Below are 115,343 nucleotides of genomic sequence, written 5' to 3' on the forward strand. Positions count from 1 at the left end.
GTGTGTTGCTGCACACTAAAAGTGCATTGAGCGCAAAAGATCGCAGCCTCGTTTCACTCGACAGCTCCTACAGAGAACGCAATCCCCTGTAGGAGCTGTCGAGTGAAACGAGGCTGCGATCTCTTGATCTTGCTTTAACGCGGCAACTTCAGGTTATTCCACACCGCCAGGCTCGGCTCAGCCTGGTTCAGCGTGTAGAAATGCAGCCCTGGAGCGCCACCTTGCAGCAGGCGTTCGCACATCTGGGTGATGACTTGCTCGCCAAAGCCTTGAATGCTTTGGGTGTCGTCGCCGTAGGCTTCCAGTTGCTTGCGGATCCAGCGCGGGATTTCCGCACCGCAAGCGTCGGAAAAACGCGCCAGCTTGCTGTAGTTGGTGATCGGCATGATCCCCGGCACGATCGGGATGTTCACACCCTTGGCCTGTACACGCTCGACGAAGTAGAAATAACTGTCGGCGTTGAAGAAGTACTGGGTGATCGCACTGTTGGCGCCGGCGTTAGCCTTGCGCACGAAGTTGTTGAGATCGTCTTCAAAGTTGCGCGCTTGCGGATGCATCTCCGGGTAAGCGGCGACTTCGATGTGGAAATGATCGCCGGTTTCTTCACGAATGAATTCAACCAGGTCATTGGCGTGACGCATCTCGCCGCTGGCCATGCCCATGCCCGAGGGCAGGTCACCGCGAAGCGCAACGATACGCTTGATGCCGGCTGCCTTGTACTGGCTCAGCAGGCCGCGCAGGTCGTCCTTGCTGTCGCCCACGCAAGACAGATGCGGTGCGGCAGGGACTTTGACTTCGCTTTCAAGCTGCAACACGGTGTTGAGGGTGCGATCACGGGTTGAACCGCCAGCGCCATAGGTGCAGGAGACGAAGTCGGGATTGAAGGTCGCCAGGTGACGGGCAGTGGCGATCAGTTTTTCATGCCCAGCATCGGTCTTCGTCGGGAAGAATTCGAAACTGTAGCGACGGTCTTGGGACATGGAGGGGGCCTCCAGCGGCAAGTTGCAAGCTTCAAGCTGCAAGTGGGCGGTGCGCCGATTCTCGCGTTTGAAGCTCACAGTTCACTGCTGTGTTAATTACCATGAAGAGACAAGCCCAAGCCCAAGCTGCAAGTAAACACAACCGCCTTTACTTGCAGCTTGAAGCTTGTAGCTCGCAGCTGCTGTCAGTACCGGTAAGCGTGCGGCTTGAACGGGCCTTCGACGGTCACGCCGATGTAGTCAGCCTGTTGCTTGGTCAGTTGAGTGACCACGCCACCGAAACCGCGGACCATTTCCAGGGCCACTTCTTCGTCGAGTTTCTTCGGCAGTACTTCAACGGTCAGGCGCTCGGCTTTCTGGGCTGGCGACAGGTCGGCGTATTTCTGGCCGAAGAGGAAGATCTGCGCCAGAACCTGGTTGGCGAACGAACCATCCATGATGCGGCTTGGGTGGCCAGTGGCGTTGCCTAGGTTAACCAGACGGCCTTCGGCCAGCAGGATCAGGTAGTCGTCGTTCTGAGCATCAAAAGCGCCCGGGCCGGTACGGTGAACCTTGTGAACCTGAGGTTTGACTTCTTCCCATGCCCAGTTCTTGCGCATGAAAGCGGTGTCGATTTCGTTGTCGAAGTGACCGATGTTGCAGACTACGGCGCGCTTCTTCAGGGCTTTGAGCATGTTTGCGTCGCAAACATTGACGTTGCCGGTGGTGGTCACGATCAGGTCGATCTTGCCCAGCAGTGCTTTGTCGATGCTTGCTTCGGTACCGTTGTTGATACCGTCGATGAACGGCGAAACCAGTTCGAAACCGTCCATGCAGGCTTGCATGGCGCAGATCGGGTCGACTTCGGACACTTTAACGATCATGCCTTCCTGACGCAGGGACTGGGCCGAGCCCTTGCCCACGTCACCGTAACCGATGACCAGCGCTTGCTTGCCGGACAGCAGGTGGTCGGTACCGCGCTTGATCGCGTCGTTCAGGCTGTGACGGCAGCCGTACTTGTTGTCGTTCTTGCTCTTGGTCACCGAGTCGTTGACGTTGATGGCCGGGATTTTCAGCTCGCCCTTGGCCAGCATATCCAGCAAGCGGTGAACGCCGGTGGTGGTTTCTTCGGTGACGCCGTGGACGCGATCCAGGATCGCCGGGTATTTCTTGTGCAGCAGCTCGGTCAGGTCGCCGCCGTCGTCGAGGATCATGTTTGCATCCCAAGGCGCGCCATCTTTGAGGATGGTTTGCTCCAGGCACCACTCGTACTCTTCTTCAGTTTCGCCTTTCCAGGCGAAAACCGGGATGCCGGCAGCAGCGATAGCGGCAGCGGCCTGGTCTTGAGTCGAGAAAATGTTGCAGGACGACCAACGCACTTCGGCACCCAGGGCAACCAGGGTTTCGATCAGCACGGCAGTCTGAATGGTCATGTGGATGCAGCCGAGAATCTTCGCGCCTTTGAGCGGCTGCTCGGCGGAGTATTTGCGGCGCAGGCCCATCAGGGCTGGCATTTCGGATTCGGCGATGATGGTTTCGCGACGGCCCCAGGCAGCCAGGGACATGTCGGCGACTTTGTAATCGTTAAAATCTGCAGGCGTGATAACAGCGCTCATGATGAGCCTCCATTCGTAATGTATGCGAATGGGCGCCGTTGTGCGTTTAGTGTCTGGCCATGGCCAGTCAACGCCCCATCCGAGCCTGACAGGTCAAACCTGCTGCAGCGCCCCTCGGACAGGTGGCGGGAAAACGGTAGGAGCCGTTTTGAAATCGGCGGTGATTATAGCTTTCTTTATCCGGCTAGTGGCAAGTGACAAGCTACAAGCGGCAAGCAAACGGATCGGCTTTTAACTTGCAGCTTGTCGCTTAAAACTTGAAGCTGGGGGCTATAACCCTATCGCCCAAACAACTCAACCTCGGAGCACCCATGAATTTCCACACCCGCAAATGGGTAAAACCCGAAGACCTCAACCCCAACGGCACGCTGTTCGGCGGCAGTCTGTTGCGCTGGATCGACGAAGAAGCGGCGATCTACGCCATCGTCCAGCTGGGCAATCAGCGCGTGGTGACCAAGTACATTTCCGAAATCAACTTTGTCAGCGCCTCGCGCCAGGGCGACATCATCGAACTGGGCATTACCGCCACCAAGTTTGGCCATACCTCGATCACGCTGACTTGCGAAGTGCGCAACAAGATCACCCGCAAGAGCATCCTGACGGTAGAGAAGATGGTTTTCGTGAACCTGGGCGAAGACGGCCTGCCCGCGCCACACGGCCGGACCGAGATCAGGTACGTCAAAGACCAGTTCAAGGATGATGACATCGGCGAGTGATTGCCGCTCTGTGGCGAGGGAGCTTGCTCCCGCTCGGCTGCGAAGCAGTCGTAAGCCGACAGTGAAGTTTGTCTGAAAGAACCCGATGGCAGATTTCAGGGCCGCTTCGCGCCCCGACGGGAGCAAGCTCCCTCGCCACAGCGGTTGCTTCGTTTCGGCGGGTAGTGAACAGCTCCGTACCCGGCGTGTCGTAGTTAAACGACCACCATTGGTTCAGGAGCTTTATGGAGACGCCTCAAGACGGCAAGACCCCGGACCTTTCGGCGCAAGAACAGCGCGAGGTCGACAAGAACCAGCCACCGCGCGCGGCGGTGCTTCATGAAATCATTCGAACCCAAGGTAATCAGGAACTCGAGCGTAGCGTGGCGGCGCTGTGGTGGTCGGCCCTGGCTGCCGGCCTGACCATGGGTTTGTCACTGATGGGCATGGGGCTGCTCAACTCGCGTCTGCCGGACGGCGAAGGCTTCAAGGTGATCGCGAGTTTCGGTTACTGCGCAGGTTTTCTCGCGGTGATCCTTGCCCGTCAGCAGCTCTTTACCGAGAACACCCTGACAGCCGTGCTGCCGATCATGAGCAAGCCTACGCTGGGAAATTTCGGTCGGTTGCTTAGGCTGTGGTCGGTCGTGCTGGTGGGCAACCTCTGCGGCACCTTGCTGGTGGCGTACGTGATGCTGCACCTGCCGATTTTCGACACCAAGACCGATCTGGCCTTCCTCGACATCGGGCGCAAGGTCATGGAGAACGACGCGAGCAAAATGTTCGCCAAAGGCATCATCTCCGGCTGGATGATCGCCACCATGGTCTGGATGATCCCGTCCATGGAAAGCGCCAAGATGTGGATCATCATCCTCATTACCTATTTCATGGCGCTGGGAGATTTCACCCACATCGTGGTCGGATCGGTCGAGGTCTCGTACCTGGTGTTTGCCGGCGAGTTGCCGTGGAAAGATTTCTGGCTGGTGTTTGCTGGTCCCACGCTGGTGGGGAATATCATCGGTGGCAGTTTTATCTTCGCCCTGATCAGTCACGCGCAGATTCGCAGCGAAAGCGGGCCGCCGAAGAAAAGCAAGGATCAAACGCCGGATCCACGCCAGCGTAAAGATGAGTGAAGTGAGGTGCATTGCGTTAGCTGCATCGCGAACAGGCTCGCTTGTATGTTTAGTTTTGAAGGGGTGGGCGGGAGAAAAAAAGGAGTGTGCCGTGCTTGCGACGGTTTTGGTGTTGGTGGCGGCGCTTTTGCACGCGGCGTGGAATACCCTGATCAAATTCAGTGCGGAGCGGCTGTTGGTGGTGGCTTGCATGGACAGCGTGGCGCTGCTGTTTGTCGCCCTGATGCTGCCCTTCGTGGCGCTACCGCCACTGGAGATGTGGCCGTGGATTCTTGCGTCGGCGGTCTTCGAGTTGCTCTATCGCTACCTGTTGATCCAGGCCTATCGGGTCGGCGATCTCGGTCTTGTCTATCCGTTGATGCGTGGCCTGTCACCGCTGGTGGTGCTGGCACTGACGCTGATCTTCGCCGGGGAAGTGCTGACGGCTCAGCAGATCTTCGGCATTTTGCTCATCCCGTTCGGTATGTTCTGCCTGCTTTGGCAGGGCGGTGGCGGGGTGCGTCTGCCGTGGTCGATGCTGCCGGTGGTGGCGCTGATCGGGTTGTGCATCGGTTGCTACACCTTCATCGACGGTCAGGCCCTGCGGCGCTGGTCCCACCCGCTGGATTATCTGGTATGGGTCACCTTGCTCAGCGCCTGGCCGTTTCCGCTGTTGGCGCTGGCGAGCAAACGCCCGGCGTTCATGCTGTTCTGGCGCGAGCAGTGGCGGTTGGGGGTGGCAGTCGGGTTCTGCGTGCTGTTCAGCTACGCTCTGGTGCTGTGGGCGATGCAGCTCGGCTCGATTGCTGAAGCCGCGGCGCTGCGCGAAATCAGTGTGATTCTGGTTGTACTGTTTGGGATGCGCTATCTGAAAGAACCTTTCGGCAGGCCCCGGCTCTTAGCCTGTGGGCTGGTGCTGATTGGCATGTTGGTGATGAAGTTTTAGTCGCCGCTGATGGAATTCGATTTTCTATAACTTGAAGAAGGGACTGCGTTATGACGGTTGCTCTGTGGTGCATTTTGATTGCGATCTGCTTGCCATATCTATGCACAGGCGTCGCCAAGTTCAGCGGCGGCAAGTTCGGGCTGAAAGAGAATCACGATCCGCGGGCGTTTCTGGACTCGCTCCAAGGCGTGGCCAGGCGTGCGCATTCGGCGCAGTTGAACAGCTTCGAAGTGACACCGGCGTTTGCGGCAGCGGTGATTGTCGCGCACTTGGTCGGCAATGCCGAACTGGTGACGATCAATGTGCTGTCGGTGTTGTTCATCACCAGTCGGCTGCTCTACATCATTTGCTATCTGGCGGACTGGGCGATTCTGCGGTCGTTGATGTGGGCCATTGGCATGGGGTTGATCGTCAGTTTCTTTGTGGTGTCGGTTTAAAGGCAAGATCGAAAGATCGCAGCCTTCGGCAGCTCCTACATTGGCCGCGTGCGCCGCAATATCGCGGATGAACGTCGATCCCTGTAGGCGCTGGCGCAACCTGCGATCTTTTGCTTTTAAAGTGTGTCCGCTACCTGCGGCACTTGGGGCAACGCCGCCCCTTTTGGCCAAAGCATCCAGATCTGCCCCTGCTGTTTCATGTCGCCAGCCAATTGCCCGGCCGCCTCGCCCGTGCCCCAGAACAGGTCCGCGCGGACTTCGCCGGCAATCGCGCCGCCAGTATCTTGAGCCGCCACCGGACGTACCAGTGCGCTGCCGTCCGGTCGTGTGGTCGATAACCACAACAAGCTGCCGAGTGGAATCACCTTGCGGTCCACCGCCGCGCTATAACCTGCGGTCAGCGGGACATTCAGCGAGCCGCGAGGGCCTTCGTTGCTGTCGGGGTTGCGGGTGAAGAACACGTAGCTGGGATTGCTGCCGAGCAGTTCGGGAATGCGCGTCGGATTGGCTTTGGCCCAAGTGCTGATAGCTCCCATTGTCACATCTTCTTTCTTCAGCTCACCCTGGTCCACCAGCCAACGGCCGATGGGTCGATAGGGGTGGCCGTTCTGATCGGCGTAACCGATGCGCAATTGACGACCGTCATCAAGCTGGATGCGACCCGAACCCTGGATTTGCAAAAACTGCAGGTTCATCGGGTCGGTCAGCCAGGCAATCACCGGCGCCTTCACACCGTTGGTTTCAATGGTTGCCGCGTCGTCGTATGGCTTGAGCACGCGACCTTCGAGTCGTCCGCGCAGGCGTTTGCCTTTGAGCTCCGGATAGATGCTGTCCAGCGAGACGATGATCATGTCCTCGGGCACGCCGTACACAGGAATGTTGGCTTCCTCTGTCTGGGTCAGGCTGCCGGGGTACACCGGTTCGTAGTAGCCGGTGATTAGGCCGTTGGGGTTGTCATTGGCGGCACGCAAGCCGTAGACGTCGAGGTTCTGTTTGAGGAAGCCGCGGATGTCGTTGGCGGTTGCCGGGACCTTGGCGGAAGCCGCGCACGTGCCGCCCCAGACCGGGTCGGCCTTGAGCCGGGTGCAAGCGCTGCGCCACGAGCCGAAGCCGGCGACGAGGTCGCTATCGGACACTGCAGGAAGCGCTTCCCAAGTGGCGCTGGAGTAAGTCGCCAGTGCATGGGTTTTCGGTTTGCTGCTGTCGCCGCCGGTGCAACCTGCCAATACGGCCACCATCGGAAGGGACCAGGCCAGATTGTGACGCCATGCCTTGAAACGGCTGTTCATGGAGTAATTCCTTTGCCGGTTGCCTGAGTGCTCCATGCGCTCAAACAACCCGTATTGATAATAGGGCTATTGGTCTTTGCCGGTGACGCGAGGATACTGGCCGCCGTTTCCAGTGACCTGAAGCCACCATGATTCTTAAAAGACTTTCCATTGTATTGCTGGCCTGTCTGACCTTATCCGCCTGCGGTGGTGTCGACCCGAACTCGCCACTGGGTCAGCGTAAGACGATCTTCAAGCAAATGCTCAAGACCGGCGAAGACCTGGGCGGCATGTTGCGTGGGCGTATTCCATTCGATGGCCCGAAATTCGTTGACGGCGCGGTGAAGCTCGACGCGTTGTCCCGTGAGCCGTGGAAACACTTCCCGCAGGTGCGCGAAGAGGATCACACCAGCGCCAAGGATGATGTCTGGCAGAAGCAGGCACGTTTCCAGGAGCTGGCCCGCACCCTTGAAGGCGCTACCGGTGAACTGGTGATTGCCAGCAAGGTCCAGCCCTACAAGGTCAGCAACCTGGGGCCGGCGGTACAGAAAGTCGAAGATGCCTGCAGTGCGTGCCATAAAGAGTTTCGGGATCATTGATTGGCGGCGCTCTCCTGTGGCGAGGGGGCTTGCCCCCGTTCGACTGCGTAGCAGTCGCAATCCAGCTAATGCAATCGACAGAATGATTGCGGTTGCAATTTTGGGGCTGCTTCGCAACCCAACGGGGGCAAAGCCCCCTCGCCACAAAAGTGCCTTGTTCAAGCCAGACTATTTATCCAGCTCATCTAGTGCTTCCTGCAACTCCTTGCGCGATTGAGCCAGTTTGTCTTTGCGCTTGTTGATCTTCTCGGCGTCGCCTTTTTTCATCGCCTTCTCGAGGTCGGCCTGACGTGTGCTGACTTCGTGCTTGGCGTCGAGCACCCTGTTTTCCCGCTCCTTCTTCAAGGAGGCGTCGGTGCAATGGGCAGTGACTTCGTTCAGGGCGGTTTCCAGGCCAGCCTGTTGATCGGTGTTACCGCGGGATTTGGCCAGTTCGATCTGGTTGATGATGCCTTGTTTTTTGGCGGCGCAACCGGTCAGGCCCGGGGCATCTTCGTCGGCCATCAATGGAGCGGCCATCACGCTGCACAGGGTCAACACGGCAAGCGGTGAAAGAAGTTTCATAAAAGCTCCAGGTGAAAAATTCGATATGGCGATGGGCTGTTTGAGCGCATCGGCCCCTTTGGGTTCCCGGCTCTCAGAGCGGGCTGGCGTCTAGAAACCATCAATCCCGGCAACACGTAATGTCTCACTCAAGGCCAGGACCTGCGGGTCGCGGAAAAATGCGCTCAATTGCGCTGCGCGCCCCGGGCCGATGCCGGCTTCGGCCTGCCATTGTTCGGTGTTTCGTTGTGCCAGCGCCTGCCATGAGTCGGCGAGGCGTGCCTGGCCAGTCGGCGGCAAACCCAGGGCTTTGAGCCAGCGAGCGAAGGGACGTTGCCGGGCGCTGTTGAAACTGTCCAAAAGACGAGCACTGCTGCGCTCGCCGAAGCCGTCAATCTTAGCAAGCTCTTGCTCATCAAGGGTCAACCAATCGACCAGGCTGTTGAGGCGTTCGGCCTTGAGCAGTTTCTCCCAGGTGCGCGGCCCGACATGAGGCAAGGCCAGCCCCTGTTTGCCACTGAGCCAGCTCAGACGTGCGAGGAATTGGCTTTCGCAGCCGGGCGTGGGCTGCCAGCAGCTTAAAGAATGAAAGTCGGCCGCCAGCGGTACGTTCAATGCCGGGCGTTCGGTGCTGCGCAATACGACCCCATCGAGCCTGGGAATGGTCAGCCCCGCCAGGCTGATGGCGACCTGATCGCCCGAGCGAATATCCAGCGCTTCCCAGCGTTGCAGGGAGCTGACACTGACGCGCCTGATCTGCCGGTCATCGAGCATCACCGGTACCAGATCCAGCACCGGTGTGATGCGGCCGGTTCGTCCAATCTTGAAGTGAACCTTGCGCACCTCGGCCAGCGCCTGGACGAAGGGGTATTTCCAGGCGGCGCTCCAGTAAGGCGTTTTCGCCTGCCAGCGCTCGGCCGGTGGGCGCTGGTCCTGGCGCAGCACGACCCCGTCACTGGCAAAGGGCAGGGGCGAGCGATACCAGTGATCGCGCCAGCGTTCGGCATCGGCAAATGCCTCGATCGGCTGACTGTAGGGTGCCGTACTCGGGAACCCCAACGTTTCCAGAGCTGTCACCCGGTCGGGCAGGCTTTTCGGGCCTTGCGGCCAGTCCCAGACAAACAAACCGATACCGGCGGCCTGCTCGGCGCTCAGCGCCTTGCGTGCCATCAACCCGGCCACCGTGGCGCGGGCATTGAGGCTGCCGGCCTCGGCTTGTACGTGTTCGGTCAGGCGCCAATAGAGTTCGCCTTGCACCAGCAAGTCCAACGACTGCGAAAGTTTTTGCGGGATGGCGGCGATCTGGCGTGCCGCGGCTGTCCAGTCCTGGCCGTTTACCCCGTCTCCCCGACTGATAGCCCGGTGCAACCAGCCATTACGATAAATCAACGTCACCGCTACACCGTCAACCTTGGGCTGAATCCACACTTCGCCCCGATCTTTCAGCCAGGCTTCGACGGCACGCCCATCGCGCAGTTTTTCCAGGCCGGTATGGGCGATGGGGTGAGCAATTGTGCCGCCGGCGGTACGTAATGGTTCGGCGGAGGGGGCTGAATCAAAACACTCGCGCCATTCGGTCAATCGCGCCCGGGACTGATCATAGAGTTCATCGGCGATTAGCGATTGGCCTTCACGGTGGTAGCTGTCGTCCCAGCGATCGATTTGCAGTTGCAGGATAGAGATTTCTTGCTGCGCGCGGGCGGGCGGCCAATCGGGGCATTCGGCGGCAGTGGCGGTCTGGCTGGCGAAGGTCAGCAGGAAAGCGAAAAACAGGTGCAGGTTGGGCAGCATCGAGAGCGTCCTTGCTCAGTGGGATGCTTTCAAGGCTAGTCAGTTTTCGGGTGTGGGTTGCGAGGGTGTAATTCTGCGTGTTTCCAAATGCGAAGATCAAAAGATCGCAGCTTTCGGCAGCTCCTACAGGTGTACGCCAAGGCTGCGATCTTTTGATCTTCCCCATGAAAAAGCCCCGCACGGCGAACCGTGCGGGGCTTTGGGTTCCGCAGGAAAAGTCTTACAGGCCAGCGGCGACACGCAGGTCGTCAGCGCGGTCGGTTTTTTCCCAGGTGAAAGTGGTGAACGTATCGTCGCCCACAGTCTTGGTTGCTGGAGTACGACCAAAGTGGCCGTACGCAGCGGTTTCCTGGTACATCGGGTGCAGCAGGTCAAGCATGGTGGTGATCGCGTATGGCCGCAGGTCGAACACTTCGCGAACCAGTTTGACGATCTTGTCGTCACTGATTTTGCCGGTGCCGAAGGTGTTCAACGAAATCGACGTAGGCTGGGCAACACCGATTGCGTAGGAAACCTGAATCTCGCAACGCTCGGCCAAGCCTGCAGCCACGATGTTCTTGGCCACGTAACGACCGGCGTAGGCCGCCGAACGGTCTACTTTCGATGGATCCTTGCCGGAGAACGCGCCGCCGCCATGACGGGCCATGCCGCCGTAGCTGTCGACGATGATTTTGCGCCCGGTCAGGCCGCAGTCGCCCACCGGGCCACCGATGATGAATTGACCGGTCGGGTTGATGTGAAACTGGGTGTCCTTGGACAGCAGCTCGGCAGGCAGTACGTGCTTGACGATCAGCTCCATCACGCCTTCGCGCAGGTCTTTGTAGGAGACATCAGGGTTGTGCTGGGTCGACAGTACGACGGCGTCGATACCGACAACCTTGCCGCCTTCGTAACGGCAAGTCACTTGCGACTTGGCGTCCGGGCGCAGCCAAGGCAGCAGGCCGGATTTACGGGCTTCAGCCTGACGTTTAACCAGCTGGTGCGAGAAGGTGATCGGTGCTGGCATCAGCACGTCGGTTTCGTTGCTGGCGTAGCCGAACATCAGGCCCTGGTCACCGGCGCCCTGGTCTTCAGGCTTGGCACGATCAACGCCCTGGTTGATGTCGGGGGACTGCTTGCCGATGATGTTCATCACGCCGCAGGTCGCACCGTCGAAGCCGACATTGGAGCTGTTGTAGCCGATGTCGAGAATCACGTTACGGACGATGTCTTCCAGATCGACCCAGGCCGACGTGGTAACTTCACCTGCGATGATTGCCACGCCGGTTTTCACCAGCGTCTCGCACGCCACGCGGGCGAATTTGTCTTCAGCAATGATGGCGTCCAGCACCGCATCGGAAATCTGGTCGGCGATTTTATCCGGATGCCCTTCAGACACGGACTCGGAGGTGAAGAGGGAGTATTCGCTCATCTCGATTTTTTCCTGAATTTACCGATGGTGAGTGTCGCCAGGCGGTCGCTGAAAATGGCGGACCTGAATCTGGAAACCATTACGTAAGCCTACATAGAGGCTTTCCCCGGGAACGAGTCCCGCAGCGGTGGCCCAACGGGCCAGATCGTCCTGTTCAAACCCCAACCACAGATCACCGCAGGCCTCCCTGGCCCAACTCTGGTTGTGGCTACATAACTCTGTCACGAGCAGGCTTCCGCCCGGTTGCAGCAAGTCGGCCATGCGCTTGAGCGCTTCGGCCGGCGCGGCAAAATGGTGCAGCACCATGTTCAGTACAACGCAATCAGCCTTGAGGCTCACACCGTTCAATGCATCGGCCAGTTGCAGGCTGACGTTAGCCAGCATTTCACGTTCGCAGACCTGGCGGGCCAGATCGAGCATCGCCGGGCTGTTATCTAGCGCTGTGACTTGAACGAAACGATGCGCCAGCTCCGGCAGAAAACCGCCATCGCCGGGGCCCACTTCGATGGCTGTGGCGCCTGGGCCGAAACTCAGCTTGTCGAGCAGTGTCACCACGCTTTCGCGGTATTGCGCCAGGCCGGCGATCAAGTCTTGCTGGGCGCGAAACTTCTCCGCGACCCGTGAGAAAAAGTCCTGGCTGGCCGCTGCTCGTTGCCCGTGGACCTGACCGATCCGCGACTGCACATCGGCAGGCAGGGTCAAGTTGTCCACTTCTTCCAGCAGCGCGGCATGCAGCTTGCCGCCCAGCAGATCGGTGTGGGGCAGGGCGCGACGGTAGAAAATCGCATTGCCTTCACGACGGGTCGCCACCAGGTCGGCCTGGGCCAACACTTTGAGGTGATGACTCATGCCGGACTGACCGATGCCGAAGATCTGCGCCAGTTCCAGTACGCCGAACGAATCGTTGGCCAGCGCGCGCAATACATTCAGCCGCAGCGGATCGCCGCCGGCCTTGCACAGGGCCGCCAGCTCATCGCAATCGTCATGTCGAATGGAAGGCACGCGTAAATTCATAAGGCCAGCAGTCTAGTGACGGTCAGAAATCATCGCAAGAGCAATATCAAAAAGTTTTGATATTGCTCGATAGATGGCACTTTTCAGCGTTAGGTTTAGTCAGCAAACGAACAGCGGAAAGGTTTCATCAGTCGAATACGCTGTTATCCATTGGAAAAACGCCTTCCGATGACTATCTGTCATTGCCCCGAAGGCGGTCGGTGAGGGAAAATGCTCGCCTTTTTTCCGTTTCGTTTTATTAACTCAATATCCGCAGGAGAACAGCGATGCCCAGCCGTCGTGAGCGTGCCAACGCCATTCGTGCCCTCAGCATGGATGCCGTGCAAAAAGCCAACAGCGGCCATCCCGGTGCCCCTATGGGTATGGCGGATATCGCCGAAGTACTTTGGCGTGACTACCTCAAGCACAACCCGAGCAATCCATCGTTCGCCGACCGGGACCGCTTCGTGCTGTCCAACGGTCACGGTTCGATGTTGATCTACTCGCTGCTGCACCTCACCGGCTATGACCTGTCGATCGATGATCTGAAAAACTTCCGCCAGCTGCACAGCCGCACCCCGGGTCACCCGGAATACGGCTACACCCCGGGCGTCGAAACCACCACCGGTCCACTGGGTCAAGGCCTGGCCAATGCCGTGGGTTTCGCGTTGGCGGAGAAAGTCCTGGCGGCGCAGTTCAACCGTCCGGGCCATAACGTCGTTGACCACCACACCTACGTTTTCCTGGGTGATGGCTGCATGATGGAAGGCATTTCCCACGAAGTCAGCTCCCTGGCCGGCACCTTGGGCCTGGGCAAACTGATTGCCTTCTACGATGACAACGGCATTTCCATCGACGGCGAAGTCGAAGGCTGGTTCACCGACGACACGCCAAAGCGTTTCGAGGCCTACAACTGGCAGGTGATCCGCAACGTCGACGGTCATGACCCGGAAGAAATCAAGATCGCCATCGACACGGCCCGCAAAAGCGAGCAGCCGACGCTGATTTGCTGCAAGACCACCATCGGTTTCGGTTCGCCGAACAAGCAGGGCAAGGAAGACTGCCACGGAGCCCCGTTGGGTGACGCGGAAATCGCTCTGACCCGTGAAGCACTGAAATGGAACCACGGCCCGTTCGAAATCCCGGCCAATATTTATGCCGAGTGGGACGCCAAGGAATCCGGTCGCGCTGCCGAAGCCGAGTGGGATCAGCGCTTCGCTGCTTACTCCGCGGCCTTCCCGGAGCTGGCCAACGAACTGATTCGTCGTCTGAGCGGTGATCTGCCGGAAGACTTCGCGGAAAAAGCGGCTGCTTACATCGCTGAAGTCGCGGCCAAGGGCGAAACCATCGCCAGTCGTAAAGCCAGCCAGAATGCCCTGAACGCGTTCGGCCCGCTGTTGCCGGAACTGCTGGGCGGTTCGGCGGACCTGGCCGGTTCCAACCTGACCCTGTGGAAAGGTTGCAAAGGCGTCACCGCCGAAGACGCTAGCGGCAACTACATGTACTACGGCGTTCGCGAGTTCGGCATGAGCGCGATCATGAACGGCGTGGCCTTGCACGGCGGCCTGGTTCCTTACGGCGCGACCTTCCTGATGTTCATGGAATACGCCCGCAACGCGGTGCGCATGTCGGCGCTGATGAAGAAACGCATCATCTATGTGTTCACCCACGACTCCATCGGTCTGGGCGAAGACGGCCCGACTCACCAGCCGATCGAGCAACTGGCCAGCCTGCGCTGCACGCCGAACCTCGACACCTGGCGTCCGGCCGATGCCGTTGAATCGGCAGTGGCCTGGAAATGCGCGCTGGAGCGTGACGACGGTCCGTCGGCACTGATCTTCTCCCGTCAGAACCTGCAGCACCAAACCCGTGATGCCGTGCAGATCGAATGCATCAATCGCGGCGGCTACGTGCTGAAAGACTGCGCAGGCGAGCCTGAGCTGATCCTGATCGCCACCGGTTCGGAAGTCGGCCTGGCCGTTCAAGCCTTCGACAAACTGACCGAGCAAGGCCGCAAGGTGCGTGTTGTTTCGATGCCGTGCACCAGCGTCTTCGAAGCCCAGGACGCCGGCTACAAGCAAGCGGTTCTGCCATTGCAGGTCAGCGCCCGTATCGCCATCGAGGCCGCTCACGCGGACTACTGGTACAAGTACGTGGGCCTGGAAGGCCGCGTGATCGGCATGACCACCTACGGCGAGTCGGCGCCTGCGCCTGCCTTGTTCGAAGAGTTCGGCTTCACCCTGGAAAACATCCTGGGTCAGGCTGAAGAGCTGCTGGAAGACTGATCCAGAAAATGTGTCGTCTGGACTGCCGCTTTCGCGAGCAAGCCCGCTCCCACATGAGATCGCATTCTCCTGTGGGAGCGGGCTTGCTCGCGAAGGCGTCGGGCCAGTCAACGCTGCAATGACGGATTCACCACGGTAATCGAGAACCCCCATGCCTCAACCGCGTCCTTACAAAGTTGCACTCAACGGCTACGGCCGGATTGGTCGTTGCGTCTTGCGTGCGTTGTTTGAGCGAGGCTCGGCGGCAGGGTTTGAAATTGTCGCGATCAACGATCTGGCCGACATGGCCAGCATCGAATACCTGACACGCTTTGACTCCACACACGGGCGGTTTCCCGGTGAGGTAAGGGTCGAGGGCGATTGTCTGCATATTAAAGGCGACTGCGTGAAGATCCTGCGCAGTGCCACCCCCGAAGGCATCGATTGGGCGTCACTGGGCGTCGATCTGGTGCTGGAGTGCTCCGGCGCCTATCACACGCGTGCCGATGGCCAGCGGTTCCTCGATGCCGGTGCGCCGCGTGTGCTGTTTTCCCAGCCGATGGCCAGCGAGGCGGATGTCGACGCCACGATCGTCTATGGCGTGAACCAGGATTGCCTGACCGGCGACGAACTGCTGGTATCCAACGCCTCCTGCACCACCAACTGCGGTGTGCCGCTGTTGCGCCTGCTGGATCAGGCCATTGGTCTGGAATACGTGTCGATCACCACCATCCATTCGGCGATGAACGATCAGCCGGTGATCGACGCCTATCACCACGAAGACCTGCGCCGCACCCGTTCGGCGTTCCAGTCGGTGATTCCGGTGTCCACTGGTCTGGCGCGAGGCATCGAACGCCTGTTGCCGGAACTTGCCGGGCGAATTCAGGCCAAAGCCGTGCGGGTGCCGACGGTTAACGTGTCCTGCCTCGACATTACGATGCAGACCGTAAGTGATACCGACGCCGCCGAGGTCAACCGGATTCTGCGCGAGGCCGCCACCCATGGCCCGCTCAAGGGCCTTCTGGCCTACACCGAGTTGCCTCACGCCAGTTGTGATTTTAATCATGACCCACATTCGGCCATCGTCGATGCCAGTCAGACTCGCGTTTCCGGCCCACGGCTGGTGAACATCCTGGCCTGGTTCGACAACGAATGGGGTTTTGCCAATCGAATGCTGGACGTTGCAGAACACTATTTGCAAGCAGCTGCACCACAACCAAAACCTGCTCTCTAAAACAGCTATCCAGGAATTGCGACCCATGACCGTGTTGAAGATGACCGACCTCGATCTGCAAGGTAAGCGCGTACTGATCCGCGAAGACCTCAACGTCCCAGTCAAGGACGGTGTTGTCACCAGCGATGCGCGAATCCTGGCTTCGCTGCCGACCATCAAGCTGGCCCTGGAAAAAGGCGCAGCCGTGATGGTCTGCTCGCACCTTGGCCGTCCGACCGAAGGCGAGTTCTCGGCCGAAAACAGCCTCAAGCCAGTCGCTGATTACCTGAGCAAGGCCCTGGGCCGCGAAGTGCCGCTGGTGTCCGATTACCTGGGCGGCGTCGACGTGAAAGCCGGCGACATCGTTTTGTTCGAAAACGTGCGCTTCAACAAGGGCGAGAAAAAGAACGCTGACGAACTGGCCAAGCAATACGCCGCCCTGTGCGACGTGTTTGTGATGGACGCTTTCGGCACCGCTCACCGCGCCGAGGGTTCGACCCACGGCGTGGCCAAGTTCGCCAAAGTCGCCGCTGCTGGCCCGCTGCTGGCCGCCGAACTGGATGCACTGGGCAAGGCCCTGGGCGCCCCGGCTCAGCCAATGGCCGCTATCGTTGCCGGCTCCAAAGTGTCGACCAAACTCGACGTACTCAACAGCCTGAGCCAGATCTGCAACCAGCTGATCGTCGGCGGCGGCATTGCCAACACTTTCCTGGCCGCTGCCGGTCACCCGGTCGGCAAATCCCTGTACGAGCCGGACCTGCTGGACACCGCCCGTGAAATCGCTGCCAAAGTCAGCGTTCCGCTGCCGGTCGACGTGGTGGTTGCCAAGGAATTCGCTGAAAGCGCTACCGCGACCGTCAAGCTGATTGCCGACGTGGCCGCAGACGACATGATCCTGGACATCGGCCCACAGACCGCGGCGAATTTCGCCGAGCTGTTGAAGTCGTCCAAGACCATCCTGTGGAACGGCCCGGTGGGCGTGTTCGAGTTCGACCAGTTCGGTAACGGCACCAAAGTGCTGGCCCAAGCCATCGCCGAAAGCTCGGCGTTCTCCATCGCTGGCGGCGGCGACACCCTGGCAGCCATCGATAAATATGGCGTTGCCGAGCAGATCTCCTACATTTCTACCGGCGGCGGCGCGTTTCTCGAATTCGTCGAAGGCAAAGTGCTGCCGGCCGTTGAAGTCCTGGAAAGCCGGGCCAAGGCCTGAGGCCGCGCATTTGGCCAGGCAAAGGAGTGTTCACATGGTCAGGACGTTAATGCTGTTGATCGCTGCGGGTATGCTGGCGGCTTGCGGGAGTAACCCGAAAGCCACGCCGGAACCCGCGCCGCAAACACAGGAAAAAGGCTGCTACCAGGCCGACTGGCAAGCGGAAACCAACCCGGTGATCAACAAGCGTTCCGGGCCCGACGGCCTGGACAAATACGAGACACAGGTCCCGGCCAAGGAACATGGTTGCCCTTGAGGGGTCTGATTCTTTACTCAAGGCTGGCGGCGTGTGCCGTCAGTCGAGGAACATGGATGAAACGCTTTATCGCCGCTGCGGCATTGGCATTGCTGGCAGGTTGCGCCAATTTGAACCTGTTCAACGCTGCCGAGCCCGCGGACAGCTGGACCACCTGGACCTGCGACAGCCAGGCCAAAGTGCTCTGGCGCTACACTGATATCAACCGCAAGGAAGTCGATGTTCGACTGGGCGGCGCCGATCAGGTCTACCGCTTGAAGCTTGAACCGGGCGCCGAAGGTTCGCTGTACAGCAACGACATGCTGGCGTTTCACGTAAAAGGTGAGGAAGGCCTGGTGTACTGGGTCGCCACCAATGATTTGATCGGCCGCGGTTGTAAAGCCGAGTAACAGAGATCCACAGATGGCAGCGGGCCTTTGTGGCGAGGGGGCTTGCCCCCGTTGGAGTGCGAAGCGCTCCCGAAGCCAGCGGGCGCGATGCTTCAATTAGACCGCGTCGTCCGATTTGCGACTACTGCGCAGCCGAACGGGGGCAAGCCCCCTCGCCACAAGGTTTCAGCGACACAGGTTTTTTGTTGTACCGAATTCGCAGCCCGGGCCAGCCCCCGATCTGCAATAACTTGAATAGCCGCCGCCGCTACGGCAGGCTGGCACGATTAACGACCCTCAACCGGGAGAGACACACACAATGGCACTTATCAGCATGCGCCAGATGCTGGACCACGCAGCCGAGTTCGGCTACGGCGTTCCAGCCTTCAACGTCAACAACCTTGAACAGATGCGCGCCATCATGGAAGCCGCTGACAAGACTGACTCCCCGGTGATCGTCCAGGCTTCGGCCGGTGCCCGCAAATACGCCGGCGCGCCGTTCCTGCGTCACCTGATCCTGGCAGCGATCGAAGAGTTCCCGCACATTCCGGTGTGCATGCACCAGGACCACGGCACCAGCCCTGACGTCTGCCAGCGCTCCATCCAGCTGGGCTTCAGTTCGGTGATGATGGACGGCTCCCTGGGCGAAGACGGCAAGACCCCGACCGACTACGACTACAACGTCCGTGTTACTCAACAAACCGTAGCCATGGCTCACGCCTGTGGCGTTTCGGTAGAAGGCGAGCTGGGCTGCCTGGGTTCGCTGGAAACCGGCATGGCTGGTGAAGAAGACGGCATCGGCGCCGAAGGCGTTCTGGATCACAGCCAAATGCTGACCGACCCGGAAGAAGCCGCTGACTTCGTCAAACGCACCCAGGTCGATGCCCTGGCCATCGCCATCGGTACCAGCCACGGCGCCTACAAATTCACCAAGCCACCGACCGGCGACGTGCTGGCCATCGACCGCATCAAGGAAATCCACAAACGCATCCCGAACACCCACCTGGTGATGCACGGTTCGTCTTCGGTTCCGCAAGAGTGGCTGGCGATCATCAACCAGTACGGCGGCGACATCAAAGAAACCTACGGCGTACCGGTTGAAGAAATCGTCGAAGGCATCAAGCACGGCGTGCGCAAGGTCAACATCGACACCGACCTGCGCCTGGCCTCCACCGGTGCGATGCGTCGTTTGATGGCTACCAACCCGAGCGAGTTCGACCCGCGCAAGTTCTTCGGCGCGACCGTGACTGCGATGCGTGATGTGTGTATTGCACGTTATGAAGCGTTTGGTACTGCCGGTAATGCTTCGAAGATCAAGCCGATCTCGTTGGAAGCGATGTATCAGCGTTATCTGAAGGGTGAGTTGAACGCTAAGGTCAATTGAGCCTGAGTGTAAAACTGCGTTGATAAGAAACCCGCCGAGAGGCGGGTTTCTTATTGGGGGCAAGTTTGCTCACCTTGCTCCAGCCAGGGCCCGATTACTCCTTCAATTCGACGTGGTCCAGTGCCTGGTTCACCGCCAGTTCGCCGAGCATGACCACTTGGGCGATGCCCAGCAGGGTCTTGCGATGGGAGGTTTCCAGCAGCGCCGCGAAATTGTTGAGCATGGTGGTGGCCGAGCCCAATGTTTCGCTGGCGTTGGCCAGCAGGGATTCGGTGTTGTACTTCGGGTTGGCCAAGTACATGGGCTCGGGTTCGTTGGTGCTGGCCATGATGTTGGCGGCCGGGTTGAGGTAATGGTCGAGGGCGCGCTCGGCGGCTTCGTGGAATTTTTTTGAATCGGGGGATTCGTAGGGGGAAGCCGGGTCGGTGACCGGCGGATTAGGCGTTACCTTGAACATAAGCTGAAAACTCCTGAATGGAGCTGCTTAACCTTCTCTACTAAAAGAAGGGTGGCAGCTGTGCGCAGGTTAGTAGACCGGGGAGTTATCAGCATTAACCGGCGCGCCGAAGCGCCCTGAGCACAGCCACCATCACGTTCAGACAGGAACATCTGATGGACAGAGCTTTGCACCTAACTGAAAAAACACCACGGGCTACTAAACCCGATCACTGGAAATCAGTGACGCGAATCAAGTTACCGGTGGGCTTCAAGGCGCACAAGCCGGCGGATTCTGGCGTACCTGTAGGCGGTGACGCAAGCCGTTGTAGGCTTCATGAAGTAACGCTGAGTGTCCTTAAACGTTGGCGTTTAAATGGGGGCTGATGCCGGTCAGTGAAGAGCTTGGAGTTGGACATAAAGCACCTGTGGCGAGGGAGCTTGCTCCCGCTGGGGCGCGAAGCGGCCCCCAAAAAGAGGGGCTGCTTCGCATCCCAACGGGAGCAAGCTCCCTCGCCACAATGGGTGGATTCCTACGAAATTTTCGGAGCTGAAGATCAAAAGATCGCAGCCTTCGGCAGCTCCTACAGAGGACTCGTAACTCGTAGGAACTGTCGCAGGCTGCGATCTTTTAGGATTACGTATCGTGATCAATATCCAGCCTGCTGAAGTTCACTTCCCCACCTTCAGTGGTATAGCCGGTGTTGTCCTGCACATAGGCGCCGGCCTTGAAGTACAGCGGTTTATCACGCCACATCGCGCTGATGTCGGTGTCCCACTGATAGCCGGCCGCACTGATGCCCAATGCGCCGCCGGGGCTGAGGTGGATGAGGTAGGAAAATTCCCGATCGAGCTTTATGCCAGTGGCAATGGTAATGACCCGGGCGGTGTCGTCGTCGGGGTGCATGCGAACTTTGGCGACGATGTTTCCGGTCTCGCTGTAGTCTTTATATTGATATTCGAGTTTTACCATCGGTTTTTGGCTTTTGTAGGCGTGGATCTGGCCAATGACGATTTTGCCTGTGCTGGGAACCTGGTTGACCGTAAGCGTCGCACGCAGGAAGTTGTCCGCTTCGGGGTAGTACCAGTTTTTCAGCGTGCCATTGCTGTAGGTTTCGCGGAGTTCAGTACGGGGGTAAATCGCGTTTTCAGTGCGGGTGCCGGTTACCGGGGCCCAGAAAAACAAGGTGCCGGTATCGGAGTGGAAATATTGATCCTTGAAGCCGTCCACCAGTTTGGTTGTTTCGACGGTGTACGGCGGACTGCCGACAGGAACGCTGAGGTTCCAGGTTGCGAGATCGATCATATTCAAACTTCCACTTTTTTCTGTACGCACGTGCCAGAAGCTCTAGCCCGCGCCTTCGGGCTGTCTTTATAAGCGTAGAGCGATTGTTTGTTAATGCCCGTTTGGCAGATGATTGACGTCAACATCCTGTCGAAATGCCATCTTTCCCGGATTCCGGGGCCTGTAGGACTGACCGTTAGTCGGCTATATGAAACTTACTGAAGTGATGGCACACCGGTAGCTTCTGCTTTTGCGGATCCGGGTCTAGAGTGAAGTCGCATTATGTGTCCGGTTTTTACAAGAGACCGGCCTGAGGTCCCGAACAAGAGATGCAGCATGGAATGCGCACAACCTATGCCAGCTGAAGGCAGCTCAATCCTTTTAATTGTTGATGATTACCCCGAAAACCTGATCAGCATGCGCGCGTTGTTACAGCGCCAGGACTGGCAGGTCATCACCGCGGCTTCCGGCTTTGAAGCGCTCAGCCTGTTACTCGAACACGATGTCGACCTGGTGCTGCTGGATGTGCAGATGCCGGGTATGGACGGTTTCGAAGTGGCGCGATTGATGCGTGGCAGCCAGCGTACCCGCCTCACGCCGATCATTTTCCTTACCGCCAACGAACAATCTCAGGACGCTGTGATCAAGGGCTACGCCAGTGGCGCGGTGGATTACCTGTTCAAACCGTTCGATCCGCAAATTCTCAAACCCAAAGTCCAGGCCCTGCTCGAGCATCAGCGTAATCGCCGTGCTTTGCAGCAGTTGAGTCATGACCTGGAAGTTGCTCGCGCCTTTAATGCCTCGGTGCTGGATAACGCCGCCGAAGGCATTCTGGTGGTGGGCGAGGACGGGCTGATTCGCTTTGCCAATCCGGCGATGTCGCGCTTGCTCAATGCCACGGTGCATGAGCTGCAAGGCAAGGAGTTTCTGGATTTCCTGCAAAAACCGCACATCCCGATCTGGGCCGACTCCGAATTGTTTGCCGGCTACAAACGTGGTGAAACCCTGCGCTTGCACGATGCGTTGCTGCGTACCGCGCCCGGCCAGCAAGTACCGGTGGCGTTGTCCTGCGCGCCTTTGCCCGCCGAACAACGTGCCATGGTGGTAACGGTGCTGGACATGTCAGTAGTGCAACATCTGCATCAGCAGCTGGAGTTTCAGGCGGTGACCGATCCGCTGACCGGCCTGCTCAATCGTAGGGGGTTCTACCAGACCGTCGAAAACCTGCTGCTGCGCGGCGAACGCTCCGACAGCACGTGGGTGCTGTTGTACCTGGACCTCGACGGCTTCAAGCGGGTCAATGATTCCCTCGGCCATGATGCTGGCGACCGGGTGCTGCGATGGGTGTCCGAGCAGTTGAAGGCGTGTCTGCGGCCCTTCGATATTCTGGCGCGGATGGGCGGCGATGAGTTCACCGCGCTGCTGGATCTTGAGCTGCCGGAGCAAGCAGCGAAGATTGCCGAGAAGCTCATCGAGCGGGTGTCGATCTGTCAGCAAATCGAAGGCATGGACATCGCCTTGGGCGCCAGCATCGGTATTGCCACTTACCCCGATTGCGGCGCCAATCTCGACGGGCTGATGCGCGCGTCCGACATCGCCATGTATGAAGCCAAACGCGCGGGGCGTCAGCAATATCGCTTCTACGATCACGAAATGAATGGCCGGGCGCGCTCGCGGCTGATGCTTGAAGAGAGCGTGCGCACGGCCATCGAGAACCGCGATTTCAATCTGGTGTATCAGCCTCAGGTGGCCATTGCCGACGGGCAGATTCGCGGGTTCGAGGCGCTGCTGCGCTGGCAGCATCCGAGTGTCGGCGATGTGCCGCCGGGGCTGTTTTTGCCGTTGCTGGAAGAGGCGCGGTTGATCAGTCGCCTGGGCAGCTGGATTTACCATCGTGGGGCCAAACAGCGAAAAGCCTGGGAAACCTTGTTTGCCGAAGATCTGGTGCTGGGCGTCAGTTTGAGCAGCACGCAATTCGGTTTGCCCAATCTGGTCACCGAGCTGCGTCAGGTGTTGGACCGCCATGGTTTGAAACCGCGGCAGCTGGAGGTCGAGGTCACGGAAGAGGCCTTGATGCTTAACCCCGACGAAACTCGCAAGCAGCTGCGTTTGCTGCGCAATTTGGGAGTGCGGGTGGCGCTGGATGATTTTGGCTCTGGGGCTTGTTCGCTGGCGCACTTGCGTGATCTGGAACTGGACACGCTCAAACTCGATCGGCATTTGATCGCACGGTTGCCGGGATCCGAACGGGATGCAGCGCTGGCACGCAGTGTCATCGATTTGTGCAAACAGTTCGGCCTGCTAGTCATCGCTGAAGGGGTGGAGACCGTGGCGCAATATGAATGGCTGCAAGCCAACGGTTGCCAATATGTGCAGGGGTTTCTGGTCGCGCGGCCCTTGATGGCCGAGGACACTTGTCACTTTGTCGAGCCGTTCGACTGGAGCGCGCTGGCGAGTTGAATTGGTTACACTGGCGACCTTTTCGTGACTCGTGTTGCCGCCCCAATGACCGCGTTGAAATACCTCCAGGCCTATCCTGCTGCGTTGCAGGACCAGGTACGACAGCTGATCGCTGAAGGCCGGCTGGACGATTATCTGAGCCAGCGCTATCCACAAAAGCATGAGGTGCAGAGCGACAAGGCGCTGTACGCTTATGCCCTTGATCTCAAGCAGGAATACCTGCGCAACGCCCCGGCGATCGACAAGGTGTTATTCGACAACCGCCTGGACCTGACCCACCGCGCGCTCGGCTTGCACACCACGATCTCCCGGGTACAGGGCGGCAAGCTCAAGGCCAAGAAAGAAATTCGCGTGGCCTCGTTGTTCAAGGACGCGCCCTCCGAGTTTTTGAAAATGATCGTGGTGCATGAATTGGCGCACTTCAAAGAGTCGGATCACAACAAGGCGTTCTACAAGCTGTGCGAACACATGTTGCCGGGGTATCACCAGGTGGAGTTCGATTTGCGGGTGTACCTGACTTGGCGGGATATGCACTGAAGGATCAAGATCAAGATCAAAAGATCGCAGCCTTCGGCGGCGCCCACAGGCGCGTAGGAGCTGCCGAAGGCTGCGATCTTTTGATCTTGATCTTCTAATAAGGAACGCATGGATGGACGTGAGCAAGACCAAAAGCAGCTTCTACCGCCGGTTGTACGTGGCGTACCTGATCGACAGCGGGTTGGCCAGCAGCGTCCCGGCGTTGACCGAAGTCACCGGCATGCCTCGGCGCACGGCCCAGGACACCATTGCGGCATTGGCGGACCTCGATATCGTTTGTGAATTCGAGCAGGAAGAAGGCGCGCGCAACCATGCGGGGCGCTATCGGATTCGCGAGTGGGGGGCGATTGATCGGGGGTGGATCGAGCGCAATCTGCGGCAGATTAAAGCGGTGTTGGAATATCCCTGAGATTTTGTGGTGTTGCGGCTGACGCCTTCGCGAGCAAGCCCGCTCCCACACTGGATCGCCCGTGAATACAAAACAGGTGCACATCGCAAATCAAATGTGGGAGCGGGCTTGCTCGCGAAGAGGCCTTTATGGGCGACGCATCCCGATATGCGGAATGCCATCCTCCAGAAATACCTCACCCACCACCACAAACCCGTACCGCCCGTAATACCCCTGCAAATGCGCCTGGGCCGATAGATAGACCGGCACTTCGGGCCAGCGTTTGGCGGCCTGTTTCAACGCTTGGCTCATCAATTCATGCCCAAGCCCGGTGCCGCGTGCAGCGGGAGCGATGATCACCCGCCCGATTACTACGTCGCCGCCCTGTAATTCCGGGTCGAGCAAACGCAGATAGGCCACCAGTCGATCCCCGTCCCAGCCCATCAAATGGCAAGTGTCACCTTCCAGATCCTGGCCATCGATGTCCTGATAAAGGCATTTCTGCTCGACGATGAACACCTCGGCGCGCAACTGCAAAATGGCATAAAGCTGCTCTTTACCCAGATCGCTGTGGTGCTTGCAGACCCAATCGATTGTCATCTTCAGATTCCTTGAACACGTGCTCCGATACTAAGCGTCCTGAGGCGGTATGTCTTTATGGCAACGAAATCTGTGACAAGGGCCAAAATGCCATCATTCATTTCTCGCGAGATTGTCTTCTTTGTGTAATCTGCAATGCAGCGCGGTGCAATGTCGTCGATAAGCTAATGTTAGGACCTGGGTTTCGCCGCTAAAGGGCCTTGGAGTTTTGGCTGAAAAACACGTCGGGCAACCCGCCCGCTAAGGATTTTCTGGCATGCCGCGATTGCATCGAGCGTTTGCTTTGATTGGATTGCTATTGTTGGCACAGAGTGCGACAGCGCAAAAACTGCGTCTGGTAGCCGATGCCTGGCCACCCTTTACCGACGCAACGCTGGTCAATGGCGGACTGGCCACGGACATCGTCAGTACTGCTCTGGCCCGGGCCGGTTATGCCAGTAATTTCGAACAGGTGCCATGGGCACGAGCCTTGTTTGGGGTAGGCGAGGGGCGTTACGACGTGCTGGTCAACGCCTGGTACACCGAGGAGCGCACGAAGCTGGGACAGTTTTCCGGCGAATACTTGCTCAACCGCGTGCGCTTTCTCAAGCGCAAAGACACGCCGATCGAATTCAATAATCTGCAACAACTGCACACTTTCCCGATAGCGGTCGTACGCGGTTATGCCTATTCGCATGAGTTCGATGACAATGTGTCGTTGCAGAAAGTACCGGTGCATAGCTTCGCCATGGCCGTGCGCATGGTCGCGGCCGACCGGGTCAAGCTGACGCTGGAAGATGAGTTTGTCGCCCGGTATTACCTGGCTCGGGAGTCATTCAAGGTACGCAATGCCGTGGAGTTTTTGCCCAAGCCATTGAGCGAGAACAACCTGCATATTCTGGTGAGCCTGAAGAACCCCCAGCATGAACAGATCGTTGCCGGTTTCGACCGTGAGATTGCGGCGATGAAGGCTGATGGGAGTTATGAGAAGTTGCTCAGGCAGCATGGGATGTGAGCGGGTTTTGTGGTGTGGCTGATGACGCCTTCGCGAGCAAGCCCGCTCCCACATTGGATCTGCGGTGAACATTTATTTTATGAACACTACAGATCAAATGTGGGAGCGGGCTTGCTCGCGAAGAGGCCAGCCCGGTCACCAAAAATCTCAAGCCTCGCCCGTATCCTTGATCAAATGCGCCGCCAACGTCCGCAACGGCCCCAGTTGTCGGCAAATCAACGCCAGTTGCGTCTGCACCAACCGCTGCCCTTCATCGATCTCATCCGGCATCTGCTCAAGCCCATTGGCCAGCGCTTCTTCCTCATCACTCTGAATCGCAATCGGCTGTTTGCTCGCCAGGCCCTGGGCGATTTCGTCGAGGCTGGCGGCCAGATTCGCGCCGGCGCCGTCGATCAAATGCTCGCGCACCTCCGTTGGTAGTTGGGTTTCGCGGTGTGCCCCCAGCCCCGACAAATAGCTGAGCAAGGTGTGCGACAGCACCAGGAAACGAAACCCGACGTCCGCTTCCTTACGAAAGTGCCCCGGCTCCATCAGCATATTGGCCAGCGTCGTCGACAACGCGGCGTCGGCGTTGTGCGCGTTGCGTCGGGCCAGGCGATAAGCCAGGTCATCGCTTTTGCCGACGGCGTATTGCTGCATGATCTGGCGCAGGTAAATGCTGTTGCAGGTGAGGGTGTTGGCCAGCACTTTGTTCAGGCGTCGACCCTGCCAGTCCGGCAGGAACAGGAATACCGCCAGCCCGGCGATCAGACTGCCGAGCAAGGTATCGAACAGGCGCGGCAGAAGCAGCCCATAACCATCGCCCACCTGGTTGAAACAGAACAGCACCATGAGCGTGATCGCGGCAGTCGCCAAGGTGTAGCGGGTGGTGCGATTGGTAAAGAACACTACCCCGGCAACGATCGCGAAGCTCGACTGGATCAACGGGTTCGGGAACAGATCGAATAGCGCCCAGGCCACGGTCAGGCCGATGGCGGTGCCGATGATCCGCTGCCCGAGTTTGCGGCGGGTGGCGCCGTAGTTTGGCTGACAGACAAACAGCGTGGTGAGGATGATCCAGTAACCTTGCGACGGGTGGATCAAATGCACCATGCCGTAGCCGATGCTCAATGCCAAGGGCAGGCGCAGGGCATGGCGGAACAGCAAGGACGTCGGCGTCAGCTGCGTGCGCAAGCGTATCCAGACATCCTTGAGGCTGCGTGGCGAACGGTCGAGCAAGCTGCTGTCGGTGGCGTCTGCGAGCGCATCGGGATTGCTGGCGTCGCTGAGCAAACGGTCGAGTGTGCCGAGGTTGGCGGCCAGCGCTCGCAACGAACGCAGCAGACCGCGCCAGGCCGGATTGCTCTGGATACGCAGGTGTTCGAGGGAGGCATGCAGGTCGTTCAGGGCCTCGGCGAAGCTTGCGTCATAGGTGAACGGCTGGCGCATCTGGATCGATTCGGCCAGTGCGCGGCAAGCCTTGCCTTGCTGGCGCAGCAGGCGCTGACAGCGGAACAGCACGTCGCTGTGGAAGAACGCTTCGGCCAGCGCGTTATAGGGGTAGTGCGAGGAACTGGCGCGCTCGTGGATGTCCTGGGCGAGGAAGTACAGCTTCAGATAACGGCTGACTTTCACCCCCGGCCGACCGTCGCCGACCCGATGCAGAATGATTTCCTTGGCGGCGTTCAGGGCTGCCACCACCCGACCATTCTGCTGGGCCAGTTCCAGGCGCTGCGCTTGCACGTCCATCTGCCGGATCGGTTCGAACAGCGACGATTTCAGCTTCAGGTAATAACCCAGTTCGCGGAACAACCGCGCCAGGCTTTGCTGCACCGGCTGGTTGGAAAACAGCGCCTGCCACAGCACCGAGAGCAAGCCGTACCAGGCCGCACCGGCTACCAACAGCACCGGTTCGTGCCAGAAATCAGTGACCGCGCCACCGCGCTGGTCCACGCCGATCATGGTGTACACCGACAGAATCAACGTTGCCGAAGCAATCGCGCCGTACCGTTCGCCCAACGCGCCGAGCATGGTCAGGCAGAAGCTGGCCAGGGCAAAGGCGATGATAAAAAGGACGGGGTAGGGGAAGAGCAGTTCGACGGACAAGGCCGCGACCATGAAACACACCAGCGTCACCGCGAGCGCATTGAGGCGACCCTGCCAACTGTCGTCGGTTTCGGCCAGGGCGCTGGCGATGATCCCCAGGAACAACGGGATCAGCAGCCCCATTTCATCCTGATACCAACACAGCGCCATGGTGCCGGTCAGGGCGATGAATACCCGCACGCTGTAGCTGAATTTATCCAGCGCCCAGAGGCGACGCAGAGACTGCCGAAATGTGGTTGATGACATGAAGTGCGAAGGCCTTCCGAGGCAATGACGCTAAATTGAGCCACTAATGACGTCGACGCAATGGCGCCGATCACATCTGACAGCAAAATCTGTTCCTTCCCTGGCGTACAGGGGTTTATCGCCTTGAAATGAAATCCCCTGTAGGAGCTGCCGAAGGCTGCGATCTTTTGATTTTGCGTTTAAAAAGCAAAGTCAAAAGATCGCAGCCTCGTTTCACTCGACAGCTCCTACGCAGCTCCTACACAGCCCCTACACAGCTCCTACACAGCCCCTACACAGCTCCTACACATCCTGCAGCGAGTGGTGTGGTCAGACGAATTGCGCGGCGGCGTAGCCTGAAGCCCAGGCCCATTGGAAATTGAAACCACCCAGATGTCCGGTGACGTCGAGCACTTCACCAATGAAATACAGCCCCGGACTTTTCAGCGATTCCATGGTCTTGGACGACACCTCGCGCGTGTCGACGCCGCCCAGGGTCACTTCGGCAGTGCGGTAGCCTTCAGTGCCGGCCGGCACGACTTTCCAGCTCGCCAGTTTTTCGGCGATGTCCGCCAGCTCGGCGTGGGTGTACTGCTTCATCGGTTTGGAGACGAACCAGTTGTCCGCCAACAGGTTGGCCATTTTCTTGGTGAAGATTTCACCGAGCAGGGTTTTTCAACTCGCTGTTGGGACGTTCGGCCTGCTGCTGTTGCAGCCAGCTCGGCACGTCGTGATCCGGCATCAGGTTGATTTCCACCGTGTCGCCGGATTCCCAGAACGACGAAATCTGCAAGATCGCCGGCCCGCTGAGGCCGCGGTGAGTGAACAGAATGTTTTCGCGGAAACTCTGATCGTTGCAGCTAACCAGGCAGTCCACCGACGTACCGGACAGCTCGGTGCAAAGCGCCTTGAGCTGATCGGTGATGGTGAACGGCACAAGGCCGGCGCGGGTTGGCAGCAGGTCATGACCGAACTGCTTGGCCACTTGATAACCGAAACCGGTGGCACCGAGGGTCGGAATGGACAGGCCTCCGGTGGCGATCACCAGAGACTCACAGGTAATTTGGTCGAGGGTGGTTTGCAGCAGATAGCCGCTTTCCATTTTTTCGATGTGCTGGATCGAGGTGTCCAGGTGCAGGCTGACGCCGGCCTGATCGCACTCCTCGAGCAGCATTTGGAGGATGTCGCTGGATTTGTTATCGCAGAACAACTGGCCGAGTTTCTTCTCGTGGTACGGCACGCCATGTTTGGCCACCAGACCGATGAAATCCCACTGGGTGTAGCGCGCCAGGGCGGATTTGCAGAAGTGCTCGTTCTGCGAGAGAAAATTGCCCGGTTCGGTGTACATATTGGTGAAATTGCAGCGGCCACCCCCCGACATGAGGATTTTCTTGCCGGCCTTGTTCGCATGATCGAGCAACATCACCTTGCGCCCGCGCCCGGCGGCGGTCAGCGCACACATCAACCCTGCGGCGCCAGCGCCAATGATCACGACTTCGGTAGAGCGCAAAACGGTGTCCTCACACGAATTTTAAATTCACCGGCAAACCAATGTGGGAGCGGGCTTGCTCGCGAAGGGGTCAGTACATTCAACATAGATGTTGTCTGTCAGTCCGCTTTCGCGAGCAAGCCCGCTCCCACATTTGATCTCTGTCAGCCAGACGATCGCTTACAAAATGCGCACGCGCAGCGAGCGGCCTTTGATTTTACCGTCGTTCAGGCGCTGCAAGGCTTGCTTGGCGATCCCGCGTTCCACGGCCACGTAAGCCTGGAAGTCGAAAATCGCAATCTTGCCGACCTGGGCACCCGGGATGCCGGCATCGCCGGTCAGTGCACCGAGAATGTCGCCCGGACGTACCTTGTCTTTACGGCCAGCGCCGATGCACAGCGTACTCATCACCGGCAGCAGCGGTGCGCCGCCCTGGGATTTGAGGTTGCTCAGCTGATCCCAGCTCAACGGCGACTTCTGCAGCTGCTCGATGGCTTGGGCGCGGTGGGCTTCGGACGGGGCGACCAGGCTGATCGCGATGCCTTTCTCGCCCGCCCGGCCGGTACGGCCGACGCGGTGAATGTGGATTTCCGAGTCACGGGCCAGTTCGACGTTGATCACCATGTCGAGCATATCGATGTCCAGACCGCGCGCGGCGACGTCGGTGGCAACCAGTACCGACGTGCTGCGGTTGGCGAACATGGCCAATACCTGATCGCGGTCACGCTGTTCCAGATCACCCTGCAGGCCGACGGCGGAGATGCCTTTGGAGGTCAGGTGATCAACGGTTTCCTGAACCTGCTGCTTGGTGAAGCAGAAGGCCACGCAGGACGCCGGACGGAAATGCGCGAGGACTTTGACCACCGCGTCCATACGCTCTTCCGGGGAGATCTCGTAGAAGCGCTGCTCGATCTGCGTATCGTCGTGGAACGCCTCGGCCTTCACGATCTGCGGGGTGCGCATGAATTTAGAGGCCAGTTGCTTGATGCCCACCGGGTACGTGGCGGAGAACAGCAGGGTCTGGCGGCGCTCCGGGGTCTGGGCGATGATTTCTTCGATGGAATCGTAGAAACCCATGTCGAGCATGCGGTCGGCTTCGTCGAGGATCAGCGTGTTCAGGCCATGGAGCACCAGCGAACCCTTGCGCAAGTGCTGCTGGATGCGCCCCGGAGTGCCGACGATGATGTGCGCGCCGTGCTCCAGCGAGCCGATCTGCGGGCCGAAGGACACGCCGCCACACAGGGTCAGGACCTTGATGTTGTCTTCGGCACGGGCCAGTCGACGAATTTCCTTGGCGACCTGGTCAGCCAGCTCGCGAGTCGGGCAAATGACCAGCGCCTGGCAACCGAAGAAGCGCGGATTGATCGGGTTCAGCAGGCCGATACCGAAGGCGGCGGTCTTGCCGCTGCCGGTCTTGGCCTGGGCGATCAGGTCCATCCCCTTGAGGATCACCGGCAAGCTTTGCGCCTGGATCGGCGTCATCTGGGCATAACCGAGGGAGTCGAGGTTAGCCAGCATGGCGGCAGACAGCGGCAAAGTATTAAAAGCGGTGGCGATGGTGGTCACGGGACTGGCCTGCAAAACAAAATGTCGCGCAGTGTATCAGTCTCATGGCCATTCGCCTGAAGTTTCCGGACGAGAAGTCGTAGCAGCTGCCGAGGCACGAGGCTGCGTCGGGCTGCGAAGCGGCCCTCCGAAGGCGGTCCTGCGGACACGCAACGCAGCCTCGTGCCTCGGCAGCTGCTACCAATCAGTGCTCGATATCGTGCTCGCGGCTGACCATCCGTCGGCCATCCTTGGGTGAAAGCTGCGAGAAGATCGTTGCAGCCAGCATCGCCATGATCCCGACCGTCACAAACGTCAGCTGGAACGCGCCCAGAACCGTGTCCACGCCGTCATTGCCGATCTCTGCCGTGAAGCCGCCGAGCAGGGCGCCGGCGCAGGCCACACCGAGGCTCAGGGACAATTGCGCGACCACCGACAGCAAACTGTTGCCGCTGCTGGCGCTGGCGTCGTCGAGGTCGATCAGGGTGACAGTGTTCATTGCGGTGAACTGCAAGGAGTTGATCGCCCCCAGAACTGCCAACTGAGCCAGCAGCAGCCAATACGGCGTCTGCTCGCTGACCAGGCCCATGCTGGCCAGCATGATTCCCAGCGCCAGTGTGTTGCCGGTCAGCACGCTGCGATAGCCGAAGCGTTCGATCAGCGGCCGCGCCACCGACTTGGCGACCATCGCGGCCGCCGCCAGGGGAAGCATGCTCATCCCGGCCTGAGACGGCGAATAACCCAGCGCCACTTGCAGCAACAACGGCACCAGGAACGGCAATGCGCCGCTGCCGAGGCGAGCGAACAGGTTGCCGAGGATGCCCACGGCGAAGGTTCGGGTCTTGAACAGCGAGGGCGCAAACAGCGGATTGTCGATGTGCCCGGCCCGCAGCCAATACGCCGCCAGACACGCCATGCCGCCAAACAGCAGCAACATCACCCGCAAGTGCGGCAGGTGCAGTTCGCCGAGGCCCTCCATGGCAATGGTGATCAGCACCATCGCCGCACCAAACAGCAAAAAGCCCAGGCTATCGAAGCGGGTGCGTTCACTGCCGCGCAGGTCGGGAATGAATTTCCATACCGCGTAGCAACCGAGGACGCCCACCGGCAGGTTGATCAGGAAGATCCAGTGCCAGGTCAGGTATTGCACCATCCAGCCGCCCATGGTCGGGCCGATCAGCGGGCCGAGCAGACCGGGAATGGTGATGAACCCCATGATCCGCACCAGCTCCGAGCGCGGATACGCGCGCAGCACCACCAATCGACCGACCGGCAACATTAACGCGCCACCGAGGCCCTGAATCACCCGGGCGCCGATGAGCATGCTCAACGTGTTGGACAAGGCACAGAGCAATGAGCCGAAGCTGAACAGGAGGATCGCGCCGAAGAAGATTTTCCGGGTGCCGAAGCGATCGGCGATCCAGCCGGAGGCGGGGATCAGTAAGGCGACGGTAAGCATGTAGGCGATGATGACGCCCTGCATACGCAACGGGTCTTCGGCCAGGTCCCGGGCCATAGCGGGGAGGGCGGTGTTGAGGATCGTCCCGTCGAGGGACTGCATGAAGAAAGCAATGGCCACAACCCACGGTACCCAGCGGGCGGTGACGGCGTCGAGAGGTGGGCGGTTGGGCATGGGACCTCTTGTGGGGTGGTCTGGTAACCGTAAACCTGTGGGAGCGGGCTTGCCCGCGAAGGCGATGTGTCAGTCAACATTGATGTTGAAGCTGATGGCCTCTTCGCGGGCAAGCCCGCTCCCACAGGTTTTGTGTTTACAGGGTCAGGGTCAATCGGCTGACGAGCGCACCGGGCAACAGTGCCGAAGCAGTCGCCCGCTGACTGTAGGTGCTGGCCGAAAGCAGCAATTCACGCTCCTCGGTCAACGCTTCGAGCTGCGAACCGAGCAGGCTGTAGACGCTGTCATCAAACCGCATGGTGCTCACCGGTGCCTGAATCTCACCGTTCTCGACCCAGAAGGTCGCAAATCTGGTCATGCCGGTCAGGCGCGCCGCCGGCTGGTCCGAGTAGTTCAGGTACCACAGGTTGCTGATATAGAGCCCGGTGCCGAGGCGCTTGAGGATGTCCGTCTGCGCAAGATTGCCGCCTTGCATGACCAGCGCCGTCGGGTATTCATGGCTGCTGGCACCGTTGGCCGTGAGGTCGTATTCGGCGGCGCTGCGGGAACTGATCAGTCGGGCATTGGCCATGCCTTTGGCGATCAACCCCAGATCATCGCGGGGATAACCTTCGTCGGAAAACGCCGGGCTCAAGGAGCCGCTGACCTGCTCACTCAACCATACATTGGGGCTGAAACAGGTTTCGTTGGCGTAGAACTTCTGCAACGGGCTCTGCTTGCTGGCAATCGCCTGTGCCGAAAACCCGCCCCAGCTCAACATGCCCATGATTTCTTCCAGCGCTGCCGGCGCCAGGTAGGCGCGGTATTCGCCGGGCGGCAGCGTGCGCAACGGACGCCCCAGAAACGCCAATTGCTCGCGGGCCTGCTGGAAGCGTCTGGCAAAGCCTTCGCTGTTCCAGTCGTGCCCGGCATAGCTGGCTTTCACTGCCTGACCGTTTTCATGGAACAGGCTGAAATCGAAGTTGAAGCTGTTGGCCTGATGCCAGCCGAACGCGCCCGAAGAGCTGGCGAAACCGCGACTGATCGGCCCGGCGGCATAGAAGCCGACCAGATCCAGCCCCTCGGCAGCCCGGGTGATTTCAGCGACCACTTGCTCGGTGTCCGGCAGCGGATGCTCCTGCACGTTGTTGCTCTGCCAAACGTTCTGGTTAAGCAGCAGGTACGGATCCTGAGGCAACAGTGGCAGGGTTTCGCGCAACTGTTGCAGGCCTTCAGCCAGACGCTGAAGATCGACGTCGTGGTCGCCCGACAACGTGATGTTCAGATCGGCATGACGACCATCGTTAATCAACTTGAACCCGACGCTCGCCTGCTGCACCTGCCCGGCCTGACGGACCTTGGCATGGTTGAAGCGCACGAAAGCCGACGCCTCGGCGGCGTAGCTGAGGGTGAATTGCTCCGGCGTACGCAGCGCATCGCGCAGCCAGTTGACCAGATCCTTGAACGACTCGGCCTGGCTATTTGAGGTGCTTGTGGAAGTACTCATCAGGCATCTCCTCCGAACACATCAACATGGCTGAACACACAGGCCGGCGACGCATGGCCGACGCGGATCACCTGGTTCGGTTCGCCCTTGCCGCAGTTCGGCGTGCCCAGCACTTTGACGGTGTTGGCATCGCCGACGGCGCTGAGGCTTTTCCAGAATTGGGCGGAAATCGCCCGGTAGTTCGGGTTCTTCACCACACCCTTGAGTTCGCCGTTTTCGATCAACTGGCCCCATTCGCAGCCGAACTGGAACTTGTTGCGCGCATCGTCGATGGACCACGACCGGTTGGTGCTCATCAAAATGCCGTGCTCGATGTTGCCGATCAGCTGTTCCAGCGGCTGATCGCCGGGCTCGATGTTGAGGTTGGCCATGCGGTCGATCGGCGGACGATTCCAGCCGCAGGCGCGGCTGTTGGCAACTCCATCCATGCCGGCGCGAAATTGCGACAGCGCACCGCCCAATGGCCGCAGCAGCAAACCTTCTTTAATCAGAAATTGCTTGCTGGCGGCGCTGCCGTCGTCGTCATGCCCGTAGCTGGCGAGTTGCTCGGGGATGTCCGGGTCGAACGTCACGTTGAGCAGTTCGGAGCCGTATTGCAGGCTGCCGAAGTCTTCTGCCTTGACGAAACTGGTGCCGGCGTAATTGCGCTCATCGCCCAGGATGCGGTCCAGTTCCAGCGGGTGACCGATGGACTCGTGGATCTGCAGCATCATTTGATCGGGCATCAGCAACAGATCGCGCGGGCCTTGCGGGGTGTTTGGCGCCAGCAGCAATTGCAGCGCCTGATCGGCGACTTTCGGGCCGGCACCGATCAGGCCGCAACGGCTGATCACATCAAAGCCGCCCTGCTGGCCGAAGTTCTCGCGGCCCAGGCTACGGGTCTGGCTGTCGCTGCCGTCGAAGGCGGTGACGTCCATGCTCGGGTAGACGAAACGCTGGGCCTGACGCAACTCGGCACCGGCGCTGTTGAGGTAGATTTGCTCGACGTTGGTGATGCCGATGCTCGCCTGCCAGTTCACCAATCGCTCGTCCTTGGGCACGGCGGCAGATTCGGCGCCGAGCAACTGGTAGCAATCGCTCAGGGACGGGAAGGGCTGGTCGAGATTGGGTGATAAGTAGTCGGCGCGGTCGCTGGAGACGGCTTGCTCGCGCAGGTCGAGCAGGGCGTGAGGTTTGAGTCGACGGGCTTGTTGCTCGGCTTTCTCCAGCGCGGCTTGCAGACCGGATTGAGACAGGTCATTGGTCGCGGCATAGGCTTCGACGCCGTTGACCCGAACGGTCAGCATCGCGCCCTCGTCACGGCTCAGGCTCGGCGGTTCGGCGACGTTCTTGCGCACCGACAGGTACTGGCCGGACTCGTGTACATAACGCAGCGAAAAGAATTCAGCGCCCGTGCGCAAGGCAGCAAAACGCTGCTTGAGCTGGGGGTGGAAATCGAACATTCGGGAACCTCCTTGGCATGGAGTTGCGATGTATCGGTATTGCGAGGGGATGAAACGTTTGCGTGGCGCTAGATTAGGCCTGCGCAAGGTGAGGATCAAGGGCGCAGCGGAGTAAGAGAGGAATGCCCGGTATGGGGCAGGAAATTGTGTATTGTTTGTTGGGGCCCCTTCGCGAGCAAGCCCGCTCCCACATTTGATCTCTGGTGTTCACAAAATGTGTGTTCACTGCCGATCTAATGTGGGAGCGGGCTTGCTCGCGAAGGCCGCGCCTCGGTATTACGCCTTACTGCGCAGTCAGACTCACATCCCGCAACGGCTTGCCACGCACTGGTGCATCACCGGCCACGTAGTAAGCAGCCTTGCTGCGCGGCAATGGCTTGCGACCGCGGATCTTGTCGGCGATTTTCTCGGCCATCATGATCGTTGGCGCGTTCAGGTTGCCGGTGGTGATGATCGGCATGATCGAGGCATCGACCACACGCAGGGCTTGCATGCCGTGCACACGACCTTCGCCATCGACCACGGCCATCTCGTCGGTGCCCATCTTGCAAGAGCAGGAAGGGTGGAACGCGGTTTCGGCGTGTTCGCGGATGAACTTGTCCAGCTGCTCATCGGTTTGCACCTCGATGCCCGGGCTGATTTCGCGGCCACGGAAGGCGTCCAGCGCTGGTTGCTGCATGATCTCGCGGGTCAGGCGGATGCCATCGCGGAACTCCTGCCAGTCCTGCTCGGTGGCCATGTAGTTGAACAGGATGCTCGGGTACTCGCGCGGATCCTTGGACTTGGCCTGGATGCGACCACGGCTTGGCGAACGCATGGAGCCCATGTGCGCCTGGAAACCGTGCTCTTTCACACCGTTGCTGCCGTTGTAGTTAATCGCCACCGGCAGGAAGTGGTACTGAATGTTCGGCCACTCGAATTCCGGACGGGTGCGGATGAAACCACCGGCTTCGAACTGGTTGCTGGCGCCGATGCCGGTGCCGTTGAACAGCCACTCGGCTCCGATGGCCGGCTGGTTGTGCAGCAGCAGCGAGGGGTACAGCGAAACCGGTTGGGTGCAGGCGTATTGCAGGTACAGCTCAAGGTGATCCTGCAGATTTTCACCAACGCCTGGCAGGTCGTGGACCACCGGGATGTCGAGTTTCTTCAGCAATTCGGCCGGGCCGACGCCGGAGCGTTGCAGGATCTGCGGCGAAGCGATGGCGCCGGAGCACAGCAGTACTTCTTTGCGGGCGCGGGCTTCAATGCGCTCTTCAGCGGCGCCGATCAGGTAACGCACGCCGACCGCACGCTTGCCTTCGAACAGAATTTTGTCGGTCAGGGCGTGGGTGACGATGGTCAAGGTCGAACGCTTCTTGGCGATGTCCAGGTAACCGCGCGCGGTACTAGAGCGACGGCCGTTTGGCGTCACGGTACGATCCATCGGGCCGAAACCTTCTTGCTGGTAGCCATTCAAGTCTTCGGTGCGCGGGTAACCGGCTTGCACGCCTGCTTCAACCATCGCGGCGAACAGCGGGTTGTTGCCGGCTTTTGGCGTGGTCACGCTGACCGGGCCGTCGCCACCGTGGTAGTCGTTCGGGCCGACGTCACGGGTTTCCGCCTTGCGGAAATACGGCAAGCAGTCGAGGTAGGTCCAGTCTTCCAGGCCGGGCAGCTTCGACCAGTTGTCGTAGTCCATCGCGTTGCCACGGATGTAGCACATGCCGTTGATCAGCGAAGAACCGCCCAGGCCCTTGCCGCGACCGCATTCCATCCGGCGACCGTCCATGTGTGGCTCTGGGTCGGTTTCATAGGCCCAGTTGTAGCGACGACCTTGCAGCGGGAACGCCAGGGCGGCCGGCATTTGCGTGCGGAAGTCGAGACGGTAATCCGGGCCGCCCGCTTCGAGCAGCAGGACGGTGACGCCTTCGTCTTCAGTCAGACGGGTCGCCAGGGTGTTACCGGCCGAGCCGGCACCGATGATGATGTAATCGAATTCTTGGGACATTGAATGCACCCTCTTTGAAGTTGGTCAGGTCGCGGTCGCCGATGCACCACTTGATTGTGGCGAGGGAGCTTGCTCCCGCTCGGCTGCGCAGCAGTCGCAAGTCAGCGACCGTGTTCTGTCTGAATGAGCGCGGTGTCTGAAGTTGGGGCCGCTTCGCAGCCCAGCGGGAGCAAGCTCCCTCGCCACAAAAGGCCCCAGCCTCAGGTTCCGCGTCAGATCAGAAAACCGAGGCGTAATCGCCCAGCTCGACCTGTACCGATTTGATGCGTGTGAAGTTGTTCAGCGAGCTGATGCCGTTCTCACGGCCCACGCCCGACTGCTTGTAGCCGCCGACCGGCATCTTGGCGTCGGATTCGCCCCAGGCGTTGATCCAGCAGATACCGGCTTCCAGTTGATGGATCACACGGTGAGCGCGGTTCAGGTCTTTGGTGACGACACCAGCGGCCAGGCCGAACTCTGTGTCGTTGGCACGACGGATCACTTCTTCTTCGGTTTCGTAGCTCAGGATGCTCATCACCGGGCCGAAGATTTCTTCGCGGACGATGGTCATCTCGTCGGTGCAATCGGTGAACACGGTCGGTGCCACGAACGCGCCTTTGGCGAATTCGCCGTCGGTCAGACGATCGCCGCCGCACAGCAGGCGCGCGCCTTCTTCCTTACCTTTGGCGATGTAACCCAGCACGCTTTCCATGTGGGCGAAGCTGACCAGCGGGCCGAAGTTGGTGTTCTCGTCTTCCGGGTTGCCGACGCGAATGCGCGCAACGCGCTCAACTATCTTGGCTTCGAACGCAGCTTTCAGGTGGCTCGGTACGAACACGCGAGTGCCGTTGGTGCAGACCTGACCGGAGCTGTAGAAGTTGGCCATCATCGCGGTGTCGGCGGCGCGATCCAGGTCGGCGTCGTCGAAGATGATCAGCGGGGATTTGCCGCCCAGTTCCATGGTCACGTCTTTGAGCGACGAGGCGGAAGCGCTGGCCATGACCTTCTTGCCGGTGTCGGTGCCGCCGGTGAAGGAGATTTTTTCGATGCGTGGGTGCTCGGTCAACCAGGTGCCGACTTCACGGCCGCTGCCGGTCAGCACGTTGAATACGCCGGCTGGCAGGCCTGCTTCGGTATAGATCTCGGCCAGTTTCAGGGTAGTCAGGGAAGTGACTTCGCTCGGCTTGAAGATCATCGCGTTACCGGCCGCCAGGGCCGGTGCGGATTTCCACAAAGCGATCTGGATCGGGTAGTTCCACGCGCCGATACCGGCCACGACGCCCAATGGCTCGCGACGGGTGTAAACGAAAGAGGTGGTGCGCAGCGGAATCTGCTCGCCTTCGATGGCCGGCACCAGGCCTGCGTAGTACTCCAGCACGTCAGCGCCGGTAACGATGTCGACGTAACGGGTTTCGGAGTACGCCTTGCCGGTGTCCAGGGTTTCCAGGGCGGCCAGTTCATCATTGCGCTCGCGCAGGATGTCGACGGCACGACGCAGGATGCGCGAACGCTCCATGGCGGTCATTGCAGCCCAGATTTTCTGGCCCTTTTCGGCGCTGACCACAGCGCGCTCGACGTCTGACTGGGTTGCACGTTGTACGGTTGCGAGGACTTCACCGTTAGCCGGGTTGATGGCTTCGAAAGTGGCGTCGCTGCTGGCGTCGGAGTAACCGCCATCGATGTAGAGTTTTTGCAGTTCGAAACGGGCCATAAAGTCCTCGCAAGTGCATAAGTTAGTTGGCGTTAACCACCGAGCGAGCCGTGTAGCAGTGGCGTCGCGGTCGGTAGCGGTTCAGGTGCTGAGCGGTTCTGTGTGCTCTAACTCACCTGCTTGGCCAGTTGGAAATCCATGTATTCGTAAGCGATCTGGTGCGCCTGCCCGGTGTCGAAAGCATCTCCCGACAGCGCGCCGCGCAACCACAAACCGTCAATGAGAGCTGCCAGACCTCGAGCTGCACTGCGCGCGTCATCGAGCGGCAATACACGGCGGAACTGGCAGCACAGGTTGGAATACAGGCGGTGATCGTTGATCCGCTGCAACCTGTGCAATGACGGGTGGTGCATGCTGGTGGCCCAGAAGGCCAGCCAGGTTTTCATTGCCGGGCCATTGACCTGGCTGGCGTCGAAGTTGCCTTCGATAATCACCTGAAGGTGAGCCCGTGGGCTGGTGTCCTCCAGCGCCTGACGGCGCGCGGTGACGTTCTCGCTGAGGACGCTCATCAGGTACTGCGCCGTGGCGGCGATCAGGCCATTCTTGTCCTGAAAGTAGTGACTGATGATGCCATTCGAGACACCGGCCAAACGGGCGATCAGCGCAATGCTGGCGTCCCCCATGCCGACCTTGTCGACAGCCTGTAACGTGGCTTCGATCAATTGCTGGCGGCGGATGGGTTGCATACCGACCTTGGGCATCTTGCACATCTCCTTAGGCCTTCCGGTGGACGAAAAACGGCTACCGGATTGTGGGCCAGTCTATTTTGTTTTGATTGAACGTTCAATCAACAAAGAATAAGATCTGCGACAAATCGTCGCTACCTACAGGTTTTTCCTACGTGTAGTTGGCGGAAAAACGACATCCCAAAATGCTCGAAACCCATACGCGCAGGCGTCCCAAGGGTTTCGGGCTTTTTTCGGGGTGTCTTTATATCACCCGCCGGTCGGCTGCCAACTAACCGATTGGTCGGGTAACGCGTTGCCTTGTGTTCTTCTCTCGCACTGCCTGGAGCATCTGTGCCATGAGTTCTGCCTCTCTAATAAAGACCCCACCCGAGAAGGTGACGGTCAACGGTTGGGTGTTTTACACCTCTACCGCGTTGATTCTGTTGTTGACCGCCATTCTGATCATCGCCCCGCAAGAGGCCGGCAGAATGCTCGGCATTGCCCAGGCCTGGTTGTCCCGCAGCTTCGGCTGGTACTACATGGTGGTGATCGCCGCTTATCTGGTTTTTGTGGTTGGCCTGGCGTTTTCGTCCTACGGCAAGCTCAAGCTGGGCAGCAAGGACGACACCCCGGATTTCAGCTACGGCGCCTGGGCGGGGATGCTGTTCTCGTCGGGTATTGGCATCTCGTTGCTGTACTTCGGTGCTTCCGAGCCGCTGGACCACTATTTCAATCCGCCGGAAGGCGTGGCCGGCAGCAACCTTGCGGCCCGTCAGGCGGTGCAACTGACATTCCTGCATTGGGGCCTGCATGGCTGGGCGATCTACGCATTGGTCGGCCTGGCCGTGGCGTACTTCGCTTACCGTCATAACCAACCGCTGGCGTTGCGGTCGGCGCTGTATCCGCTGGTCGGCGAGCGTTGGGTCAAAGGCGCGGCCGGTCATGCGGTGGACGGCTTCGGCATGTTCGTGACCCTGTTGGGGCTGGTGACGAACCTGGGGATTGGTTCGCTGCAAGTGTCGTCGGGGCTGGAAAACCTGTTCGGCATGGAGCACAGCAACACCAACCTGCTGATCGTGATCATCGTGATGAGCACCGTGGCGACCATCGCCGCTGTGTCTGGCGTGGAAAACGGTATTCGCCGTCTGTCCAACTTGAACATCGTGTTGTTCAGCGGTCTGCTGATTTTCGTGCTGCTGTTCGGCCCGACCCTGCACCTGCTCAACGGCTTTGTGCAGAACATCGGCGACTACCTGAACGGCGTGGTGCTGAAGACGTTCGACCTCTATGTGTATGAGGGCGACAGTGAGAAGTCTGACCGCTGGTTGGGCCTGTGGACCCTGTTCTATTGGGCCTGGTGGATTTCCTGGGCCCCATTCGTCGGCATGTTCATCGCGCGTATTTCCCGTGGTCGCACGGTGCGTGAATTGGTGGCCGGCGTGTTGCTGATTCCGCTGGGTTTCACCCTGGCATGGCTGTCGATCTTCGGTAACTCGGCCCTGGACCTGGTGATGAACCATGGGGCGGTGGAGCTCGGGAAGACGGCGCTGGAACAGCCGTCGATGGCGATCTACCAGTTGCTTGAGCATTACCCGGCGTCGAAGATTGTGATCGGCGTGTCGATTTTTGTCGGCTTCGTGCTGTTCCTGACCCCGGCGGATTCCGGCGCGGTGATGATGGCCAACCTTTCGTGCAAGGGCGGCAATGTTGACGAAGATGCGCCTCACTGGCTGCGGATTTTCTGGTCGGCGGTGATCACTCTGGTGACCATCGGTCTGCTGTTTGCCGGCAACTTCGAAGCCATGCAAACCATGGTGGTACTGGCGGGGCTGCCGTTCTCGGTAGTGCTGGTGTTCTTCATGTTCGGCCTGCACAAGGCCATGCGCCAGGACGTGCAAATCGAACAGGAGCAAGCGGAACTGGCGGCGCGTGGTCGTCGTGGTTTCAGCGAGCGTCTGACCCAGCTGGATCTGCAACCGAACCAGTCGATCGTTCAGCGTTTCATGGACAAGCGCGTCAGCCCGGCGCTGGAAGACGCGGCTGTGCAATTGCGTGCTCAGGGCCTGGATGTGCAGACGCTGCTGGGCAAGTCGAAACGCTGCATGGGCGTGCGGATCGAGATGGAAGAGGGTAACCCTTTTGTCTACGAAGTGAGCCTGGACGGTTATCTGGCGGCGGCGAGTGACACGGTGTCGGCCGAAAGTGCCGATGAACCGCGCGCACGTTACTACCGCGCCGAGGTGTACTTGCACAACGGCAGCCAGGATTATGACCTGATGGGCTTCACTCAGGATCAGATCACCCGTGATGTGCTCGATCAGTTTGAAAGCCATCGGCAGTTGCTTGGCCGGGTTTACAGCTAAGAGGTGAGTGGCGCGGTGTTCCAGTGACACCGCGTCATATTCTTCGCGAGCAAGCCCGCTCCCACAGGTAACCGAGTTCTATCAGGGATATGCGGTCGAATGTGGGAGCGGGCTTGCTCGCGAAGGGGCCATCAACCGCACAGCTGCAAGCCTCGATATCCCACAAACAAAAACGCCGCGATTATCTCGCGGCGTTTTTGTGTCTGCTGCTTCTTACCCCAGGTTCTTGCCGAGCAGCGCGTGGTACAGCTCGCTGTCACCGAGAATCCCGACAACCTTGTTGTTGTCGTGCAGCACCAGCTTGTTGCCGGTCTGGTAACGAATCTGCAACGCATCGCGCATGCCGATGTTGGAATCCACCAATGTTGGCCGACGACCCAAGCCTTCAACCGCTTGCCCTGGTATCCAGTTCTGCAGGTCCAGGCTCGAGCCGTTCTGGCGTGCGCCTTTGATGGTGTTGCCTTCGGCCAGGTCCAGCCACGAATCGCCGCCCGGATCCAGGCACACCGAACCGTTGATGCGTTTGCAGTTGTCCAGGGTGCGCATCAGGCTGCGACCGCACAATACGTTCAGCGGATTGGTGTGGGCGACGAAGGTGCGCACGTAATCGTCCGCAGGGTTCAGCACGATTTCTTCCGGTTTGCTGTACTGGATGATCCGGCCGTCTTTCATGATGGCGATACGGCTGCCGAGCTTCAGGGCTTCATCGAGGTCGTGACTCACGAAAACGATGGTCTTGCTCAGTTTGCGTTGCAGCTCCAGCAGTTCGTCTTGCAGACCTTGGCGAATCAGCGGGTCGAGGGCCGAGAACGGTTCGTCCATCAGCAGAATGTCGGCGTCCATTGCCAGCGCGCGGGCCAGGCCCACACGCTGTTGCATACCACCGGAGAGCTCATCGGGTTTCTTGTTGCGCCACTGGGTCAGGCCCACCAGTTCGAGTTTTTCATCGACCAGTTTTTTCCGTTCCTTCTCCGGCCGGCCCTGCATTTCCAGACCGAAGCTGATGTTCTCGCGCACCGTCAGCCAAGGCATCAGGGCGAACTTCTGGAACACCATCGCGATGCGCTTGGTGCGCATCATTTTCAATTCCGCCGGCGTGCACGAGGCGATGTCGATCTGCTTGCCTTCGTGCTCGACGAACAACTTGCCACGGCTGACGGTATTGAGGCCGTTGATGCAACGCAGCAGGCTGGACTTGCCGGAGCCGGACAGGCCCATCAGTACGCAGATTTCACCTTTTTCGACGTCCAGGCTGGCCTTTTCGACACCGACGATTTGCCCGGTCTTTTTTAGAATCTCGTTGCGGGTCATGCCCTGGTCGAGGAGTTTGAGCGCCTCGCGCGGGTCTTTGGAGAAGATCACGTCCACGTCTTCGAAGCGAATAATGCTCATGCGTCACCCCCTACTTTAGCGTCGGGTTGTTTGCAGATACGGTCGAGCATGATCGCCAGCAGTACGATCGCCAGGCCTGCTTCGAAGCCCAGGGCGATATCAGCAGTGTTCAGTGCGTTGACCACGGGTTTGCCCAGGCCATCGGCGCCCACCAGTGCCGCAATCACCACCATCGACAACGACAGCATGATGCACTGGGTGATACCGGCCGCGATGCTTGGCATGGCGTGGGGCAGTTCGATTCGCGAGAGCAGCTGACGGCGCGAGCAGCCAAAGGCCTTGCCGGCGTCCATCAGTTCGTCCGGAACATCGCGGATACCCAGGTAGGTCAGGCGGATGGGCGCGGCAATCGCGAACACCACCGTCGAGATCAGACCCGGGACCACACCCAGACCGAAGAGGGTCAGGGTAGGAATGAGGTACACAAAGGTCGGCACGGTCTGCATCAGATCGAGCACCGGCCGCATCACTGTGTAGAACATCGGTTTGTGCGCGGCGACGATGCCCAACGGCACGCCGATCAACACGCACACCATGGTGGCGAACAGCACCTGGGCGAGGGTTTCCATGGTTTCCTGCCAGTACCCCAGATTGAGGATCAGCAGAAAGGAGGCGATGACGAAAACGGTCAGGCCCCATTTGCGTTGGATGAAGTGTGCCAGTAGCGCGATGAGGCCGATCAATGCCAGCGGGTTGAACCAGGTCAGCGCAAAAGTCACGCCGTGGATCATCGTTTCCAGTGACACGGCGATTGCGTCGAAGGTGCTGGCGCCGTTTTGCGTCAGCCATTCAACGAAGCCCGCGATGTACTGGCCTAAAGGTATTTTCTGATCAATCAGCATGGTAGTGAACGTCCGCATGCAAGGGAATAAACAGCCCGGGCGAGCGAACTCGCCCGGCGTAAGCATTACTGCGCAAGCTTGGCTTTCACGGCCTCCAGGCCAGGTTTACCGTCAATGGTGGTCACGCCAGCAAGCCAGGTATCGAGCACCTGTGGATTCTTTTTCAGCCAGGCCTTGGCGGCCGCGTCAGGCTTCATTTTGTCGTCCAGGACGTTGCCCATCAGCGTGCTTTCCATGTCGAGGGTGAACACCAGGTTTTTCAGCAACTGACCCACGTTGCTGCATTCCTGGGTGTAACCCTTGCGGGTGTTGGTGTAGATGGTCGCCTGGCCGAAATTCGGGCCGAAATATTCGTCGCCGCCGGTCAGGTACTTCATCTTGAATCGAGTGTTCATCGGGTGCGGTTCCCAGCCCAGGAACACCACGGCGGTGTTGCGGCGCTGAGCGCGATCGACTTGCGAGAGCATGCCTGCCTCGCTGGACTCGACCACCTTGAAGCCGGCGTCCTTGAGGCCGAAGGCGTTCTTGTCGATCATGCTCTGGATCAGGCGGTTGCCGTCGTTACCCGGTTCGATGCCATAGATCTTGCCGTCGAGTTCTTTCTTGAACTTGGCGATGTCGGCGAAATCTTTCAGACCTTTGTTATACAACTCTTCGGGGACGGCGAGTGTGTATTTTGCGTTTTCCAGATTAGCGCGCACCGTCTCCACGGTACCGGCATCGCGGTAGGCCTTGATGTCGTTTTCCATGGTCGGCATCCAGTTACCGAGGAACACGTCCATGTTCTTGCCGTCGGCCAGCGACTTGTAGGTCACCGGCACGGAAATCATCGTGGTCTTGGTCTTGTAGCCCAAGGCATCGAGAACGACGCTGGTGGTGGCGGTAGTGACGGTAATGTCCGTCCAGCCGACATCGGAGAAGTTTACCGTGCTGCATTGGGCCGGTTCTGCGGCTTGAGCCAGAAACGGCAGACTCAGCATGGCGGCCAACAACAACGATGGGGAACCTTTCATAAGGGGCGACTCCTTGGTGTTTTTTTTGGCAGTGTTCCGACTGGACCACCGCACTTATCTGTTGCGGTTGGATGGCGTTTTGGAGACATCTCTACCACGGCGCCTAGCAATCGAGTCGATACGATCATGTACCAGTGAAAATCTGACGCCTACAGGGTGCGTCGTAACCAGTACAGGGATGGTCGCATCCAGTGTCGGTAACGTCGTTTACAGCTTTTTTCAGCCCGTTTTGCCCCGCTGATCCGCAAAAAAACGGCGAAAACACTGCGTAAGCGGCCTGCGGCGCTAGCGAGCATGAGTGCGTCGGTGTGAGACGTTGAACGACATGACAAAAGCCTGATGATGCGGCCATCTCGGCGGATTGCAGCTTGAGCGTAGCAGCTCCGTCACTGGGCGCTTTTGCGCCTGGAGCAGGCACATCCAGGAGTTCAGCAGTAATGGCTATCAGCGTTTTCGACTTGTTCAAAATCGGCATCGGCCCTTCCAGTTCGCACACCGTGGGGCCTATGCGCGCCGCGGCGCTGTTCGTGCAAGTTTTGCGTGAACAGGGACTTCTGGAGCAGGTGTGTCGCGTCGAAGTTCAGCTTTATGGGTCGCTTTCGGCCACCGGCATCGGTCACGGCAGCGACAACGCAGTGATCATGGGGCTGATGGGCGAATGGCCGGATGCGATCGATCCGTCGCAAATCGGCATCCGCATCGAGACCCTGCGTGAAACCAGCACGCTATTGCTCGACGGTCGCTTGTCGGTCCCGTTCATCTGGGCCCGGGACATGCGCCTGATCGACGAGAACCTGCCGTTCCATCCCAACGCCATGACCCTGGTTGCCGAAGGCGATCACGGTGAACTGCATCGCGACACCTACTATTCCATCGGTGGCGGTTTTGTCGTCGATCAGGCACAGGCTTCCAGTGGTGTGGTGGATCTGGATCGCACCGTGCTGCCTTACGACTTCTCCAGTGCCGTGGAGCTGCTCAGTCTCTGCAAGCAGCACAACCTGCGTGTTGCAGAGCTGATGATGGCCAACGAGAAAGTCTGGCGCAGCGAAGAGGAAATTCGTGCCGGCCTGATGAAACTCTGGCGCGCGATGCAAGATTGCGTGGAGCAAGGCCTCAAGCACGAAGGCATCTTGCCCGGTGGCCTGAATGTGCGTCGTCGCGCAGCCAAATTGCACCGCAGCCTGCAAGAACTGAACAAGCCCAACGTGATCGGCTCGACCCTGAGCGCCATGGAGTGGGTGAACTTGTTCGCCCTGGCGGTCAACGAAGAAAACGCTGCTGGCGGGCGCATGGTTACGGCGCCGACCAACGGCGCGGCGGGGATCATTCCGGCGGTGTTGCACTACTTCATGAAGTTCAGCGAGGCAGTGACCGACGCCAACGTGGTCGATTACTTCCTCAGTGCCGCAGCGGTGGGGATTCTGTGCAAGAAGAACGCCTCGATCTCCGGCGCCGAGGTCGGTTGCCAGGGTGAAGTCGGTTCGGCCTGCGCCATGGCGGCGGCCGGGTTGGCGGAGATTCTCGGGGCTACGCCGGAGCAATTGTGCAACGCGGCGGAAATCGGTCTGGAGCATAACTTGGGCCTGACCTGCGACCCAGTGGGTGGCCTTGTGCAAGTGCCGTGCATCGAGCGCAATGCGATTGCCGCGGTGAAAGCGATCAACGCGGCGCAGATGGCGCTGCGCGGCGACGGTCAGCACTTTATCTCGCTGGATCGGGTGATCCGCACCATGCGTGATACCGGGGCCGACATGCACGACAAATATAAAGAGACATCGCGCGGTGGGTTGGCGGTTAGCGCGGTTGAGTGTTGAATCAGTAATACCGAGTCGCCTGCTTCGCGAGCAAGCCCGCTCCCACATTGGATTTGTGCACGACGCTGATTAAATGTGGGAGCGGGCTTGCTCGCGAAGGGGCCAGACCAGTCAAAACTGCGCGCTAATTGAGCACCCGATTCAAAACGCGCCACCTTTTAGCGCGTCGCAAACAGGTAAGCCTTTCTCCCCCGGTCAGGGATCCAATTCAAGCCTGACCGTCCGTCACCTGTGCTTGCGGTGACACTCTCCCCAGGAGCCTCGCAGCCCTGTTCCCACAAGTGCTACCGATTTGCTCACAGGCAACGGGGTAGCGGGTTTGCGGCCTCTAATGGCACTTATGACCTCTTATCTCTGCGCGCCATATCTAGACGCATCGCGACGTCGTTTTCAGGAGTTATTGAACACGCATTCAATTTTAGGCATGGCAATTGCTCTGTCATTACAAAGCCCGTCTCCCACGCGAGAACGATGGCAATAAAAAGAGCCTCCGCCTGAGGCCATCACCCGCTTTGTGTGAGGAGATACCGCGATGACGACGTTCAACTCCGGGGCCCAGCCCCAGAACCGTGCGCCTCAATCCATCGGCTTTTTGCTGCTGGACAATTTCACGCTTATTTCTCTGGCCTCCGCAGTAGAACCTCTGCGCATGGCCAACCAATTGTCCGGCCGCGAGCTGTATCGCTGGACCACACTCACCGTCGATGGCGGTCAGGTCTGGGCCAGTGACGGACTGCAAATCACCCCCGACGCCTCCATGCACAAAGCGCCTCCCCTGGACACTGTCATTGTCTGCGGCGGCATCGGTATTCAGCGTACTGTTACCCGTGAACACGTGTCGTGGCTGCAAAGCCAGGCGCGTCAGCACCGTCGTCTCGGCGCGGTCTGCACCGGCAGCTGGGCCCTGGCTTGCGCCGGCCTGCTGGACGGTTTCGATTGCAGCGTGCACTGGGAATGCCTGGCGTCGATGCAGGAAGCTTTCCCGCGGGTGGCCATGAGTACCCGCCTGTTCACCCTCGATCGCAACCGTTTCACCAGCTCCGGCGGCACCGCGCCGCTGGACATGATGCTGCACCTGATCAGCCGCGATCACGGTCGTGAACTGTCGGCGGCGATTTCGGAAATGTTTGTCTACGAGCGCATCCGCAACGAGCAGGATCACCAGCGCGTGCCGCTCAAGCACATGCTTGGCACCAACCAGCCGAAGTTGCAGGAAATCGTGGCGCTGATGGAAGCCAACCTCGAAGAACCGATCGACCTCGACGAACTGGCGGTATACGTCGCCGTGTCGCGTCGTCAGCTGGAGCGGCTGTTCCAGAAATACCTGCACTGTTCACCGTCGCGTTACTACCTGAAACTGCGCCTGATCCGCGCTCGGCAATTGCTCAAGCAAACGCCGATGTCGATCATCGAAGTGGCGTCGGTATGTGGTTTCGTGTCTACGCCGCACTTCTCCAAGTGCTACCGCGAATACTTCGGCATTCCGCCGCGCGACGAGCGCGTGGGTTCCAACACCACGCAACAAGTGGCGATGATGCCGCTGCCGCAAGCACTGGTACTGTCGCCATTGTCCGGGCCGCTGTCGGCGTTGAGCCAGGCGCGCAATGAATCGACGTTTGCTAGCGTAAGGCTCTAAACCGAGGCGCTCCATTCGCGAGCAAGCCCGCTCCCACATTCGACCGAGCTCTCTCAGGGGAACGCGGTCGAATGTGAGAGCGGGCTTGCTCGCGAAGGCGGTTTATCAGGCGCTACGGCTTTGCTGATACGCCGCCAACGCCGGCAGCAATTGCTTGTCGATCGCCTGGCGCACGGCCGGCAGGATGGTCGCGCTGCTGGTGTACATCTGCTTCACCATCGTGCGCAGCGTCATCGCCCGCTCATCGTTCAAGCCTCGTACCGCACACTCGCAAGCCTGCTCGGCTGTAGAGCCATTCGGCACTTGAAAGCCCAGCGATTTTAGCTGGCCCAACAGGTCTTCCTGGTCAATCAAATCGGCGTGCATCATGACGCAATCCTTCTTCTGGGAACGGTGTCGTGGCTCGATTCTGGTAGGGGCTGGGGATGGCGGCAAGGACGATTTGTCGCAATGGCCGCATTGGCTATGAACATGTCGTTTTCGGCTAACTTGCCATGCAAGGGAATGGGCACACTGGATTCAGCTGGCTTCACGAAGGTTTGGTCACCCTCGCGCAACAGCTCCTCAACAGTACCCTCCTCAGCTCCGATCCTGTCACGGCTTGATCGGGGTTTTTTTTGCCTGTGAATCAGTAAAGTGTGGTGTCTGTGCGGACGCCTTCGCGAGCAAGCCCGCTCCCACATTTGTCCGCATTCTCCTGAGAGGACGCGGACAAATGTGGGAGCGGGCTTGCTCGCGAAGAACGATGACGCGGTCTAGCGTTGCAACACCAAAATCCGCGACAACAACTCATCCCGGTCGACATAACAACCCTGGAAATGCCGGGCGCCTGTTGCCGGGTCAAACGCATTGCGGGCATGAAGGGTGCGGCGGTTGTCGAAGCACCACAGCTCGCCGGGGTTGAGCCGCGTCATTACCCGGAAGCGCACCTCGCGGGTCATCGCAATGAAGCGTCGATACGCGCGATACAGCTTGGGCATTTGCTCGACGCAAGCATCGAACGGCCCGCGCAAAAAGTTCGCCATGCGGATCTCCGACACCTGCCCGAAAGGATCCACCGCAATGATCGGCGCCAGGCAGCGGTAGTCACTGTGGCGGTCCTTGTTGCGGAACTCCACGGGGATTTCACACAAGGCTTGAAACGCCTCGGGATCTTCCTGGCGCAAGGCTTGGGCGATGGCAAAACCGTCGACGAAAATGCTCTCGCCACCGTCGGCGTCATTGACCAGGCAATGCAGAAATTGCAGCCCTGGTTGCAACTCTCGCGTAGGCAGGTCGCTGTGCAGCGGCAGGTTGAAGGCGGTGTAGGCATTGCTGTCGGCATCGGCCCTGGATTGCACGTTGAACAGCACGCCGAAATTGCTCTCACGGATGAAGGAAATCCGTTGGGCGATCAGCTTCAGCGAGCCCGGCTCAGTCGGTACGCCGCGAACCTGGGTCAGGCCGATGTCGCGCACGGCCAGCAGCCATTGCAGCAAGGCATCGTTGTCATTCATCAACGCCTGATAGTCGAACACCGGCAACTTCAGCTGGCTGTCCCACAGCTTGCTTTTCGGTTTGGCGGCCCGGCGTTCGGCGCGGGACTCATCGTCATACGCGTGAGCTCGCAGCCAGCCCGGGTCGAAGCGGCTGAGGTGGCCATCCTGCCAATCGACACACAGGCAACCTTCGGCATCGATTCGAGCGCTGTCGGGGATCAGATTTTCCGCGACATCGACGATTTCCAGCACCTGCTCGCGGGTCACCGAGTAGACGCACTGCGGGCACGGGCAGTTGTCCCGTAGCCATTGATGATGAAAAGGGCTGACCCGACCGTCCGCCCACTGCACTTGAATGCGGTCCGCCAGGATGTGCACGGCGGTCAACGCGCTGATCAACGGGTAGGTGCGGAAATCGGCAACAGCGGCGGCGGTGTTCATGACGAGCTCCTTGTTATTTTGGTAAAGCGATCACTCGGCCGATGAAGGCGGGGGCGGGCAGGTCGGCTTGCTCGGCGACAATGGCTTGCAGCTGGCTCAAGGTTTCTTCGCTGAACGGTGCAGATCGCGGCCCGGCGAGGTCGACGTGCAGCAGCATTTGTTCATTGCCCGCCAGCTCCTTGTCACCGCCCACCAGATGCAGGCTGTGGTAGAGGTGCAGGCGCTTGCGGTCATGGCCGATGATCTGGGTGTGCACTTCGACGTCGGCATCGAGCTTCACTTCGTGCAGGTAGTTGAGGTGCAGCTCGAGGGTGAACAGCGAGTTGCCGCTGGCTTCGCGGTTGTTGCTGTCCATGCCCAGCCGATCCATCAGCGCGTCGGTGGCATAGCTGAAAATCAGCAGATAGAAGGCATCGCGCAGGTGGCCGTTGTAGTCGACCCAATCGGGGATGATTTTGGTTTGGTAGGTGGTGAGGGTGGGCATGGTGTAGGTTCCAACATGAGTGGTGACTGGACTGCCGTCTTCGCGAGCAAGCCCGCTCCCACAGTTGATTTGAGGTGTGAATACAATCTATGTCACCCAGCAGATCCCCTGTGGGAGCGGCGGTGCGACGATTCGACTTGCTCGCGAAGGGGCCAGACCTGCTGGCCCATAAGCCTGGGGTTACTCGCTGAACGCCATCCCATGCTTCTCTTTGGTGGTCTTCACCGCCTCCAGCACTGCCAGCAAGCAATCATCACGATAGCGCTCCAGCGCCGAAATGCTGTGCTTGCCCAACTGCTCGCGAGTGCCATCCACCACGTCATCGATCAATTGGTCGGTCAGCTCCGGTGCCGGCAGATAGGTCCAGGGCAACTGCAACGCCGGCCCGAATTGCGCCATGAAGTGCCGCATGCCTGCGTCGCCACCCGCCAGGGTGTAAGTCAGGAAGGTGCCCATGAATGACCAACGCAGGCCCGCGCCAAAACGAATCGCATCGTCGATTTCACCGGTGGTTGCCACGCCATCGTTGACCAGATGCAACGCCTCGCGCCACAACGCTTCGAGCAAGCGGTCGGCGATAAATCCCGGTACTTCCTTGCGTACATGCAGCGGGCGCATGCCTAAGGATTCATAGACTTTCATTGCCGCTTGAACCGCTTGCGGCGCGGTATTTTTGCCTCCGACCACTTCCACCAACGGCAGCAGGTAAACCGGGTTGAACGGATGCCCGACCACGCAGCGTTCCGGGTGGGTGGAACTCTCGTAGAACTCGCTCGGCAACAGCCCCGACGTACTGGAGCCGATCAAGGCATTGGGCTTGGCCGCCGCGCTGATTTTGCTATGCAGTTCCAGTTTCAGCTCCAGTCGTTCTGGAGCGCTTTCCTGGATGAAATCCGCGTCGCGAACGCATTCTTCGATGGTGGCGACAAAGCGCAGACGATCCTGTGACGCGCCGGGTGCCAGGCCTTGTTTCTCCAGTGCGCCCCAGGCATTGGCGACGCGTTTGCGCAGCGCTGCTTCGGCACCGGGCGCCGGATCCCAAGCCACCACGTCGAGACCGTGGGCGAGGGCGCGGGATACCCAGCCGCTGCCGATGACACCGCTGCCCAGAGCGGCGAAGGTTTTGATATCAGTGATAAAGCTCATGGCGACGTCCTAAAGAGTTCGGTGATCCTTGTGGGAGCGGGCTTGCTCGCGAAAGCGGAGTGTCAGTCGACAGAGATGTCGGATGTGACGGCCTCTTCGCGAGCAAGCCCGCTCCCACAGGTAAGGTGTAAGTTCGGTCAACCGCGCTGGGTCAGGCCCATTTTTGCCCGGCCTTCAGCCGGGGTCAGAACGCGGGCACCGAGGCGGCTGAGGATTTCGCCGGCGCGTTCGACCAGTTGGCCGTTGGTCGCCAAAACACCCTTGTCCAGCCACAGATTGTCTTCCAGACCGACCCGCACGTTGCCGCCCAGCAACACCGCTTGCGCCGCCATCGGCATTTGCATGCGACCGATGCCAAACCCGGCCCAGACCGCATCGGCCGGCAGGTTGTCGACCATGGCTTTCATGGTGGTGGTGTCGGCCGGCGCGCCCCACGGAATGCCCAGGCACAGCTGGAACAGCGGGTTATCCAGCAGGCCTTCCTTGATCATTTGCTTGGCAAACCACAAGTGACCGGTGTCGAAGATTTCCAGCTCGGCCTTCACACCCAGTTCTTGAATGCGTTTGGCGCCAGCACGTAGTTGCGCCGGGGTGGACACGTAAATGGTGTCGCCATCGCCGAAGTTCAGGGTCCCGCAATCCAGGGTGCAGATTTCCGGCAACAGTTCTTCGACGTGGGCCAGACGGGTCAGCGGGCCGACCAGGTCGGTGTTCGGGCCGAACTCCATCGGGTGCTCGCCCGCGCCGATTTCCAGGTCTCCGCCCATGCCGGCGGTGAGGTTGACGATGATGTCGACGTCGGCCTCGCGGATACGCTCCATCACTTCGCGGTACAGCGCCACGTCACGGCTGAACTTGCCGGTTTGCGGGTCGCGAACGTGGCAGTGGACCACGGTGGCGCCAGCCTTGGCGGCTTCCACGGCGGCCGCGGCGATCTGTTTCGGGGTGACCGGCACGTGTGGGCTTCTGGCGGTCGTGTCGCCAGCACCGGTGAGTGCGCAGGTGATGATGACGTCGTGGTTCATGGGGCGGGTTCCTTACAGGCGTGATTATGGGTGTGGCTCTGGGCGTGGCGATTCCGTTCGCAGCCCGGCCGGACTGCGAATCGGTAGTTCATTTCGGGTTTATTTACTGGTCAGTTTCAGGTTTTCAGCAGCGGGTTTGCCATCGAAGGTGGTCACGCCTTCGAGCCAGCGTTGCTTGTCTTGCGGGTGATCCTTGAGCCATTGCTTGGCCGATTCGAAAGCGTCTTTGTGATCGAGCAACGGCTGCATCATCCGGCTCTCGTCTTCGGCGGTGTAGGTCAGGTTGCTCAGCAAACGGCCAATGTTCGGGCATTGCTCGGCGTATTTCGGCGCGGTGACGGTCCAGACCGTGGCCATGCCTTCGTTCGGGCCGAGGGCGTCTTCGCTGCCAGTGAGGTAAGTCATTTGCACGTTGACGTTCATCGGGTGCGGCGCCCAGCCGAAGAACACCACGGCCTCTTTGCGTCGCACGGCGCGATCCACCGCCGCGAGCATGCCGGCCTCACTGGACTCGACCAGCTGGAACTTGCCGAGGCCAAACTGGTTCTTGGCGATCATCGCCTTGATCTGAGTGTTGGCGCCCGAGCCAGGCTCGATGCCGTAAATCTTGCCGCCCAGTTCCTTTTCAAATTTGGCGATGTCAGCGAAGGTTTTCAGGCCTTTGTCGGCGAGGTAAGTCGGCACGGCGAGGGTGGCGCGGGCATCCTTGAGGCTTGGTGCTTCCAGCACTTCGACCTGCTTGGCATCGACGAACGGGGTGATGGTCTGGGTCATCAGCGGGTTCCAGTAACCGAGGAACACGTCCAGGCGCTGGTCGCGAATGCCGGCGAAGATGATTTGCTGGGAGGCGCTGGTCTGTTTGGTGTTGTAGCCGAGGCCGTCGAGCAAGACCTGGGTCATGGCGCTGGTGGCAATCACGTCGGTCCAGTTCACCACGCCCATGCGTACGTTCTGGCACGATGCGGGTTCGGCCGCCATGACGCTGGCGCTCAAGAAAGCGGTACCGCTGAGTGCAAGAACACAGCTGCTGATCAGTCGTTTCATGTCGGGTTCCTCGGCAGGTCGTTATTGTGGGTCCGGTCATCTTGTGTGCGCCGGTGATGCCAAGTTACGCAGCTCAAGGCCCGTGAAAACGCACTGCGGCGACCAGCTCTTGCACTGCGGCGACCTGAGCCCTTGAATGCTGGTTACAAGTGGCGTATCAACGTCCACACGCTAACCGCCCTCTCGTTACCTGGCCTCTTTATTACCTGCTAAGCGAGTGCGCTCCATGTCCCAGGATTTCTACTTCTTGTTGATGCCGGGTTTTTCGGCGATCGGTTTTATCTCGGCCATCGAGCCGCTGCGGGTCGCCAATCGCTTTCGCGGCGAGCTGTACCGCTGGCATGTGTTGAGCGCGGATGGCGGGGCGGTGCTGGCCAGTAACGGCATGTCGGTCAACGCTGATGCGGCGCTGGAACCCCTGAAGAAAGGCGCGACCTTGCTGGTGGTCGCCGGTTTCGAACCGCTGAAATTCACCAGCCCGGCACTGGAGCATTGGTTGCGCCGCTTGGACAACGAAGGCGTGACCCTCGGCGCCATCGACACCGGCAGCTTCATCCTCGCTGAAGCCGGCCTGCTCGATGGCCATCGCCTGACCCTGCACTGGGAAGCCATCGACGCCTTCAAGGAGTCTTATCCACAGCTGAGCGTCACCCAGGAACTGTTCGAGATCGACCGCCGACGCATCACCTCTGCCGGCGGCACGGCCTCCATCGACCTGATGCTTGACCTCATCGGCCAGGCCCACGGCCCGGAACTGGCGATTCAGGTCAGCGAACAATTCGTGCTCGGGCGCATCCGCCCGCGCAAAGACCACCAGCGAATGGAAGTCGCCACGCGTTATGGCATCAGTAACAAGAAACTGGTGCAGGTGATCGGGGAGATGGAGCAGCACAGCGAACCGCCATTGAGTACGCTGGCGCTGGCGGAATCGATCAAAGTGACCCGGCGCCAGCTGGAACGCCTGTTTCGCCTGCACCTGAACGACACGCCGAGCAATTTCTACCTGCGGTTAAGGCTGGAGAAGGCGCGGCAGTTGCTGCGCCAGACCGATATGAGCGTGCTGGAAGTGAGCATCGCTTGCGGATTTGAATCGCCATCGTATTTCACCCGAAGCTATCGGGCGAAGTTTGAGCGGTGCCCGCGTGAAGACCGACGACGGTTGGGGGATGGGCGGGAAGTGGTTTAAGCGCAGATTTCTAAAGGGCCGCAAAAAACCTGTGGGAGCGGGCTTGCTCGCGAAAGCGCTTGATCATTTAACATTGATGTCGACTGACACACCGTCTTCGCGAGCAAGCCCGCTCCCACATTTGATCATTGTCGTTTGGGAGACAGGTTACTTCTTCATCAAGGCCGAGCACGCCGCCTTGTACGCCTCATGCTGATACTTGTTCAGCGTCTCCGGCAGTGCAAAATCGAACTTCTTGTTCTGCGCATTGATGGTTTGCGGCGACAGCAGCGTCACTTCGCAATTTTCCAGCAGCTGGAAAATCCCCTCGATTTTGAACGTGGTCGGCCCACCGGCGAATTCGCCTTTCTTGCTGCGCTTCTTGATCACGATCCGGTCGATGGAATTCTCGCGAACAAACGACGCCACCTGAGCGGCAAAGACTTTGACATTGGCGGCTTCGTCGTCCTCGTCGAGGGCAATTTTCCTGGTAGCGAGGGCGACGTGACTGAGCGCCTGACCGTCGAGGGAGGCCACGGCGATGATCGCTTCGCTGCCTTTGATTTCGATGCCGCAGATTTTCATTTCAATCCCTTTTCCTGATGCTGGCGTTCTTTTAGTTGGTTGGCGGTGATGCCAAAAGCTGCGGCAATTTTTTCACGGGTTGCCTTGCGGGGCTTGGCGACCGTCTCTTGCTGGGCGAAAGCCGATTGCGAAATGCCCATGCGCTTGGCAACTTCATCCTGCATAAGGTTCAGGTGTTCGCGCCAGGCGCGAATAGGAAGTGCTCCATCGACGATGCGGCTCACTACTTCGTGGGGGATCAAGTAATTCTCCATTCTTATGTGTTTACTCCTGCCCAATCGACTCCAAAAACTCCGACCGCTCATCACTCATGCGCGCTATGCAATCATTCTGCGCAATGGTGAACGCTTTGCTACCGCTGGTCGCCGGAAATGCGTCCACTGCGCAATCGGCATCCCGGGTTTTCAGCCATTGCTGTTGCGCGGTTTTGATTTTGGCGGTGATGTCGGTCAGTTGCGTCTTGTTGTTGCCGTAAAGCGTTTGCATGCGCTCGGTCAGGCTTTGGTAGTTTTCGCTCAGCAGCTGTTCGGCGGTGGTTCTGCTGTAGGCCGAGCATTCCAGGGTCTGGATTTCATTTTCGACGGCGTCGCAGGGGTTGTCATCGGCTTCTTCAGATGCTTGTACGCCCGTCGCTATCAGTGCCAAAGCCAGGAAGATCGATTTCATTGCGTCGCCGCCCCTTAATCCAGTCATGCATTCAGTAAAACATCCAGTGCGGCGAATTCTGGCCCAAGCGGGCGGCGTTGGATAGGTAGGCAATGACGCCTGTTGATGACCCTTTGTCGCGGATTGACGCTTTCGGCAAACCCTCTGTCGTTTTTGCACCCGGCTACCCCTGCACCGAGGCATATGCTGGCCCCAAAGCGCCGGCACACGATTCGGCGCATGAATCGCTAATAGGGGACAGCCTGATGAGCCCAGCCGAATTGCACGCCGACAGCATCGTTATCGACGGGCTGATTATTGCCAAGTGGAACCGCGAGCTGTTTGAAGACATGCGCAAGGGCGGTCTGACCGCGGCCAACTGCACCGTGTCGGTGTGGGAGGGCTTCCAGGCCACTGTCAACAACATCGCTGCCAGCCAGAAGCTGATCCGCGAGAACAGCGACCTGGTGATTCCAGTTCGTACCACCGCCGATATCCGCAAGGCCAAGGAGCAGGGCAAGACCGGCATCCTCTTTGGCTTCCAGAATGCTCACGCTTTTGAAGACCAGATTGGCTACGTCGAGGTCTTCAAGCAGCTGGGCGTCGGTATCGTGCAGATGTGCTACAACACCCAAAACCTCGTCGGTACCGGTTGCTACGAGCGCGACGGCGGCCTGTCGGGTTTCGGTCGTGAAATCGTCGCTGAAATGAACCGCGTCGGCGTCATGTGCGACCTGTCCCACGTCGGCTCGAAGACTTCCGAAGAAGTCATTCTCGAATCCAAGAAGCCGGTTTGCTACTCCCACTGCCTGCCGTCGGGTCTGAAAGTGCACCCGCGCAACAAGTCCGACGAAGAGCTGAAGTTCATTGCCGATCATGGCGGTTTCGTCGGCGTGACCATGTTCGCGCCGTTCCTGGCCAAGGGCATCGATTCGACCATCGACGATTACGCCGAAGCGATCGAATACACCATGAACATCGTCGGCGAAGACGCCATCGGCATCGGCACCGATTTCACCCAGGGCCATGGCCAGGACTTCTTCGAATACCTGACCCATGACAAGGGCTACGCTCGCCGTCTGACCAGCTTCGGCAAGATCATCAACCCGCTGGGCATCCGCACCGTGGGCGAGTTCCCGAACCTGACCGAGACCCTGCTCAAGCGCGGCCATTCCGAGCGGGTGGTGCGCAAGATCATGGGCGAGAACTGGGTGAATGTCCTCAAAGACGTTTGGGGCGAATAAGCCACCGCACCTCTGAATCCTTTCCCCCGTCCGTCCGTGCCGGGGGCAACACAACGAATTTTCTGGAGTTAAGTTTCCATGGCCAAGATCGCCCCGCAATTGCCAATCGAAGTCGACAGCGAGACCGGTGTCTGGACCTCTGACGCCCTGCCGATGCTGTATGTGCCGCGTCACTTTTTCGTCAATAACCACATGGGCATCGAGGAAGTGCTGGGCGCCGACGCCTACGCCGAAATCCTCTACAAGGCCGGCTACAAGTCTGCCTGGCACTGGTGTGAAAAAGAAGCCGAATGCCACGGTCTGGAAGGCGTCGCAGTATTCGAGCACTACATGAAGCGTCTGTCGCAACGTGGCTGGGGCCTGTTCAAGATCCAGGACATCGACCTCGACAAAGGCACCGCCAGCGTCAAGCTCGAACACTCCGCATTCGTCTATGTGTACGGCAAGGTCGGGCGCAAGGTCGACTACATGTTCACTGGCTGGTTCGCCGGCGCCATGGACCAGATTCTTCAGGCCCGTGGCAGCTCGATCCGCACCGTTGCAGAACAGGTTTACGGTGGCTCCGAAGAAGGCCACGACGACGGTTTGTTCACCGTCAAGCCGTTGTAAGTCGAGGAACCCGCCATGGCTTTCGAAGCAATGTTTCAACCGATTCAAATCGGCAAATTGACCATCCGCAACCGCGTGCTCAGCACTGCGCACGCTGAGGTCTACGCCACCGACGGCGGCATGACCACCGACCGGTACGTCAAGTATTACGAAGAGAAAGCCAAGGGCGGGATCGGCCTGGCGATTTGCGGCGGTTCCTCCAGCGTGGCCATCGACAGCCCGCAAGGCTGGTGGAAGTCGGTCAACCTGGCCGACGACCGGATCATTCCGCACTTCCAGAACCTGGCCGACGCCATGCACAAGCATGGCGCCAAGATCATGATCCAGATTACCCACATGGGTCGCCGTTCCCGTTGGGACGGCGAGCATTGGCCAACGCTGCTGTCGCCGTCGGGCATCCGTGAACCGGTGCACCGTGCGACCTGCAAGACCATCGAGCCGGAAGAAATCTGGCGGGTGATCGGCAACTACGCAAGCGCCGCGGCACGGGCCAAGGCCGGTGGCCTGGACGGCGTCGAATTGTCTGCCGTGCACCAGCACATGATCGACCAGTTCTGGAGCCCGCGGGTCAACAAGCGTACCGATGAATGGGGCGGCAGCTTCGAAAACCGCATGCGTTTCGGCCTGGAAGTAATCAAGGCTGTGCGCAAGGAAGTCGGTCCGGATTTCTGCGTCGGCATCCGTCTGTGCGGTGACGAGTTCCACCCGGACGGCTTGTCCCACGAAGACATGAAGCAGATCGCCAAGTACTACGACGACACCGGCATGATCGACTTCATCGGCGTCGTGGGGTCGGGTTGCGACACCCACAACACCCTGGCCAACGTTATTCCGAACATGAGTTATCCACCGGAGCCATTCCTGCACTTGGCCGCCGGTATCAAGGAAGTGGTGAAGGCCCCGGTGCTGCATGCGCAGAACATCAAGGACCCGAACCAGGCGACCCGGATTCTGGAAGGCGGTTACGTCGACATGGTCGGCATGACCCGCGCCCACATCGCCGACCCGCATTTGATCGCCAAGATCAAGATGGGCCAGGTCGACCAGATCAAACAATGCGTCGGCGCCAACTACTGCATCGACCGTCAGTACCAGGGCCTGGACGTCTTGTGCATCCAGAACGCCGCGACTTCCCGTGAATACATGGGCGTGCCGCACATCATCGAGAAATCGACCGGTGTGAAGCGCAAAGTCGTGGTGGTCGGTGCCGGCCCTGCCGGGATGGAAGCGGCGCGTGTGTCGGCCGAACGTGGCCACGACGTGACCCTGTTCGAGAAGAAAGAATTCATCGGCGGGCAGATCACGACCGCGTCGAAAGCTCCACAACGGGACCAGATCGCCGGTATCACTCGTTGGTTCCAGCTGGAACTGGCGCGCTTGAAAGTCGACCTGCGCCTGGGCGTGGCGGCGGATGCGGCGACCATTCTCGACCTGCGTCCGGACGTGGTGGTGCTCGCCGTTGGCGGCCATCCGTTCCTGGAGCAGAACGAACATTGGGGCGCGGCTGAAGGCCTGGTGGTCAGCAGCTGGGATATCCTCGACGGCAAGGTTGCACCGGGCAAGAACGTGCTGGTCTACGACACCATTTGCGAGTTCACCGGAATGTCGGCGGCTGACTTCCTCGCCGACAAGGGCAGCCAGGTCGAGATCGTCACCGATGACATCAAACCGGGCGTGGCCATTGGCGGTACGTCGTTCCCGACTTACTACCGCAGCATGTACCCGAAAGAAGTGATCATGACCGGCGACATGATGCTGGAAAAGGTCTATCGCGAAGGCGACAAGCTGGTGGCGGTGCTGGAAAACGAATACACCGGCGCCAAAGAGGAGCGGGTGGTTGACCAGGTGGTCGTCGAGAACGGCGTGCGCCCGGACGAAGAAATCTACTACGCGCTGAAGGAAGGCTCGCGCAACAAAGGCCAGATGGACATCGAAGCCCTGTTCGCGATCAAGCCACAACCTTCGTTGAGCCAGGCGGGCGACGGTTATCTGCTGTTCCGCATTGGCGACTGCGTGGCGCAGCGCAATACCCACGCGGCGATCTACGACGCGTTGCGGTTGTGCAAGGATTTCTAAGCCACTGACGCATCCCCTGTGTAGGAGCTGCCGAAGGCTGCGATCTTTTGACTTTGTTTCTTAAGGTCCAGATCAAAAGATCGCAGCCTTCGGCAGCTCCTACATCGACCGTGTTTCTCCAAGATGTACTGGTGGGAGCTTCACCATGTTGAACACCCTTCTTCCAATCCTGTTGTTCGCTGCCTTGGGCCTGGCTGTCCTGGGCGCGTTGCGGCGGGTGGCTATGTGGCGCCGAGGCCGGGCTTCGAAAGTCGACCTGATCGGTGGCCTGTTCGCCATGCCCAAACGCTACATGGTCGACTTGCACCATGTCGTCGCGCGGGACAAATACATTGCCAACACCCACGTCGCCACGGCTGGCGGTGCGGTGGCGTCCATTGTGCTGGCGATTCTGGTGCATGGTTTTGGCCTGCATAACCGCATCCTCGGTTATGCGCTGCTGCTGATGTCGGCGGTGATGTTTGTCGGCGCGATCTTTATGTTCCTGCGCCGTCGCAACCCACCGGCCCGCTTGTCCAAAGGCCCATGGATGCGCCTGCCGAAAAGCCTGATGGCGTTCTCGGCGTCGTTTTTCCTGTTGACACTGCCGGTCGCCGGCATCCTTCCGGAAAACTTCGGTGGCTGGGTAGTGGCTGCGATCCTCGGCGTCGGCGTGCTCTGGGGCGTTAGCGAACTGTTCTTCGGCATGACCTGGGGCGGGCCGATGAAGCACGCCTTCGCCGGTGCCTTGCACCTGGCCTGGCACCGTCGCGCCGAACGTTTTGGTGGTGGTCGTTCCACCGGTTTGAAACCGCTGGACCTGAATGACCCGAACGCGCCACTGGGCGTGGAAAAACCCAAGGATTTCACCTGGAACCAGCTGCTGGGCTTCGACGCCTGCGTGCAGTGCGGTAAATGCGAAGCCGCGTGCCCGGCGTTTGCCGCCGGCCAGCCGCTGAACCCGAAAAAACTGATTCAGGACATGGTCGTTGGTTTGGCTGGCGGTACTGACGCCAAGTTCGCTGGTAGCCCTTATCCAGGCAAAGCAATTGGCGAACACGGTGGTAATCCGCATCAACCGATCGTCAACGGTCTGGTGGACGCTGAAACCCTGTGGTCCTGCACCACTTGCCGTGCCTGCGTCGAGGAATGCCCGATGATGATCGAGCACGTCGACGCCATCGTCGACATGCGTCGCCATCTGACCCTGGAAAAAGGCGCGACCCCGAACAAGGGCGCCGAAGTCCTGGAAAACCTGATCGCCACCGACAACCCGGGCGGCTTCGCGCCGGGCGGGCGGATGAACTGGGCGGCGGATTTGAACCTGAACCTGCTCAGCGAGAAGAAATCCACCGACGTGCTGTTCTGGGTCGGCGACGGTGCCTTCGACATGCGCAACCAGCGCACCTTGCGTGCCTTCGTCAAAGTGCTGAAAGCGGCCAAGGTCGACTTCGCGGTGCTGGGGCTTGAAGAGCGCGACAGCGGTGACGTGGCACGACGCCTGGGCGACGAAGCGACCTTCCAGCTGTTGGCCAAACGCAACATCCAGACCCTAGCCAAGTACAGCTTCAACCGCATCGTCACCTGCGACCCGCACAGTTTCCACGTGCTGAAAAACGAGTACGGCGCCTTCGATGGCAATTACCTCGTGCAACACCACAGCACCTACATGGCGGAGATCATTGGCGAAGGCGCCCTGAACCTCGGCCAGCACAAAGGCAGCAGCGTGACCTATCACGACCCGTGCTACCTCGGTCGCTACAACGGCGAATACGAGGCGCCGCGTGAAGTGCTGCGCGCCCTGGGCATCGAGATCAAGGAAATGCAACGCTCCGGTTTCCGTTCACGCTGCTGCGGCGGCGGTGGCGGTGCACCGATCACCGACATTCCGGGCAAGCAGCGGATTCCCGACATGCGCATGGAAGACATCCGCGAAACCGGCGCCGAACTGGTGGCCGTGGGTTGCCCACAGTGCACTGCGATGCTCGAAGGCGTGGTCGAACCGCGTCCACTAATCAAGGACATTGCCGAACTGGTAGCCGATGCGTTGCTCGAAGACGCAACGCCGGGAAAGCCTTCAGCACCGGCCAAACGTGAACCTGCGGAGGTGCATTGATGAGCGACATTATCCGCCGCGACCCACGCGCCGAATGGATCGCCCGCAACCGCTTGCACCCGCTGCACGCGGCCATGCAACCGGCGCAACACAGTTGGATGGGGCCTAACGGTGTCATCCGCAAGAACCCTCACGGGATCGGTTTTATCGGCCCCAACGGCATCAAGCGGATTGACCGCAGCGGCGCTCAGCAGGGCGGGGCAACCAAACGCTCGGCCGCGGTTGAAGTGCAATTGCCGCTGCATCAAGTGGCTGCACCTGCGTTCTATATCAGTGTGGTGCCGGACATGGTCGGCGGTCGCCTGAGCAGCCACGACCGCGATTTGCTTGGCCTGGCCCATCAGTTGGCCGGCAAGGACGGCGCGGTACTGGCCGTGGTGTTCGGTGAGCACAAGGAAAATGCCTTCGCCACAGCGGGCGTGGACCGCTTGCTGGTGCTTGAGGGCGACGAATTCAGCGGTTATGCACCGGAACAACGCGTCCAGGGTCTGCGGGCTGTGGATAACCAGTTCGGCCCCCGTCACTGGTTGCTGCCGGACAGCCGCAGCGGTGGTGGCGAACTGGGTCGACGCTTTGCCGCCGCATTGGGCGAACGCCCGGCCACGCGGGTCTGGCAGGTCAAAGATCAGGAGTGCATCGGCCGCGCCGGTGCTGGTTTGCAGGATCTTGCACGTCCGGTCGCTCGCTTGATTCTGGCCGCTGCCGAATGCGCCGAACCGGTCAGCGAAACCCGTCACGAAGCCTTGCCGGTGGAGTTATCCACAGCGGTCGCCCGCAGCCTGTCACGGATCGAAGATCTGGGTGCGGTGGCGGTGGATCCGGCAGCGATTCCGATGGCCGAAGCCGAGTTCATCTTCTCCGGCGGCAACGGGGTCAAGGACTGGGGACTTTTCCACAGGACGGCCGAGGCGTTGGGCGCGACCGAAGGTGCATCGCGGGTGGCGGTGGACGACGGCTTCATGTCCCGCGACCGTCAGGTCGGTGCGTCCGGTACGTGGGTCACGGCACGGGTTTACGTGGCGGTGGGTATTTCCGGGGCGATCCAGCACCTGCAAGGCATCGGTGCCTGCGACAAGGTGGTGGCGATCAACCTCGATCCTGGCTGCGACATGATCAAACGGGCCGACCTGTCGGTGATCGGTGAGAGCGCCGAGATTCTTCAAGCCTTGATCGATGCGGTAGCGGCTTACCGCAATGACGCCAAGCGCGATGCGGCTTAAGGGAAGGAAAGGGTTATGAGCACGAAAATCATCAGCCTGGTGTCCATCGGCGCCCACCCGACCTCCGGCCGGCCACGCCGCGCCGAGCAGGATGCACGAGCAGTTGAACTGGGCCTGCAACTGGCTGGGGATAACCTGCAAGTGCTGCATGCCGGTGACGTCGCGGAGCCTGCGCTGCGCGCTTATCTGGGCATGGGCCTGGAACAGTTGCATGTGCTGGAGCAACCGGAAGGTGCTGACGCGCTGCCAGCATTGACCGCGTATTTGCGTGATGCCGGGGCGCAAGTGGTGCTGACCGGCAGCCAGGCGGAAACCGGCGAAGGCTCGGGCATGTTGCCGTTCCTGCTGGCGGAAAGCCTCGGTTGGCCGCTGGTGGTGGGGTTGGCGCAGGTCGAATCCATCGACGGCGGTTCGGCGCTGGTACTGCAGGCTTTACCTCGTGGGCAGCGGCGGCGCTTGAAAGTGCGCCTGCCGTTTCTGGCGACTGTGGATAACGCAGCGCCCAAGCCTCGGCAGAGTGCCTACGGCCCGGCGCGGCGCGGGGTGTTGCAAGCGGATGAAGTCGAAGTAATCGACGATGAACTGCTGGCGGTGGCCACGCTGCAACCGGCCAAGCCACGGCCCAAACGTTTGAAAGTAATCAAGGCCAAGAGCGGTGCTGATCGCATGAAGGCCGCGACGGCCAAGGCCAGTGGTGGCGGTGGGCAAGTACTCAAGGGTGTGACCGCGCAAGCGGGCGCTGAAGCCATTCTCAAGTTGCTGATTGAAGAAGGCGTGGTTCGCTAAACCTGGACAAACACAAAACCTGTGGGAGCGGGCTTGCTCGCGAAGGGGTCATCAGCTTCAACATCATTGTTGACTGACACACCGCTTTCGCGAGCAAGCCCGCTCCCACAGAGTGCTCATGCCGGGACAGATGAAATACCGGAAACGCATAACCTGAAAATCATCTCACCGAAGTTTATTGGGGAAATAATGGCTGTTGAATTTCGTCCGGCACTGCGCACGGATGCGCGAGAAATTGCTCGCTTGTTTCAGATTTCATCGGAAGGTGCAGCGGATTACATCTGGAGCCAACTGGCGCAACCCGGCCAGGACCTGCTGGAGGTCGGTGCCAGTCGTTACGCTCGTGAAGATGTCGATTTTTCCTATCAGAACTGCCTGATCGCGCAGGCCGAGGGAGAGGTCATCGGCATGCTGCACAGCTACGTGATGCGCCACGATCCTCAAGCCGCTCCCGTGACCGACCCGGTCCTGGCGCCGTATGCCACGATGGAAATCCCCGACACCCTTTATATTTCCAGCCTGGCCCTGCATGAGGGCTGGCGCAATCAGGGCTTGGGCAAACAATTCCTCGCCTACGCCTACGACCGTGCCAACCGGTTGGGGCTCAACGGCTTGAGCTTGATCGACTACGCGGCGAACACCGGCGCCCGGCGGTTTTATGAACGCCATGGCTTCCGGATCGTCGATACCTGCCAGATCACGCCCCACCCGATGATTCGGGTTACGGGGGAGGCGTATTTGATGTATCGACCGTAAGATTTATTATTTCGGTGGATACTCAGGTGGCGCCACAGCACATGTAACTAGCTAATAAGCCAATAATTGCGTAGCAGCTACTGTGAGTAGAATGAGCAATGCTTGTCAGATGAGTTGATTATTCCTGTAAGTCTTTTCTTGTGGGTCTCATTTTGAAGTGTTTGCTGGGCGAAGAAAACGCAGGGCTCTTTCATCTGTTCTTTGAAGTTATTATTTAATATCAATGCCTTGCTGGTGTTTGGCGGTCTCTTGCTAATGTTTAAATGGCGTAGGAGTGTGTCCTACACTGCGCAGTAGGGAGCTTTGGCGACATAAACGGTGGCCTTGATGAACGGTTTTTTCTGAAGTATATTTTTTGCGTGAGACATCAATAAGCAAAAGGATTTGCAGATGTTGAAAGATTTTAGATGTGGTTGTTGCAAGCGTCTTGTCGCTAGAGTCGCTGAGTTTACCGAGCTCCAGATCAAGTGTTCCCGGTGCGGTACATTGAATCATTTGAAGGCCCAGAGCCTCGAGCGATCGCCTACGAGCGAATTATATGCAGCGCCTGTTGCGCTAAATAATAAACTCTCGTAGGAAATAATATATGAGTAATGGAATCGTACTTCCACCTTTGACAGTTTCAGCGACCGCGCCTGGTTATAGGCCTCCCGCAGCAGGCGGTGCTTGGCCAGCCCCTAGCCCAGCAATGGTTTTTATTGCGCAGCAACAAGAGCGGAATGTTTTCTACAGTCAGGGTATGTGGCGCGAGATGATCATAAAGATCACTAATGAGCAACAGGCTTCTATTAGAAACGGGGTGGCGGTAGGTATTGTCACCTCTATTGTGCGTGACATGCAGGCGATAGCGTTTGCGGATAACTATATTTGCTTGAACCCAAATATGTCACCGGCACAAGCACTGAATTATACTGCACGTAATTTTAAGGCCGGCTCCGTACCCGAATCTACCGGCCTTTCTGGCGGTGCGCTCACACCAGTCGCCGCCTTTGGCCATTTCCTTTACGGGAAAGGTGCCGCTACAGAGACGAACATTAATAGTTTGGGTCTAAATATTTCAGGTACGGCTATTCCGATGCTGGAGTCGGCGTTCGCTAGAGCACCAGTGGGTCGAACGACAATAGTTTTGGATAAGGTGCCGTACGACACAGCCTCAAACTCTTGGATGACTGGGGTTTGGCTTGGTAGCATAACTTTAAAAATTGAAGGAGTAATAACGAAACACGAAAATGGAAAATTGTCTTTCGCTGGTGGAGCGAGAGCTTACAATGATTTATACGACGCGAATGCGGGTACATGGCGCACCGCAAACGGTGAGAATGCTAATGGTATACTCGCTGCTGTTCAAACTTATTTAAATGCAGAACCCTATCAAATTGCTATAAAAGGCACTAGCGTCATTGCTATCGATCGCTAGTATTAATGGGGAGCTTCCGGAGATTTGTGCGGAGGTGTTGTCGTTTAAGAAAATAGTGTAACTTGTATTCGCGGAGTTGGTCGTGCATGTGCTGGCGACCAACACCTTATTCTCGGTAAGGTCAATTTCTATGCGCTCGTATCAACGTTTACTAATCTCAATTGTACTGTTTTTCGGGGCTTGGTTTTGCTTGTTATCCGCAGCAATACATGTCCCGCCGAATCCGGGGGACCTTTCTGATACAACGGGTTTATCTGCCGTTATTATTTACACGGTAGCTCTAGAGGCTATAGGCTTTGTAGCGATCGTTGGCGTAGGTGTAGGTCTGCTTGCTTCGATGATTTTGAAATCAGGTTCTTATGGTATGAAATTGGCTGTTTTTTTTGCATCAAACATTCTTCTGTTACTGTCTTCGCTATTAGGTATATTTGTTGTCGTTTCATACGTGCTCGATACACCATCTGGAATTGTCGGTATTGTCCTTTATATAGGCGTAATAGGTATGATCATTACTGCTGTCCCGAAACGAACGTAAAATAAAAATAGATGTCGGAATTTTTGGTCTGTTTGGGGTTTGGCAAATTGGGGAGACGCAGTTACCCACAATCCCTGTTAGCGCTTCTGTGGATAACATGTTCACCCCTCGCTATACCCCATGCCAATCAAGCCCTGCAGCCCTCCGTACAAAAAACGACCAGCCTAACCCATGGTTTTTTCGAGCTTTTTCCACAGAGTAACGTTGCTCACACGCCAATACTTGCCCCCAATCTCTGTTGGTGCTTCTGTGGATAAGATGTTTGCTGTCCGCTACAGGCTATATAAACCGTGGCTTTCAGTGGATTGATCGAATAATGTTCAATTCCTCGTTTTCCCTCACCAATTCTTCCGCAAACCCCGAATTCTCACGGTTTTCAGCGGTTTTCCACAGAACCTGCAAAGTTGCCCCCAAAGTCTGTTGGCGCTTCTGTGGATAAGGTGTTCGCCATCCTCTACACGTCATATAAACCGTGCCTTGCAGACTTCTGAACAAAAAACGATCAGCGCCGGCATAAAACCCTGCTTCCGAATAAGTCACGGTTTTTCTTCATTTTTTGTGAATAAATCTGCCCCCTCATCCACAGTTGTCCCCAATAGCTGTGGGTGGAGGTGTGGATAACTTGTTCGTTAAACCCTGCAAGCCACGTCCCCTATAGGCCACAACGCGATAGATCAGATTTCATACAGTTCTAAGGCGCTTCCTTGACTTCGATCTGTCGCCTGTCTTCACTCTCAGGCACAAGGACAGCCGTCACTTATCCACATCTGGTTCACGGAGAACGCGTGATGGATAGCCAGCCACATCGCTCGCACCCAGGCCCTTGCGTTACCTGCGTACCGACACCCGCCACCTTGCTGCGTAAACGGATTCACCGTCGTGCCACCAATCAGCGCGCTCGCCTATAGCGCCTGAAGCCTTTTCCCATACCCATACGCCGCTGCCATTGAGGCCCGACCGTGCCCGGTGACCAGGCGTTTTGTTCGTCTATCGATTGCAGGCAACCACAGAGTTGCCATCTGCCTGAGAGGAAATGCCCCATGACACGGATTGCCACGCCCATCAGCGACATCAAGGAACATTACGACGTGATTGTCATCGGCTCCGGCTACGGCGGCGGGATCGCGGCCTCGCGACTGTCCCGGGCCGGCAAGCGAGTGTGCCTGCTGGAGCGGGGCCGGGAAATCCAGCCCGGCGAATACCCCAATACGATGCTGGCGGCCACCGAAGAGCTGCAAGTCCACGACCCGGACGGGCACATCGGTTCGCGCACCGGGCTGTTCGACCTGCACGTCAACGCCCAGCAGAACGTGGTGGTCGGTTGCGGCCTGGGCGGCACATCCTTGATCAACGCCAACGTCGCCCTGGAGCCAGAGCCCGGCGTGTTTGACGATCCGCGCTGGCCGCTGGCGGTGCGTGAACATCGCGACACGCTGCTCAAGGATGGGTACGCCCGGGCTCGGGAGATGCTCAAGCCCAATCCCTACCCAAGCACCTCGCCGGTACTGCCGAAGCTGGAAGCCAACAAGAAATCTGCGGACTACCTCAAGCAAGAGGCGCATTTCTACAAGCCGCCGATCAACGTGACCTTCGACAAACTGCCGAACAATCTCAACCACGTCGGCGTCGAGCAGCTGCCGTGCAACCACTGCGGCGACTGCGTGTCGGGCTGTAACAACAAGGCCAAGAACACCACGCTGATGAATTACCTGCCGGACGCCTGGAACCACGGCGCAGAGATTTTCTGCCAGGCCGAGGTGCGGCACCTGGAGCGCGACGCCGACGGCGACGGCTGGATCGTGCATTTCCAATACCTGGACAGCGGCCGCGAGAAGTTCTCGGCACCGACGTTGTTCGTCAAGGCTGATGTCGTCGTGGTTTCGGCTGGTACTCTGGGTTCCACCGAAATCCTCCTGCGCTCCCGGGACAAAGGCTTGTCGACGTCCAATCAGCTCGGCGAGAACATGAGCGGCAACGGTGACATTCTCGGTTTCGGCCACAACTGCGACCAAGCGATCAACGGCATCGGTTTCGGCGCGCATCCGGCCAGTGAAATGAAACCGGTCGGCCCGTGCATCACCTCGATCATCGACATGCGCACCGAAGGCGACTGGCGCAGCCGCATGGTTATCGAAGAAGGCTCGATCCCCGGCGCGCTCGGCCGGCCGATGGTGCCGAGCATGGCCGCGTTCGCCGGGTTGATCGGTAAGCCCACCGACGACAGCTTTACCGGCAAGCTCAAGTACGCCGAGCGCGAAACCGAAAGTTTCCTGCGCGGCCCGTATCACGGCGCTCTGCACAACATGCAGACCTACCTGATCATGAGCCACGACGACGGCAAGGGCCGCATGGTGCTCGACAGCAAGGATCAGTTGCGCATCGACTGGCCGGGCGTCGGCGAGCAGGAAAACGTCAAACTCGGCAACGAGCGGCTGCACCAGAGCACGAAGGCATTGGGCGGGATCTGGGTGGAGAATCCGATCTGGACCGAGCTGCTCAAACACAGCATCGTTTCCGTCCACCCGCTGGGCGGTTGTGTGATGGGCGAGGACGCGGAGCAGGGCGTGGTCAACCACAAGGGCCAGGTATTCAGCAGCGCCAGTGGCACCAATGTTTATGCCGGGTTGTATGTGGCCGACGGTGCGGTGATTCCGACCTCCCTGGCGGTCAATCCGCTGCTGACCATCTCCGCCGTGAGCGAGCGCAACATGGGCCTGCTGGCGGCTGATCGCGGTTGGCACATCGACTACACGCTGCCCTCGGCACCGCGCAAACAAGTGGCGCCACCGACACTCGGCGTGCAGTTCACCGAAACCATGAAGGGCTATTTCTCCAAAGGCTTCACTCAGCCTCAAGGCACCGATCTCAAGCTCTACGAAGCGGCGGCCAAACGCGGCGAGTCGGAGAACTCGCCGATCGAGTTCACCCTGACCATCACCGCCAACGACCTCAACCGCATGATCAAGGAGCCGGAGCACGCGGCGACGCTGGTCGGCACGCTCAATGCGCCGGGTCTGTCGCCGGAACCGCTGACCGCCAGCAATGGCGTGTTCAACCTGTTCGAGGAGTATCAGGAACAGGTCGGCGTACGGCACATGAATTACGACATGAAACTGACCGCCGAGGACGGCAGCGATTATTACTTCAGCGCGTTCAAGACCGTGCCGGAAGACAACGGCGTGCTGAATGTCTGGCACGACACCAGCACCCTGTACGTGACGCTGTATCGCGGGGCGGACAAGACCGGTGAAGTGCTGGGTTCGGGGGTGATGCACATCCATCCCGCCGATTTCGCCAAGCAGATGACCACCATGAAGGTGCTCAACGCGCGCAATGAACGCGAGCGCATCGACGGTCTGGCGCGGTTCGGCAAGTTCTTCGCCGGCATCTTGTGGGAGAGCTACGGCGGGGTGTTCGCTGGCGACATCTACTTCAACCCTGACGCGCCGCCGCGGCAGAAACGCCCATTGGATGCACCGATCCCGAGCGTGCAGTTCTTCCAGACCGAAGACAACGTACAGCTACGGCTGACCCGTTACCAGGGTGGCAGCAAAGGGCCGGTGATGCTGGTGCATGGCTTGGGCGTGGGCTCGAATATTTTCTCCACCGACACCATCCAGACCAACCTGCTGGAGTTCTTGTGCAAGCACGAGTACGACGTCTGGCTCCTGGATTTACGGGTGAGTATTCTGTTGCCCGCGAGCAAGAAGGAATGGAACGGCGACCAGATTGCGCAGTACGACTTCAAGGCCGCCATCGCGCAGATCCAGCAGGCCACCAAGGCCGCGGACGTGCAATGCGTGGTGCATTGCTACGGCGCGACGACTTTCTTCATGTCGCTGCTGGCCGGATTGCAGGGCGTGCGTTCGGTGGTGTGTTCGCAGATCGCCGCGGATACGGTGGTCGCCACGGCAACTGGGCTCAAGGCCGGCCTGCACCTTCCGGGGATGCTCGACGCCATCGGCATCAAATCCCTCACCGCGTATGCCGACAATAAAGAGAGCTGGTTCAACAAGCTTTATGACAAGGCCCTCAACGGCTACGCCCGCATCGAGGCCCAGGGCTACTGCACCAACCCGGTGTGCCATCGCATCACGTTCATGTACGCGTCGCTGTACCGCCACGACACGCTCAACGACACCCTGCACGACAACCTGCATGAGTTGTTCGGCGAATCGAACATGCAGACCTTCGAGCACCTGGCGTTGATCCTGCGCAAAGGCCACCTGGTGGACTTCAAGGGCCAGGACGTCTACATGCCGCACTTCGACCGGCTGACCATGCCGATCTGTTTCATCAGCGGTGAAGACAACCAGTGCTACCTGCCGGAAAGCACGCTCAAGACCTATGAGCGCGTGTGCAAAGCCCATGGACCGGAGCGCTACAGCCGGCATGTGGTGCCGGGTTACGGGCATATCGACTGCATGTTCGGCAAGAATGCGGTGCTCGATGTGTACCCGATCATCCTGCAACACCTGGAGAAAACCGCCCTCGGTTGACACCGCTTACCTGTGGCGAGGGAGCTTGCTCCCGCTGGGCTGCGAAGCAGCCCCAAAGCCTAAAGACGCGATCTATCAGATGCACTGCGTTTTCTGGATTTACGACTGCTTCGCAGCCGAGCGGGAGCAAGCTCCCTCGCCACAAAAGCCGTGTGCTGACTTGGGATTGGTGACGACAAGGAAATGGATGCCATGGACAGTTACATCCGCTGGTTTCAACGCTTCATCTGGCTAGGCATTGTGATGAACATGGTGTTCGCGATCCCGGCGCTGTTCGCGCCGGCGTTGCTGACCTCGATGCTCGGGATGCCACCGCAACTCTCCGATCCGTGGCTGGAAAACGCCGGCATGCTGCTGGTGGGGATCAGCCTGTTCTACATGCCGTCAGGTTTCAACGCGCCAAAATACGTCGTGCATTCGTGGCTGTGCGTGCTATCGCGATTGGTCGCCGTGGCGTTCTGGATCTACCTGATCAACACCAGCAACCAGGCTCAGGTATTCGTGCCGATGCTGCTGGGCGATCTGAGCATGTTCCTGATCCTCGGGGTTCTGCTGTACCTGGGCAGCGCGCCGGCCAATCGGCCCCTGGCGTTACTTCGCGACGGCTGGCATGCGTGGCGCGCAGCCTGGGTGCGACGCTGGCAGCGGCACAGTTTCAAAGTCGCCACGCTGGTCGTGGTGCTGGCGTTGGGGTTTATCGGCTACGAAACCTGGTACCAGATGCTGCGGGTGGTGCCGGCAGAGCAATACGCCTCCGATGAGGACCACTACAAGTACGGCGCCATCGGCCTGGGCATCGAAGCGCGGATTCCCTATTACCTGTTCGCCGTATTGCCGCAGATGTGCCCGGATAAACTGCCGAAACCCGGCGGCTACGAAGTTTTCGGTTTCCTCTACGAGAACGGCAAGGATCTGCCGATCGGTATGGCCAAGCGGCAGATCGGCTACCCGACCGTGGAGCCCAACTGCGCCTTGTGCCACACCGGTTCCTACCGGGCCAATACCAGCGACGTCGCCATCCCGGTGGCCACCGCGCCGGCCAATACCCTGCAACTGCAGGCCTTCCAGTGGTTCGCCTACAATTGCGCCAGCGACCCGACATTCACCCCCGACGCGGTGATGACGGCGATCAACAGCAAGTTCCAGCTCGGGTTCTTCGAGCGGTTGTACAACCGCTACGTGATCATTCCGATGGCCACGAGCGCGCTGGTCAAGCAGAAGCAGGCCTATGCCTGGCAACGCCTGCGCGCACCGCAAGGGCCGGGGCGCACCGACACCTTCAACCCGACGAAAATGGTGGTGTTCGGCTTCCCGGATGACTCGACCATCGGCACTGTCGACTTGCCGCAAGTCTGGAACCAGAAGCCTCGGGAGTCGCTGTACCTGCACTGGGACGGCAACAACAATGACATCCATGAGCGTAACTACGCGGCGGCCATGGCCGTGGGCGCAACGCCGGAGTCAGTGTTGCCGGCCAGTTTCAATCGGGTGACCAACTGGCTGCTGGGCCACAAGGCGCCAGCCTGGCCGTTCGCGCTGGATAAGGCCAAGGTCGCACAGGGCAAGCCGGTCTGGGAAAACAACTGCGCCGGTTGCCATGATTTCGGCCGCACCGACACCGGTCAGGTCACCACCAACATTGAGGAACTGGGCACCGATCCCCATCGGCTGAACTCGTTCACCAATGGTTTGGTGACGGCTTTCCATGGCTTCAAGAAATCGCCGTTCGACTTCGGCGCCTATCGCAAGACCCAGAGCTACAGCAACACGCCCACCGACGGCGTCTGGTTGCGCGCGCCGTACTTGCACAACGGTTCGGTACCGACCCTGTGGGACTTGCTGCAACCACCGGAAAAAAGACCGCTGGTGTTCTTCACCGGCTCTGATGTGTACGACCAGGACAAAGTCGGCTTCGTCACCAGTGGCCAGCAGATGAAGGCTTCGGCGGACTTCAAATACGACACACGCCTGGAGGGCAACCACAACGGCGGCCACCTGTACGGCACGCAACTGTCGGAGCTCGATAAGCGGGCGCTCATCGAGTTCATGAAAACCCTGTAATTCCACTACGGATGGAGGAACGCGACATGTCATTGGTCAGTCATTGGGAACACGAGTACGACAAGGTCAAGCTGCGCTTTCACGGCTTGTTCACTCGCCTGGAAATGGCGTGGAAAAAGCTCGTCAGCGAGCTTGAACCGGAGGAGTTCGAAGCCATCGTTGCGCTGCTGCAACGGGGCCATGATCAGGCGCAATACGTGCTCAAGCACGGCGATGTGCCAGATGATCAACCGAGTGTGCCGTGGGAATTGGCCCATGGCTTGTCGATCCTACACATCGGCAACGCCAGCCCCTTGCCGCAATCGGTCGACGAACTGCAAACCCGAGTGCTCAAGGACGGCAGCTTGCTCGGTTGTCGCAAATGGGAACTGCTGGATCTGTTGTGGAGCGAGGCGCTGCTCAAGTGGATCGAGAACCTGCGGCATCACGCGCCATTCGCCACCAACCCGGCGTTGATGCGCATGGACAGTGACGTGACCCTGGCCATCGCCGGCGATTGGGGCACCGGGCCGTTCGACAGCCATGCGCCGGCGGTGTCGGTGGCCAACCAGATGCAACTGGCCCAGGCCGATTTCACCGTTCATCTGGGGGATGTGTATTACGCCGGCACTCACTCCCAGGAAGACGTCGACATGGTCGGCTGGCCCATGGGCAAGCAGGGCTCGTTCACCCTCAACTCCAACCACGAGATGTACAGCGGCGCCCATGGCTATTTCAAGGAATTGGCCAAGCGTTTTCCGGCGCAGCAGGGCACCAGTTATTTTGCGTTGTACAACGATGACTGGCTGGTGATCGGCCTCGACACGGCGTATGCCTCGGATCCGATTAACCTGTACATGGACGGTGCGCTGAACAAGGAGCAGATCGACTGGATGAAAGGGCTGCCTCAGCGCAAGAAAATCATGGTGCTCAGTCATCACCAGGGTTTCGACATTACCGGGCACAACAAGACGGCGCTGTATCAACCGGTGTGCGATGCCTTGGGGCGTGAGCCGGATTACTGGTATTGGGGGCATTTGCACAACGGCATCTGCTACGCCGCTCAAGGCGGGTTGCATGCACGCTGCGCCGGGCATGGAGCGATTCCCTATGGCAATGCCAGCGAGCTGAACGGGCATTCGCGGGTGTTGTGGTCGGAAACGCAAAATGCGCGGGATGAGGCTTACCCGGATCGGGTGTTGAACGGTTATGTGAAGGTACGGCTGGTGGGGGAAAACATCGAAGAGACGTTTATTGGGGAAGATGGGTCGGTGCGGTGGTCTTCAAGTTGATTGGGTGAATGTGAGACCGCTTTCGCGAGCAAGCCCGCTCCCACATTAGATCGGTGGCGTACACAAAATCTGTGAACGACTCGGTCAACTGTGGGAGCGGGCTTGCTCGCGAAGCTCTTGATCTTATCCCTGAACCGGAACCCCTTTGAGGTAAGGCGCAGGCTCAGCCCCCAGGTTGTTCAACAGACGCTCGCTGTACCAATCCACAAAGTTCACCACGCCAAACTCATAAGTCTTCGAGTAAGGCCCTGGCTGGTACGCGGTGGAGTTGATGCCGCGCTGGTTTTCTTCGGCCAGGCGACGATCCTGGTCGTTGGTCGCATCCCAGACCTGGCGCATGCGCTCCACGTCGTAGTCCACGCCTTCGACCGCGTCCTTGTGCACGATCCACTTGGTGGTGACCATGGTTTCCTGAGCGCTGATCGGCCACACGGTGAACACGATGATGTGGTCGCCCATGCAGTGGTTCCATGAGTGTGGCAGGTGCAGGATGCGCATCGAACCCAGGTCCGGGTTCTTGATGCGGCCCATGAGTTTGGCGCAACCCTGTTTGCCGTCCAGGGTCATCGACACGGTGCCCTTGAGCAGCGGCATGCGCACGATGCGGTTACGCAGGCCGAAACTGGCGTGGGCGTAAGGGATCTTCTCGGCTTCCCAAGCGGCGGCCGAAGCAGCGACGTGGTCCTTGAAGGCCTGGTCGGCACGCGGGTCGGTGACGTCGTCCCATTCCAGCAGGGTTTTCAGCAGTTCCGGGTGCGACGCGTTGCAGTGGTAGCACTCGCGGTTGTTTTCCAGCACCAGTTTCCAGTTGGCTTTTTCCATCAAGGTGGTGGTAATCGCCACCTTGGTGTTCTCCATGTCGTACGGTTCCATGTAATGGCTGAGCGTCGACAGGAAGTCATCAATGGCCGGCGGGTTTTCCGACAGGCTGATGAAGATGTAGCCGCCAGCGGTTTTCACGTTCACCGGTTTGAGGCCGTACTGCTTCATGTCGAAGTCGGCGCCCATTTCGGTACCGGCGAACAGCAGGCGACCGTCCAGCTCATACGTCCACTGGTGGTAGTGGCAGACCAGTTTGGCGACTTTGCCTTTTTCACTGGTGCACAGCCGTGAACCGCGGTGACGGCAGACGTTGTGGAACGCATGGACCACGCCTTCGGCGCCACGAATCACGATGATCGGGTTCTTGCCGACTTGCAGGGTCAGGTAGTTGCCCTTGGTCGGGATCTCGCAGGTCATGCCGGCGATTAACCACTCTTTCTGAAAGATTTCCTGCATGTCGATATCGAACAGCCGCTCGTCAGAGTAAAACGGCTGCGGCAGCGAGAAAGTGCGCTCGCGCTCTTGCAGCATCTGCGCGGTGGCCTTGCGTGCGGGTTCCAGTGGATCGCCCAGGCTCAGGGTAGTGGTGACGTCCATCGTGTGTTTCCTCAAGGCCATCTGCGTGGCCGCGAAAGTGGCTGATCAGGTTTGCTACGCAAGGTGTAAAGATTATGTCTTGGTATGGGGCGAGTGTGGGGCCGGCGCTCGCCAGAACCTTATCCATGGGCGACATGGCCAAATCTGTTCCCGACGCGCAACCCCCGGTAATTGGGGGCTGGTCGCGATAAGTATGTGAATGTCGCAGATAGGTAAATGGAGGAGCTGCGCTATACGCAGAATCGCCAACATAAAGGCCGGTAGTCGGCCGTGGAGAACAGCATGTCCAACAGCTTCCTGAATCCGGTAACCACCCAGACCTGGGCCAATGGTCGACACATCGTCCGTTGCGTCAAAGTCATCCAGGAAACCTGGGATGTGCGCACCTTCTGCTTTATGGCCGATCAGCCAATCCTGTTCTTTTTCAAGCCCGGGCAGTTCGTCACCCTGGAGCTGGAAATCGAAGGCGTGCCGATCATGCGCTCCTACACCATTTCCAGTTCGCCGTCGGTGCCGTACAGCTTCTCGGTGACCATCAAGCGCGTGCCGGGGGGCAAAGTCTCCAACTGGCTGCACGATACTCTGCATGAAGGCCAGGAGCTGGCGGTGCACGGGCCGGTCGGGCTGTTCAACGCCATGGACTTCCCTGCGCCGAAAGTGCTCTACCTCAGTGGCGGCGTCGGTATTACGCCGTGCATGTCCATGGCCCGTTGGTTCTACGACACCAACGGCAATGTCGACATGGTGTTTATCCACAGCGCCCGTTCACCGAAAGACATCATTTACCACCGTGAGCTGGAACACATGGCGTCGCGGATCGACAACTTCAGCCTGCACCTGATCTGCGAGAAGCATGGTCTGGGCGAGCCGTGGGCCGGTTATCGCGGTTACCTGAATCACAAGATGCTCGAACTGATGGCGCCGGACTTCCTCGACCGTGAAGTCTTCTGCTGCGGCCCGACCCCGTACATGAACGCGGTCAAGCGCATGCTTGAGGCGGCGGGTTTCGACATGAAGCGTTATCACGAGGAATCCTTCGGCGCGACGCCGCCGGAAGCCCGCGCTGATGCAGTGGAGCAAGCCGAACAAGCAGCGGATGCTCCGGAAGTCGATGCGGCGGATCTGCATCAGGTGGAATTCACCGCCTCCGGCAAAAGCATTCGCGTGGCGCCAGGGGAGACCGTGCATGCGGCGGCGGCCAAACTTGGCCTGCTGATCCCGAAAGCCTGCGGGATGGGGATTTGCGGGACGTGCAAGGTAATGAAGCTGGGCGGCGAGGTCGAAATGGACCACAACGGCGGGATTACCGAGGAAGACGAAGCCGAAGGATTCATCCTGTCGTGCTGCAGCGTGCCGAAGGGGGATGTGCGGATCGAGTACTAAATAAACGCTTCATCTTTGATGGCTGCCGAATATCCCTGTAGGAGCTGCCGAAGGCTGCGATCTTTTGATTTTGCTTTTCAGGATCAAGATCAAAAGATCGCAGCCTTCGGCAGCTCCTACAGAGAGTTGTGGATACCCATGCCGCGTCAGTCGACAAACAGATCTGTCATCAGTTTATCGGTGGAATCTGGCGCAAACCGATACCCTTCAAAATCTGTCACGCCATGCTCCCGCAGAATCTCCTCATCAATCAGCAACCGCCCGGTGATGCTGCGACCACTGCTGCTCAGAATCGCGTAAGCAGCATCCGCCATGATCGCCGGCGTGCGCGCATGCTTGAACGACTCGCGTGACCCCAGCTGAAACTCGATGGCGGCCGTGGCGATCATGGTCTGTGGCCACAGGGAATTGACGCTGATGTCGTAGGAGGCGAATTCCTCGCTCATGCCCAGGCTTAGCATGCTCATGCCGTATTTGGTCACCGTGTAGGGGCTGTACTGGGCGAACCATTTGCTCGCCAGATTCAGCGGCGGTGACAGATTGAGAATGTGCCCGGCGGATTTCTTCAGATAGGGCAGGGCAGCCTGACTGCACAGCAGTACCGCGCGGGTGTTGATCTGGTGCATCAGGTCGAAGCGTTTGAGTTCGATGTGTTGCACGCCGGTCAGCTTGATCGCCCCGGCATTGTTGATCAGCGCATCGATGCCGCCAAAATGGCCACTGGCATCGACCATGGCCTGGCGCACGGCAATTTCATCACGCACATCCACTTGCAAGGCCAGCGCCTTGCCACCCGCGGCTTCGACTTCCGCCGCCACGCTGAAAATGGTGCCAGGCAGTTTGGGATGAGGGGCGGCACTTTTGGCGGCAATCACGATGTTGGCCCCGTCCTTGGCTGCCCGCAGCGCAATCTCACGCCCAATGCCACGGCTGGCGCCGGTGATGAACAGGGTTTTACCTTGTAATGACATGCGTACGCTCCTGATTGTTGTTATCTGAGCGGATCGAAACGGCTCGCCAGTCAATGTAGACGAAGTCTTGTTGGAGGGCAGTCAGTTAAGGAGCGGAACCTGTGGGAGCGGGCTTGCTCGCGAAGGCGGTGTACCAGACGGCATTGATGTCGACTGACACTCCCTCTTCGCGAGCAAGCCCGCTCCCACAAAAGCTGGTGGGTGTCAGCCCGCCATCACGTGCCGAATATCCGTCGCCAATTCCCGCACACGCTCTTCTTCGGTGTCCCACGAGCACATGAAGCGTGCGCCGCCGTTGCCGATGAAGGTGTAAAAGCGCCAGCCCTTGGCGGTCAGTGCGGCAATGGCCGGTTCCGACAGTTGCAGGAATACGCCGTTGGCCTGCACCGGGAACATCAGTTCCACGCCCGGAATATCGCTCACCAGTTCAGCCAGTAACTGTGCGCAATGGTTGGCGTGGCGGGCGTATTTGAGCCAGGCGTCGTTTTCCAGAATCCCGACCCACGGTGCGGAGAGGAAGCGCATCTTCGACGCCAGTTGCCCGGCCTGCTTGCAGCGGTAATCGAAGTCTTCGGCCAGTTTGTGGTTGAAGAACAGAATCGCTTCGCCCACCGCCATGCCGTTTTTCGTGCCGCCGAAGCACAGCACGTCAACGCCGGCCTTCCAGGTCAGGTCGGCTGGCGAGCAGCCAAGAAATGCGCACGCATTGGAGAAGCGAGCGCCGTCCATGTGCAGGTTCAGGCCCAGTTCTTTGCAGGTGACGCTGATGGCGCGGATTTCTTCCGGGGTGTACACGCTGCCGACTTCGGTGGCCTGGGTCAGGGTCACGACACGGGGTTTGGGGTAGTGGATGTCCTGGCGCTTGAGGGCGATTTCGCGGATCGACTCCGGTGTCAGCTTGCCGTTTTCGGTGCGGGCGATGAGCAGCTTGGAGCCGTTGGAGAAAAACTCCGGTGCACCGCATTCGTCGGTTTCGACGTGGGCGGTTTCCGAGCAGATCACGCTGTGGTAACTCTGGCACAGTGACGACAGGGCCAATGAGTTGGCCGCCGTACCGTTGAAGGCGAAGAACACTTCGCAGTCGGTTTCAAACAGTTTGCGGAATTGATCGGCCGCGCGAGCGGTCCACTCGTCGTCGCCATAAGCGCGCTGGTGGCCGTGGTTGGCCTGTTCCATGGCAGCCCAGGCTTCAGGGCAGATACCGGAATAGTTGTCGCTGGCGAATTGTTGGCTCTTGTCGGTCATGGCCGGCTTCCTTGGTCGAGGCTCTATGGTGAAGAACATCGTGGTCAATGATGGTGCGCACTTTACCCAAGATCGTCAGGAGAGCACACGGGATGATGCTGTCAGAAAAATACACGGTTGATGGGCAATTATGCACATGACGCAACGGGATGGGGCGCTGGATCTGCTCAAGTGGCTGGCGCTGCTGAGCATGGTGCTCGATCACCTGCGATATGTCGGTTACTCCATCGATCTGCTGTATGTGCCGGGCAGGTTGGCGTTCCCGTGGTTCTGTCTGGCGATGGCGGCGAACCTGTCGCGGGCTCGCGCAATAACCACCGATGGGCAGTGGCGCTATTTCGGTTGGTTGTTGCTGTTTAGCGCGGTCAGCGAAATTCCCTACCGGATGTACATTCCGGATCACAACACTTTAAACGTGTTGCCCACGCTGATTCTGGGGCTGTTGGTCGCCCTTGGCTGGCAGAACCGGATGCTTGAGTCGCGTCTGTTGGCGGTCGGTGCCTTGTTGTTGGCGGCACTGTTCCCGGAACGACTGATGTTCGGTTTCTTCGGCGTGCTGTTGCCGCTGGCGATATTGTGGGTGATTAACCGCCCCTGGTATTTCAGCCTGCTGCCGGGGCTGGTCTGCCTGGCCGCGAATCAATGGCAAGTGCTGTATTACGCCGCACGACTTCACAGCGGTGCAGCCATCCTCGGCATTGCCGCTTGTCTGATTGCGCCATTGCTGGGGCTGTTGCTATTGCGACACGCCCAAGGCATTCGGCCACCGCCGATGCGCCGTTGGGCGTATGGGCTCTATCCCGCACATTTCCTCGTGCTTCTGGCCTTGCGCCAGCTTATCGCCGGACCTCTGTAGGAGCTGCCGAAGGCTGCGATCTTTTGATCTTCTATAGAGCAAAGTCAAAAGATCGCAGCCTTCGGCAGCTCCTACAGGGGCATGCACAACCCTGCTCCCTCGGCCTATGTCGTAAACGCACCTTTGCGTGGCGTCCATAGGCATTTGACCTGTCTGCGCCGGTCATACCATCGCTTCCAAAGGGTACTGCCGTAACGCCAGTGCCTTACCGAGACGAATGGCGCATAGATGCCGCTGGGAGAGACGCGATGTTCAGCAAGCAAGACCAGATCCAGGGTTACGACGATGCACTGCTGGCGGCGATGAATGCCGAGGAGCAACGCCAGGAAGATCACATCGAGCTGATCGCGTCCGAGAACTACACCAGCAAGCGCGTGATGCAAGCGCAAGGCAGCGGCCTGACCAACAAATACGCCGAAGGCTATCCGGGCAAGCGCTACTACGGTGGCTGCGAGCACGTCGACAAGGTCGAAGCCCTGGCCATCGAGCGCGCCAAGCAATTGTTTGGTGCCGACTATGCCAACGTTCAGCCGCACTCCGGCTCTTCGGCCAACAGCGCCGTGTACCTGGCCCTGCTGCAAGCCGGCGACACCATTCTGGGCATGAGCCTGGCCCATGGCGGTCACCTGACCCACGGCGCCAAAGTGTCGTCCTCGGGCAAACTGTATAACGCCGTGCAGTACGGCATCGACACCAAAACCGGGCTGATCGATTACGACGAAGTCGAGCGCCTGGCCATCGAGTGCAAGCCGAAGATGATCGTTGCCGGCTTCTCGGCCTACTCCAAGACCCTCGACTTCCCACGCTTCCGCCAGATCGCCGACAAGGTCGGTGCCCTGCTGTTCGTCGACATGGCTCACGTGGCCGGTCTGGTCGCCGCTGGTCTGTACCCGAACCCGCTGCCTTACGCCGACGTGGTCACCACCACCACCCACAAGACCCTGCGCGGTCCGCGTGGTGGCCTGATCCTGGCCAAGGCCAACGAAGAAATCGAGAAGAAGCTCAACGCTGCCGTGTTCCCTGGTGCCCAGGGCGGCCCGCTGATGCACGTCATCGCCGGTAAAGCCGTGTGCTTCAAGGAAGCGCTGGAGCCTGGCTTCAAGGCTTACCAGCAACAAGTGATCGACAACGCCCAGGCCATGGCCGGCGTATTTATCAAACGCGGCTACGATGTAGTGTCCGGCGGCACCGATAACCACCTGTTCCTGGTCAGCCTGATCCGTCAGGGCCTCACCGGCAAAGAAGCGGATGCAGCACTCGGTCGCGCCCACATCACCGTGAACAAGAACGCTGTCCCGAACGATCCACAGTCGCCGTTCGTGACCTCCGGCCTGCGCATCGGCACTCCGGCGGTGACCACTCGCGGCTTCAAGGTTGCCCAGTGCACTGAACTGGCCGGCTGGATCTGCGACATTCTCGACAACCTCGGCGACGCCGATGTCGAGGCCAATGTCGCCAAGCATGCGGCAGCCCTGTGCGCGGACTTCCCGGTTTATCGCTGAGCGCGGTTTTGGAGTAAATGACTATGCAACGCTATTCGGGCTTCGGCCTCTTCAAACACTCCCTCAGCCATCACGAAAACTGGCAGAAGATGTGGCGCACGCCGACCCCGAAAAAGGTCTATGACGTGGTCATCGTCGGCGGTGGCGGGCATGGTCTGGCGACCGCCTACTACCTGGCCAAGGAACACGGCATCACCAACGTGGCCGTGGTCGAGAAAGGCTGGCTGGGCGGCGGTAACACCGCGCGCAACACCACCATCGTTCGCTCCAACTACCTGTGGGACGAGTCGGCGCACCTGTACGAACACGCGATGAAATTGTGGGAAGGCCTGTCCCAGGACCTGAACTACAACGTGATGTTCTCCCAGCGTGGCGTTTACAACTTGTGCCACACCCTGCAGGACATTCGTGATTCCGAGCGTCGGGTCAGCGCCAACCGCCTCAACGGCGTGGATGGCGAACTGCTCGATGCCAAACAGGTAGCCGACGAGATTCCGTACCTCGACTGCTCCAAGAACACTCGCTACCCGGTGATGGGCGCAACCGTCCAGCGTCGCGGCGGCGTGGCCCGTCACGATGCCGTGGCCTGGGGCTTTGCCCGTGCCGCCGACGCCTTGGGCGTGGACTTGATCCAGCAGACCGAAGTGATCGGTTTCCGCAAGGAAAACGGCGTGTGCATCGGCGTTGAAACCAACAAGGGCTTCATCGGCGCCAAGCGCGTCGGTGTGGTGACTGCCGGTAACTCCGGGCACATGGCCAAACTTGCCGGTTTCCGTCTGCCGATCGAATCGCACCCGCTGCAAGCGTTGGTGTCCGAGCCGATCAAGCCGATTATCGACAGCGTGATCATGTCCAACGCCGTACACGGTTACATCAGCCAGTCCGACAAGGGTGACCTGGTGATCGGCGCCGGTATCGACGGCTACAACGGCTACGGCCAGCGTGGTTCGTACCCGGTGATCGAGCACACCATCCAGGCCATCGTCGAGATGTTCCCGGTGCTGTCGCGCGTACGCATGAACCGTCAGTGGGGCGGCATCGTCGACACCACGCCGGATGCATGCCCGATCATATCGAAAACTCCGGTACCGAACATGTTCTTCAACTGCGGTTGGGGCACCGGTGGCTTCAAGGCAACACCTGGCTCGGGCAACGTGTTTGCCGCGAGTCTGGCCAAGGGTGAAATGCACCCATTGGCTGCACCTTTCTCCATCGACCGTTTCCACAACGGTGCGTTGATCGATGAACACGGCGCTGCTGCGGTTGCCCACTAACAGGAGAAATCCCCATGTTGCATATCTTCTGTCCTCACTGCGGCGAACTGCGCTCCGAAGAGGAATTCCACGCATCCGGCCAGGCGCACATCCCGCGCCCACTGGATCCGAACAGCTGCACCGACGAGGAGTGGGGCGACTACATGTTCTTCCGCGATAACCCTCGCGGTCTGCACCACGAACTGTGGGATCACGTCGCCGGTTGCCGTCAGTACTTCAACGTGACCCGTGACACCGTGACCTACGAGATTCTCGAAACCTACAAGATCGGCGCCAAGCCGCAGTTCACCGACAAGACCGACAGCCCGAAAGCGGCCGCCACGGCTCTGGGAGAGAAGGTATGAGCCAGATCAATCGCCTGTCCAACGGCGGACGCATCGACCGCAACAAAGTGCTGAGCTTCACCTTCAACGGCCAGGTCTACAAAGGTTTTGAAGGCGATTCCCTGGCAGCAGCCTTGCTGGCCAACGGTGTCGACATCATCGGCCGCAGCTTCAAGTACTCGCGCCCACGCGGCATCTTCGCCGCCGGTGCCGAAGAGCCGAACGCCGTGCTGCAGATCGGTGCGACCGAAGCCACGCAGATCCCGAACGTGCGCGCCACGCAACAAGCGCTGTATCAAGGCCTGGTCGCCACCAGCACCAACGGCTGGCCAAGCGTGAACAACGACATGATGGGGATTCTCGGCAAGGTCGGCGGCAAGCTGATGCCGCCGGGCTTCTACTACAAAACCTTCATGTACCCGCAATCGTTCTGGATGACTTACGAGAAGTACATTCGTAAGGCTGCCGGCCTTGGCCGCTCGCCGACCGAGAACGATCCGGACACCTACGACTACATGAACCAGCACTGCGACGTGCTGATCGTCGGCGCTGGCCCTGCGGGTCTGGCGGCTGCGCTGGCGGCTGCCCGTAGCGGTGCGCGTGTGATCCTGGCCGATGAGCAGGAAGAGTTCGGCGGCAGCTTGCTCGATTCCCGCGAAAGCCTCGACGGCAAGCCTGCCACCGAATGGGTCGCCAGCGTCATCGCCGAGCTGAAGAACACCCCGGACGTGCTGCTGTTGCCGCGCGCCACGGTCAACGGTTACCACGACCATAATTTCCTGACCATTCACGAGCGCCTCACCGATCACCTCGGTGACCGTGCCCCGATCGGCCAGGTGCGTCAGCGCATCCATCGGGTTCGCGCCAAGCGTGTAGTGCTGGCGACCGGTACTCACGAGCGTCCACTGGTTTACGGCAACAACGACGTACCGGGCAATATGCTCGCCGGCGCTGTGTCGACTTATGTTCGTCGTTACGGCGTGGCTCCGGGCAAGAAACTGGTGCTGTCGACCAACAACGATCATGCCTACCGCGTGGCGCTGGATTGGCTCGACGCCAGCCTGCAAGTGGTTGCGATTGCCGACGCCCGCAGCAACCCGCGTGGTGCGCTGGTGGAAGAAGCGCGTGCCAAAGGCATCCGCATCCTGACCGGCAGCGCCGTGATCGAAGCTCGAGGCAGCAAGCACGTCACTGCCGCTCGCGTTGCCGCGATCGATGTAAAAGCACACACCGTGACCAGCCCGGGCGAATGGCTCGATTGCGACCTGGTCGCCAGTTCCGGCGGTTACAGCCCGGTGGTTCACCTGGCATCGCACTTGGGCGGCAAGCCGATCTGGCGTGAAGACATCCTTGGTTTCGTACCGGGTGAAGCACCGCAGAAACGCGTATGCGTGGGTGGCATCAACGGCGTCTACGGCCTCGGCGATTCGCTGGCCGATGGTTTTGCAGGTGGTGCTCGCGCCGCCAGCGAAGCCGGTTTCAGTGTGGTCGAAGGCGCACTGCCCAAAGCCCTGAGCCGTCTGGAAGAGCCGACGCTGGCGCTGTTCCAGGTGCCTCACGAAAAAGCCACCGCACGGGCGCCGAAGCAATTCGTCGACCTGCAGAACGATGTCACCGCTGCCGCCATCGAACTGGCGACCCGCGAAGGCTTCGAGTCGGTCGAGCACGTCAAGCGCTACACCGCACTGGGCTTCGGCACCGATCAGGGCAAGCTCGGTAACGTCAACGGTCTGGCCATTGCCGCCCGTTCGCTGAACGTGACCATCCCGCAGATGGGCACCACCATGTTCCGCCCGAACTACACGCCGGTGACTTTCGGCGCCATAGCCGGTCGTCACTGTGGGCACATCTTCGAGCCGGTTCGTTTCACCGCGCTGCATCACTGGCATGTGAAAAACGGTGCCGAGTTCGAAGACGTCGGTCAGTGGAAACGGCCTTGGTACTTCCCGAAAAACGGTGAAGACCTGCACGCCGCGGTGAAACGCGAATGCAAAGCGGTGCGCGACAGCGTCGGCCTGCTGGACGCTTCGACCCTGGGCAAGATCGACATCCAGGGCCCGGATTCCCGTGAGTTCCTCAACCGTATCTACACCAACGCCTGGACCAAGCTCGACGTGGGCAAGGCCCGTTATGGCCTGATGTGTAAAGAAGACGGCATGGTGTTCGACGACGGCGTGACTGCATGCCTGGCCGACAACCATTTCGTGATGACCACCACCACCGGCGGCGCTGCACGCGTGCTGCAATGGCTGGAAATCTACCATCAGACTGAATGGCCAGACCTGAAGGTGTACTTCACTTCCGTAACGGATCACTGGGCAACCATGACCCTGTCGGGGCCGAACAGCCGCAAGCTGCTCAGCGAAGTCACTGACATCGACTTGAGCAACGAAGCCTTCCCGTTCATGACCTGGAAAGAAGGTCTGGTCGGTGGTGTGCCGGCGCGGGTGTTCCGGATTTCGTTTACCGGTGAGCTGTCGTACGAAGTCAACGTGCAGGCCGACTACGCCATGGGCGTACTCGAGAAAATCGTCGAGGCCGGCAAGCAGTACAACCTGACCCCGTACGGCACCGAAACCATGCACGTGCTGCGGGCGGAGAAGGGTTTCATCATCGTCGGTCAGGACACTGACAGCTCGATGACCCCGGACGACCTGAATATGGGCTGGTGTGTCGGTCGCACCAAACCGTTCTCGTGGATCGGCTGGCGTGGCATGAACCGCGAAGACTGCGTGCGTGATCAACGCAAGCAATTGGTCGGTCTGAAGCCGATCGATCCGACCAAGTGGCTGCCGGAAGGGGCGCAACTGGTGTTCAACACCAAGCAAACCATCCCGATGACCATGGTCGGTCACGTGACTTCCAGTTACCTGCACAATTCCCTGGGCTATTCGTTTGCCATGGGTGTGGTCAAGGGCGGCTTGAAGCGCATGGGTGAGCGGGTATTCGCACCGCTGGCCGACGGCAGCGTGATCGAGGCGGAAATCGTTTCTTCGGTGTTCTTCGATCCGAAAGGCGATCGCCAGAACGTTTAATGGCCTCGGGTCCTGTGGGCGGGCAGTTGCACCGAGTCGTCTGATTCGCGAGCAAGCCCGCTCCCACAGGGGAACGCGGTCGAATGTGGGAGCGGGCTTGCTCGCGAAGGCGGCGGCACAGCCACCACAAAGGCCGGAACCAACAGAATTCAGGAAAGGTGCTTTATGACCGCAGCCAATGTTTACCAACAACGCCCAACCACCGGGGCCAAGGCCGAGTCGTCGCTGCATCATGCCGACCTCGCCAGCCTGGTGGGCAAGGGCCGCAAGAACGCCGGCGTGATCGTGCGTGAGAAAAAACTCCTCGGTCACCTGACCATCCGTGGCGATGCCCACGATCCAGCGTTCGCCGCTGGCGTGCACAAGGCTCTCGGCCTGGAACTGCCGGCCGCGCTGACCATGGTGATCAAAGGCGAAACCAGCCTGCAATGGATGGGGCCGGATGAATGGCTGCTGATCGTGCCGACCGGCGAAGAATTTGCTGCCGAGAAAAAGCTGCGTGAAGCGCTGGGCGACTTGCACATCCAGATCGTCAACGTCAGCGGTGGCCAGCAGATCCTCGAACTCAGCGGCCCGAACGTGCGTCAGGTGCTGATGAAGTCCACCAGCTACGACGTGCACCCCAACAACTTCCCGGTGGGCAAGGCTGTCGGCACGGTGTTCGCCAAGTCGCAATTGATGATCCGCCACACCGCCGAAGACACCTGGGAGCTGCTGATTCGCCGCAGCTTCTCGGATTACTGGTGGTTGTGGTTGCAGGATGCTGCCGCCGAATACGGCCTTAGCGTTCAGGCGTAATTGTGGCGAGGGAGCTTGCTCCCGCTCGGCTGCGCAGCAGTCGTAAAACCTGAGTCCGCGTTCCTTCTGCAGGAATGCGGTTGCTGAAAAAGGGGTTGCTTCGCAACCCAGCGGGAGCAAGCTCCCTCGCCACAGGTCTTCGCAGTCGCGTAGGTATTTTCGAACAGGAGTCACCGCACTATGAGCCGCGCCCCAGACACATGGATTCTGACCGCCGATTGCCCCAGCGTCCTCGGCACCGTGGATGCGGTGACCCGCTTTCTGTTCGAGCAGGGCTGCTACGTCACCGAGCACCATTCCTTTGATGACCGGCTCTCGGGTCGTTTTTTCATTCGGGTGGAATTCCGTCAGCCCGACGGCTTTGACGAACAAGCCTTTCGCGCCGGTCTGGCGGAACGGGGTGACGCCTTCGGGATGATTTTCGAACTGACCCCGCCGCATCACCGGCCCAAAGTGGTGATCATGGTCTCCAAGGCCGATCACTGCCTCAACGACTTGCTCTACCGCCAGCGCATCGGCCAGTTGTCGATGGACGTGGTCGCCGTGGTTTCCAACCATCCGGACCTCAAGCCGTTGGCCGACTGGCACCAGATTCCGTACTACCACTTTCCCCTGGACCCGAACGACAAGCCGTCCCAGGAGCGTCAGGTCTGGCAGGTGATCGAGGAGGCCGGTGCCGAACTGGTGATTCTTGCACGCTACATGCAGGTTCTGTCGCCGGAGCTGTGCCGCAAACTCGATGGCAAGGCGATCAATATCCATCACTCCCTGCTGCCGGGTTTCAAGGGCGCCAAGCCGTATCACCAGGCCTACAACAAGGGCGTGAAACTGGTCGGCGCCACGGCGCATTACATCAACAACGACCTGGACGAAGGCCCGATCATCGCCCAGGGCGTGGAGGCTGTGGATCACAGTCATTACCCCGAAGATCTGATCGCCAAAGGGCGGGATATCGAAGGGCTGACCCTGGCGCGGGCTGTTGGTTATCACATCGAACGACGGGTGTTTTTGAACGCCAATCGCACCGTCGTTCTTTAGATTTTTGGGGCCGCTTCGCAGCCCATTCGCGAGCAAGCCCGCTCCCACAGGTTTTGTATTGTCCACAGACCTTATGCCTACTCGATCCAATGTGGGAGCGGGCTTGCTCGCGAAGAGGCCCTTACAGACAACGTAAAAAGACACAGGTTATAACCCGAGCAATCAACGCGCCGCCGCTCCATGGCGACGCGACGCTACATAAAAACAACAGCGAGGTGAAAGCATGTCTGGCAATCGTGGTGTGGTGTATCTCGGCGCTGGCAAGGTCGAAGTACAGAAAATCGACTATCCCAAAATGCAGGACCCGCGCGGCAGGAAGATCGAGCACGGCGTCATCCTGCGCGTAGTTTCCACCAACATCTGTGGTTCCGATCAGCACATGGTGCGCGGTCGTACCACCGCTCAGACCGGTCTGGTGCTGGGCCACGAGATCACGGGTGAAGTGATCGAGAAGGGCAGCGGTGTCGAGAACCTGCAGATTGGCGACTTGGTGTCGGTTCCTTTCAACGTTGCCTGTGGCCGTTGCCGTTCGTGCAAAGAGCAACATACTGGCGTCTGCCTGAGCGTTAACCCGGCGCGTCCGGGCGGTGCCTATGGTTACGTCGACATGGGTGACTGGACCGGTGGCCAAGCCGAATACGCGTTTGTGCCGTATGCCGACTTCAACCTGCTGAAACTTCCAGATCGTGATCGCGCGATGGAAAAAATCCGCGACCTGACCTGCCTCTCCGACATCCTGCCGACCGGTTACCACGGCGCAGTGACCGCCGGCGTTGGCCCTGGCAGCACCGTGTACATCGCCGGCGCCGGCCCGGTCGGTCTGGCCGCTGCCGCTTCTGCTCGCCTGTTGGGCGCGGCAGTGGTGATCATCGGTGACGTCAACCCGATCCGCCTGGCTCACGCCAAGGCTCAGGGTTTCGAAATTGCCGACCTGTCGACAGACACCCCACTGCACGAACAAATCGCCGCGCTGTTGGGTGAACCAGAAGTGGATTGCGCCGTCGACGCCGTAGGCTTCGAAGCCCGCGGCCACGGCCATGCCGGCGTGAAACACGAGGCTCCAGCTACCGTGCTTAACTCGCTGATGGGCGTGGTTCGCGTGGCCGGCAAAATCGGCATCCCTGGCCTGTACGTGACCGAAGATCCAGGTGCTGTGGATGCGGCCGCGAAAATGGGCAGCCTGAGCATCCGCTTCGGTCTGGGCTGGGCCAAATCCCACAGCTTCCACACCGGCCAGACGCCAGTGATGAAGTACAACCGCCAACTGATGCAGGCGATCATGTGGGACCGCATCAAGATTGCCGACATCGTTGGGGTTGAGGTAATCAGCCTGGATGACGCGCCACGGGGTTATGGCGAGTTTGATGCGGGCGTGCCGAAGAAGTTTGTGATTGATCCGCATAAGATGTTTAGTGCGGCGTAAGGGTTTTAGGTGAAAGAAGAGGGCGACTTGATGTCGCCCTTTTGGTTTAAGATTCAGCTTGATAATTCCGTTCAGGTATTTTTCGGTTGCGATCTTTTAGTTCCTTTCGTAATGAATAAATATCTCGCCATTTTTGTTTATGTGTAGAGTCTGGCGATAACTCTTGTCGTATCTCTTCATTATTTCACTTTCGTTACGTATGCCAGCAGCCTGCACAGCTAGACGCTTCTTAGTATGTAGTTCGGCACCAGCACGCGGAATTTGAGTAAATGCCTCCAACTCTGGGTCAGCGCCAATAAAGGTATTATTAACCCATTTCAGAGTATCTTTTGGCGATCTTCCAGTCGGTAACCTTTCTCTATTCTGCGTTGAGAAGTGAGATATGGAGCGAGAGCTTGCCGGAGGAGAGCGTAAAGGCATCGGCGGTTCAGGGGTGGGCCCGACGCTGGAGTATGATTGAACGCTTGCGTAGTTGGAGGAAACACTTCCCTTGGTATTGGTCGATCCGACACTGGAATAAATAGAGCTGGGCGCTACAGTAGTGGGTAGTGCAGCAGGTGTCTTCATAACAGAGCTGGAACCTGGGGATGTTTGTGTTACAGCTTTGTATGCCTGATCGGCTCGAGCCATACGCGGAGTTCTGAGTTGTAACAAGTTCATCAGGCCCTTCAATGGATTGCCGAAATGTCCCGTCGGATCAACCTGATTCACCGGATCCCCCGCACAATACGCATACGCATTCAACCCACCCTTCCCAAACGGACTCCAACTGTCCGGGCTGTTAAACCGCATCAACACCGGGTTAAATGCCCGATAACCATTGCCCAACAAATAACACCCCGTCACCGGATCCGGCCGTTCACCATTGAAACCGAGCAGGCTGAGCAAGCCGCTTTCCGGAGGGCGATGACCATAAGGTGTGTAGGCAAGAGGATTACGCTGCACCGCAGCGAGTACGTTCAACACTGAACGGTGCTGATCAGTGGCGAGCAAACGCGTTTCCACGGCGCCGCTCTGGCGCTGTTGCTGCGCCAGCAGTTGATCGTCATGCTGCATGATCGAACGCTGCACCACGCCCTGAATCTCGGTGGCCAGACGATCTTTCAGGTAGAAACGTTGAACACTGACCTGCGCAGAAGGCGTGCAATCGACCAGTCGATCCAGCGGATCGTAGTGATAGCGGCAGAGTAACGTTTCGCGTTTTGGCAGCATGGCCGGGTCCTGAATAAGTTCTTCGATCCAGGGTTTTACTGTGGCGCAATCGGCCAGGGTTGCCTACTAGCAGAACTGATAGGTTCGAGTACCGCTGAGCGTCAACAATCAGCCTTGACGATTCGCCACGGGTATATCGATTGTTGATGTGAGTGCCATGTTTAAGTTTTCTTCTGTGATCCCATTTCTGGAACCACTATCACGTCGACCTTCACTGGGTAGGTATATTTATCTTTGACTTTCCTTTTGGCTTCTTTGGGCGTATTTGCGTCTACAGATCCGTATTGGTTGCTGGGAGTGCCCTTAACAGCGCGGGCGATGTAAATGTAAGTGCACATTGTTAAGTTCCTTTTGTGGGTCCAGCAATGGTTTGAGATATATCCGTTTTGTCTGGGGTTGCCGATAAAGTTGTAAGTCTCGGATGGAGTAAACCCTTGAGAGGCGATGAAATGTGTTCTTCTAATTTTTTAGTGGTCGCGGCGGACCAAAAAAAACATTCAACACCACTCAGAGCTTTTACTGTGACGCAATTGACCAAGGGCGCCTACTAGCAGAACTGATAGGGTCAGAAAACGCAGAGAAAAATGAACGGCTCAACGAGGAACATGCCGACGCATGCCCGGTCAAACCGGCAGCTTTCCGTCCATCAATCGGGCGGTTTTATGGCACATGAGGATGTCGGGATGAAGATTTCACGCGGTTTTGCATTGGCTTCGCTGTTGGCCCTGTTCGCCAGCCCGGTCTTCGCACAGTTCAGTCTCAGCGATGTGGTCAATGCGGCTTCGGCGATGCAGGGCAACGAGGGCGATGGCGCCGTGGCGGCGGCACCCAAGGCCGCCGGTTTGCTCAATACGCTAGGCTCGCAGCTCGACATCACCCCGGAACAGGCCGTGGGCGGTGCCGGTGCGATGTTGGGGCTGGCCAGGAACCAACTCAGCGGCGAGGACTTTTCCGAGCTGAGTAAAAACGTGCCGGGCCTCAGTCAGATTGCCGGTAACAGTGCCATCGGCGGCCTGAACGGATTGGGTGGGCTGCTCGGCGCGGGATCGGACAAGAATGCTTTGCTCGATGGTTTGCTGGGTAACGTCAAGGACACCAACGACCTCAACAACGCCTTCAGCGCTCTGGGCATGGACACCGGCATGATCGGCCTGTTTGCCCCGGTGATTCTGCAATACCTCGGTCAGCAAGGCGTCGCCGGTTCGCTGCTGCAAAACCTCGGCGGGATCTGGGGCGCCGGCACCGGTAGTTGATTCAGCGGCGCTCGGCGCGCAAGGCGTCGATGCGCTGGTCCTTTTCGATCCAGAGCTGGTTGACCCAGTTCTGGATGCTTTCGCGAAACACCGGATCGTTCTCGTAATCGCCCTGCCACAGTGCCGGGTCGAGCTCGCGGGTCTTGATGTCGATGATGATCCTCGGCACGTTGCCGCTGAGCAAATCCCAGAACCCCGGAATTCTCTGCTGCGGGTACACCACCGTCACATCGAGAATGGCGTCCAGCTGTTCGCCCATCGCCGCCAGTACAAACGCCACACCACCGGCCTTGGGCTTGAGCAGGTGAGTGAACGGTGACTGCTGCTGAACGCTTTTCGCCGCCGTGAACCGCGTGCCTTCCAGGTAATTGACCACCGTCACCGGCTGACGCTTGTACAGCTCGCAGGCTTCTTTGGTGATCTCCAGATCCTTGCCGGCAAGCTCCGGGTTTTTTGCCAGGAATGCCTTGGTGTAGCGCTTCATGAACGGGTAATCCAGCGCCCACCACGCCAGGCCCAGGAACGGCACCCAGATCAGTTCTTTCTTGAGGAAGAATTTGAAGAACGGCGTGCGTCGGTTCAGCGTCTGGATCAGCGCCGGAATGTCGACCCAGGATTGGTGGTTGCTGATGACCAGGTAAGAGGTGTCGCGGCGCAGGTCATCGCCGCCACGGATGTCCCATTGGGTGGGGATGCACAGTCGGAAAATCAGCTTGTCGATTTCGGCCCAGGTCTCGGCAATCCACATCACTGCCGTCGAGGCGTAATCGCGAAAACGCCCGGGCAGGATCAGTTTGAGCACTGCGAACACCATCAAAGGCCCGAACAGGACCAGGGTGTTGAGCAATAGCAGCAGGGTAACGAAACAGCCGGTGAGCAGGCGGCGCATAAGTCACTCTTGAAAGCGTGGGGGCGCGCCATGATAAGCAGCTTCGGGCGACAGGCCAAATCGGTGGTGACGAATGTTTCACGTTTACCTGGTTATGCTTCCAGAGGTATGAGATTCCCTGTGGCGAGGGAGCTTGCTCCCGCTGGGCTGCGAAGCGGCCCCAAAACCAGACGCCGCGGTTTTTCAGGTATACCGCATGCAGCGGTTTTACGAGTGCTGCGCACTCGAACGGGAGCAAGCTCCCTCGCCACAGAGGTTTGCGGTGGTCCAACTATCGTTGTTTTTTGCGGTCTAGAATTCGGCCATGCGTCCACATTCCCAAAGGAACCCCCTACGTGAAATCTCTCCTTGCAATGCTTTCCCTCGTCGCCCTGCCGATCATGGCCGCCGAGCCGACCCTATATGGGCGTTACGAATACATTGCGCTGCCGGAAATCGGCGGCGAAGTCCTCAAGGCCAAAATGGACACCGGCGCCCTGACCGCGTCGCTGTCGGCCAAAGACATCGAAACCTTCACCCGCGACGGCGACGAGTGGGTGCGCTTCCGCCTCGCCACCAAGAACGCGAGCAACAAGGTCTACGAACACAAGGTCGCGCGGATCAGCAAGATCAAGACCCGCTCCGAAGAAGACGAAGATGATGAGGAAAAGATCGCACCCACCAAGCGCCCGGTGGTCAATCTGGAACTGTGCCTGGGCAACGTCAAGCGCACCGTCGAAGTCAATCTCACCGACCGCAGCAGCTTCAATTACCCGCTGTTGATCGGCGCCAAAGCACTGCGTGAGTTCGGTGCAGCGGTGAACCCGGCACGGCGTTTCACGGCAGACAAACCCGACTGCTGATTGACGGCGAATCAGCCTTGGGGCACCGTTCGGCAACTTAACTGCCGGGCTGGGACGCCATGCCTCATATCCTGATTGTCGAAGACGAAGCGGCGATTGCCGACACCCTGATTTTCGCCTTGCAGGGCGAGGGGTTCACCACCACGTGGCTGAGCCTTGGCGCGGCTGCGCTGGAGCATCAGCGGCAGACGCCGGCTGATTTGATCATTCTCGATATTGGCCTGCCGGACATCAGCGGCTTTGAAACCTGCAAGCAATTACGCCGTTTCAGCGAAGTGCCGGTGATTTTTCTCAGTGCCCGCGATGCGGAAATCGACCGGGTGGTGGGGCTGGAGATCGGCGCCGACGACTACGTGATCAAGCCGTTCAGCCCTCGGGAAGTGGCGGCGCGGGTCCGGGCGATTCTCAAACGCATGGCGCCGCGCGCGGTGGCTGACACCTCACCGACGCTGTTTCGTATCGACAGCGAGCGGGTGCAGATCAGCTATCGCAGCCAGCCGTTGAGCCTGACCCGCCATGAATTTCGTTTGCTGCAATGCCTGCTGGAACAACCCGAGCGAGTCTTCAGCCGCGAGCAATTGCTCGATGCACTGGGCGTGGCCGCCGATGCCGGTTACGAGCGCAGCATCGACAGCCACATCAAGAGCGTGCGCGCCAAGTTGCGCCAAGTGAAAGCGGACGCCGAGCCGATCCAGACTCACCGCGGTCTCGGTTACAGCTATAGCCCGGGGCACAGCTGATGCCACTGGGGATCCGGATTTTTCTGGTCTACGTGCTGTTCATCGGCCTGACCGGCTACTTCGTGCTCAACACCGTGATGGAAGAAATCCGCCCCGGCGTGCGTCAGTCCACCGAAGAAACCCTGGTCGACACCGCCAACCTGATGGCCGAGATCCTGCGTGATGACTTCAAGGCCGGCACCCTCAGCGAGAACCGCTGGCCCGAGCTGCTCAAGGCTTATGGCGAACGGCAGCCGAAGGCGAATATCTGGGGCATGCCGAAGAATCAGGTCAACCACCGCATTTACGTCACCGATGCCAAGGGCATCGTGGTACTGGATTCCAGCGGCATCGCGGTGGGCCAGGACTACTCACGCTGGAACGACGTGTACTTGACCCTGCGTGGCGAATACGGCGCTCGTTCGACGCGCAGTAACCCGGACGATTCGAACTCGTCGGTGATGCATGTCGGAGCGCCGATTCGCGACAACGGCCAGATTATCGGTGTGGTGACGGTGGCCAAGCCCAACAGCTCACTGCAGCCTTACGTTGATCGCACCGAGCGGCGATTGCTGATTTATGGCACCGGGCTGATTGGCCTCGGTTTGCTGTTCGGTGCGCTGTTGTCATGGTGGCTGAGCGCGGCGCTGCGGCGGTTGACGGCGTATGCCCAAGCCGTCAGTGAAGGCCGTCGGGTCGAGGTGCCGCATTATCGTGGCGGCGAGCTGGAGCAACTGGCCACGGCGGTGGAGCAGATGCGCACCCAGCTCGAAGGCAAAGCCTACGTCGAGCGTTATGTGCATACCTTGACCCATGAACTGAAAAGCCCGCTGGCGGCGATCCGTGGCGCGGCGGAATTGCTGCAAGACGAGATGCCGCTGGCCCAGCAGCAGCGTTTCGTCAGCAACATCGACAGCGAAAGTGCGCGCATGCAGCAGTTGATCGAACGACTGTTGAACCTGGCGCAGGTGGAGCAGCGCCAAGGGCTGGAGGAGCGAGTGGCGGTGCCGTTGGCGAAGTTGGTCGATGAATTGCTGAGCGCTCAGGCGGCGCGCATCGAAGGCAGGCAGTTGCGTGTGGAGCAAACCATTGCAGCGGATCTGACCGTGACCGGTGAGCCATTCCTGTTGCGTCAGGCGTTGGGAAATCTGTTGGAGAACGCTCTGGATTTCACCCCGGCTCGTGGCTTGCTGCGATTGAGTGCTGCAAAGCTCGGTGAGCAAATCGAATTCAAACTTTTTAACCAGGCCGAGGCGATTCCCGACTATGCGTTGCCGCGCTTGAGCGAGCGCTTCTACTCACTGCCGCGTCCGGACAGTGGGCGCAAAAGCACAGGGTTGGGGCTTAACTTCGTTGAAGAGGTGGTCAAGTTGCATGGTGGTGCGATGAGTATCGGTAATGTCGATGGCGGCGTGCAGGTGAGTTTGCATCTGCCTTTAGCCCGATAAAGATCGCAGCCTGCGGCAGCTCCTACGCCGAACGCGTGCCCATGTAGGAGTTGCCGAAGGCTACGATCTTTTCCAAACTCCACACACTCTCCACATTCCCCCCATAAAACCCCCACACACCAACGCCAGACTTTCCCCATCCAAACAGGGAGAGTCCCATGAACCGTAGCCTGACCCTAAAACTGGGGGCGATTGCCCTTTTGATTCTGTTGCTGCTGATTCCGTTGCTGATGATCAATGGCGTGATTCAGGAGCGGCAACAACTGCGCGACGGTGTGCTCGAAGACATCGCCCGCAGTTCCAGTTACAGCCAGCAACTGAGCGGCCCGCTGATGGTAGTGCCCTATCGCAAAACGGTGCGCACCTGGAAAACCAACGAAAAAACCAACCAGCGTTATCAGGACGTTCGCGAGGAGCGCGGGCGTTTATATTTCCTGCCGGAGCGCTTCGAACTGGACGGCCAGGTCCAGACCGAACTGCGCGCCCGGGGTATCTACGAGGCGCGGCTGTTCCACGCCGATAACCGCATCAGCGGGCATTTCTCGGTCCCGGCGCAACTGGGCATCAAGGAAGATTTCGCCGACTACCGCTTCGATCAACCGTTCCTGGCCGTCGGCATCAGCGACATTCGCGGCATCGAGAATGCACTGAAGCTCGAACTCAACGGCCAGAGCCTGGACTTTGTGCCGGGTAGTCAGGTGGGGTGGTTGGGCGAAGGCGTGCACGTGACGCTGCCAGCGCTGGACACCCAACAGGTTACGGAATTGGCCTTCGGTTTCGATTTGCGCCTGCAAGGCACCGGCCAGTTGCAGGTTCTTCCGGTGGGCAAGACCAGCAAAGTTTCACTGGCCGCCAATTGGCCTCATCCCAGCTTCATCGGCAACTACCTGCCGGCCCAGCGTGAAATCACCGATCAGGGTTTCACCGCTAATTGGCAGACATCGTTTTTCTCCACCAACCTGCAAGAGGCGTTGAACAGTTGCGTGTCTGGCGGCCAGTGTGAGGCGTTCAGTGGTCGCAGCTTCGGCGTGAGTTTCATCGACCCGGTGGACCAGTATCTGAAAAGCGACCGGGCAATCAAGTACGCGCTGCTGTTCATCGTCCTGACCTTCGCCGGTTTCTTCCTTTTCGAAGTGCTGAAAAGCCTGGCGGTCCACCCGGTGCAATACGCGTTGGTGGGCGTGGCGCTGGCGTTCTTCTACCTGTTGCTGCTGTCGCTGTCCGAACACATCGGTTTTGCCTTGGCGTATCTGCTGTCGGCGAGTGGTTGTGTGGCGTTGATCGGGTTCTATGTCTGCCATGTGCTGCGTAGCGTGCGTCACGGCTTGAGCTTTTCGGCGGGGTTGGCAGCGTTGTATGGCTTGCTCTACGGTTTGCTGAGCGCCGAGGATTACGCGCTGCTGATGGGCTCGTTGCTGTTGTTCGGGCTGCTGGGCGTGTTCATGGTGCTGACCCGCAAGCTGGACTGGTACGGGATCGGGCAGAAACCGGCCAAGCCGCTGGCCTTCGATATTGGAGCCGTGGAATGAGCCGGTCGTTGGGGTTGCGCGAGGATCAGCGGGTGGGCGAGATGTTGGCGACGCGGATTGCCGGGTTGTTTGCACAGAGATCAAAAGATCGCAGCCTGCGGCAGCTCCTACAAGAGCATGCGTTCGGCGTAGGAGCTGCCGAAGGCTGCGATCTTCTGAGGCCGGCATGGCCGACCAAAGATCAAGCCTTGGGCATCGTCGCAATCATCGATGGCCGCTGACTCACTTCAAAATACCAGTCCGCCAGCTTCGGATTCTCTTTGCGCCATTCCAGATCCGGATGGCGCAGATCCAGGTAACCCAAGGCACAGGCCACACTGATCGACGCCACATCGAAATGGCTGGTCAACTCGGCAATCGCGTCGGCCTCCAGCGATGCCAGCGCGCGACGAATCTTGTCGCGCTGATTGTCGAGCCATTCGTCCCAGTGCTTTTTCCGGGGTGCGCAGGGCCACTTCGTAGCGAACCATCACCGCGGCATCCATGATCCCATCGGCCAGCGAGGCCAGGGTCAGACGCCGCCAGCGCGCCGAGCCATCGCGAGGAATCAGCGGATTGCCGACGTGTTGGTAATCGAGATAGTCGAGGATCACCCGGCTGTCGTACAACACATTGCCATCGGCCAGGCGCAGGGCTGGAATCTTGCCTAGCGGGTTGTCTTTGTTGAGCGCCTGATCCGGGCTGACCGGCGTGAGCTGGCTGGCTTGCAGCGCCACACGGTTCATTTGACCGGTTTCGTGCAGCAGCACCATGACTTTGCGAACGAAGGGCGACGCGGGGTTGTGGAACAAGGTCATGCTGGGAGCGGACATGGCAACGATCTCGATCATGGGCAGTGTCGGCAGCATAGCGCTTTAGTGCTTGAGCTCAAGCATGAGTTCACGGCTGAGCACGGAACGAAATGTGGGAGCGGGCTTGTGTGGCGAGGGGGCTTGCCCCCGTTCGGTTGCGAAGCAATCGTAAACCGGTCATCACCTTCTGATTCAAGATCGTGGTGACTGGTTTCAGGGGCGCTCCGCACCCCAACGGGGGCAAGCCCCCTCGCCACACAAGCCCGCTCCCACAGGTTTTGTGGCGTTCAGTAGCGTTGCAGCAGCCCGCGCAAGGCGAGGACAGCAGGAATCCCCAGCCCGAGCCAGCTCAATGCATCCCATACGCCATCGCCCAGCAACGCGGCAAACAATCCCGCGGCGCTGAGCAGGGCGATGACGGTGGGCGTGGCAAAGACCTTCCAGAAGCTCGACTGTCTCGGTCTCATGCCGGGCTCTCCACGTTTTCGAGCACAGGTTTCGCGACTTTGCGCCGCACCACCCACAAATAAACCCCGCTGCCGAGCACGATAATGGTCAGCACATCGAGGGTTGCCCAGAGGATTTTCATCGGCATACCGCCGTAATCACCGAAGTGCAGCGGCTGCGACATGCCCATGGCGTCCATGTACCACGGTCGCTCGGCCACTGCCGTGACTTGCAGGGTGCTGGCGTCGATCAGCACCGGTGTCAGCAGGTGCGAGGTCAGGTGGGTGCTGCCTTTCATGAACACGGCGTAATGGTGTTCGCTGGAAAACCGCGTGCCGGGGAAGGCGATGAAGTCGGGCTGCATGCCCGGCGCGACGTCTTTCGCGATGTCGAGCAAACGGGTCGCAGGCGCCAATTGAGTCAGCGGCGGCGCATCGCGGTAAGGCGCGATCATCGTGTTCAGGCTGTCGTTGCGCCACGCGGCGATCAACAAGTCGGCGCAGGCACTGATCACGCCGGTCACGCCGACCACCAAAGCCCAGGTCAGCGTCACCACGCCGATCAGGTTATGCAGGTCGAGCCAACGCAGGCGGGTGGATTTGTCGTGGCGCACGGTGGCGAACTTCAAGCGCCGCATGAACGGCAGATACAGCACTGTTCCAGAGACAATCGCCAGCACAAACAGAATCCCCATGAATGCCAATAGCAACTTGCCCGGCAGGCCGGCGAACATGTCCACGTGCAGGCGCAGCATGACCATCATCAGCCCGCCATTGGCCGAGGGCATTTCCAATGCTTCGCCGGTGCGAGCGTCGAGCATGAAGGTGTGGGACGAATTCGGCTCGGTGCCGGCGGTGGGCGCCATGATCGCGATCATGCCGTTGGGGTCTTCGTCGTTGTAGCCGAAATACTGCATGACCTCGCCGGGACGATGTTTTTCAGCCGCTTGCACCAACTGCTGCAAATTCAGCTGCGGGGTGTCGGCCGGCATGGATTTCAACTCGGCGGCATCGCCCAGCAGATGGTCGATCTCGTGGTGGAAGATCAACGGCAGGCCGGTGAGGGCCAGCATCAGCAGGAATACCGTGCAGATCAGGCTGGTCCAGGTGTGAACGAATGACCAGCGGCGGATGGTTTTGCTTTTCATTTCACTTCATAGCCTTCAGAAATACCAAAGCCGTCCAGGCAGGACGGCTCGGGTCTTGGGCGAGTCAGTTCAGGCGATTACCACTTGTACGTAGCACTGGCGACAACGCTGCGTTGGTCGCCGTAGTAGCAGTAGAAGCTGTCGCAAGTGGAGATGTAGTCCTTGTCGAGCAGGTTGGTGGCATTCAATGCCAGTGACGCACCTTTCAGACTGTTGTCCAGACGGCCCAAATCGTAATGAACCGCCGCATCGAACACCGTGTAGGCATCAGCCTTGCCCAGCCAGGTGTTGCCCTGGTCGCCATAAGTATTGCCGGTGTAGCGTGCGCCGGCACCGATGCCGAACCCATTCAGTACACCGTTGTGCCAGGTGTAATCAGCCCACAGAGAAGCTTGCTGGTTAGGCATCAGTTGCAGGCGATTGCCCTTGAAGTCACCTTTTTGCACTTCGGACTTGGCCAGGGTGTAGGCCGCGATGACTTTCAGGTTATCGGTGACGTCGGAAACGGCTTCCAGCTCCAGGCCCTTGACCTTCACTTCGCCGGTCTGGCTGGTAATCGAGACGTTGTCCGCGTTGGTCGTGGTGACGGAGACGTTTTTCTGGGTCAGGTCATAAACCGCAGCCGTCAGCAGGGTGTTGCTGCCTGGCGGTTGGTACTTGATGCCCAGTTCCCATTGCTTGCCTTCAGTCGGCTTGAATGACTCGGTCGGCGATGCCACGGCTTTGCTGGTCGGCTGGAACGACTCGGCGTAGGACAAGTAGGGGACGAAGCCCGAGTCGAACACATAGCTGATCGCTGCGTTGCCGCTGAATTTCTTGTCCCGTTCGGTGTTGGTGGCATCACCCTTGTTGAAGAATTTGGTGCCCGTGTGGACCCAGTCCTCACGACCGCCGAGGGTCAGACGCCATTGGTCGAGGGCCATTTGGTCCTGGACGTACAAACCGGTCTGGTAGGTCTTCTGGTCATAGTCATAGAACGCCGTCGAGCGCGGCGGGCGAACGATTGGCTGGCCATAGATCGGGTTGTTGACGTTGGTGGTCAGACCGTCGCCATAGATCGAGAGGTAGTTGGTATTGGTGCGCTGGTGATCGAGGCCGATCAACAGGGTGTGACGGATGTCGCCGGTCGCGAAGTCGCCCTGCAAGTTGTTATCCACGGCGAACTGGCTGATGTCTTCCTCGACACTGGTGCTCGAGCGGCCAACGTTGCCCTCGGCATCCACTTGGGTGAACGGGTAGGCGCCGGGGGTGAGAGCCTGGAAGGACAGGTCCGACTTGGTGTAACGCAGGTTCTGCTTGAACTGCCAGACATCATTCAAGCGATGTTCAAAGGCGTAACCCAGTGCGTAATAGGTGCGGTCGTAGTATTCCCAGTCCGGGTCACCGAGGTTTTTGTGATGGGAAATATCGCCGAGCGGCGAGTCGATCTTCGTGCCTTGCACTGGCAGGAACTGGCTGGTGATGCCTGTGTCGTCGCGGGTAAATTGCGTCAGCAGCGTGAACTTGGTGTCAGGGTCGATGTTCCAGGTCAGGCTCGGTGCAATGTTGTAGCGTTTGTCGTCGATGTGATCGATCTGTGTGCCGCTGTCGCGCAGTACACCGCTCAGGCTATAGATAAACCGACCTTCGTCATCGATCTTGCCGGTGCTGGCGAAGTTGATTTGACGATGGTTGTCGCTGCCGTATTGCAGCTGGATTTCATTGCTCGACTCGGCACTGGGACGGCGGCTGACCATGTCCAGCAAACCGCCCGGCGGGGTTTGGCCGTAAACCGAAGAGGCCGGCCCGCGTAACAGGGCGAGGCGCTCAAGGTTCCAGGTTTCCTGTTTCGGATTGGCGTACACGCCTTTTGGCAATGGCAGGCCATCAAGGAATTGCGTCGGTTCGAAACCGCGCACGAGCAACCAGTCGGCGCGGGCGTCGCTGCCGTAGCTGCTGGCGACGATGCCAGGCATGTAGCGCACAGCGTCATCGAGGTTTTGCACACCGCGATCTTCCATTTGCTGGCGGGTAGCGACGGAAATCGAACGCGGCGCTTCGACGAGCGCGGTATCGGTCTTGGTGCCAGCGGCGGTGCGCGTGGCCACGTAACCTTCGACCGGGCTCCAGGCAGTTTCCGCATTTTCCAGGCCAATGACGGCGGTTTCCGGCAAGGCCATCACACCCTCGGGCACGGCCACCAGGCTGAAGGTTCCGGCGCTGCTCTGTTCCAGTTGCAGACCGGTGCCACGCAGGGCTTCACGCAGGGCGCCAGTGGCGTCGAACTGGCCCTTCACCGGGGCCGAGGTCTTACCCGCCGCCAGCGACGGATTCAACGACAGCGCCAGGCCGGCCTGGCTGGCAATCTGATTCAGGGTGCTGGCTAATGGTGCAGCCGGCAGGTCGTAGACGCGAACGCTGGACGCCTGTTCGGCGGCCATCAGTGGACCGCTGGCCAAAGGGGCGCAAAGGGCAATGGCGATTGCCAATAAGCGGGGGCGCAACACGGTGTCTAGCGAACGGGACATACAGCGGCTCCTGAATGGAAATATTTCTCAATTGCCTAGGTGCCGGACGAAAATCCAAAAGTGATAGGGCAAGATGAAAATAATTTCGATTCAGTAATTGCCCGCCTTTGTAGGAACCGTGTAGGAGCTGTCGAGTGAAACGAGGCTGCGATCTTTTGACTTTGTTTTTTAGGAGCAGATCAAAAGATCGCAGCCTCGTTTCACTCGACAGCTCCTACGGGTTTGGCGTCAGTTTTTGCTGCAACCGTCACCCACCACGGCGTGTGCTGTTCGATCTGCACCGCCAGGGTCGGTAAAAGTGCACTCAGCGCCTTGTCGGTATCGTTCAGCGGGAAGCTGCCGGTGATGCGCAGGTCGGCGACTTCTGGCGTGACGCCAAGATGCCCGCGACGATAGCGAGCGAGTTCCTGGACCAGATCTTCCAGCCGAGCGTTGTCCACCACCAGCATGCCGCGGGTCCAGGCATCGGCGCCGAGGTTGAGGGCGATGATCGGGCCCAGGCCATTGCTGCGCATCAGCACTTGCTGGCCTTCGCGCAGAATCTGTTCCTCGGGGCTCGATTCGGGATGGGCGGCGACCGCTGATTTCAGCACGCTCAGGCGCGTGCCTTCATCTTCACGCTTGACCAGGAACCGTGTCCCCAGTGCTCGCATGCTGCCTTCGCGGGTCTCGACAATAAACGGCCGGGGATCGCCATGACCGGTTTCGACGAGGATTTCCCCTTCCTGAAGGACGATCAACCGCTGCTTCTCATCGAAGCGCACATCCACTGCGCTGTGGGTGTTGAGGTTGATCAGCGTGCCATCGGTCAGGCGCAGGGTGCGCTGCTCGCCAGTGGCGGTGCGCTGGTCGGCCAGCCAATAGTCGATGGGCAGATAACGATCACCGGCGAACAGCGCCAGGCCGATCACCGCGACGACGCTGGCCAGACCGTTGCCGAGCTTGCGCACCCGGCGCCGGATGCTCTCACGCGATTGCAGCAGGGCAGTGCGTGCCGGGCCGTTGGCGACGCTGAAACGCTGGTCGAGCATGCCCAACTGACGCCAGGCCCGAGCATGCTCTTCGTGGGCGGCGTGCCATTTGGCGAATTCTTCGTGTTCGATCGCGTTGCCGGAATCCAGCGACAGTTGCCAGGCAATCGCGGCATCCAGCACCTGCGCCGAGACGGGTTTGGAGCTGACCGGGCTCATACCGGCTCACCGTACAACGCGATGTAGCACTGGCGAATGCCCTGGGCCAAATATTGGCGAACCCGCGGCACCGACACCCCCAGACGCTGAGCGATTTCGGCGTGACCGAGACCGTCGAGACGGTTATAGAGAAACGCCGCCCGGGCCTTGCTCGAGAGCTTGCCTAGCAGGTGATCGATGGCTTTGAGGTCTTCGAGGATCAGTTGCTGTTCTTCCACCGAGGGTTGTTCGCCTTCGGGAATCAGCATCAATTCGGTGAGGTAGGCCTGTTCCAGTGCGGCGCGGCGGAAATAGTCGAACAGCAAGCCCTTGGCGATCGCCACCAGAAACGCCCGAGGTTCGCGAGGCGCCTTCAGTTCGTCACGGCCCAGCAAGCGCACGAAAGTGTCCTGGCTAAGGTCTTCGGCCCGTTGCGGGCAGGCCACGTTGCGCCGCAGCCAGGCTAATAGCCAACCGCGATGGTCGCGATACAACGCACCAACGAGCTCACTCTGGGGGCTTTGGACTGACGACACGCAACATCACCGAGGGGGAAGTGTTAAGTAACGAGAATTGTTCGCGATTGTGGCAGAGGTGGGGGAGGTAAGCAATTGGCGCTGGTCGGGCGGTTTTGGCCACAAAGTCTGAAGACGAACACTAACCTGTGGCGAGGGAGCTTGCTCCCGCTCGGCTGCGAAGCAGTCGCAAAATCAGCGAACGCGGTGTGTCTGGGGAAATGTGGTGAATGGTTTTAGGGGCGCTGCGCTCCCCAGCGGGAGCAAGCTCCCTCGCCACAGAGATTTGTGAAGCCTAAAAAGACGGAGCCAGTCGCCGCCGCTTCCACTGACTTAGCCGCTGTTGCAAATTCAACGGGCTATGAATCTGCTGCTGTCGTGCCCGGCTGAACAGAATCAGCACCAGCTCCGCCGTCGCCAAGGCATCGGCACTGGCGTTATGCCGCTCGAAAACCTCCAGCTTGAACCAGTCGATCCACTCGTCCAGCCCGGCCTCGCGAATGTGTGCCTGTGGGCAAAGCAGCGGCGCGATGTCGGCCACGTCCAGAAACGGATGCTGCAACTTATAGCCCAGATGTTCTTTCAGCGCGCGCCCCAGCATGTGCTGGTCGAACGGCGCATGAAACGCCAACACCGGACTGTCGCCGACGAACTCCATGAATTCGAGCAAGGCTTGCGCGGGGTCGCTGCCGGCGGCGATGGCGCTTGGGCCCAGGCCGTGAATCAACACGCTGGGGCCGAGTTTGAGTTCGGTGCATTGCAGCGTGCGTTCGAACTGCTGGCTGAAATCGATCGCCCCATCTTCGATCACCACCGCGCCGATGGACAATAGCCGATCCTTGTTCAGGTTCAGCCCGGTGGTTTCCAGGTCGAGCACTACCCAGCGTTGTTCGCGCAGGCTGCAATCGCCCAGCTCGGCCACGGCCGGCAAGCGCTCCAGACGTTGTTGCAGTTCGCCGGGCAAAATGGGGCTGACCGGGCGCAGCCATGAAAACAGGCTCATAGCTGATACCGCAGGGTCAGGCTGCTTTGCAGGCGTTGGGCCTGGCGCAGGGATTCACGCAGGATGCGTCGATCCAGATGATTGAGGCTGTCAGGATCGACGCGGTTGGAGTAGGGAAAATTTTCCCGGGTCTGTAGCTGATGTTGCTGCATGCGGGTTTGCTGGATGAAGTGATACGCCTCTTCATACGCAGCGCCGTCCAGCCGTTCGATGACTTCTTTATCCACCAATTGACGAAAACGCTCCAGGGTATTGTTGGCGTTGATGCCGTGGGCGAGGGCCAGTACTCGAGCGCCATCGACGAACGGGGTCAAGCCCTGGAGTTTCAGATCGAGGGTGGCTTTCTCGCCATTCTTGCGCGCCAGCACGAATTCGCGGAAACGGCCCACGGGCGGACGGTTGCGCAGGGCGTTTTCGGCCATCATCCGCTGGAACAAACGGTTGTCGCCGACCTGATCGAGGATGCCCTGGCGCAGCTGCTCGCAGCCTCGCTCGTCGCCCCAGACCACGCGCAGGTCGAAATAGATGCTCGAACCCAGCAGGTTTTCCGGAGTCGCCTCGCGGATAAACGCCGCAAAACGTCGCGCCCATTCGGCCCGGGACAAACACAGCTCGGGGTTGCCGGCCATGATGTTGCCTTTGCACAGGGTGAAGCCGCACAGCGCCAGGTTCTGATTGATCTGCTGAGCGATGGGCAGCAACTTGCCGCGAATTTCGGCGGCGTGGGCCGCGTCGCGGGCCTCGAACAGAATGCCGTTGTCCTGATCGGTGTGCAGCGTCTGCTCGCGACGGCCTTCGCTGCCGAAACATAACCAACTGAACGGCACGCCGGGGTCACCTTTCTCGGCGAGCACCAGTTCGATCACCCGGCACACGGTATGGTCATTGAGCAGGGTAATGATGTGGGTGATCTGGGTCGAGGAGGCGCCATGGGCGAGCATCCGCTCCACCAATTGGCCGATTTCGCCGCGCATCGCCACCAGGTTTTCCAGCTTCTGGGCGCTGCGAATAGTCCGCGCCAGATGCACCAGATCGACCCGTTGCAGGGAAAACAGGTCGCGTTCCGAGACCACGCCGCACAGGCGCTGATCCTTGACCAGGCAGACGTGGGCGATGTGCCGTTCGGTCATGGCAATCGCGGCATCGAAGGCGCTGTGGTCCGGCGTCAGGTAAAACGGCGCCCGGGTCATATGCCCTTCGATGGCTTCATTGAAGTCGCTGGTGCCGTTGGCCACCACATGTCGCAAGTCGCGCAGGGTGAAAATGCCCAGCGGCGTCTTGTGCTCATCGACCACCACAATGCTGCCGACTTGCTGATTGTGCATCAGCGTTACGGCTTCACGCAGCGCAGTGATCGGGCTGCAGGTCACCGGATGACGCATGGCCAGTTCACCCAGTCGGGTATTGAGCGAATACTGGGTGCCGAGGGTTTCCACGGCTTTTTGCTGGACTTGCTGGTTGACCTGATCCAGCAAACTGCTGACTCCGCGTAGGGCAAAGTCGCGAAACGGGCTGGAAAGTGCGAACAGTTTGATGAACGCCAGCTTATTGAGCTGTAGGCAAAAGGTATCTTCGGCCGCCAGATGTTCGGTGCGAGTCGCCCGTTCCCCCAGCAGCGCGGCGAGGGGGAAACATTCGCCGGTGGTGATTTCGAAGGTGGTTTCGGTCCCGCCCTTGGCCGTGTGCGGACGTTCGCCCACGACCCGGCCCTGTTTGACGATGTAGAAATGCTCAACCGGGCCATCGGCGGGTTTGATGATGCTTTCGCCGGGGGCATAAAAACGCAGCTGGCATTGCTCGACCAGATAGGCCAGATGGGCGTTTTCCATCTGATTGAACGGCGGGAAGCGCTGCAGGAATTGCAAAGTGCCCTGGATGTTCTGCAACACCGCGGTTTTCCCTGCCTGGGTGAAGGCGTCCGCTTTACTCATAACCATTACCGCAGTCTTTTTCTGATTGTTGTGTCGGATCGTTGTGTCAGATCGTTACAGGCATGGTCGGCCCCTACGGGCAGGGTGCCCATTGGACGTAAGTCTAGGTAGGCAGTGCAGCGGCCGGAATATGGGAAAGGTCTGACACGAATGTGGGAAAAACCCCCTACATTGTCTATTGGAATAATTTCCGACGAAGTGCACATTGAAGCTCTGCAAAGCGGTGTCAGACACACTGTGTCAGGGATTGAATCGAAAACGTTGAGAAAGCCATGTCCGACCACGATATTTTGAGTGATGCCGAGCGCGAAGCGCTCAGTGCCGTCATGTTGGAACCAGACTTGCCGCCGCAACGGGTGCTGATCGTCGATGACGATAAAGACTCCAGGGAGTTGTTGTCGGAAATTCTGGGGCTGGACGGCATTCACTGCATGACGGCGGCCAGTGGCGAAGCGGCGCTCAAGTTACTGGAGACGAAGTCATCGATCGGGCTGGTGATTACCGACCTGCGGATGGGGCACGTCGATGGTCTGGATTTGATCCGTCAGGTGCGGGAGTCGGCACGTGCGGCGTTGCCGGTCATCATCGTTTCCGGCGACGCCGACGTGAAGGATGCGATAGAAGCCATGCACTTGCACGTAGTGGACTTTCTGCTCAAGCCGATCGACAGCGGCAAACTGCTTGAACTGGTCAAGCATGAGTTGGGGATGGATGGCTAAAAGATCGCAGGCTTCGCCGGCTCCTACAGGATTTGTGTTCGCCTGATGATTCGCGGGTGTACACGATTCCCTGTAGGAGCTGCCGAAGGCTGCGATCTTTTGATTCTGCCTTTCAAATGAAAAAGCCCTGATCTTTCGATCAGGGCTTTTTCATGTCCGACATCAGCGTTTACTCAAAGGCCATTGGCAGCCTTGAATTCGCGACGACGACGGTGCAGAACCGGCTCGGTGTAGCCGTTGGGCTGCTTGGTACCTTCGACCACCAGTTCGACCGCCGCCTGGAAGGCGATGTTGCTGTCGAAGTTCGGTGCCAACGGACGGTACAGCGGGTCGTTGGCGTTCTGACGGTCAACCACCGGCGCCATGCGCTTGAGGCTTTCCATCACCTGATCTTCAGTGACAATGCCGTGGCGCAGCCAGTTGGCGATGTGCTGGCTGGAAATACGCAGCGTCGCACGGTCTTCCATCAAACCGACGTCATTGATGTCCGGCACTTTCGAGCAACCCACGCCCTGGTCGATCCAGCGCACCACGTAGCCAAGAATGCCCTGGGCGTTGTTGTCCAGTTCGTTCTTGATCTGCTCCGGCGTCCAGTTCGGGTTAACCGCCAACGGGATGGTCAGAATGTCGTCCACCGAAGCGCGAGCGCGTTTGGCCAGTTCGGCCTGACGGGCGAACACGTCGACCTTGTGGTAATGCAGCGCGTGCAACGCGGCGGCAGTCGGCGATGGAACCCAGGCGGTGTTGGCACCGGCCATTGGGTGAGCGATTTTCTGTTCGAGCATCGCGGCCATCAGGTCCGGCATGGCCCACATGCCTTTACCGATCTGGGCGCGACCTTGCAGGCCGGTGCTCAGGCCGATGTCGACGTTCCAGTTCTCGTAGGCGCTGATCCACTTTTCGGCCTTCATGTCGGCCTTGCGCACCATCGGGCCGGCTTCCATGGAGGTGTGGATTTCATCGCCCGTGCGGTCGAGGAAACCGGTGTTGATGAACACCACGCGTTCGCTGGCAGCCTTGATGCAGGCCTTGAGGTTGACCGTGGTACGACGTTCCTCGTCCATGATCCCGACTTTGAGGGTATTGCGTGGCAAGCCCAGCACGTCTTCGATGCGGCCGAACAGCTCGTTGGTGAACGCCGCTTCTTCCGGGCCGTGCATCTTCGGTTTCACGATATAGACCGAACCGGTACGGCTGTTCTTGCGCGAGCTGTTGCCGTTGAGGCTATGGATCGCGGCGAGGCAGGTCACCAGGCCATCGAGAATACCTTCAGGCACTTCGTTGCCGTCTTTATCGAGGATCGCGTCGATGGTCATCAGGTGACCGACATTGCGCACGAACAACAGTGAGCGACCGTGCAGGCTCAGTTCTTTGCCATCGACACCGGTGTAAGTGCGATCGGCGTTCATGGTTCGGGTAAAAGTCTGACCACCCTTGGCGACTTCTTCCGACAGATCGCCCTTCATCAAGCCGAGCCAGTTGCGGTAGATCACCACTTTGTCATCGGCATCGACCGCGGCAACCGAGTCTTCGCAGTCCATGATGGTGGTCAGCGCGGCTTCCATCAGGATGTCTTTGACGCCGGCCGCGTCGGTCTGGCCGACGGGGGTGCTGGCGTCGATCTGGATTTCGAAGTGCAGGCCGTTGTTTTTCAGCAGGATGGCAGTTGGAGCCGCTGTATCGCCGTGGAAACCGATCAGTTGCGCATCGTCGCGCAGGCCGGTGTTGCTGCCGCCTTTGAGGGCGACCACCAGTTTGCCGTCAACGATCTTGTAGCCGGTGGAATCGACGTGGGAGCCGGCAGCCAGTGGGGCCGCTTCGTCGAGGAAGGCGCGGGCGAAGGCGATGACCTTGTCGCCGCGAACCTTGTTGTAGCCTTTGCCTTTTTCCGCGCCGTCCGCTTCGCTGATGGCGTCAGTGCCATAGAGCGCGTCATACAGCGAACCCCAGCGGGCGTTCGAGGCGTTGAGCGCGAAGCGCGCGTTCATCACCGGCACCACCAGCTGTGGACCGGCCATGCGGGCGATTTCGTCATCGACGTTTTGCGTCGTAGCCTGGAAATCAGCCGCTTCTGGCAGCAGATAACCGATGTCTTGCAGGAAGGCTTTGTAAGCCACCGCATCGTGCGCAACACCTGCACGAGCCTGGTGCCAGGCATCGATACGTGCCTGGAAATCATCGCGTTTGGCGAGTAGGGCTTTGTTCTTCGGCGCCAGGTCATGAATAACCTTGTCGGCACCGGCCCAGAACGTGTCGGCGGTGAGGCCGGTACCGGGAATGGCTTCGTTGTTCACGAAGTCGAACAGGACTTTGGCGACCTGCAGGCCACCGACTTGAACGTGTTCAGTCATTGCTTGCCTCACTCTGCTCAGCTATTTCGCTTTTCAGCTCTTCAATTTAAACAATGAAGCCTCTGGCCATTTAAACCACAAACCCTTCTACCAGTACATGCCATTGCTGGCGGCTGGGTTCGATCCGATCAACGGCTTTGCGGCCTTGCTGACAGGGCTTTCAGGGATTGCGACGGACCTGCGGCGGACATCGATTCAGCGTTATGTAGTGCGCGCTGCGGCATACTACATGATGAATTGCGGTTGTGAAAATTAGACTAAATACGTCGTTCTGCGACCCCATGACGCATTGCGGTCATGGCGAGGAACGGGATGTTCTCAAAAAACTATTGGATTGTTCCAGTTAAATATAAAAACTTGTACACATAATCTTCGATAGCCCTGCTATGGGGCGTTGCTTTTGTGGCGAGGGAGCTTGCTCCCGCTGGGGTGCGAAGCGGCCCCCTGCATCGATCCGAACAGTCCGCATTTTGGCAATTTGGCGACTGCTGCGCAGCCGAACGGGGGCAAGCCCCCTCGCCACAGCCAGCCCCTTGCCTATACTTGTTTTTCTATAACAAAAGTCATGACCAGAGGGCTGCGCCATGGACCATCTCGTACTCACTGTAATTGCTCCAGACAAGCCCGGGCAGGTCGAGCGCATTGCTCAATGCATTGCCGCGCATGGCGGTAACTGGCTGGAAAGCCGCATGTCGCGCATGGCTGGACAGTTCGCCGGGATTCTTCGGGTGGGTGTGCCGGCCGAGGCCTACGACGAACTGGTAGATGCCCTACAGGGACTATCGACCCAGGGCATCCGCGTATTGATCGCCGAAAGCGGCATCGAACAGTCCTGCACCTGGAAGCCGATTGCCATGGAACTGGTGGGCAATGATCGGCCGGGCATCGTGCGAGACATTACGCGTCTGCTAAGTGACCAGGGCGTGAACCTGGAACAGTTGGTGACCGAAGTTCGACCGGCGCCGATGAGCAGCGAGCCGCTGTTTCACGCCGAGGCGGTTCTGGCAGTGCCACTGACCTTGTCGCTGGAGAAGCTGCAATCGAGCCTGGAAACCCTGGCCGACGATCTGATGGTCGAATTGGTGCTGCGCAGTGAACCTTGAAAAGGTTATCCAAGTTATACGTGCACCTGCCTGTGGATAACCTGTAGAGATACCTCGCCAGGCCACGCCGGCCGCGGATCTTCAGGGTTTGATCAAAAAACCAGCAGTTTCAGTGACTTGCGCACAAACGCCGGGGATCACACTGTGGATAACCTTGGGAAGGATGGATGCAGGCCACGGGAGACGTGGCCTGTAGAAGTTTGTATGTTTTCTGATCAGCGGCGGCGACGCAAACTTATCCACGCGTCGACGCTGTAAACCGCCAGACCGGCCCAGATAAAGATGAACGCCATCAGCGTGCTGGACGACAAATGCTCGCCAAACAGCAGAACGGCCTGCAACAACACCAGCGTCGGCGCCAGATACTGGAGAAATCCGAGGGTGGTGTAGGGCAAATGCCGGGCGGCGGCGTTGAAACACACCAGCGGCACCAGCGTCACCGGACCTGCAGCCACCAGCCACCAGGCTTCAGAGGTGGTCCAGAACTCGGCTTGCGCGCTGCTCGCCGTCGGATTGAACAGCAGCCAGGCGACGGCAATCGGCACCAGCATCCAGGTTTCCACCACCAGCCCCGGCAGGGCCTTGACCGGTGCCTGCTTGCGGATCAGTCCGTAGAAACCGAAGGTCAACGCCAGCACCAGCGACACCCACGGCAGGCTGCCGACTTGCCATACTTGCTGCGCAACACCGATCGCCGCCAGGCCCACCGCCAGCCATTGCAGGCGCCGCAACCGTTCGCCAAGAATCAGCATCCCCAACAACACGTTGACCAGCGGGTTGATGTAGTAACCGAGGCTGGCTTCGAGCATGCGTCCGTTGTTCACCGACCAGACATAGGTCAGCCAGTTGGCGGCGATCAACGTGCCGCTCAGGGCCAGGATTGCCAGTCGTCGCGGGTTCTCACGCAGCTCGCGCCACCAGCCGGGATGCTTCCAGACGAGCAGCAGCAAAGCACCAAACAGCGCGGACCAAAGTACTCGGTGGATGATGATCTCCACGGCGGGCACGTTGGCGATGGCTTTGAAGTAGAGCGGGAACAGGCCCCAGATGATGTAGGCACTCAGGCCCAGAATGTACCCGCGACGCGGGTTGGCGGCTTGCATGAGAATCCTTGCTTAGGCAGCTAACAAAGAGGGGATTGTAAGGAGATTTGCCGGGACATGTCGCGGACCTTGTGGGAGCGGGCTTGCTCGCGAAAGCGGTAGTTCAGTCAGCATCTCTGTTGAATGTGAAACCGTATTCGCGAGCAAGTCGAATCGTCGCACCGCCGCTCCCACATTGGATTTGTGTTCGTCAGAACAACTTCAGTGGTTCTTCATTCAGTGCGGCGAGTTGTTCACGCAATGCCAGCACTTGATCGCCCCAATAGCGCTCGGTGCCGAACCACGGAAAGCTGCGAGGGAAGGCCGGGTCGTCCCAGCGACGGGCGAGCCAGGCGCTGTAGTGCATCAGGCGCAAGGCGCGCAGCGGTTCGATCAGCGCCAGTTCCCGCGGGTCGAAGTCGTGGAATTCGTTGTAGCCGTCCATCAGTTCCGACAACTGCCCCAGACATTCCTGACGATCACCCGCCAACATCATCCAGATATCCTGCACCGCCGGGCCCATGCGGCAATCGTCGAGGTCGACGATATGGAACATCTCATCGCGGCACATCATGTTGCCGGGGTGGCAATCGCCATGCATGCGGATGTTCTGGTGCGGCGTGGCCTTGTAGACCTCTTCGACCCGCTTGAGCAGGTCGCGGGCCACGGACTCGTAGGCCGGCAGCAAGCTTTTGGGTACGAAATTGCCTTCGAGCAAGGTCGTCAGCGAGTCTTGACCGAAGTTCTTTACTCCGAGTGCTTCACGGTGTTCGAACGGTTTGGTTGAACCGACCGCGTGCAGCCGACCCAGCAGTTGTCCCAGGCGATACAACTGATCGAGATTGCCCGGCTCCGGCGCACGGCCACCGCGACGGGGAAACAGGGTGAAACGGAAACCGTTGTGTTCGTGCAGGCTGGCACCGTTGTGAATCATCGGTGCGACCACCGGTACGTCGCATTCGGCGAGTTCGAAGGTGAATTGGTGCTCTTCGAGAATCGCTTCGTTGGTCCAGCGCTGCGGGCGGTAGAACTTGGCGATCAGCGGTTCGGAGTCTTCGATGCCGACCTGATAGACACGGTTCTCGTAGCTATTGAGCGCCAGAATGCGGGCGTCGCTGAGAAAGCCGATGCTTTCGACGGCATCGAGCACGAGGTCTGGGGTAAGCGTTGCAAACGGGTGGGCCATGCTGACTCCTGCGCGCAGCAGGCTGCCGCGTCGGGCCAGACATGGTAGCGCAGACGGGGCTTCTTTAGGGGTTGGGCTTGAGGTAAGTGTTGTTCACACCGATGCCATCGCGGGCAAGCCCGCTCCCACATGGATCTTGGGTGTGCACACTATTTGTCACACACAGGAGGACACTGTGGGAGCGGGCTTGCCCGCGAAGAGGGCCTATCAGGCGCCGACGATCCCGCCATCCTCGCGGGAAATCGCCATCACCGAAGACCGCGGTTTGCCGTTGGGCAAGTGCTCAGGGAACGTCGACCCACCGTTTTCCCCCGGATGCTGAATCCCGACAAACAGGGTCTTCTGATCCGGCGAGAAGCTGATCCCCGTCACCTCGCAGCCCACCGGGCCGACCATGAAGCGGCGGATCTCGCCGGTCACCGGGTCGGCACAGAGCATCTGGTTATTGCCCATGCCCGCGAAGTCGCCTGCGTTGCTCGAATCGCCGTCCGTGAGGATCCACAGGCGACCGGCCTCGTCGAAGCCCAGGCCATCCGGGCTGTTGAACATGTTCTGCGGGGTGATGTTCGACGAGCCGGCC

The 115,343-nt window shown here is 59.4% G+C and carries 95 protein-coding genes, 3 pseudogenes and 1 riboswitch (1 of these 99 only partly in view); of the genes and pseudogenes, 49 read left to right on the top strand and 49 right to left on the bottom strand.

All coding sequences use genetic code 11. The annotated features are described in order from the left end of the window. Nucleotides 1–134: 134 nt before the first annotated feature. Together metF and ahcY are read right to left on the bottom strand one after the other, a co-directional pair. Nucleotides 135–980, bottom strand: coding sequence for a methylenetetrahydrofolate reductase [NAD(P)H] (gene metF / locus ABH909_RS05695; RefSeq protein WP_429431150.1), 846 nt, complete (start codon nt 978–980; stop codon nt 135–137). Nucleotides 981–1,165: 185 nt separating this feature from the next. Next, on the bottom strand, nt 1,166–2,575 hold the full coding sequence (gene ahcY / locus ABH909_RS05700) for an adenosylhomocysteinase (protein ID WP_218395271.1): 1,410 nt from the start codon (nt 2,573–2,575) through the stop codon (nt 1,166–1,168). A gap of 23 nt (nt 2,576–2,598) precedes the next feature. Further along, nucleotides 2,599–2,697: riboswitch (S-adenosyl-L-homocysteine riboswitch) on the bottom strand. A 189-nt stretch (nt 2,698–2,886) separates the two neighbouring features. On the opposite strand from ahcY, the gene ABH909_RS05705 reads away from it, so the two are divergent. From ABH909_RS05705 to ABH909_RS05720, 4 genes are all read left to right on the top strand, one after another. Next, a complete protein-coding gene (locus ABH909_RS05705) occupies nt 2,887–3,291 on the top strand; it encodes an acyl-CoA thioesterase (RefSeq protein ID WP_095633728.1) in 405 nt (134 codons plus the stop codon). 224 nt (nt 3,292–3,515) lie between these two features. Continuing rightward, on the top strand, nt 3,516–4,400 hold the full coding sequence (locus tag ABH909_RS05710) for a formate/nitrite transporter family protein (protein WP_429431153.1): 885 nt from the start codon (nt 3,516–3,518) through the stop codon (nt 4,398–4,400). Nucleotides 4,401–4,491: 91 nt separating this feature from the next. Beyond that, entirely contained in the window at nt 4,492–5,325 is an 834-nt protein-coding gene (locus ABH909_RS05715; RefSeq protein ID WP_429431155.1) for an EamA family transporter, read from the top strand. Between the two features lie 50 nt (nt 5,326–5,375). Continuing rightward, complete coding sequence (locus ABH909_RS05720) at nt 5,376–5,762, top strand: MAPEG family protein (RefSeq protein ID WP_429431157.1); 387 nt, start codon at nt 5,376–5,378, stop codon at nt 5,760–5,762. A 116-nt stretch (nt 5,763–5,878) separates the two neighbouring features. Here the strand turns inward: ABH909_RS05720 and mltA are convergent, their stop codons facing one another. Continuing rightward, complete coding sequence (gene mltA, locus ABH909_RS05725) at nt 5,879–7,051, bottom strand: murein transglycosylase A (RefSeq protein WP_429431159.1); 1,173 nt, start codon at nt 7,049–7,051, stop codon at nt 5,879–5,881. 128 nt (nt 7,052–7,179) lie between these two features. Between mltA and ABH909_RS05730 the strand changes: the two genes are divergently transcribed. Continuing rightward, a complete protein-coding gene (locus ABH909_RS05730) occupies nt 7,180–7,629 on the top strand; it encodes a c-type cytochrome (protein ID WP_429431161.1) in 450 nt (149 codons plus the stop codon). Between the two features lie 168 nt (nt 7,630–7,797). On the opposite strand, the gene ABH909_RS05735 is transcribed toward ABH909_RS05730, so the two are convergent. The 4 genes from ABH909_RS05735 to ABH909_RS05750 form a co-directional block, all read right to left on the bottom strand. Beyond that, nucleotides 7,798–8,193 carry a DUF1090 domain-containing protein gene (locus tag ABH909_RS05735; RefSeq protein WP_429431163.1) on the bottom strand — a complete coding sequence of 132 codons (396 nt, stop codon included), beginning with the start codon at nt 8,191–8,193 and terminating at the stop codon, nt 7,798–7,800. A 90-nt stretch (nt 8,194–8,283) separates the two neighbouring features. Beyond that, on the bottom strand, nt 8,284–9,963 hold the full coding sequence (gene ligB, locus ABH909_RS05740; RefSeq protein WP_429431165.1) for an NAD-dependent DNA ligase LigB: 1,680 nt from the start codon (nt 9,961–9,963) through the stop codon (nt 8,284–8,286). Nucleotides 9,964–10,183: 220 nt separating this feature from the next. Continuing rightward, nucleotides 10,184–11,374: a methionine adenosyltransferase gene (gene metK / locus ABH909_RS05745; RefSeq protein WP_429431167.1), complete on the bottom strand. Its 1,191-nt coding sequence runs from the start codon at nt 11,372–11,374 to the stop codon at nt 10,184–10,186. An 18-nt stretch (nt 11,375–11,392) separates the two neighbouring features. Next, the gene (locus ABH909_RS05750) at nt 11,393–12,388 is read right to left on the bottom strand and encodes an ArsR/SmtB family transcription factor (RefSeq protein ID WP_429431169.1); all 996 of its coding nucleotides are present in this window, start codon (nt 12,386–12,388) and stop codon (nt 11,393–11,395) included. Nucleotides 12,389–12,654: 266 nt separating this feature from the next. Between ABH909_RS05750 and tkt the strand changes: the two genes are divergently transcribed. From tkt to fba, 6 genes are all read left to right on the top strand, one after another. Beyond that, entirely contained in the window at nt 12,655–14,652 is a 1,998-nt protein-coding gene (gene tkt / locus ABH909_RS05755) for a transketolase (RefSeq protein ID WP_008074843.1), read from the top strand. Between the two features lie 151 nt (nt 14,653–14,803). Continuing rightward, complete coding sequence (epd, locus tag ABH909_RS05760) at nt 14,804–15,865, top strand: erythrose-4-phosphate dehydrogenase (protein ID WP_429431171.1); 1,062 nt, start codon at nt 14,804–14,806, stop codon at nt 15,863–15,865. Nucleotides 15,866–15,890: 25 nt separating this feature from the next. Further along, on the top strand, nt 15,891–17,054 hold the full coding sequence (locus tag ABH909_RS05765; protein ID WP_007894933.1) for a phosphoglycerate kinase: 1,164 nt from the start codon (nt 15,891–15,893) through the stop codon (nt 17,052–17,054). A 34-nt stretch (nt 17,055–17,088) separates the two neighbouring features. Then, nucleotides 17,089–17,310 (top strand): hypothetical protein, encoded by a 222-nt coding sequence (locus ABH909_RS05770; protein ID WP_192344875.1) that lies wholly within the window; start codon nt 17,089–17,091, stop codon nt 17,308–17,310. A 56-nt stretch (nt 17,311–17,366) separates the two neighbouring features. Beyond that, nucleotides 17,367–17,699 carry an MliC family protein gene (locus ABH909_RS05775; protein WP_429431174.1) on the top strand — a complete coding sequence of 111 codons (333 nt, stop codon included), beginning with the start codon at nt 17,367–17,369 and terminating at the stop codon, nt 17,697–17,699. Nucleotides 17,700–17,997: 298 nt separating this feature from the next. Then, nucleotides 17,998–19,062 carry a class II fructose-bisphosphate aldolase gene (fba, locus tag ABH909_RS05780; protein ID WP_008081027.1) on the top strand — a complete coding sequence of 355 codons (1,065 nt, stop codon included), beginning with the start codon at nt 17,998–18,000 and terminating at the stop codon, nt 19,060–19,062. A gap of 94 nt (nt 19,063–19,156) precedes the next feature. Here fba and ABH909_RS05785 read toward each other — a convergent pair whose 3' ends face one another. Together ABH909_RS05785 and ABH909_RS05790 are read right to left on the bottom strand one after the other, a co-directional pair. Continuing rightward, nucleotides 19,157–19,519: a DUF6124 family protein gene (locus tag ABH909_RS05785; RefSeq protein WP_429431176.1), complete on the bottom strand. Its 363-nt coding sequence runs from the start codon at nt 19,517–19,519 to the stop codon at nt 19,157–19,159. 615 nt (nt 19,520–20,134) lie between these two features. After that, entirely contained in the window at nt 20,135–20,803 is a 669-nt protein-coding gene (locus tag ABH909_RS05790; RefSeq protein ID WP_429431178.1) for a polysaccharide lyase family 7 protein, read from the bottom strand. Nucleotides 20,804–21,118: 315 nt separating this feature from the next. Here ABH909_RS05790 and ABH909_RS05795 point away from each other — a divergent pair, with 315 nt between their 5' ends. The 3 genes from ABH909_RS05795 to ABH909_RS05805 all read left to right on the top strand — a co-directional run bounded on the left by ABH909_RS05795 (nt 21,119) and on the right by ABH909_RS05805 (nt 24,188). Further along, complete coding sequence (locus ABH909_RS05795) at nt 21,119–23,242, top strand: putative bifunctional diguanylate cyclase/phosphodiesterase (RefSeq protein WP_429431180.1); 2,124 nt, start codon at nt 21,119–21,121, stop codon at nt 23,240–23,242. A gap of 45 nt (nt 23,243–23,287) precedes the next feature. Next, nucleotides 23,288–23,779 carry a M48 metallopeptidase family protein gene (locus ABH909_RS05800; RefSeq protein ID WP_429439760.1) on the top strand — a complete coding sequence of 164 codons (492 nt, stop codon included), beginning with the start codon at nt 23,288–23,290 and terminating at the stop codon, nt 23,777–23,779. Nucleotides 23,780–23,891: 112 nt separating this feature from the next. Next, a complete protein-coding gene (locus ABH909_RS05805) occupies nt 23,892–24,188 on the top strand; it encodes a winged helix-turn-helix domain-containing protein (protein WP_007894945.1) in 297 nt (98 codons plus the stop codon). 126 nt (nt 24,189–24,314) lie between these two features. Here the strand turns inward: ABH909_RS05805 and ABH909_RS05810 are convergent, their stop codons facing one another. Then, nucleotides 24,315–24,767 carry a GNAT family N-acetyltransferase gene (locus ABH909_RS05810; protein ID WP_429431182.1) on the bottom strand — a complete coding sequence of 151 codons (453 nt, stop codon included), beginning with the start codon at nt 24,765–24,767 and terminating at the stop codon, nt 24,315–24,317. A gap of 256 nt (nt 24,768–25,023) precedes the next feature. Between ABH909_RS05810 and ABH909_RS05815 the strand changes: the two genes are divergently transcribed. After that, the gene (locus ABH909_RS05815) at nt 25,024–25,761 is read left to right on the top strand and encodes a substrate-binding periplasmic protein (protein WP_429431184.1); all 738 of its coding nucleotides are present in this window, start codon (nt 25,024–25,026) and stop codon (nt 25,759–25,761) included. A 147-nt stretch (nt 25,762–25,908) separates the two neighbouring features. On the opposite strand, the gene yccS is transcribed toward ABH909_RS05815, so the two are convergent. The 9 genes and pseudogenes from yccS to betI form a co-directional block, all read right to left on the bottom strand. Next, the gene (gene yccS / locus ABH909_RS05820; protein WP_429431186.1) at nt 25,909–28,092 is read right to left on the bottom strand and encodes a YccS family putative transporter; all 2,184 of its coding nucleotides are present in this window, start codon (nt 28,090–28,092) and stop codon (nt 25,909–25,911) included. A 309-nt stretch (nt 28,093–28,401) separates the two neighbouring features. After that, nucleotides 28,402–29,581: pseudogene (locus ABH909_RS05825) on the bottom strand (NAD(P)/FAD-dependent oxidoreductase). A gap of 159 nt (nt 29,582–29,740) precedes the next feature. After that, entirely contained in the window at nt 29,741–31,078 is a 1,338-nt protein-coding gene (dbpA, locus tag ABH909_RS05830; protein WP_238542572.1) for an ATP-dependent RNA helicase DbpA, read from the bottom strand. Nucleotides 31,079–31,310: 232 nt separating this feature from the next. Beyond that, on the bottom strand, nt 31,311–32,738 hold the full coding sequence (mdtD, locus tag ABH909_RS05835; RefSeq protein WP_429431187.1) for a multidrug transporter subunit MdtD: 1,428 nt from the start codon (nt 32,736–32,738) through the stop codon (nt 31,311–31,313). Nucleotides 32,739–32,874: 136 nt separating this feature from the next. Then, nucleotides 32,875–34,224, bottom strand: coding sequence for a TldD/PmbA family protein (locus tag ABH909_RS05840; protein ID WP_429431189.1), 1,350 nt, complete (start codon nt 34,222–34,224; stop codon nt 32,875–32,877). Continuing rightward, complete coding sequence (locus ABH909_RS05845) at nt 34,224–35,666, bottom strand: TldD/PmbA family protein (protein ID WP_429431191.1); 1,443 nt, start codon at nt 35,664–35,666, stop codon at nt 34,224–34,226. The genes ABH909_RS05840 and ABH909_RS05845 overlap by 1 nt, the downstream gene beginning before the upstream one ends. 283 nt (nt 35,667–35,949) lie before the next feature. Further along, nucleotides 35,950–37,653, bottom strand: coding sequence for a choline dehydrogenase (betA, locus tag ABH909_RS05850; RefSeq protein WP_429431193.1), 1,704 nt, complete (start codon nt 37,651–37,653; stop codon nt 35,950–35,952). Nucleotides 37,654–37,870: 217 nt separating this feature from the next. After that, the gene (gene betB, locus ABH909_RS05855; protein WP_007907492.1) at nt 37,871–39,343 is read right to left on the bottom strand and encodes a betaine-aldehyde dehydrogenase; all 1,473 of its coding nucleotides are present in this window, start codon (nt 39,341–39,343) and stop codon (nt 37,871–37,873) included. 107 nt (nt 39,344–39,450) lie between these two features. Further along, nucleotides 39,451–40,044, bottom strand: a complete 594-nt coding sequence (gene betI / locus ABH909_RS05860; protein WP_008072545.1) for a transcriptional regulator BetI — start codon at nt 40,042–40,044, stop codon at nt 39,451–39,453. 380 nt (nt 40,045–40,424) lie between these two features. Between betI and ABH909_RS05865 the strand changes: the two genes are divergently transcribed. Further along, nucleotides 40,425–42,374, top strand: coding sequence for a BCCT family transporter (locus ABH909_RS05865; protein WP_429432560.1), 1,950 nt, complete (start codon nt 40,425–40,427; stop codon nt 42,372–42,374). Between the two features lie 213 nt (nt 42,375–42,587). Here ABH909_RS05865 and choV read toward each other — a convergent pair whose 3' ends face one another. The 3 genes from choV to ABH909_RS05880 form a co-directional block, all read right to left on the bottom strand. Beyond that, complete coding sequence (choV, locus tag ABH909_RS05870) at nt 42,588–43,766, bottom strand: choline ABC transporter ATP-binding protein (protein ID WP_429430285.1); 1,179 nt, start codon at nt 43,764–43,766, stop codon at nt 42,588–42,590. Then, entirely contained in the window at nt 43,763–44,608 is an 846-nt protein-coding gene (choW, locus tag ABH909_RS05875) for a choline ABC transporter permease subunit (RefSeq protein ID WP_429430283.1), read from the bottom strand. Before choW ends, choV begins: the two co-directional genes overlap by 4 nt. Before the next feature lie 65 nt (nt 44,609–44,673). Beyond that, nucleotides 44,674–45,621, bottom strand: coding sequence for a choline ABC transporter substrate-binding protein (locus tag ABH909_RS05880; protein WP_429431196.1), 948 nt, complete (start codon nt 45,619–45,621; stop codon nt 44,674–44,676). Nucleotides 45,622–46,058: 437 nt separating this feature from the next. On the opposite strand from ABH909_RS05880, the gene ABH909_RS05885 reads away from it, so the two are divergent. Together ABH909_RS05885 and ABH909_RS05890 are read left to right on the top strand one after the other, a co-directional pair. Beyond that, nucleotides 46,059–47,435 carry an L-serine ammonia-lyase gene (locus ABH909_RS05885; RefSeq protein ID WP_429431198.1) on the top strand — a complete coding sequence of 459 codons (1,377 nt, stop codon included), beginning with the start codon at nt 46,059–46,061 and terminating at the stop codon, nt 47,433–47,435. A gap of 532 nt (nt 47,436–47,967) precedes the next feature. Next, complete coding sequence (locus ABH909_RS05890) at nt 47,968–49,071, top strand: GlxA family transcriptional regulator (RefSeq protein WP_008072536.1); 1,104 nt, start codon at nt 47,968–47,970, stop codon at nt 49,069–49,071. Nucleotides 49,072–49,176: 105 nt separating this feature from the next. Here the strand turns inward: ABH909_RS05890 and ABH909_RS05895 are convergent, their stop codons facing one another. The 6 genes from ABH909_RS05895 to ABH909_RS05920 all read right to left on the bottom strand — a co-directional run bounded on the left by ABH909_RS05895 (nt 49,177) and on the right by ABH909_RS05920 (nt 54,689). Continuing rightward, nucleotides 49,177–49,440 (bottom strand): hypothetical protein, encoded by a 264-nt coding sequence (locus ABH909_RS05895; RefSeq protein ID WP_095633693.1) that lies wholly within the window; start codon nt 49,438–49,440, stop codon nt 49,177–49,179. Between the two features lie 386 nt (nt 49,441–49,826). Next, on the bottom strand, nt 49,827–50,990 hold the full coding sequence (locus ABH909_RS05900; RefSeq protein ID WP_429431200.1) for a gamma-butyrobetaine dioxygenase: 1,164 nt from the start codon (nt 50,988–50,990) through the stop codon (nt 49,827–49,829). A 13-nt stretch (nt 50,991–51,003) separates the two neighbouring features. Next, on the bottom strand, nt 51,004–51,474 hold the full coding sequence (locus tag ABH909_RS05905; RefSeq protein ID WP_429431202.1) for a thioesterase family protein: 471 nt from the start codon (nt 51,472–51,474) through the stop codon (nt 51,004–51,006). 180 nt (nt 51,475–51,654) lie between these two features. Beyond that, the gene (locus ABH909_RS05910; protein WP_429431204.1) at nt 51,655–52,620 is read right to left on the bottom strand and encodes an L-carnitine dehydrogenase; all 966 of its coding nucleotides are present in this window, start codon (nt 52,618–52,620) and stop codon (nt 51,655–51,657) included. Between the two features lie 137 nt (nt 52,621–52,757). Beyond that, nucleotides 52,758–53,645, bottom strand: coding sequence for a 3-keto-5-aminohexanoate cleavage protein (locus tag ABH909_RS05915; protein ID WP_429431206.1), 888 nt, complete (start codon nt 53,643–53,645; stop codon nt 52,758–52,760). Between the two features lie 99 nt (nt 53,646–53,744). Next, nucleotides 53,745–54,689 carry a choline ABC transporter substrate-binding protein gene (locus ABH909_RS05920; RefSeq protein ID WP_429431208.1) on the bottom strand — a complete coding sequence of 315 codons (945 nt, stop codon included), beginning with the start codon at nt 54,687–54,689 and terminating at the stop codon, nt 53,745–53,747. A 226-nt stretch (nt 54,690–54,915) separates the two neighbouring features. Between ABH909_RS05920 and ABH909_RS05925 the strand changes: the two genes are divergently transcribed. Further along, the gene (locus tag ABH909_RS05925) at nt 54,916–55,875 is read left to right on the top strand and encodes a GlxA family transcriptional regulator (RefSeq protein WP_429431210.1); all 960 of its coding nucleotides are present in this window, start codon (nt 54,916–54,918) and stop codon (nt 55,873–55,875) included. 147 nt (nt 55,876–56,022) lie between these two features. Here the strand turns inward: ABH909_RS05925 and ABH909_RS05930 are convergent, their stop codons facing one another. From ABH909_RS05930 to ABH909_RS05940, 3 genes and pseudogenes are all read right to left on the bottom strand, one after another. Next, complete coding sequence (locus ABH909_RS05930; RefSeq protein ID WP_429431212.1) at nt 56,023–56,439, bottom strand: DUF3010 family protein; 417 nt, start codon at nt 56,437–56,439, stop codon at nt 56,023–56,025. Further along, nucleotides 56,436–56,696, bottom strand: a pseudogene (locus tag ABH909_RS05935) (helix-turn-helix domain-containing protein); the annotation flags it as partial. The gene ABH909_RS05930 and the pseudogene ABH909_RS05935, both read right to left, overlap by 4 nt. A gap of 7 nt (nt 56,697–56,703) precedes the next feature. After that, a complete protein-coding gene (locus ABH909_RS05940; protein WP_429431214.1) occupies nt 56,704–57,105 on the bottom strand; it encodes a lysozyme inhibitor LprI family protein in 402 nt (133 codons plus the stop codon). Nucleotides 57,106–57,350: 245 nt separating this feature from the next. Here ABH909_RS05940 and ABH909_RS05945 point away from each other — a divergent pair, with 245 nt between their 5' ends. The 10 genes from ABH909_RS05945 (at nt 57,351) to ABH909_RS05990 (ending at nt 67,822) form a co-directional block, all read left to right on the top strand. Next, complete coding sequence (locus ABH909_RS05945) at nt 57,351–58,328, top strand: dipeptidase (protein ID WP_007907542.1); 978 nt, start codon at nt 57,351–57,353, stop codon at nt 58,326–58,328. 78 nt (nt 58,329–58,406) lie between these two features. Continuing rightward, the gene (locus ABH909_RS05950) at nt 58,407–58,937 is read left to right on the top strand and encodes a DUF5943 domain-containing protein (RefSeq protein ID WP_007907543.1); all 531 of its coding nucleotides are present in this window, start codon (nt 58,407–58,409) and stop codon (nt 58,935–58,937) included. 15 nt (nt 58,938–58,952) lie between these two features. Then, the gene (dgcA, locus tag ABH909_RS05955; RefSeq protein ID WP_095052597.1) at nt 58,953–61,013 is read left to right on the top strand and encodes a dimethylglycine demethylation protein DgcA; all 2,061 of its coding nucleotides are present in this window, start codon (nt 58,953–58,955) and stop codon (nt 61,011–61,013) included. Nucleotides 61,014–61,158: 145 nt separating this feature from the next. Further along, complete coding sequence (gene dgcB, locus ABH909_RS05960) at nt 61,159–63,108, top strand: dimethylglycine demethylation protein DgcB (protein WP_429431216.1); 1,950 nt, start codon at nt 61,159–61,161, stop codon at nt 63,106–63,108. After that, nucleotides 63,108–64,328 carry an electron transfer flavoprotein subunit alpha/FixB family protein gene (locus ABH909_RS05965; RefSeq protein ID WP_429431218.1) on the top strand — a complete coding sequence of 407 codons (1,221 nt, stop codon included), beginning with the start codon at nt 63,108–63,110 and terminating at the stop codon, nt 64,326–64,328. The genes dgcB and ABH909_RS05965 overlap by 1 nt, the downstream gene beginning before the upstream one ends. A gap of 15 nt (nt 64,329–64,343) precedes the next feature. Next, nucleotides 64,344–65,114, top strand: a complete 771-nt coding sequence (locus tag ABH909_RS05970; RefSeq protein ID WP_030128552.1) for an electron transfer flavoprotein subunit beta — start codon at nt 64,344–64,346, stop codon at nt 65,112–65,114. A gap of 189 nt (nt 65,115–65,303) precedes the next feature. Next, on the top strand, nt 65,304–65,870 hold the full coding sequence (locus ABH909_RS05975; protein ID WP_429431220.1) for an N-acetyltransferase family protein: 567 nt from the start codon (nt 65,304–65,306) through the stop codon (nt 65,868–65,870). A 390-nt stretch (nt 65,871–66,260) separates the two neighbouring features. After that, nucleotides 66,261–66,446, top strand: a complete 186-nt coding sequence (locus ABH909_RS05980; RefSeq protein WP_429431222.1) for a Com family DNA-binding transcriptional regulator — start codon at nt 66,261–66,263, stop codon at nt 66,444–66,446. Between the two features lie 10 nt (nt 66,447–66,456). Next, nucleotides 66,457–67,287: a lipid II-degrading bacteriocin gene (locus ABH909_RS05985; RefSeq protein WP_429431224.1), complete on the top strand. Its 831-nt coding sequence runs from the start codon at nt 66,457–66,459 to the stop codon at nt 67,285–67,287. 82 nt (nt 67,288–67,369) lie between these two features. Further along, the gene (locus ABH909_RS05990; protein ID WP_429431226.1) at nt 67,370–67,822 is read left to right on the top strand and encodes a hypothetical protein; all 453 of its coding nucleotides are present in this window, start codon (nt 67,370–67,372) and stop codon (nt 67,820–67,822) included. 297 nt (nt 67,823–68,119) lie between these two features. Here the strand turns inward: ABH909_RS05990 and ABH909_RS05995 are convergent, their stop codons facing one another. After that, nucleotides 68,120–68,362, bottom strand: coding sequence for a hypothetical protein (locus ABH909_RS05995; protein WP_429431228.1), 243 nt, complete (start codon nt 68,360–68,362; stop codon nt 68,120–68,122). A 500-nt stretch (nt 68,363–68,862) separates the two neighbouring features. On the opposite strand from ABH909_RS05995, the gene ABH909_RS06000 reads away from it, so the two are divergent. From ABH909_RS06000 to ABH909_RS06010, 3 genes are all read left to right on the top strand, one after another. After that, nucleotides 68,863–72,321: a GMC oxidoreductase gene (locus ABH909_RS06000; RefSeq protein WP_429431230.1), complete on the top strand. Its 3,459-nt coding sequence runs from the start codon at nt 68,863–68,865 to the stop codon at nt 72,319–72,321. A gap of 192 nt (nt 72,322–72,513) precedes the next feature. Continuing rightward, a complete protein-coding gene (locus ABH909_RS06005) occupies nt 72,514–74,382 on the top strand; it encodes a hypothetical protein (RefSeq protein ID WP_429431232.1) in 1,869 nt (622 codons plus the stop codon). A 26-nt stretch (nt 74,383–74,408) separates the two neighbouring features. Next, entirely contained in the window at nt 74,409–75,653 is a 1,245-nt protein-coding gene (locus tag ABH909_RS06010) for a metallophosphoesterase family protein (protein WP_429431234.1), read from the top strand. Nucleotides 75,654–75,776: 123 nt separating this feature from the next. On the opposite strand, the gene gbcA is transcribed toward ABH909_RS06010, so the two are convergent. Beyond that, nucleotides 75,777–77,072 (bottom strand): glycine-betaine demethylase subunit GbcA, encoded by a 1,296-nt coding sequence (gene gbcA / locus ABH909_RS06015; protein WP_429431235.1) that lies wholly within the window; start codon nt 77,070–77,072, stop codon nt 75,777–75,779. A gap of 282 nt (nt 77,073–77,354) precedes the next feature. On the opposite strand from gbcA, the gene gbcB reads away from it, so the two are divergent. Next, a complete protein-coding gene (gene gbcB, locus ABH909_RS06020) occupies nt 77,355–78,455 on the top strand; it encodes a glycine-betaine demethylase subunit GbcB (protein ID WP_429431237.1) in 1,101 nt (366 codons plus the stop codon). 146 nt (nt 78,456–78,601) lie between these two features. Here gbcB and ABH909_RS06025 read toward each other — a convergent pair whose 3' ends face one another. Beyond that, nucleotides 78,602–79,426: an SDR family oxidoreductase gene (locus ABH909_RS06025; protein WP_429431239.1), complete on the bottom strand. Its 825-nt coding sequence runs from the start codon at nt 79,424–79,426 to the stop codon at nt 78,602–78,604. Nucleotides 79,427–79,630: 204 nt separating this feature from the next. After that, nucleotides 79,631–80,671, bottom strand: coding sequence for a low specificity L-threonine aldolase (locus tag ABH909_RS06030; RefSeq protein WP_429431241.1), 1,041 nt, complete (start codon nt 80,669–80,671; stop codon nt 79,631–79,633). A 130-nt stretch (nt 80,672–80,801) separates the two neighbouring features. Here ABH909_RS06030 and ABH909_RS06035 point away from each other — a divergent pair, with 130 nt between their 5' ends. From ABH909_RS06035 to fdhA, 8 genes are all read left to right on the top strand, one after another. Further along, nucleotides 80,802–81,527, top strand: a complete 726-nt coding sequence (locus ABH909_RS06035) for a TraX family protein (protein ID WP_429431243.1) — start codon at nt 80,802–80,804, stop codon at nt 81,525–81,527. Between the two features lie 248 nt (nt 81,528–81,775). Beyond that, the gene (gene glyA / locus ABH909_RS06040) at nt 81,776–83,029 is read left to right on the top strand and encodes a serine hydroxymethyltransferase (RefSeq protein ID WP_429431245.1); all 1,254 of its coding nucleotides are present in this window, start codon (nt 81,776–81,778) and stop codon (nt 83,027–83,029) included. Between the two features lie 23 nt (nt 83,030–83,052). Further along, a complete protein-coding gene (locus tag ABH909_RS06045) occupies nt 83,053–84,303 on the top strand; it encodes a sarcosine oxidase subunit beta (RefSeq protein WP_007947735.1) in 1,251 nt (416 codons plus the stop codon). Between the two features lie 14 nt (nt 84,304–84,317). Continuing rightward, on the top strand, nt 84,318–84,647 hold the full coding sequence (locus ABH909_RS06050) for a sarcosine oxidase subunit delta (protein WP_008008142.1): 330 nt from the start codon (nt 84,318–84,320) through the stop codon (nt 84,645–84,647). Then, nucleotides 84,644–87,661, top strand: coding sequence for a sarcosine oxidase subunit alpha (locus ABH909_RS06055; protein WP_429431247.1), 3,018 nt, complete (start codon nt 84,644–84,646; stop codon nt 87,659–87,661). The genes ABH909_RS06050 and ABH909_RS06055 overlap by 4 nt, the downstream gene beginning before the upstream one ends. Nucleotides 87,662–87,826: 165 nt before the next feature. Continuing rightward, nucleotides 87,827–88,459 carry a sarcosine oxidase subunit gamma gene (locus ABH909_RS06060; RefSeq protein WP_429431249.1) on the top strand — a complete coding sequence of 211 codons (633 nt, stop codon included), beginning with the start codon at nt 87,827–87,829 and terminating at the stop codon, nt 88,457–88,459. A gap of 180 nt (nt 88,460–88,639) precedes the next feature. Beyond that, a complete protein-coding gene (gene purU, locus ABH909_RS06065) occupies nt 88,640–89,497 on the top strand; it encodes a formyltetrahydrofolate deformylase (RefSeq protein ID WP_429431251.1) in 858 nt (285 codons plus the stop codon). Between the two features lie 223 nt (nt 89,498–89,720). Next, a complete protein-coding gene (gene fdhA / locus ABH909_RS06070; protein WP_007907573.1) occupies nt 89,721–90,920 on the top strand; it encodes a formaldehyde dehydrogenase, glutathione-independent in 1,200 nt (399 codons plus the stop codon). Between the two features lie 96 nt (nt 90,921–91,016). On the opposite strand, the gene ABH909_RS06075 is transcribed toward fdhA, so the two are convergent. Further along, on the bottom strand, nt 91,017–92,132 hold the full coding sequence (locus ABH909_RS06075) for an RHS repeat-associated core domain-containing protein (RefSeq protein ID WP_429431253.1): 1,116 nt from the start codon (nt 92,130–92,132) through the stop codon (nt 91,017–91,019). 683 nt (nt 92,133–92,815) lie between these two features. Between ABH909_RS06075 and ABH909_RS06080 the strand changes: the two genes are divergently transcribed. Further along, on the top strand, nt 92,816–93,385 hold the full coding sequence (locus tag ABH909_RS06080; protein WP_429431255.1) for a DUF2780 domain-containing protein: 570 nt from the start codon (nt 92,816–92,818) through the stop codon (nt 93,383–93,385). Nucleotide 93,386: 1 nt separating this feature from the next. On the opposite strand, the gene ABH909_RS06085 is transcribed toward ABH909_RS06080, so the two are convergent. Next, on the bottom strand, nt 93,387–94,274 hold the full coding sequence (locus ABH909_RS06085; RefSeq protein ID WP_429431257.1) for an acyltransferase: 888 nt from the start codon (nt 94,272–94,274) through the stop codon (nt 93,387–93,389). Between the two features lie 335 nt (nt 94,275–94,609). Here ABH909_RS06085 and ABH909_RS06090 point away from each other — a divergent pair, with 335 nt between their 5' ends. The 5 genes from ABH909_RS06090 to ABH909_RS06110 all read left to right on the top strand — a co-directional run bounded on the left by ABH909_RS06090 (nt 94,610) and on the right by ABH909_RS06110 (nt 99,033). After that, nucleotides 94,610–95,116: an ATP-dependent zinc protease family protein gene (locus ABH909_RS06090; protein WP_429431259.1), complete on the top strand. Its 507-nt coding sequence runs from the start codon at nt 94,610–94,612 to the stop codon at nt 95,114–95,116. A gap of 59 nt (nt 95,117–95,175) precedes the next feature. After that, nucleotides 95,176–95,856, top strand: coding sequence for a two-component system response regulator CreB (gene creB / locus ABH909_RS06095; protein WP_429431261.1), 681 nt, complete (start codon nt 95,176–95,178; stop codon nt 95,854–95,856). Beyond that, a complete protein-coding gene (gene creC, locus ABH909_RS06100) occupies nt 95,856–97,283 on the top strand; it encodes a two-component system sensor histidine kinase CreC (protein ID WP_429431263.1) in 1,428 nt (475 codons plus the stop codon). Before creB ends, creC begins: the two co-directional genes overlap by 1 nt. Before the next feature lie 158 nt (nt 97,284–97,441). After that, nucleotides 97,442–98,812 (top strand): cell envelope integrity protein CreD, encoded by a 1,371-nt coding sequence (gene creD / locus ABH909_RS06105; RefSeq protein ID WP_429431265.1) that lies wholly within the window; start codon nt 97,442–97,444, stop codon nt 98,810–98,812. Beyond that, nucleotides 98,809–99,033 (top strand): hypothetical protein, encoded by a 225-nt coding sequence (locus tag ABH909_RS06110; protein WP_429431267.1) that lies wholly within the window; start codon nt 98,809–98,811, stop codon nt 99,031–99,033. Before creD ends, ABH909_RS06110 begins: the two co-directional genes overlap by 4 nt. Here ABH909_RS06110 and ABH909_RS06115 read toward each other — a convergent pair. The 8 genes and pseudogenes from ABH909_RS06115 to ABH909_RS06150 form a co-directional block, all read right to left on the bottom strand. After that, nucleotides 98,994–99,624 (bottom strand): annotated as a pseudogene (locus ABH909_RS06115) (glutathione S-transferase). The gene ABH909_RS06110 and the pseudogene ABH909_RS06115 overlap by 40 nt on opposite strands. Before the next feature lie 266 nt (nt 99,625–99,890). After that, nucleotides 99,891–100,070, bottom strand: a complete 180-nt coding sequence (locus tag ABH909_RS06120) for a hypothetical protein (protein WP_429431269.1) — start codon at nt 100,068–100,070, stop codon at nt 99,891–99,893. Further along, nucleotides 100,067–101,197 carry a PepSY-associated TM helix domain-containing protein gene (locus ABH909_RS06125; RefSeq protein ID WP_429431271.1) on the bottom strand — a complete coding sequence of 377 codons (1,131 nt, stop codon included), beginning with the start codon at nt 101,195–101,197 and terminating at the stop codon, nt 100,067–100,069. The genes ABH909_RS06120 and ABH909_RS06125 overlap by 4 nt, the downstream gene beginning before the upstream one ends. Nucleotides 101,198–101,274: 77 nt before the next feature. Further along, a complete protein-coding gene (locus ABH909_RS06130) occupies nt 101,275–103,704 on the bottom strand; it encodes a TonB-dependent siderophore receptor (protein WP_429431273.1) in 2,430 nt (809 codons plus the stop codon). 200 nt (nt 103,705–103,904) lie between these two features. Next, nucleotides 103,905–104,894, bottom strand: a complete 990-nt coding sequence (locus tag ABH909_RS06135) for a FecR domain-containing protein (RefSeq protein ID WP_429431275.1) — start codon at nt 104,892–104,894, stop codon at nt 103,905–103,907. Further along, nucleotides 104,891–105,409, bottom strand: coding sequence for an RNA polymerase sigma factor (locus ABH909_RS06140; RefSeq protein WP_095630604.1), 519 nt, complete (start codon nt 105,407–105,409; stop codon nt 104,891–104,893). Before ABH909_RS06140 ends, ABH909_RS06135 begins: the two co-directional genes overlap by 4 nt. A gap of 274 nt (nt 105,410–105,683) precedes the next feature. Next, nucleotides 105,684–106,391, bottom strand: coding sequence for a 3'-5' exonuclease (locus ABH909_RS06145; RefSeq protein ID WP_429431277.1), 708 nt, complete (start codon nt 106,389–106,391; stop codon nt 105,684–105,686). Then, nucleotides 106,388–108,328, bottom strand: coding sequence for a putative nucleotidyltransferase substrate binding domain-containing protein (locus ABH909_RS06150; RefSeq protein ID WP_429431278.1), 1,941 nt, complete (start codon nt 108,326–108,328; stop codon nt 106,388–106,390). The genes ABH909_RS06145 and ABH909_RS06150 overlap by 4 nt, the downstream gene beginning before the upstream one ends. A 266-nt stretch (nt 108,329–108,594) precedes the next feature. On the opposite strand from ABH909_RS06150, the gene ABH909_RS06155 reads away from it, so the two are divergent. Next, nucleotides 108,595–109,041: a response regulator gene (locus tag ABH909_RS06155; protein WP_429431280.1), complete on the top strand. Its 447-nt coding sequence runs from the start codon at nt 108,595–108,597 to the stop codon at nt 109,039–109,041. A 173-nt stretch (nt 109,042–109,214) separates the two neighbouring features. Here ABH909_RS06155 and ABH909_RS06160 read toward each other — a convergent pair whose 3' ends face one another. Further along, complete coding sequence (locus tag ABH909_RS06160; protein WP_429431282.1) at nt 109,215–111,392, bottom strand: malate synthase G; 2,178 nt, start codon at nt 111,390–111,392, stop codon at nt 109,215–109,217. 584 nt (nt 111,393–111,976) lie between these two features. Between ABH909_RS06160 and ABH909_RS06165 the strand changes: the two genes are divergently transcribed. After that, nucleotides 111,977–112,495, top strand: a complete 519-nt coding sequence (locus ABH909_RS06165) for a glycine cleavage system protein R (RefSeq protein WP_429431284.1) — start codon at nt 111,977–111,979, stop codon at nt 112,493–112,495. Nucleotides 112,496–112,710: 215 nt separating this feature from the next. Here ABH909_RS06165 and rarD read toward each other — a convergent pair whose 3' ends face one another. The 3 genes from rarD to ABH909_RS06180 all read right to left on the bottom strand — a co-directional run. After that, nucleotides 112,711–113,598, bottom strand: coding sequence for an EamA family transporter RarD (gene rarD / locus ABH909_RS06170; protein WP_429431286.1), 888 nt, complete (start codon nt 113,596–113,598; stop codon nt 112,711–112,713). Nucleotides 113,599–113,788: 190 nt separating this feature from the next. Next, on the bottom strand, nt 113,789–114,763 hold the full coding sequence (locus ABH909_RS06175) for a serine/threonine protein kinase (RefSeq protein ID WP_192344821.1): 975 nt from the start codon (nt 114,761–114,763) through the stop codon (nt 113,789–113,791). Between the two features lie 207 nt (nt 114,764–114,970). Further along, nucleotides 114,971–115,343: the 3' portion of a PhoX family protein gene (locus ABH909_RS06180; RefSeq protein ID WP_429431288.1), read on the bottom strand. Its footprint extends 1,529 nt past the window's final position; the window shows 373 of its 1,902 coding nt (coding positions 1,530–1,902); its start codon lies beyond the right edge, outside the window; it ends in the stop codon at nt 114,971–114,973.

This window comes from Pseudomonas sp. BS3782 TE3695 (genome assembly GCF_050435305.1).
In the GTDB taxonomy this organism is placed as follows: domain Bacteria; phylum Pseudomonadota; class Gammaproteobacteria; order Pseudomonadales; family Pseudomonadaceae; genus Aquipseudomonas.

Coding starts and splice junctions, on each gene's coding strand:
- metF (WP_429431150.1), bottom strand. CDS start 980: ATGTCCCAAGACCGTCGCTACAGTTTCGAATTCTTCCCGACGAAGACC.
- ahcY (WP_218395271.1), bottom strand. CDS start 2,575: ATGAGCGCTGTTATCACGCCTGCAGATTTTAACGATTACAAAGTCGCC.
- ABH909_RS05705 (WP_095633728.1), top strand. CDS start 2,887: ATGAATTTCCACACCCGCAAATGGGTAAAACCCGAAGACCTCAACCCC.
- ABH909_RS05710 (WP_429431153.1), top strand. CDS start 3,516: ATGGAGACGCCTCAAGACGGCAAGACCCCGGACCTTTCGGCGCAAGAA.
- ABH909_RS05720 (WP_429431157.1), top strand. CDS start 5,376: ATGACGGTTGCTCTGTGGTGCATTTTGATTGCGATCTGCTTGCCATAT.
- mltA (WP_429431159.1), bottom strand. CDS start 7,051: ATGAACAGCCGTTTCAAGGCATGGCGTCACAATCTGGCCTGGTCCCTT.
- ABH909_RS05730 (WP_429431161.1), top strand. CDS start 7,180: ATGATTCTTAAAAGACTTTCCATTGTATTGCTGGCCTGTCTGACCTTA.
- ABH909_RS05735 (WP_429431163.1), bottom strand. CDS start 8,193: ATGAAACTTCTTTCACCGCTTGCCGTGTTGACCCTGTGCAGCGTGATG.
- ligB (WP_429431165.1), bottom strand. CDS start 9,963: ATGCTGCCCAACCTGCACCTGTTTTTCGCTTTCCTGCTGACCTTCGCC.
- metK (WP_429431167.1), bottom strand. CDS start 11,374: ATGAGCGAATACTCCCTCTTCACCTCCGAGTCCGTGTCTGAAGGGCAT.
- ABH909_RS05750 (WP_429431169.1), bottom strand. CDS start 12,388: ATGAATTTACGCGTGCCTTCCATTCGACATGACGATTGCGATGAGCTG.
- tkt (WP_008074843.1), top strand. CDS start 12,655: ATGCCCAGCCGTCGTGAGCGTGCCAACGCCATTCGTGCCCTCAGCATG.
- epd (WP_429431171.1), top strand. CDS start 14,804: ATGCCTCAACCGCGTCCTTACAAAGTTGCACTCAACGGCTACGGCCGG.
- ABH909_RS05765 (WP_007894933.1), top strand. CDS start 15,891: ATGACCGTGTTGAAGATGACCGACCTCGATCTGCAAGGTAAGCGCGTA.
- ABH909_RS05770 (WP_192344875.1), top strand. CDS start 17,089: ATGGTCAGGACGTTAATGCTGTTGATCGCTGCGGGTATGCTGGCGGCT.
- ABH909_RS05775 (WP_429431174.1), top strand. CDS start 17,367: ATGAAACGCTTTATCGCCGCTGCGGCATTGGCATTGCTGGCAGGTTGC.
- fba (WP_008081027.1), top strand. CDS start 17,998: ATGGCACTTATCAGCATGCGCCAGATGCTGGACCACGCAGCCGAGTTC.
- ABH909_RS05785 (WP_429431176.1), bottom strand. CDS start 19,519: ATGTTCAAGGTAACGCCTAATCCGCCGGTCACCGACCCGGCTTCCCCC.
- ABH909_RS05790 (WP_429431178.1), bottom strand. CDS start 20,803: ATGATCGATCTCGCAACCTGGAACCTCAGCGTTCCTGTCGGCAGTCCG.
- ABH909_RS05795 (WP_429431180.1), top strand. CDS start 21,119: ATGGAATGCGCACAACCTATGCCAGCTGAAGGCAGCTCAATCCTTTTA.
- ABH909_RS05800 (WP_429439760.1), top strand. CDS start 23,288: ATGACCGCGTTGAAATACCTCCAGGCCTATCCTGCTGCGTTGCAGGAC.
- ABH909_RS05805 (WP_007894945.1), top strand. CDS start 23,892: ATGGACGTGAGCAAGACCAAAAGCAGCTTCTACCGCCGGTTGTACGTG.
- ABH909_RS05810 (WP_429431182.1), bottom strand. CDS start 24,767: ATGACAATCGATTGGGTCTGCAAGCACCACAGCGATCTGGGTAAAGAG.
- ABH909_RS05815 (WP_429431184.1), top strand. CDS start 25,024: ATGCCGCGATTGCATCGAGCGTTTGCTTTGATTGGATTGCTATTGTTG.
- yccS (WP_429431186.1), bottom strand. CDS start 28,092: ATGTCATCAACCACATTTCGGCAGTCTCTGCGTCGCCTCTGGGCGCTG.
- dbpA (WP_238542572.1), bottom strand. CDS start 31,078: ATGCTGGCTAACCTCGACTCCCTCGGTTATGCCCAGATGACGCCGATC.
- mdtD (WP_429431187.1), bottom strand. CDS start 32,738: ATGCCCAACCGCCCACCTCTCGACGCCGTCACCGCCCGCTGGGTACCG.
- ABH909_RS05840 (WP_429431189.1), bottom strand. CDS start 34,224: ATGAGTACTTCCACAAGCACCTCAAATAGCCAGGCCGAGTCGTTCAAG.
- ABH909_RS05845 (WP_429431191.1), bottom strand. CDS start 35,666: ATGTTCGATTTCCACCCCCAGCTCAAGCAGCGTTTTGCTGCCTTGCGC.
- betA (WP_429431193.1), bottom strand. CDS start 37,653: ATGTCCCAAGAATTCGATTACATCATCATCGGTGCCGGCTCGGCCGGT.
- betB (WP_007907492.1), bottom strand. CDS start 39,343: ATGGCCCGTTTCGAACTGCAAAAACTCTACATCGATGGCGGTTACTCC.
- betI (WP_008072545.1), bottom strand. CDS start 40,044: ATGCCCAAGGTCGGTATGCAACCCATCCGCCGCCAGCAATTGATCGAA.
- choV (WP_429430285.1), bottom strand. CDS start 43,766: ATGAGCATTATTCGCTTCGAAGACGTGGACGTGATCTTCTCCAAAGAC.
- choW (WP_429430283.1), bottom strand. CDS start 44,608: ATGCTGATTGATCAGAAAATACCTTTAGGCCAGTACATCGCGGGCTTC.
- ABH909_RS05880 (WP_429431196.1), bottom strand. CDS start 45,621: ATGAAAGGTTCCCCATCGTTGTTGTTGGCCGCCATGCTGAGTCTGCCG.
- ABH909_RS05885 (WP_429431198.1), top strand. CDS start 46,059: ATGGCTATCAGCGTTTTCGACTTGTTCAAAATCGGCATCGGCCCTTCC.
- ABH909_RS05890 (WP_008072536.1), top strand. CDS start 47,968: ATGACGACGTTCAACTCCGGGGCCCAGCCCCAGAACCGTGCGCCTCAA.
- ABH909_RS05895 (WP_095633693.1), bottom strand. CDS start 49,440: ATGATGCACGCCGATTTGATTGACCAGGAAGACCTGTTGGGCCAGCTA.
- ABH909_RS05900 (WP_429431200.1), bottom strand. CDS start 50,990: ATGAACACCGCCGCCGCTGTTGCCGATTTCCGCACCTACCCGTTGATC.
- ABH909_RS05905 (WP_429431202.1), bottom strand. CDS start 51,474: ATGCCCACCCTCACCACCTACCAAACCAAAATCATCCCCGATTGGGTC.
- ABH909_RS05910 (WP_429431204.1), bottom strand. CDS start 52,620: ATGAGCTTTATCACTGATATCAAAACCTTCGCCGCTCTGGGCAGCGGT.
- ABH909_RS05915 (WP_429431206.1), bottom strand. CDS start 53,645: ATGAACCACGACGTCATCATCACCTGCGCACTCACCGGTGCTGGCGAC.
- ABH909_RS05920 (WP_429431208.1), bottom strand. CDS start 54,689: ATGAAACGACTGATCAGCAGCTGTGTTCTTGCACTCAGCGGTACCGCT.
- ABH909_RS05925 (WP_429431210.1), top strand. CDS start 54,916: ATGTCCCAGGATTTCTACTTCTTGTTGATGCCGGGTTTTTCGGCGATC.
- ABH909_RS05930 (WP_429431212.1), bottom strand. CDS start 56,439: ATGAAAATCTGCGGCATCGAAATCAAAGGCAGCGAAGCGATCATCGCC.
- ABH909_RS05940 (WP_429431214.1), bottom strand. CDS start 57,105: ATGAAATCGATCTTCCTGGCTTTGGCACTGATAGCGACGGGCGTACAA.
- ABH909_RS05945 (WP_007907542.1), top strand. CDS start 57,351: ATGAGCCCAGCCGAATTGCACGCCGACAGCATCGTTATCGACGGGCTG.
- ABH909_RS05950 (WP_007907543.1), top strand. CDS start 58,407: ATGGCCAAGATCGCCCCGCAATTGCCAATCGAAGTCGACAGCGAGACC.
- dgcA (WP_095052597.1), top strand. CDS start 58,953: ATGGCTTTCGAAGCAATGTTTCAACCGATTCAAATCGGCAAATTGACC.
- dgcB (WP_429431216.1), top strand. CDS start 61,159: ATGTTGAACACCCTTCTTCCAATCCTGTTGTTCGCTGCCTTGGGCCTG.
- ABH909_RS05965 (WP_429431218.1), top strand. CDS start 63,108: ATGAGCGACATTATCCGCCGCGACCCACGCGCCGAATGGATCGCCCGC.
- ABH909_RS05970 (WP_030128552.1), top strand. CDS start 64,344: ATGAGCACGAAAATCATCAGCCTGGTGTCCATCGGCGCCCACCCGACC.
- ABH909_RS05975 (WP_429431220.1), top strand. CDS start 65,304: ATGGCTGTTGAATTTCGTCCGGCACTGCGCACGGATGCGCGAGAAATT.
- ABH909_RS05980 (WP_429431222.1), top strand. CDS start 66,261: ATGTTGAAAGATTTTAGATGTGGTTGTTGCAAGCGTCTTGTCGCTAGA.
- ABH909_RS05985 (WP_429431224.1), top strand. CDS start 66,457: ATGAGTAATGGAATCGTACTTCCACCTTTGACAGTTTCAGCGACCGCG.
- ABH909_RS06000 (WP_429431230.1), top strand. CDS start 68,863: ATGACACGGATTGCCACGCCCATCAGCGACATCAAGGAACATTACGAC.
- ABH909_RS06005 (WP_429431232.1), top strand. CDS start 72,514: ATGGACAGTTACATCCGCTGGTTTCAACGCTTCATCTGGCTAGGCATT.
- ABH909_RS06010 (WP_429431234.1), top strand. CDS start 74,409: ATGTCATTGGTCAGTCATTGGGAACACGAGTACGACAAGGTCAAGCTG.
- gbcA (WP_429431235.1), bottom strand. CDS start 77,072: ATGGACGTCACCACTACCCTGAGCCTGGGCGATCCACTGGAACCCGCA.
- gbcB (WP_429431237.1), top strand. CDS start 77,355: ATGTCCAACAGCTTCCTGAATCCGGTAACCACCCAGACCTGGGCCAAT.
- ABH909_RS06025 (WP_429431239.1), bottom strand. CDS start 79,426: ATGTCATTACAAGGTAAAACCCTGTTCATCACCGGCGCCAGCCGTGGC.
- ABH909_RS06030 (WP_429431241.1), bottom strand. CDS start 80,671: ATGACCGACAAGAGCCAACAATTCGCCAGCGACAACTATTCCGGTATC.
- ABH909_RS06035 (WP_429431243.1), top strand. CDS start 80,802: ATGCACATGACGCAACGGGATGGGGCGCTGGATCTGCTCAAGTGGCTG.
- glyA (WP_429431245.1), top strand. CDS start 81,776: ATGTTCAGCAAGCAAGACCAGATCCAGGGTTACGACGATGCACTGCTG.
- ABH909_RS06045 (WP_007947735.1), top strand. CDS start 83,053: ATGCAACGCTATTCGGGCTTCGGCCTCTTCAAACACTCCCTCAGCCAT.
- ABH909_RS06050 (WP_008008142.1), top strand. CDS start 84,318: ATGTTGCATATCTTCTGTCCTCACTGCGGCGAACTGCGCTCCGAAGAG.
- ABH909_RS06055 (WP_429431247.1), top strand. CDS start 84,644: ATGAGCCAGATCAATCGCCTGTCCAACGGCGGACGCATCGACCGCAAC.
- ABH909_RS06060 (WP_429431249.1), top strand. CDS start 87,827: ATGACCGCAGCCAATGTTTACCAACAACGCCCAACCACCGGGGCCAAG.
- purU (WP_429431251.1), top strand. CDS start 88,640: ATGAGCCGCGCCCCAGACACATGGATTCTGACCGCCGATTGCCCCAGC.
- fdhA (WP_007907573.1), top strand. CDS start 89,721: ATGTCTGGCAATCGTGGTGTGGTGTATCTCGGCGCTGGCAAGGTCGAA.
- ABH909_RS06075 (WP_429431253.1), bottom strand. CDS start 92,132: ATGCTGCCAAAACGCGAAACGTTACTCTGCCGCTATCACTACGATCCG.
- ABH909_RS06080 (WP_429431255.1), top strand. CDS start 92,816: ATGAAGATTTCACGCGGTTTTGCATTGGCTTCGCTGTTGGCCCTGTTC.
- ABH909_RS06085 (WP_429431257.1), bottom strand. CDS start 94,274: ATGCGCCGCCTGCTCACCGGCTGTTTCGTTACCCTGCTGCTATTGCTC.
- creB (WP_429431261.1), top strand. CDS start 95,176: ATGCCTCATATCCTGATTGTCGAAGACGAAGCGGCGATTGCCGACACC.
- creC (WP_429431263.1), top strand. CDS start 95,856: ATGCCACTGGGGATCCGGATTTTTCTGGTCTACGTGCTGTTCATCGGC.
- creD (WP_429431265.1), top strand. CDS start 97,442: ATGAACCGTAGCCTGACCCTAAAACTGGGGGCGATTGCCCTTTTGATT.
- ABH909_RS06110 (WP_429431267.1), top strand. CDS start 98,809: ATGAGCCGGTCGTTGGGGTTGCGCGAGGATCAGCGGGTGGGCGAGATG.
- ABH909_RS06120 (WP_429431269.1), bottom strand. CDS start 100,070: ATGAGACCGAGACAGTCGAGCTTCTGGAAGGTCTTTGCCACGCCCACC.
- ABH909_RS06125 (WP_429431271.1), bottom strand. CDS start 101,197: ATGAAAAGCAAAACCATCCGCCGCTGGTCATTCGTTCACACCTGGACC.
- ABH909_RS06130 (WP_429431273.1), bottom strand. CDS start 103,704: ATGTCCCGTTCGCTAGACACCGTGTTGCGCCCCCGCTTATTGGCAATC.
- ABH909_RS06135 (WP_429431275.1), bottom strand. CDS start 104,894: ATGAGCCCGGTCAGCTCCAAACCCGTCTCGGCGCAGGTGCTGGATGCC.
- ABH909_RS06145 (WP_429431277.1), bottom strand. CDS start 106,391: ATGAGCCTGTTTTCATGGCTGCGCCCGGTCAGCCCCATTTTGCCCGGC.
- ABH909_RS06150 (WP_429431278.1), bottom strand. CDS start 108,328: ATGGTTATGAGTAAAGCGGACGCCTTCACCCAGGCAGGGAAAACCGCG.
- ABH909_RS06155 (WP_429431280.1), top strand. CDS start 108,595: ATGTCCGACCACGATATTTTGAGTGATGCCGAGCGCGAAGCGCTCAGT.
- ABH909_RS06160 (WP_429431282.1), bottom strand. CDS start 111,392: ATGACTGAACACGTTCAAGTCGGTGGCCTGCAGGTCGCCAAAGTCCTG.
- ABH909_RS06165 (WP_429431284.1), top strand. CDS start 111,977: ATGGACCATCTCGTACTCACTGTAATTGCTCCAGACAAGCCCGGGCAG.
- rarD (WP_429431286.1), bottom strand. CDS start 113,598: ATGCAAGCCGCCAACCCGCGTCGCGGGTACATTCTGGGCCTGAGTGCC.
- ABH909_RS06175 (WP_192344821.1), bottom strand. CDS start 114,763: ATGGCCCACCCGTTTGCAACGCTTACCCCAGACCTCGTGCTCGATGCC.